Source organism: Desulfosalsimonas propionicica, from assembly GCF_013761005.1.
In the GTDB taxonomy this organism is placed as follows: domain Bacteria; phylum Desulfobacterota; class Desulfobacteria; order Desulfobacterales; family Desulfosalsimonadaceae; genus Desulfosalsimonas; species Desulfosalsimonas propionicica.
The window spans coordinates 57,672-156,933 of sequence record NZ_JACDUS010000007.1 but is presented as its reverse complement, the minus strand read 5'-3'; the positions used below and the strand labels follow the sequence as shown (position 1 = coordinate 156,933).

The 99,262-nt window shown below is 53.9% G+C and carries 89 protein-coding genes, 1 tRNA gene and 1 riboswitch (1 of these 91 running past the window's edge); of the genes, 36 read left to right on the top strand and 54 right to left on the bottom strand.

The features are described from left to right. The 9 genes from HNR65_RS12605 to HNR65_RS12565 all read left to right on the top strand — a co-directional run. A partial coding sequence (locus tag HNR65_RS12605) for an enoyl-CoA hydratase-related protein (RefSeq protein WP_232364763.1) occupies nt 1-396 on the top strand: 396 nt, incomplete at its 5' end. A gap of 358 nt (nt 397-754) precedes the next feature. Then, nucleotides 755-1,999 (top strand): PP2C family protein-serine/threonine phosphatase, encoded by a 1,245-nt coding sequence (locus HNR65_RS12600; protein ID WP_181551868.1) that lies wholly within the window; start codon nt 755-757, stop codon nt 1,997-1,999. 41 nt (nt 2,000-2,040) lie between these two features. Then, on the top strand, nt 2,041-2,388 hold the full coding sequence (locus tag HNR65_RS12595; protein ID WP_181551867.1) for an STAS domain-containing protein: 348 nt from the start codon (nt 2,041-2,043) through the stop codon (nt 2,386-2,388). Nucleotides 2,389-2,391: 3 nt separating this feature from the next. Then, nucleotides 2,392-2,838, top strand: coding sequence for an ATP-binding protein (locus tag HNR65_RS12590; protein ID WP_332309030.1), 447 nt, complete (start codon nt 2,392-2,394; stop codon nt 2,836-2,838). Then, nucleotides 2,835-3,332 (top strand): tetratricopeptide repeat protein, encoded by a 498-nt coding sequence (locus HNR65_RS12585; RefSeq protein WP_181551865.1) that lies wholly within the window; start codon nt 2,835-2,837, stop codon nt 3,330-3,332. Before HNR65_RS12590 ends, HNR65_RS12585 begins: the two co-directional genes overlap by 4 nt. After that, entirely contained in the window at nt 3,329-3,961 is a 633-nt protein-coding gene (locus tag HNR65_RS12580; protein WP_181551864.1) for a tetratricopeptide repeat protein, read from the top strand. The genes HNR65_RS12585 and HNR65_RS12580 overlap by 4 nt, the downstream gene beginning before the upstream one ends. Before the next feature lie 5 nt (nt 3,962-3,966). Continuing rightward, nucleotides 3,967-6,930 carry a tetratricopeptide repeat protein gene (locus HNR65_RS12575; protein ID WP_181551863.1) on the top strand — a complete coding sequence of 988 codons (2,964 nt, stop codon included), beginning with the start codon at nt 3,967-3,969 and terminating at the stop codon, nt 6,928-6,930. A 42-nt stretch (nt 6,931-6,972) separates the two neighbouring features. Then, complete coding sequence (locus tag HNR65_RS12570; protein ID WP_232364762.1) at nt 6,973-8,631, top strand: glycosyltransferase family 2 protein; 1,659 nt, start codon at nt 6,973-6,975, stop codon at nt 8,629-8,631. Between the two features lie 179 nt (nt 8,632-8,810). After that, nucleotides 8,811-9,698, top strand: a complete 888-nt coding sequence (locus HNR65_RS12565; RefSeq protein WP_181551862.1) for a glycoside hydrolase family 26 protein — start codon at nt 8,811-8,813, stop codon at nt 9,696-9,698. Here the strand turns inward: HNR65_RS12565 and HNR65_RS12560 are convergent. The 10 genes from HNR65_RS12560 to HNR65_RS12515 form a co-directional block, all read right to left on the bottom strand. Continuing rightward, the gene (locus HNR65_RS12560; protein ID WP_181551861.1) at nt 9,693-10,496 is read right to left on the bottom strand and encodes a PilZ domain-containing protein; all 804 of its coding nucleotides are present in this window, start codon (nt 10,494-10,496) and stop codon (nt 9,693-9,695) included. The two genes, HNR65_RS12565 and HNR65_RS12560, sit on opposite strands and share 6 nt — an antisense overlap. Before the next feature lie 536 nt (nt 10,497-11,032). After that, nucleotides 11,033-11,374: a nucleotide pyrophosphohydrolase gene (locus tag HNR65_RS12555; protein WP_181551860.1), complete on the bottom strand. Its 342-nt coding sequence runs from the start codon at nt 11,372-11,374 to the stop codon at nt 11,033-11,035. A 348-nt stretch (nt 11,375-11,722) separates the two neighbouring features. Beyond that, a complete protein-coding gene (locus HNR65_RS12550; RefSeq protein WP_181551859.1) occupies nt 11,723-12,670 on the bottom strand; it encodes a hypothetical protein in 948 nt (315 codons plus the stop codon). Nucleotides 12,671-12,915: 245 nt separating this feature from the next. Beyond that, a complete protein-coding gene (locus HNR65_RS12545) occupies nt 12,916-13,125 on the bottom strand; it encodes a hypothetical protein (protein ID WP_181551858.1) in 210 nt (69 codons plus the stop codon). 445 nt (nt 13,126-13,570) lie between these two features. Then, a complete protein-coding gene (locus HNR65_RS12540) occupies nt 13,571-13,897 on the bottom strand; it encodes a hexameric tyrosine-coordinated heme protein (RefSeq protein WP_220128381.1) in 327 nt (108 codons plus the stop codon). A 52-nt stretch (nt 13,898-13,949) separates the two neighbouring features. Beyond that, on the bottom strand, nt 13,950-15,266 hold the full coding sequence (locus HNR65_RS12535; RefSeq protein WP_181551857.1) for an MFS transporter: 1,317 nt from the start codon (nt 15,264-15,266) through the stop codon (nt 13,950-13,952). Between the two features lie 162 nt (nt 15,267-15,428). After that, nucleotides 15,429-16,112, bottom strand: coding sequence for a respiratory nitrate reductase subunit gamma (gene narI / locus HNR65_RS12530; protein WP_232364761.1), 684 nt, complete (start codon nt 16,110-16,112; stop codon nt 15,429-15,431). Continuing rightward, nucleotides 16,112-16,651 (bottom strand): nitrate reductase molybdenum cofactor assembly chaperone, encoded by a 540-nt coding sequence (gene narJ, locus HNR65_RS12525; RefSeq protein WP_181551856.1) that lies wholly within the window; start codon nt 16,649-16,651, stop codon nt 16,112-16,114. The genes narI and narJ overlap by 1 nt, the downstream gene beginning before the upstream one ends. Nucleotides 16,652-16,655: 4 nt before the next feature. After that, the gene (gene narH, locus HNR65_RS12520; protein ID WP_181551855.1) at nt 16,656-18,083 is read right to left on the bottom strand and encodes a nitrate reductase subunit beta; all 1,428 of its coding nucleotides are present in this window, start codon (nt 18,081-18,083) and stop codon (nt 16,656-16,658) included. Beyond that, the gene (locus HNR65_RS12515) at nt 18,073-21,807 is read right to left on the bottom strand and encodes a nitrate reductase subunit alpha (protein ID WP_181551854.1); all 3,735 of its coding nucleotides are present in this window, start codon (nt 21,805-21,807) and stop codon (nt 18,073-18,075) included. The genes narH and HNR65_RS12515 overlap by 11 nt, the downstream gene beginning before the upstream one ends. Before the next feature lie 274 nt (nt 21,808-22,081). On the opposite strand from HNR65_RS12515, the gene HNR65_RS12510 reads away from it, so the two are divergent. Then, nucleotides 22,082-22,540 (top strand): universal stress protein, encoded by a 459-nt coding sequence (locus HNR65_RS12510; RefSeq protein ID WP_181551853.1) that lies wholly within the window; start codon nt 22,082-22,084, stop codon nt 22,538-22,540. A 44-nt stretch (nt 22,541-22,584) separates the two neighbouring features. On the opposite strand, the gene HNR65_RS12505 is transcribed toward HNR65_RS12510, so the two are convergent. The 10 genes from HNR65_RS12505 to HNR65_RS12460 form a co-directional block, all read right to left on the bottom strand. Continuing rightward, on the bottom strand, nt 22,585-23,994 hold the full coding sequence (locus HNR65_RS12505; RefSeq protein ID WP_181551852.1) for an APC family permease: 1,410 nt from the start codon (nt 23,992-23,994) through the stop codon (nt 22,585-22,587). A gap of 100 nt (nt 23,995-24,094) precedes the next feature. Next, the gene (locus tag HNR65_RS12500; protein WP_181551851.1) at nt 24,095-24,949 is read right to left on the bottom strand and encodes an SAM-dependent methyltransferase; all 855 of its coding nucleotides are present in this window, start codon (nt 24,947-24,949) and stop codon (nt 24,095-24,097) included. Between the two features lie 217 nt (nt 24,950-25,166). Next, nucleotides 25,167-27,284, bottom strand: coding sequence for a TonB-dependent receptor (locus HNR65_RS12495; protein WP_181551850.1), 2,118 nt, complete (start codon nt 27,282-27,284; stop codon nt 25,167-25,169). A 211-nt stretch (nt 27,285-27,495) separates the two neighbouring features. Further along, on the bottom strand, nt 27,496-28,815 hold the full coding sequence (locus HNR65_RS12490) for a tetratricopeptide repeat protein (protein WP_181551849.1): 1,320 nt from the start codon (nt 28,813-28,815) through the stop codon (nt 27,496-27,498). Nucleotides 28,816-28,823: 8 nt separating this feature from the next. Beyond that, nucleotides 28,824-29,531: an energy transducer TonB gene (locus HNR65_RS12485; protein WP_181551848.1), complete on the bottom strand. Its 708-nt coding sequence runs from the start codon at nt 29,529-29,531 to the stop codon at nt 28,824-28,826. Beyond that, a complete protein-coding gene (locus HNR65_RS12480) occupies nt 29,532-29,951 on the bottom strand; it encodes an ExbD/TolR family protein (protein WP_181551847.1) in 420 nt (139 codons plus the stop codon). Between the two features lie 21 nt (nt 29,952-29,972). Next, nucleotides 29,973-30,584 carry a MotA/TolQ/ExbB proton channel family protein gene (locus HNR65_RS12475; RefSeq protein ID WP_232364760.1) on the bottom strand — a complete coding sequence of 204 codons (612 nt, stop codon included), beginning with the start codon at nt 30,582-30,584 and terminating at the stop codon, nt 29,973-29,975. Next, complete coding sequence (locus tag HNR65_RS12470) at nt 30,581-32,047, bottom strand: MotA/TolQ/ExbB proton channel family protein (RefSeq protein WP_181551846.1); 1,467 nt, start codon at nt 32,045-32,047, stop codon at nt 30,581-30,583. Before HNR65_RS12470 ends, HNR65_RS12475 begins: the two co-directional genes overlap by 4 nt. Further along, nucleotides 32,044-32,829, bottom strand: coding sequence for a DUF3450 domain-containing protein (locus HNR65_RS12465; protein WP_181551845.1), 786 nt, complete (start codon nt 32,827-32,829; stop codon nt 32,044-32,046). The genes HNR65_RS12470 and HNR65_RS12465 overlap by 4 nt, the downstream gene beginning before the upstream one ends. A 24-nt stretch (nt 32,830-32,853) precedes the next feature. Continuing rightward, entirely contained in the window at nt 32,854-33,117 is a 264-nt protein-coding gene (locus tag HNR65_RS12460) for a hypothetical protein (RefSeq protein WP_181551844.1), read from the bottom strand. 120 nt (nt 33,118-33,237) lie between these two features. Continuing rightward, nucleotides 33,238-33,422: riboswitch (cobalamin riboswitch) on the bottom strand. Nucleotides 33,423-33,790: 368 nt separating this feature from the next. Here HNR65_RS12460 and mgtE point away from each other — a divergent pair. From mgtE to HNR65_RS12415, 9 genes are all read left to right on the top strand, one after another. Then, nucleotides 33,791-35,101 (top strand): magnesium transporter, encoded by a 1,311-nt coding sequence (gene mgtE, locus HNR65_RS12455; protein ID WP_181551843.1) that lies wholly within the window; start codon nt 33,791-33,793, stop codon nt 35,099-35,101. Nucleotides 35,102-35,235: 134 nt separating this feature from the next. Continuing rightward, entirely contained in the window at nt 35,236-35,580 is a 345-nt protein-coding gene (locus HNR65_RS12450; protein WP_181551842.1) for an ArsR/SmtB family transcription factor, read from the top strand. Continuing rightward, the gene (locus HNR65_RS12445; RefSeq protein WP_181551841.1) at nt 35,577-35,729 is read left to right on the top strand and encodes a hypothetical protein; all 153 of its coding nucleotides are present in this window, start codon (nt 35,577-35,579) and stop codon (nt 35,727-35,729) included. Before HNR65_RS12450 ends, HNR65_RS12445 begins: the two co-directional genes overlap by 4 nt. 18 nt (nt 35,730-35,747) lie before the next feature. Beyond that, the gene (locus HNR65_RS12440) at nt 35,748-36,503 is read left to right on the top strand and encodes a sulfite exporter TauE/SafE family protein (protein ID WP_181551840.1); all 756 of its coding nucleotides are present in this window, start codon (nt 35,748-35,750) and stop codon (nt 36,501-36,503) included. A gap of 12 nt (nt 36,504-36,515) precedes the next feature. After that, nucleotides 36,516-37,718, top strand: a complete 1,203-nt coding sequence (locus tag HNR65_RS12435; protein WP_232364759.1) for a putative sulfate/molybdate transporter — start codon at nt 36,516-36,518, stop codon at nt 37,716-37,718. Nucleotides 37,719-37,969: 251 nt separating this feature from the next. Next, nucleotides 37,970-38,944 carry an ABC transporter ATP-binding protein gene (locus HNR65_RS12430; RefSeq protein ID WP_181551839.1) on the top strand — a complete coding sequence of 325 codons (975 nt, stop codon included), beginning with the start codon at nt 37,970-37,972 and terminating at the stop codon, nt 38,942-38,944. Continuing rightward, complete coding sequence (locus HNR65_RS12425; protein ID WP_181551838.1) at nt 38,941-39,678, top strand: ABC transporter permease; 738 nt, start codon at nt 38,941-38,943, stop codon at nt 39,676-39,678. Before HNR65_RS12430 ends, HNR65_RS12425 begins: the two co-directional genes overlap by 4 nt. Before the next feature lie 48 nt (nt 39,679-39,726). Next, nucleotides 39,727-40,797, top strand: coding sequence for an efflux RND transporter periplasmic adaptor subunit (locus tag HNR65_RS12420; protein WP_181551837.1), 1,071 nt, complete (start codon nt 39,727-39,729; stop codon nt 40,795-40,797). Beyond that, a complete protein-coding gene (locus HNR65_RS12415) occupies nt 40,794-43,847 on the top strand; it encodes an efflux RND transporter permease subunit (RefSeq protein WP_181551836.1) in 3,054 nt (1,017 codons plus the stop codon). Before HNR65_RS12420 ends, HNR65_RS12415 begins: the two co-directional genes overlap by 4 nt. Before the next feature lie 414 nt (nt 43,848-44,261). On the opposite strand, the gene HNR65_RS12410 is transcribed toward HNR65_RS12415, so the two are convergent. Then, nucleotides 44,262-45,050 carry a TSUP family transporter gene (locus HNR65_RS12410; RefSeq protein WP_181551835.1) on the bottom strand — a complete coding sequence of 263 codons (789 nt, stop codon included), beginning with the start codon at nt 45,048-45,050 and terminating at the stop codon, nt 44,262-44,264. Between the two features lie 213 nt (nt 45,051-45,263). Then, a complete protein-coding gene (locus tag HNR65_RS12405) occupies nt 45,264-45,968 on the bottom strand; it encodes a hypothetical protein (protein ID WP_181551834.1) in 705 nt (234 codons plus the stop codon). A 209-nt stretch (nt 45,969-46,177) separates the two neighbouring features. Here HNR65_RS12405 and HNR65_RS12400 point away from each other — a divergent pair, with 209 nt between their 5' ends. Further along, nucleotides 46,178-46,588 (top strand): hypothetical protein, encoded by a 411-nt coding sequence (locus tag HNR65_RS12400; RefSeq protein WP_181551833.1) that lies wholly within the window; start codon nt 46,178-46,180, stop codon nt 46,586-46,588. Nucleotides 46,589-46,593: 5 nt separating this feature from the next. On the opposite strand, the gene HNR65_RS12395 is transcribed toward HNR65_RS12400, so the two are convergent. After that, nucleotides 46,594-47,016, bottom strand: coding sequence for a RidA family protein (locus tag HNR65_RS12395; protein ID WP_181551832.1), 423 nt, complete (start codon nt 47,014-47,016; stop codon nt 46,594-46,596). A 55-nt stretch (nt 47,017-47,071) separates the two neighbouring features. Continuing rightward, a complete protein-coding gene (locus tag HNR65_RS12390) occupies nt 47,072-47,437 on the bottom strand; it encodes a VOC family protein (protein ID WP_181551831.1) in 366 nt (121 codons plus the stop codon). A gap of 270 nt (nt 47,438-47,707) precedes the next feature. On the opposite strand from HNR65_RS12390, the gene HNR65_RS12385 reads away from it, so the two are divergent. Further along, nucleotides 47,708-49,573, top strand: a complete 1,866-nt coding sequence (locus HNR65_RS12385; RefSeq protein WP_181551830.1) for a methyl-accepting chemotaxis protein — start codon at nt 47,708-47,710, stop codon at nt 49,571-49,573. A 24-nt stretch (nt 49,574-49,597) separates the two neighbouring features. Here the strand turns inward: HNR65_RS12385 and HNR65_RS12380 are convergent, their stop codons facing one another. From HNR65_RS12380 to HNR65_RS12360, 5 genes are all read right to left on the bottom strand, one after another. Next, nucleotides 49,598-50,179 carry an EVE domain-containing protein gene (locus tag HNR65_RS12380; protein ID WP_181551829.1) on the bottom strand — a complete coding sequence of 194 codons (582 nt, stop codon included), beginning with the start codon at nt 50,177-50,179 and terminating at the stop codon, nt 49,598-49,600. Between the two features lie 137 nt (nt 50,180-50,316). Next, nucleotides 50,317-51,786 (bottom strand): efflux transporter outer membrane subunit, encoded by a 1,470-nt coding sequence (locus HNR65_RS12375; RefSeq protein WP_181551828.1) that lies wholly within the window; start codon nt 51,784-51,786, stop codon nt 50,317-50,319. Nucleotides 51,787-51,881: 95 nt separating this feature from the next. Further along, nucleotides 51,882-54,995, bottom strand: a complete 3,114-nt coding sequence (locus tag HNR65_RS12370; protein ID WP_181551827.1) for an efflux RND transporter permease subunit — start codon at nt 54,993-54,995, stop codon at nt 51,882-51,884. Between the two features lie 3 nt (nt 54,996-54,998). Beyond that, on the bottom strand, nt 54,999-56,129 hold the full coding sequence (locus tag HNR65_RS12365) for an efflux RND transporter periplasmic adaptor subunit (RefSeq protein ID WP_181551826.1): 1,131 nt from the start codon (nt 56,127-56,129) through the stop codon (nt 54,999-55,001). Between the two features lie 31 nt (nt 56,130-56,160). Then, the gene (locus tag HNR65_RS12360; RefSeq protein ID WP_181551825.1) at nt 56,161-56,451 is read right to left on the bottom strand and encodes a hypothetical protein; all 291 of its coding nucleotides are present in this window, start codon (nt 56,449-56,451) and stop codon (nt 56,161-56,163) included. A gap of 175 nt (nt 56,452-56,626) precedes the next feature. On the opposite strand from HNR65_RS12360, the gene HNR65_RS12355 reads away from it, so the two are divergent. From HNR65_RS12355 to HNR65_RS12335, 5 genes are all read left to right on the top strand, one after another. Beyond that, complete coding sequence (locus HNR65_RS12355; protein WP_181551824.1) at nt 56,627-58,177, top strand: sigma-54 interaction domain-containing protein; 1,551 nt, start codon at nt 56,627-56,629, stop codon at nt 58,175-58,177. 344 nt (nt 58,178-58,521) lie between these two features. Further along, a complete protein-coding gene (locus HNR65_RS12350; protein ID WP_232364758.1) occupies nt 58,522-58,947 on the top strand; it encodes a DUF488 domain-containing protein in 426 nt (141 codons plus the stop codon). 42 nt (nt 58,948-58,989) lie between these two features. Continuing rightward, nucleotides 58,990-59,598 carry a CBS domain-containing protein gene (locus HNR65_RS12345; RefSeq protein ID WP_181551823.1) on the top strand — a complete coding sequence of 203 codons (609 nt, stop codon included), beginning with the start codon at nt 58,990-58,992 and terminating at the stop codon, nt 59,596-59,598. A 10-nt stretch (nt 59,599-59,608) separates the two neighbouring features. After that, a complete protein-coding gene (locus HNR65_RS12340; RefSeq protein WP_181551822.1) occupies nt 59,609-60,145 on the top strand; it encodes an HPP family protein in 537 nt (178 codons plus the stop codon). 282 nt (nt 60,146-60,427) lie between these two features. Next, nucleotides 60,428-61,780 (top strand): alanine/glycine:cation symporter family protein, encoded by a 1,353-nt coding sequence (locus tag HNR65_RS12335; RefSeq protein ID WP_181551821.1) that lies wholly within the window; start codon nt 60,428-60,430, stop codon nt 61,778-61,780. A 179-nt stretch (nt 61,781-61,959) separates the two neighbouring features. On the opposite strand, the gene HNR65_RS18175 is transcribed toward HNR65_RS12335, so the two are convergent. After that, complete coding sequence (locus tag HNR65_RS18175) at nt 61,960-62,088, bottom strand: HepT-like ribonuclease domain-containing protein (RefSeq protein ID WP_269750882.1); 129 nt, start codon at nt 62,086-62,088, stop codon at nt 61,960-61,962. Next, nucleotides 62,085-62,561: a type VII toxin-antitoxin system MntA family adenylyltransferase antitoxin gene (mntA, locus tag HNR65_RS12330; RefSeq protein WP_181551820.1), complete on the bottom strand. Its 477-nt coding sequence runs from the start codon at nt 62,559-62,561 to the stop codon at nt 62,085-62,087. The genes HNR65_RS18175 and mntA overlap by 4 nt, the downstream gene beginning before the upstream one ends. Nucleotides 62,562-62,755: 194 nt before the next feature. On the opposite strand from mntA, the gene HNR65_RS12325 reads away from it, so the two are divergent. Together HNR65_RS12325 and HNR65_RS12320 are read left to right on the top strand one after the other, a co-directional pair. Continuing rightward, entirely contained in the window at nt 62,756-63,934 is a 1,179-nt protein-coding gene (locus HNR65_RS12325; RefSeq protein ID WP_181551819.1) for an FprA family A-type flavoprotein, read from the top strand. 39 nt (nt 63,935-63,973) lie between these two features. Further along, nucleotides 63,974-65,041: an oxidoreductase gene (locus HNR65_RS12320; protein ID WP_181551818.1), complete on the top strand. Its 1,068-nt coding sequence runs from the start codon at nt 63,974-63,976 to the stop codon at nt 65,039-65,041. Between the two features lie 37 nt (nt 65,042-65,078). On the opposite strand, the gene HNR65_RS12315 is transcribed toward HNR65_RS12320, so the two are convergent. Beyond that, nucleotides 65,079-68,051: a transporter substrate-binding domain-containing diguanylate cyclase gene (locus tag HNR65_RS12315; protein ID WP_181551817.1), complete on the bottom strand. Its 2,973-nt coding sequence runs from the start codon at nt 68,049-68,051 to the stop codon at nt 65,079-65,081. Nucleotides 68,052-68,370: 319 nt separating this feature from the next. Beyond that, a complete protein-coding gene (locus HNR65_RS12310; protein WP_181551816.1) occupies nt 68,371-69,291 on the bottom strand; it encodes a DMT family transporter in 921 nt (306 codons plus the stop codon). Nucleotides 69,292-69,514: 223 nt separating this feature from the next. Here HNR65_RS12310 and HNR65_RS12305 point away from each other — a divergent pair, with 223 nt between their 5' ends. Further along, a complete protein-coding gene (locus HNR65_RS12305; protein ID WP_181551815.1) occupies nt 69,515-70,318 on the top strand; it encodes a response regulator in 804 nt (267 codons plus the stop codon). Here HNR65_RS12305 and HNR65_RS12300 read toward each other — a convergent pair. The 3 genes from HNR65_RS12300 to HNR65_RS12290 all read right to left on the bottom strand — a co-directional run bounded on the left by HNR65_RS12300 (nt 70,301) and on the right by HNR65_RS12290 (nt 74,315). Then, nucleotides 70,301-73,378: a PAS domain S-box protein gene (locus HNR65_RS12300; RefSeq protein ID WP_181551814.1), complete on the bottom strand. Its 3,078-nt coding sequence runs from the start codon at nt 73,376-73,378 to the stop codon at nt 70,301-70,303. The genes HNR65_RS12305 and HNR65_RS12300 overlap by 18 nt on opposite strands. A 191-nt stretch (nt 73,379-73,569) precedes the next feature. Continuing rightward, nucleotides 73,570-73,923 (bottom strand): DUF5320 domain-containing protein, encoded by a 354-nt coding sequence (locus tag HNR65_RS12295; RefSeq protein ID WP_181551813.1) that lies wholly within the window; start codon nt 73,921-73,923, stop codon nt 73,570-73,572. 206 nt (nt 73,924-74,129) lie between these two features. Then, nucleotides 74,130-74,315 (bottom strand): hypothetical protein, encoded by a 186-nt coding sequence (locus tag HNR65_RS12290; protein ID WP_181551812.1) that lies wholly within the window; start codon nt 74,313-74,315, stop codon nt 74,130-74,132. 25 nt (nt 74,316-74,340) lie between these two features. Between HNR65_RS12290 and HNR65_RS12285 the strand changes: the two genes are divergently transcribed. Continuing rightward, nucleotides 74,341-74,658, top strand: a complete 318-nt coding sequence (locus HNR65_RS12285) for a J domain-containing protein (RefSeq protein ID WP_181551811.1) — start codon at nt 74,341-74,343, stop codon at nt 74,656-74,658. A gap of 9 nt (nt 74,659-74,667) precedes the next feature. Here HNR65_RS12285 and encB read toward each other — a convergent pair whose 3' ends face one another. From encB to hisS, 11 genes are all read right to left on the bottom strand, one after another. Then, nucleotides 74,668-74,973 (bottom strand): encapsulin nanocompartment ferritin-likeEncB family encapsulin nanocompartment ferritin-like cargo protein cargo protein, encoded by a 306-nt coding sequence (gene encB, locus HNR65_RS12280; RefSeq protein ID WP_181551810.1) that lies wholly within the window; start codon nt 74,971-74,973, stop codon nt 74,668-74,670. A 76-nt stretch (nt 74,974-75,049) separates the two neighbouring features. Continuing rightward, on the bottom strand, nt 75,050-78,769 hold the full coding sequence (locus HNR65_RS12275) for a transporter substrate-binding domain-containing protein (protein WP_181551809.1): 3,720 nt from the start codon (nt 78,767-78,769) through the stop codon (nt 75,050-75,052). Nucleotides 78,770-78,880: 111 nt separating this feature from the next. Further along, complete coding sequence (rbr, locus tag HNR65_RS12270; protein ID WP_181551808.1) at nt 78,881-79,456, bottom strand: rubrerythrin; 576 nt, start codon at nt 79,454-79,456, stop codon at nt 78,881-78,883. Nucleotides 79,457-79,715: 259 nt separating this feature from the next. Then, nucleotides 79,716-80,333 carry a hypothetical protein gene (locus tag HNR65_RS12265; RefSeq protein ID WP_220128380.1) on the bottom strand — a complete coding sequence of 206 codons (618 nt, stop codon included), beginning with the start codon at nt 80,331-80,333 and terminating at the stop codon, nt 79,716-79,718. Between the two features lies 1 nt (nt 80,334). Next, nucleotides 80,335-80,868, bottom strand: coding sequence for a YeeE/YedE thiosulfate transporter family protein (locus HNR65_RS12260; RefSeq protein ID WP_181551807.1), 534 nt, complete (start codon nt 80,866-80,868; stop codon nt 80,335-80,337). Next, a complete protein-coding gene (locus tag HNR65_RS12255; RefSeq protein WP_181551806.1) occupies nt 80,865-81,395 on the bottom strand; it encodes a YeeE/YedE thiosulfate transporter family protein in 531 nt (176 codons plus the stop codon). Before HNR65_RS12255 ends, HNR65_RS12260 begins: the two co-directional genes overlap by 4 nt. A 2-nt stretch (nt 81,396-81,397) precedes the next feature. Next, entirely contained in the window at nt 81,398-82,483 is a 1,086-nt protein-coding gene (locus HNR65_RS12250) for a sulfurtransferase (protein WP_181551805.1), read from the bottom strand. A gap of 98 nt (nt 82,484-82,581) precedes the next feature. After that, nucleotides 82,582-82,956 (bottom strand): desulfoferrodoxin, encoded by a 375-nt coding sequence (locus HNR65_RS12245; protein ID WP_181551804.1) that lies wholly within the window; start codon nt 82,954-82,956, stop codon nt 82,582-82,584. A gap of 283 nt (nt 82,957-83,239) precedes the next feature. Continuing rightward, nucleotides 83,240-83,315: transfer RNA gene (locus HNR65_RS12240), tRNA-Asn, on the bottom strand. 68 nt (nt 83,316-83,383) lie between these two features. Beyond that, nucleotides 83,384-85,174, bottom strand: coding sequence for an aspartate--tRNA ligase (gene aspS / locus HNR65_RS12235; RefSeq protein WP_181551803.1), 1,791 nt, complete (start codon nt 85,172-85,174; stop codon nt 83,384-83,386). A gap of 103 nt (nt 85,175-85,277) precedes the next feature. Further along, nucleotides 85,278-86,534, bottom strand: coding sequence for a histidine--tRNA ligase (hisS, locus tag HNR65_RS12230; protein ID WP_181551802.1), 1,257 nt, complete (start codon nt 86,532-86,534; stop codon nt 85,278-85,280). Between the two features lie 312 nt (nt 86,535-86,846). On the opposite strand from hisS, the gene panB reads away from it, so the two are divergent. The 4 genes from panB to thiD all read left to right on the top strand — a co-directional run bounded on the left by panB (nt 86,847) and on the right by thiD (nt 91,279). Further along, nucleotides 86,847-87,635 carry a 3-methyl-2-oxobutanoate hydroxymethyltransferase gene (gene panB / locus HNR65_RS12225; RefSeq protein ID WP_181551801.1) on the top strand — a complete coding sequence of 263 codons (789 nt, stop codon included), beginning with the start codon at nt 86,847-86,849 and terminating at the stop codon, nt 87,633-87,635. A 24-nt stretch (nt 87,636-87,659) separates the two neighbouring features. After that, the gene (locus tag HNR65_RS12220; RefSeq protein WP_181551800.1) at nt 87,660-88,370 is read left to right on the top strand and encodes a GAF and ANTAR domain-containing protein; all 711 of its coding nucleotides are present in this window, start codon (nt 87,660-87,662) and stop codon (nt 88,368-88,370) included. Nucleotides 88,371-88,604: 234 nt separating this feature from the next. Beyond that, nucleotides 88,605-90,251, top strand: coding sequence for a glutamate synthase-related protein (locus tag HNR65_RS12215; RefSeq protein ID WP_181551799.1), 1,647 nt, complete (start codon nt 88,605-88,607; stop codon nt 90,249-90,251). Nucleotides 90,252-90,427: 176 nt separating this feature from the next. Beyond that, on the top strand, nt 90,428-91,279 hold the full coding sequence (gene thiD, locus HNR65_RS12210) for a bifunctional hydroxymethylpyrimidine kinase/phosphomethylpyrimidine kinase (RefSeq protein WP_181551798.1): 852 nt from the start codon (nt 90,428-90,430) through the stop codon (nt 91,277-91,279). Here thiD and HNR65_RS12205 read toward each other — a convergent pair. Further along, nucleotides 91,267-91,839: a nicotinamidase gene (locus tag HNR65_RS12205; RefSeq protein ID WP_181551797.1), complete on the bottom strand. Its 573-nt coding sequence runs from the start codon at nt 91,837-91,839 to the stop codon at nt 91,267-91,269. The two genes, thiD and HNR65_RS12205, sit on opposite strands and share 13 nt — an antisense overlap. A 488-nt stretch (nt 91,840-92,327) precedes the next feature. On the opposite strand from HNR65_RS12205, the gene HNR65_RS12200 reads away from it, so the two are divergent. Together HNR65_RS12200 and HNR65_RS12195 are read left to right on the top strand one after the other, a co-directional pair. Further along, nucleotides 92,328-93,152: a TatD family hydrolase gene (locus tag HNR65_RS12200; RefSeq protein ID WP_181551796.1), complete on the top strand. Its 825-nt coding sequence runs from the start codon at nt 92,328-92,330 to the stop codon at nt 93,150-93,152. Beyond that, nucleotides 93,149-94,183 carry a DUF933 domain-containing protein gene (locus HNR65_RS12195; protein ID WP_181551795.1) on the top strand — a complete coding sequence of 345 codons (1,035 nt, stop codon included), beginning with the start codon at nt 93,149-93,151 and terminating at the stop codon, nt 94,181-94,183. The genes HNR65_RS12200 and HNR65_RS12195 overlap by 4 nt, the downstream gene beginning before the upstream one ends. Nucleotides 94,184-94,282: 99 nt before the next feature. Here the strand turns inward: HNR65_RS12195 and HNR65_RS12190 are convergent, their stop codons facing one another. The 6 genes in view from HNR65_RS12190 to HNR65_RS12165 are tightly spaced (at most 48 nt apart) and all read right to left on the bottom strand, a layout consistent with a single transcriptional unit that may run on beyond the window. Continuing rightward, the gene (locus HNR65_RS12190) at nt 94,283-95,482 is read right to left on the bottom strand and encodes a tetratricopeptide repeat protein (protein WP_181551794.1); all 1,200 of its coding nucleotides are present in this window, start codon (nt 95,480-95,482) and stop codon (nt 94,283-94,285) included. A gap of 48 nt (nt 95,483-95,530) precedes the next feature. Next, complete coding sequence (locus HNR65_RS12185; RefSeq protein WP_181551793.1) at nt 95,531-96,226, bottom strand: energy transducer TonB; 696 nt, start codon at nt 96,224-96,226, stop codon at nt 95,531-95,533. Between the two features lie 5 nt (nt 96,227-96,231). Then, on the bottom strand, nt 96,232-96,651 hold the full coding sequence (locus HNR65_RS12180; protein ID WP_181551792.1) for an ExbD/TolR family protein: 420 nt from the start codon (nt 96,649-96,651) through the stop codon (nt 96,232-96,234). Next, nucleotides 96,648-97,250 carry a MotA/TolQ/ExbB proton channel family protein gene (locus tag HNR65_RS12175; protein WP_181551791.1) on the bottom strand — a complete coding sequence of 201 codons (603 nt, stop codon included), beginning with the start codon at nt 97,248-97,250 and terminating at the stop codon, nt 96,648-96,650. Before HNR65_RS12175 ends, HNR65_RS12180 begins: the two co-directional genes overlap by 4 nt. A 10-nt stretch (nt 97,251-97,260) precedes the next feature. Next, nucleotides 97,261-98,670, bottom strand: a complete 1,410-nt coding sequence (locus HNR65_RS12170) for a MotA/TolQ/ExbB proton channel family protein (RefSeq protein ID WP_181551790.1) — start codon at nt 98,668-98,670, stop codon at nt 97,261-97,263. 26 nt (nt 98,671-98,696) lie between these two features. Then, on the bottom strand, nt 98,697-99,262 hold the 3' portion of the coding sequence (locus tag HNR65_RS12165; protein WP_181551789.1) for a DUF3450 domain-containing protein. 229 nt of this gene lie beyond the right edge of the window; the window shows 566 of its 795 coding nt (coding positions 230-795); its start codon lies beyond the right edge, outside the window; it ends in the stop codon at nt 98,697-98,699.

The following is a 99,262-nucleotide window of genomic DNA, read 5'->3' as shown; positions in this document are numbered from 1 at the left end:
TTTGCCACGCCCGGCGTGAAAATCGGCCTTTTCTGTACCACACCGGCGGTTGCCGTTTCCCGGGCCATCGGGAGAAAGGCCGCCATGGAGATGCTGTTGACCGGCCGTTCTTTCCCGGCTGAAGAGGCCAAACAGCTCGGGCTGGTCAATCGGGTGGTGCCTTTAAGCCAACTTGCTCAGGAAACGGAAAAGCTGGCGGCCCAAATTGCAGAAGCAAGCCGGTTTACTTTAAGCATCGGCAAACAGGGCTTTTATTCCCAGGTGGATCAGGAAGATGACAAGGCGCTTGATTTTGCCAAGCACACCATTGTCATGAACTGCATGGCCGAGGATGCACAAAACGGCATTCGGGCGTTTGTTGAGAAACAACCCCCGGTGAAATGGAAAAACCGCTGATCTGCCTTGTCCCGGGTCGGTTTTTGCGTGAGTGAATCCGTCTTTTTTTCAAGATCGTTCATGATGGTGATTTTCTGCTGACAGTCCACGGCAATCCGTTCCGGGAAAAAGATTTTTCGACAATTTATGCACGGCATTGCAGACTTGCCGATATTTACCCAATAGTATTGCATCACTTTAGAGGCTTCTTGCAAACACCTCCTGGCCATCCCTGGTAAAAAATAGTGCATTTTGATGTAATCCTGTGTTATTCTGAAAAATTAAGAGCCAGAGTTGTCCCTAAACGGCCCGGGGCAAGGCAAAAAGCCCGGCCATGAACGAGGTTATTTTTTAAAAGTCGATAGTATGCGTTGATTTTATGGTTTTGTCACAAAACAATAGTGTCTACGAGAAAAAAAATCAGGAAGAATCCCTTTTACGCAGGGAAAAAGAAATTCAGAGCATGGCCCGGGCCTCGCTGGATCCCCTGATCATGATAAACGGCCAGGGCGTGATCAATTTCTGGAATCCTGCGGCTAAAAAACTTTTTGGCTATCCGGAAATTGAAGCCCTGGGCGTTTGCATTCACACTTTGCTTGCAGGGCCCGAGGATCGGGAAAAAGCCCTGGAAATGATGCCGGAATTCGCCCGAACAGGAGAAGGTTCGGTTATCAATAACGTCCGGGAAATTCAGGCCCGATGCAAAAACGGGGCTCTTTTGGATGTGGAGCTATCCGTGGCAGCCTTTGAAGTAAACGGCCAGTGGTGCGCCGTCGGAGTCCTGCGCGATGTAACGGAAAGAAAAAAAAACCGGGAAGCCCTGCAAACCGCATGGCGCAAAGCAGAAGAGGCAAACCGGCAGCTGTCAATGGAATTGCTGTCCCTGTCTGAACTACAGCAAAGCCTGCTTCCTGACAAGCCCTACACAACTTCCTGTCTATCCGCACGGGGTTTTTATCAGCCATCCGGTCTGGCAGCAGGAGACTACTTTGATTATCTTGCTTTGCCCGGCGGCGCACTACGATGTGTGATCGCCGATGTATCCGGACATGGTGCCCGGGCGGCATTTATCATGTCCATGGTACGAACTTTTTTTCATTTTGCCGCAAATCAGAAGACCCCGCTGTCAGACATGATTGAAGCACTAAACCGGCAGCTGATCCAAAAGGTCGGCAAACAGGGCGATTTTGTCACATTGCTGGTGACAGATATTTATCCGGAAAACGGTTGCATTGAATATATCAACGCCGGTCATTGCCCGGGTTTCTTCAAAGATGAGGAAAAAATGACAGAAATTGAAGCCACCTCCCCTCTTCTGGGCGTTGTTGATACAGGCTATCCGCATCAACGTCTTGAATGCCGGGGCAAATGGGAGCTTTTGCTGTATACGGACGGTTTTTACGAGTGCCGGATTCAGGGCAGGGGCATATTTGGCTATGATTCCTTCAAAAATCTATGCGTCACACTTTTAAACCGGGAAGTGTTTGATGTTGATCAGCTGCCCGGCGAAGTAGCCAATTGCGCAGAGGCTATTGTCGGATTTGATGACGATCTCACAGCGCTTCACGTATCCGGCACCTCCAGGGGCATCCGCACCAAACATTCCTACACCGGAGATAACTAACAGCACCATCCGGGTAAATACTTTTTACGAGGCAATCCCACATGGACATTGAAACAAAAAAAGAAGGTGCGGTTTTACTGGCAAAACCGCTTTCCGGCCGGCTGGATGCAGGAAATGCCCCGGAGTTTAAAAGCCACATGGTCGATTATATCCTGCAGGACAACATGTATATTGCCATAGACCTGTCAGAAGTCGAATTCATGGACAGTTCAGGCTTATCCGCCCTGCTTTCCACATTGAAAACAATCGGCGACAGGGGACGGCTGGTATTGTTTGGCATCTGCCCCAACGTTGCCAAACTTTTTTCAATCACCCGGCTGGACAGGGGCGTTTTTGAAATCCATGAAGACAGAAAAAGTGCGATTCAATCCATGAACCGGGTTGCATGAGTCGTGGAGTCCTTCAGAAAGATCACTTTAACAATACCCTGCCGCCTGGATTGTGTACAGATGATCGGCCAGGCGATTAAAGGGATTCTTGCCGGGACGACACCGGATAAAGAGCTTGTTTATTTATTTGAACTGGCGGTTTGTGAAGCCGTCGCCAACAGCATAAAACACGCACATGAATGCAGGGCGGATTGCAGCGTCGAGGTAAATCTTTTGCTTTATGCGTCCGATATTGTTGTACAGGTAACGGACACGGGTATTGCTTTAAATACAGAGATGCTGAAACAAAAACAACTTCACGCCCCCCAGAATAACATCTCCGAAACAGAGGGGGGCAGAGGACTTTTTCTGATTCAAAAAACAATGGATGAAGTCAGATACCAATCAATTGCGGGTAAAAACACACTGACCATGAAAAAGAAAATCCCATCAGGCAGGCCGGGGGCATGAGTGCCAAATCCAGACAATACCTTTTATTCGCCGGGATGTTGTGCTTTCTGCTGGCCGCGGTTCCCTGGGCATATACGCGCATCCACCAGGATGAAGTGCTGTCTCACCATGCACGGCAGGCATTTATGGCAAATGATTACCAAAAAGCCGCCAAACTCTATCGCATGGCCCTGGAAAAGGGAATAGATGACCCGGCTGCCTGGCATCGTCTCGGAGATACGTATCTCGCCCTGGAAAAATTTGACAAGGCCCTGGATGCTTTTTTGCAAATAAAACAAAAAAGCCCGGACAATCTGTCCCTTCAGATGAAACTGGCCCAGGTGCATTTACTAAACAACAATCCGGATCATGCCCTTGCAATCATAGAAAGGGTTCTGGACCAAAAACCAGACTGGGATATTGCCCTGGTGTGGCAGGCCAGGATTTTATCCAGGCGCGGGCGTTTTCAGGAGGCCATTGATATTTATTACCGGATTCTTGGAGAAAAATCATGAAAACGATAAAACCAACAATTTTTATTATGATTTCATGCGCTGTGCTCGTGGGGATAATCCCCGGTTCAGCCTTTTGCTCTGAATCCTCGTTTGAAGACAGCCAGAACCTGTTTCTCGAAGATATACCGGACTGGGAGGCGCGCCTTGAACTGGCCCGGCTGCTGAGCTACACAGAGCGCTACGAAGAGTCTGTGCAGCAATACAAAAAACTTCTCAATCAAAAACCTGACCTGGCCGAAGCCCGCCTTGAACTGGCTCGGGTGCTTTACTGGAAAGGGGACCTGGACGAGGCCGAAAAGGTTTTTTCCTCAGTGCCCGAAAAGCAATTGTCGGCTGCGGCAAAACTGGAAATGGCCGATATTTATGTTGCCCGCAAGGAGTATGAACCGGCCATAGAGATTTATACCGACCACCTTTCATCCGAGCCTTCCGACCATGGAGTCCGCCTGAAGCTGGCTCAGGTGCTTAGCTGGACGGGCGATTACGAGGCTTCGGCAAAGGAGTTCAGAACCATCTTAAAAGAAAGGCCCGATGATATCCAGGTAAGAAGAAAGTACGCGCAGGTGCTGATCTGGTCGGAGCAATTTGACCAGGCCATCACAGAACTGGAAAAAACACTTGCGGATTAACTGATATGGGCCCGGGGATACACATAAAAAGGATTCTCAACGTTTTCTTCTGCCTGTTATGGCTAATTTCGCCGGCAATTGCAGCTGCCGGAAAAGACAAGCCGTTTTATCGGCCGTCCCCGGAAAACAGCCGGTCCGCCATCGTGCCGCAAAGCGAAGCAATAAGCGATTTTAAAGCCCGTTTGATGCTCGCCGGGCTGCTTTTGCAAAGCAAAACTCCGGACAACCTGGCCAGGGCGGATGCGGTCATCGACAAGCTGGCCGACAGCCAACCGGATAGCCGCCGGGTAAAGCTTTTGCGCATCAGACTGGCGTTTTTGCAGGGAAACCGAAGCAGGGCGATTGATCTTGCCGACGATTTTCCCGTATCTGCTGATTCTGACCCCAAGGCCTTCCAGGCGCTGGCAAAATTATACGCTTCTTTCGGACAATACAGCAAAAGCCGGGATATCTGCCAAAAAGTCCTTGCCAAACTCGATGGTGATGAAAAAGCACAGACCCTGATGGCATTTGCGGACCTGACCATTTTATGGGGAGATTTTTATACAGCAGAAGAAATTATTCGGCAGCAGCTGGCAAAAGATCCGGCAAGTGAAAGCCTGAACCTGAAGCTGGCAAGAAATTTGAGCACCCAGCAGCGATATGATGAAGCCAGAAAGCATCTGCTGATTATAACCAAAAAGAAAAATAGCCGGCCATCGGTGCATTATTATGAAGCCCATGCTGAAAAGGTAAACATCGCATTGCAGGAAGGCGACTACGCAAAAGCGACATCATCTGCGGATGCCTTTATAGAAAAGCACGGCTTCAAAGATGTCATCCTCATGCCGGGCGCCCGTAGCTATCAACTGGCCAACCGGCCCGAGGATGCAGAAGCGCTGTATACAAAAGCCGCTGCCGTGGGCAGAAAAAAAGCCGAAGCACTCACAGGCCTGGGACAGGTTAAATCAAAACGGGGAAAACCCCGGGAGGCCAGGCAGTGCTGGGAGCAGGCCCTGGCCATCAATCCGCAGGCATCATTGCCAAAGATCCTTCTGCTGCAGGCAGCCGGAGATTCCCTGCCGGATTATATCCAGGGGTTGATTCAGGAAAAACCGGGTCCGGATCGGCTCTGTGATCTGGGCGATGTTCTGGCGAAACTTGGACACCGTGAACTCGCACTATCCTGTTATAAAGCCGCTTTTGCAAGTTACCCGGATCATTTCCCCTGCGCCGTGGGCCTTGCGGAAACAAGTGCAGCCATGGGGCTTTATGATAAAAGCACTTCTGTTTTGGACCGCCTGCGCGCAGACTATCCTGAAAGTTACAAGCTTGCCCTGACCCGGGCCAGGGTTCTTTCCTGGTCTGCCAGATACGGGGATGCTGTTGATGCCTATGAAGCATTGTTTCAAAAGAACCCGGACAACTTCGTTGTCTTAAAAGAAGCTGCCCGCACCGCATACTGGGGGAAAATGGCCGATGCGGGACGCGGTTATTATCAACGCATATACACCCCTCCCGTGGACACAGTTTTACTGAAACGCCTGCGCGGCAAAGCAGAGCCGGCCAATGACGGACTTCTGGAAAGCGCATTGGAAAAGCTGGATCAGAAAGCTGACAGCGGATCTGCCTATAACGGGTATGAAACCTTTTTTCACTGGTATGAAAAGCAGGGCTTCCAGCTACGGCAACGCCATCGGCAAACCATTGAAAATACCCGGGCCGAACTGGATTATCTGTATCAGATACAGAAAAAAGCATCCCTGGAGCACCAGTCCAAACACCTTGTCTACAACAGACGTTTTGCCCCGGCCCAAAGACGGCTGCGGGAGCTGGTGGAGATTGATGCCGGCAACCAGGAAGCGCTGTTTGAACTGGCCCAGGTTCACTGCGCCCTTGGTCTTTGTGACCAGGAAAAGCAGTTTTATGAAGAACTGCTCAAAATTGATCCCCTGCACGGTCAGGCCGCTGTCGCCCTTGAAAGACAAAAAACACGGTCACGCCCGCAGATATTTGGGGCATACAGATTCTGGAGGGAAAAAGGCCGGGGAGATCTTGCTCAGATGGAAAGGCACAGGGCCGATCTCGGAATAAAGCTCCCGGTTAACTGCAGGCACAAACTGCAGGTGGTTGCACACCGGTATATGGAATCTCCACTGAAATACGCTGATACAGTGGAAGCCTCTGGACTTGGCCTCCGGGGTGAGCTGGTCACCGGGCCCTATCTTTCTTTTTACGGCGGAATAACCCGCAAGGCCTACGATGAAAACCTGCAAATGACAAATTTTTCAAAGCTTACCGGCGATAATGCAGCCCGTGAAGCTTTCCGGGTGGATCTTGATGATATAACACTGGGGTATTTGACAGCAGCGATCAACCTGGACAATTATGCCCGTTTTGAAATCGGTTATGAAAAAGCAGAAGAACTTGTCAACCCTGTGGCGCTGGCACAGGGTATTTATTACGAAAGCCTGAAGGCAAGACTTGATGCAAATCTGTCCCGGAGGTTTGAAATAGGGGCAGGAACAGCCTACAAAAGCTACAGTGACGGCAATCACGGATACATATATGATGCTGCCGCAGGCTATTCTTTTACCGATCATCCCCGGGAGGTAAAAGGTATACTCTCCGTTGAATACCGGGATACAGACGATTTGCATCAGGGGTGTACGGCCCCGGGTGGCCGGTGTTTAACACCCGATGATTTCAGGCATCCCTACTGGACCCCGCAGGATTACTGGAAGACCGCCGCAACGCTTGTGTTTCGCCATGACCTGGCAGAGAATTTTTTCTGCGGTGCACGAGAGCATTTTTACGACCTGCGGATTACCATAGGCACGGAAACCGATCAGAATCACTCCTTTGAGATCGAGGCGCTGTGGAAAAAAGAAATAAGCGACCGAGTCGGCGTCAGCGCTTCGGCCATGTGGCACCGTTCAAAACAGTGGGATGCGGCCGCATTGTCGATAGACATGTTTGTAAGGTTTTAGAACAAAAGGCACAACTCTTTGACTGAAAAGTAAATAGGCTTCATGATGAAGATACAAAAAAAAATTATAAACAACCTGATTCTTTCACTTATCTCGTTTACGCTGCTTATCATTGTCCTTTACCTTACGGTCAGGATATTTATTTTTATTGTGGCCGATTATGCCTGGTATGAAAAATTTTTCGGCTTCCTGCTTCTTGCTGCCCAGTTTTTTGTACTCACACACGGGTTCGGCTATTTTCTGAACCTGTTTCGCGTTATCAATTCGGATGAGAAAAATGATGCCCCGCAAGAACTCAAGTCCATGGAACTATACGAATATCCGCCGGTGGCGATTATTGTCTCTTCGTTTCGGGAGCCTATCGAAATCGTGGAGGATACCCTGGTCAGTTTCTATAACCTGACCTATCCCAACAAGAGAATTTATTTTCTGGACGACACCCGATATGACACCGGGGATTGGACGTCAGCAGAAAACGCGGATTTCTACCGGAAACAGGTAGACGACATGTGCCAGCGCATCGGCGTTGATCTGTTCCGGCGCAAATGGCGGGGGGCCAAAGCCGGAATGATCAATGATTTTATGAATTTTCTGGACGGCAGTCCACCGGCAGGTTTTTCGTACCAGGCATGTGCCCACTGGGAAAACACAAAGCCGGGAAGCGAGAAATACATCATCGTGTTTGACGCAGATCAGAACCCTTTTCCGGATTTTGTTGAACCGCTGATTGCCAGGATGGAAGCCAATGCTGACGTGGCGTTTATCCAGACGCCCCAGTATTACACCAATTTCGAAGGCAACCGTGTGGCCAGGGCCTCGGGGCTCCAGCAGGCCGTCTTTTATGAATACATATGCGAAGGCAAGAGCATGCAGGATGCCATGTTCTGCTGCGGAACCAATGTTGTTTTCAGAAGAAAAGCCCTAAAGGACGTGGGCGGTTTTGACGAGGCTTCCGTAACCGAGGATTTTGCCACATCACTGAAGTTTCACCTGAAAGGATGGAGTTCGGCTTATTTGAACAAAGTCAGCGCTTTCGGAGACGGCCCGGAAGACCTTGGGGCGTATTTCAAGCAGCAGTTCCGCTGGTCTCTTGGAACAGTGGGGCTTTTTCGCGAGATCGTAAAGGCCTTTGTAAAAAATCCAGGGCGGCTGAATTTATATAAATGGTGGGAATATATGTTATCCTGTACGCATTATTTTATCGGATGGGTCATGCTGATTCTGGTCATCTCTCCGGTTTTGTTTATTTTATTTAATATTCCAACCTATTTTGCCAAACCAGAGCTGTATTTCATGTTTTATATTCCCTATATTCTCCTTTCGTTCAGCCTGTTTCTCTGGTCTTTGCGCCAGCGGCGCTATAAATTTTTTGAAATTGTAAACGGGGTGCTGCTCCAGGCAATCTGCTTTCCTGTTTATATGAAGGCATCTCTTCTGGCCATTTCAGGCTACAGGGGCAGCTTCAAGACCACGCCCAAAGGCCAGAGCCTGTCATTACCGTTTTATACGCTCTGGCCGCAGGTGGGCCTTGCCTTGTTATGTTTTACAGCAGCGATATGGGCGGGCATGCGCATTTATTTCGAAAGGGAACTGGTGCTGGCGCTGTCGGTGAACTCGTTTTGGTGCCTATACCATTTTTTAATTCTTGTCTTTGTTGTGTATTTCAACCATCCCTTGGAAAAAGAGCCCGAATCGCTGTGAAACCGACATTATCTTTAAAAAAATATTCTTGCATGCTTTTGGCAGGCATTTTATTAACTGTCCCGTTTTCTCCCGGGTGCACGGGAAAAGAAAAGAATCGATTTTCCGGGCAGAACCAGAGCTTGTTTTTCGGACTGGCCGTGCACGGACTGCCGGAATCCGCTGATGAAATCAAAATAATGGAAGCGGAAACAGGCTTGCCGGTCAGCATGATCAACTTGTTTTTGCAGTGGCCCAAAAACCCCCTGCACAACAACTTTCCGGAACAGGCATTTGAGGCCGTACACAAAGCCGGGGCCATGACCTGCCTGACATGGGAACCCCTGCATCATAAAGACGGCAAGCCTCGCATGATCCCGTCTGAAGAAATTGTAAACGGAGAATACGACGGCTATATCGACGGGTTTGCAAAGCAAGTCCGCACCCTGGGATATCCCGTAATGATCCGTTTTGCCCACGAGATGAACATTGATCAATACGCCTGGGGAGCAAAAAGGTCAGAATACGGCCCCAACAGTCCCCGGCGCTACCGGGAAATGTTTCGCTACGTGGTTTTACGATTTAAAAACCTGGGTGTAAAAAACGCTTTTTTTGCATTTTGCCCCAATGCCGAGTCCCTGCCCTGCCCGGAAAAAGATCCGGGAGCAGACTGGAACCAGGCAAAAAATTATTATCCCGGCAGCAGCTACGTAGATGTAATGGGAATGGACGGATATAACTGGGGACAAACCCGGACGGTTGATGAACATGGGTGGCAAAGCAACTGGCGTACGTTTGAAGATATCTTTTCATCCATGTACAGGCAATTAAAACAAATCGATTCCGAAAAACCGGTATTTGTTTTTGAAACCGCTGCGGCCCGACAGGATGGGAGGGACCGGGACCGATGGGTCAGGGACGCCTTTTTTACTGCAGCCCGGTGGGATATCCGGGGTGTGTTCTGGTTCCAGGCGGACAAGGAAACAAACTGGCGCCTGCAAACTGATCCGTCCTGCAGCTACTGCGGGCCGGTGCTGAGGCATTTTTTTTCCCCCATGCCCTTGTTTGAAGGCAAAAACGGTTCATAGGCTGTTTACATAAAGGATTACCAAAGTATTGTAATTGTTAAATCCCTTTTTCTCCAGAACTTTCAAGGCGACCAGGTAGCGCTGGATAATTTCTGAATCCAGTACTGACCGGAAAAGATCGACATAGAGTTCAGGCTCCATTTTCTTCCGGATATCATCAATATCAAGCCGATCAAAAATCTCATGTTCAGATGCAGCGTTCAAGGCGTCTTGATAAAGCGCCTCTAAATACCTGAGATTATCCTTAAGCCCGGACTGAATATCTTCAATGATAAGCCCCCGGAAATCTGCGTACTCCTTTTTGGAAAACCGGCTTACCCGGGTCAGGTAGGCCACCAGGTGCTCCATGTAGATAAGCAGGCCCCTTTTTAGCAAAACAGCATCCTTTAGCACTTTACAAAGGATGTTTGCAACGCTTTGCACAACAGACAGGTTGACGACCGCTTCCCGGGTTTCCAGTGAAATATAGACCGGATAAGTTTCCGGAAAATGTCTGTGCAGGGAAATTCCACAGGACTGAATCTGCATCTGCGGATCCCAGTTTTCCCAGGCAACGATCCCCTGATTTTTGCTCTGCCCGTAAAGCTGGTAGGGCAAATGAAGATTTACTGCATCTCCCCTGTAAAGCTTTTCCCTTCGCTGTGCCCAGGAGGGGATGGCAATGCGCACACCATTTGCGCTCAAATCCTGCACCAGGTATTGAAACGGCTGGAAGTCTTCCTGCCTGGAGCCCAAAAGGGGCAGCGTTGCAGATTCCAGTGGAAGCCTTTCTTCTGAACGTTTTTCAAGGGTTGTCATCTAAAAAAACCTTTTTCTAAACTCTATAAAGGACCTTGCTGAACAAGCCAGTATGGTTAATAAGCCGGTTGATAAACATATAACTCAACTTTCGGGCTTAAAAATAGACGATTGACAAACTCAACATCACAAAAAAACCCCGTCAAAATGAAGCATACACAAATTACACCGCAGAATCAAACAGTAAGCACTGACAGACCAGGAATCCTTGAAAATCCCCTACTGCCCGTTAACCGAGGCCACAATCCGCCGGAAACTCTCCACGCCGGCCGCCGGGTTTTCGAGGATGTCTTCTGCCAGTATTCAATGGAAACACCGGTATCATTCTGAATTTTTGTGAAATCCAGGACGTTGTGCATATACTGCATGGAATTTCTCCATGACAGGATCTCGCTCTGGCTAGTTGTATTGCCCGTTTTTTCCTGGTAGGCGGTTAATATTTTTTCCTCGATTCGATTGGATAGAACATCTTTTCTGAAATCTCTTTTGGTCGCAGAATAAATCAGCATATCCGGTTTTCCGCCTTGTGGCTGCCATCATTCATATTCATTGTACTTTTTCGCGCTGCCCCGCACCTTTTCTGCCGGATACCGGGCTTCATTGACAGAAACTTTTTCCTGTGCAGCCGCTACCGGGTCAATTCCGAGCTGATCGGCCAGCCGGACGAGATAAACCATAACATCCCCGATTTCCTGCCGGACCTTTTCACGGGTTTTTGCATCCAGGTTTCTGCTTTGGTCTTGCGAAATCCACTGGAAATGCTCCATAAGTTCTGCAACTTCCACGCTCAGGGCCATGACAAGATTTTTTGGCGAATGAAACTGTTCCCAGTCCCGCGCCGTTGCAAACTCTCTTAATTTTTGTTTCAAGGATTCCATTGATCATTACCGTTGTTCCGAATTCAGGCTCTTGTTCACAAAATCGCCTTTTTCCGCCTCATGCCTCTTATGAATCCCATTTGATTGAAATCTTTCGCTCGAACTGCACACAATCTCTCAAATACAGATTGATCAGATTCTGGTCCGGAATGCCGGTTTCTTGAAATAACTAATGATATCAACATCCATGCGAATGGTCACTTATTTTTTCAAGTGTTTTGCATGGGGTTTTTTTGTATCAACTGCGCCCATTGCCGCCGCATGGCCGAAGATGTCAGCATCGGCCCGTTTTTGCCGACAAGTTTCTGGGAAAAATTAAACAGCAATACCGGGGTTAAGTGAAGTTGATTATGCACCAGGCGGACAAAGGGCATCTGCAATATCTTTGTATAGCCCTGCAAGCCTTCGCACCACATGGTCTTTATCTTCGCCAAAAACAAGATTAAGGGCAATTGCCAGTTCGCTGTTCTGAAAGGCTACGAATTTGTCCTCCCGGGCGGCCCATGGTTCGAGTAAAGGCTTTGACTGCAATGCCCGTCCCCAATCTGTTTGCGAAAACACCATCCAAAGTAACGTTTCCCCGTACTGCTTCCAAAGGTCGAAATGAAGCCCTACCCACACACCGGGGCCATTTTCAAAGGAAAACTTTATGTAGCGCCCGATCCGGTTCCAGGAAGCCTGCGGTTTTAGGCCGTTTAGGGTCAAAATATTTTCCGAAACGGCCAGTTCCACTGAAGCCTGGACTATGGCGTTTAACTGGAGGACAAATGCGGGCATCCTCTGGTCGGTTACGTGCCGGGGCAATATTGGCACAAATGCATCAATGTCTGCTGCTTCACAAAGAGCCTGCAGCTGGGCCAGATCGTTTCTTGCAAACGGATCATCTGCTACGCTGAGCGCCAGCGCTGAGATCAGCCTGGTCCACGATGCAAGGGCCATTACCGGGCCTGTGGCAGTTGCGGCTGCAAGCGTAATAGGCCCGGATAACGTATTTTTGCCTGTTGCAGCTATACCGGCTTCCTGGAGCCTGCGGCATAATTCCCGCCAGAGGATTTGCTCGCGTGCATCCGGCACAACAAATAAAATAATGGATGGCCGGTTGTATGCTGCCAATTTTTCAAGGTATGACACGGGTTGATGCTCTGTCAATCCTGCCCAGAACTTGTTTTCAATAAAGACCCGGGGGCCATCGTTGTCATAGCCCCACATGTCCGGCCGAATATTTTCTTCCGCTTTCTGGGTTTCAAACCGGAGGACGGGAAGATCAGGGGCTGCTGCATGGAGCACCTTCATCATTGCGCTGTGCGCCTCTTTGCTGGAATTTAGGACGCAAGGGCATCGGTGGCCACGTCTTCATACAAATGTGAAAACCGTTTTTGAATAATATGGCTCAATATCGTCTGCATAAAACCCTTTCCCGGGGTTGGTCTCTGTGGAAGCAGCATAAAATATATCAAATTGCTCTGGAACGACTATTTTTACAGGTCTTTTCGGATGTGCAAGGCTATGTTGGCTTGCTTTTTGTTAAGCAATCGGAGAAGTTAATCCTCTTTTTCGTCTTCAACCAACCGAACCATGGGGGTTTCCCGGAGGAATTTCAACTCTTTTGCGGCCTCCTCATCGCCTGCTTTGGCCCTGCGGGCTAAGCGGGCAGCGCGAAGCCAGTCGTCATCGGCCGCATTCGAAGCCAGGTTGATGACAAGATTGCCATTTTCGTCCTTGTCCACAGCTTTTACCAGTTTAAATTTCATGGGCCAGGGTCTCCTGTAAAATTTTTCGGGTGTAGTCCGGCAGGTATGATAAGAGCAAAAGCACAGAACAGGAAGTCTTTTGTGAAATATCGTCAAAATAGATTGCAAAACCGGCAATAACCGGCATAAGAGGCGTCAAAGCTTTATTCTTGACAAATGATCCACAATCACATCGGCTGATAAATCAAGAATAATGCAGGTGCTCCTGGCAGCTTTGGAGAGCATCGCTGTCAGAAACGGGCTGCGTTGGATGTAATGGATTGGCAGTATCTGTCGAAGCATTATTTTCGGATTTGCAGCTCCTCTTGGCCTGTAAATGTTTGAAGAGGAGCTGCAAAAGGCGGGCGTTTCCAAAATCTAATAATTCCAGCCGAAAACCCCGAACGCGAGGATGTTCATGATCGCCGGCACGGCATAGATAATCGACAGGGTCGATTAAACGGATTTATTCCTCGCTGCGCCAGTAGTTATTGGCGGCGGCGATGGTTTGAAAGTGAATGGCAATTACCTGGGATGCGGCAATTAAGCTGTCCGGATCATGGGCGTATGCCGGCCGCAGCTTCTTTAACACCTCCTTGTCCGGCTGGGTTTCTGTAACTCCCTTGCGGGAAAGCGCAATAGCCAGCTGGAAACCATCTTCAGGGGTCGCAACAATTAGGCTTAAGCTTTCTTCTTTTTTCTGTTTTGTCATGCTCTCTTCTGCTGCGGCAAAAGAAACGAAAATAAAGGAGAAAAACACCATCATAAAAACAATCAGATAAACTTTTTTCATTTTGACCTCCTGTTTTTGATTTCAAGACTTCCTTTAACTAATCTATGGGCTTTTACAGGACATTGCCCTCTGCCGGGGGATAACGGTAGAGCACGTACAAAAGCCCCAGGGCGGCTAGGGTGAGTATGGTAAAAACCACAAAGCCGTTGCTGTAGCCGGATGTGGGGGAGATGGCCACAAACAGGCCCATGGCCGGGGGGATGACAAATCCGCCGAATGCGCCCAGGCCGCCCACGATGCCCGAAGCCCCGCCCACTGCTGCCGGGGTGTAGCGCGGCACCAGCTTAAACACCGCTGCATTGGCAAAGCCCATCCCTAATGCCATGATCATCTGGCCCAAAAGGGCCAGGGCAAAGGATTTTTCCACCAGGACCATGAGGATGGAGCCGGCAATGACGGCTGCAAAGGAAAACAGGGCCACTTTTTCGCCGGTGAAAATGTCTGCGGCCCGGCCGCCGGCCACCCGGAGAAGAGATGAGGAAAGGGAATAGGCGGCGGTGAGAAAACCCGCGTTTATGATGCTCATTTTGAAAAACTCGGACCAGTAGGTGGGAAACCAGACTGTGAGCGCGATAAACCCGCCGAAGTTGATAAAATAAAAATAGGTCAGAATCCAGGTGCGCCAGCTGGCCCCGGCTTTTTTCAACGAGTCTGTTGCAGCGCCCGATGGCAGCAGCTCCTGGCCGCAGGCATGGATCAGGGCGTCTTCATCGATTTCAATGCCCATTTCCCGGTATTGAAAATACGGGGCATCCTTCATAAACAGCATCACCAGTACAAATACCGCCAGCACAAACACCGCCCAGACAATGTAGGAAAACTTCAGCCCCATTGCCGCCACCATGGCGGGCAAAAGCATGGCAAACAGGCCCGGGGCCAGATTGCCCAGCCCGGCATAGGCGGCCAGGGCCGCGCCCTGTTTTTTCTGGGGATACCAGTAGGACACGGTGGGAATGCCCACTGAAAATATGGCGATTCCGCAGCCGCACAAAATGCCGGCCAGTAAAAACAGCGGAAACTGCGCGGCTGTTGGCTCGGGAAACAGGGCATACAACAGGGCCAGGCCGATAATGCCCGCGCCTGCCAGGCCCAGCAGTATCAGGATAGGCTTTTTGCCGCCCATGCGGTCCACGGCCGCGCCAAAGGGGATGCGCAAAAGCGAGCCGGTCAGAGACGGCGAGGCTGACAGCACGCCCATGAGCACCGCGCTGATTTCCATGGATTCCTTTAAGCGCGAGACAATGGGCCCGAAGGCTGAGACCCCGGCAAACCCGGCAAAAAATGCCAGGGTGGTCCAGGTCAGGGCCGCGCTCCGGCTGGACCGGGCATAACAGACGGCTCCGTTTTCATGGTTGTTTTCATCTGCCATGGTTTGATGCCTTCGTAAAAAGTCGATTTTCAGATGGCGCCGTAAAAAGTTCAAGATCAAGGCTTGCGCGATTTCGAAGAATGCAGCGTACTTATTCGTACGTGAAATTCTGAGAAATCGCGCGTAACGCAGATATTGGACTTTCTACGGTGCCATCATGGTTTAGGCTCCTTTTGTGCCGGGTAACTTTCTGAAAATCACGTAGCTTCGGTACAAATAGGTCACGGGCGCGCTCCAGATATGCACCAGCCGGGTAAAGGGCGAATAGGCCAGAAGAACAAAAGCGCTCAGGATATGCAGCTTGTAGGACACCGGCACCGGGGCCATGAGCGCGGGATTGGGGGCCAGCACAACGATGCTGCGGATCCAGGGGGCCACCGAGTAGAGAACGTCATAGTGGGTGAACACCACGTTGTAAAGCCCCAGCCCGGAGACGATCAGGAGCATGACCAGCAGCACCCAGTCATGAATCGTGGTGTTTGCAGAAATCCGGTCCTGGCGGGTGCGGCGCACCAGCAGCCAGATCACCCCGACAATCATGAGCACCCCGGCCACCAGGCCGGCCCAGTGGGCCATGAAATTATGGGCCGCGGCATTGACCCCGAAGACGTCATAAATGCGCTGGGGAATCAGCATGCCGCCGGCATGGCCCAGCAGGGTCAACAGCGCGCCCCAGTGAAATATGGTGATGCCACCCTTGAGGCTGTCTTTGTGGAGAAACTGGGAGGATGCCGCGTTCCAGCGCTTCCAGTCCGTGACATACCGCCAGGCATGGCCGAGGACAAAGATTGTCAGGGCGATATACGGAAACACGATAAAACCCAGAATATGCATAAATCCGCTCATCAGGCCCCCTTTTTGTATTGGTTTGAAACCGCTTCCAACAGTTCAGTTAAAACCTGAAAAATTGCTGCATACGGGCTTTGCATGGACTTGAGCCGTTCTGTGAGCATTTTTACGGTTTGCCGGTGCTCTGCGATCACCCATTGAAAATCGCCGTTTGTTGACTGGGACATGAGTTCAAGCACCATGGGCAGGTAATCGGGCAGATCCGTGCAGACCAGATCAAACCCGGCCTGTTCAAATGCCCGGGCAAACCGGGCCAGGGCCGGGCCCCGTTTTGCACCGTCCTTGTATTGATGATAAGTCAGGTTCATGCAGGTGTCGGGATTTAAGTCAAATGCCGCACAAAAGGCTTCCTGTAAGGCCAGGTGCGGGGTTTCGGTCAGGTATTGCAGAAATTTCCGGATATGGATGCGCCCGGGTTCAGCAAAAACCTGCTCGATCCCGGCGGCGGCCGCACGCAGGGATTCAAGGGTCTTTTCATCCGGAAACTGCAGCAGAAACGACAATGCCTTGATCTGTTTTTGAGCTGTTTCATCCATAATTTTACTCAAATCCTTTTTCACCTTGTGTCATTCGCATGTCCGCCTGGTCCGGGGTCGGGGCGGTTGGTAGCACAAACCGGTCCTTGTGCTTGCCAATGGCCAGCAGGTCATAGATTTCCAAAACCGTTGCCTCATCCAGTTTCCCATCCAGTCCGGCCTGGTCCAGTATACTTTTGTCCGGGGTTTTTTCCAGACGCAAAGAGCGCATGTAGGCCCGCAGGGCCATGAGATATTTCAAAGACCGTCGCACCGGGGCCTCATCACCGGCTGCCAGGAGATTGGCCAGGTATTTGACCGGAATGCGCATGTCTGAAAGCGCTTCATCGGGATTTTTGTTTTCCGTGCCCGTCTGAATGGGGCTTAAGGGCGGAACATACCAGACCATGGGAAGGGTTCTGTATTCCGGGTGAAGCGGCAGGGCCAGGCGCCATTTGCGCATGAGTTTATCTGTGGGCGATTTTTGGGCGGCCTTCAAAAACGCCTCGGAAATGCCCTGTTTTTCAGCTTCATCAAGCACTTTGGGATCATTGGGATCAAGCATCATGTCCACCAGGGCAGGATAGATCTCTTTGGGGTCGGCTGCAGATGCGGCCTGGGATATGCGCTCTGCGTCATAGAGGATCACGCCCACATACCGGATCCGGCCCACACAGGAGGCAGAGCACAGCGTGGTCATACCGCTTTCGGTTCTGGGATAGCAGAAGATGCATTTTTCCGAAGTGCCGGTTTTCCAGTTGAAATACACCTTTTTGTAGGGACATCCGGATACGCAGTAGCGCCAGCCCCGGCACCGGGCCTGATCCACCAGCACAATGCCGTCTTCATCCCTTTTGTAAAGCGCACCTGACGGACAAGAGGCCGCGCACGCCGGGTTTAAGCAGTGCTCGCACAGCCGGGGCAGATACAGCATAAAGGCCTGTTCAAATTCCAGGTATTTCTGCGCATCCAGGCCTGCAAAATTGGTGTCCGCGGCTCCGGTTTCACACACCCCGGCCAGGTCATCCTCCCAGTTGGGTCCCCACTGGATTTCCATGGAGTTGCCCGTGATCTGCGAGCGGGGCCGTATGGCGGGCTGGTGTTTTTTTACCGGGCTTGTGATAAGGCTGCCGTAATCATAATCCCATGGCTCGTAATAGGCGTCAATCTGCGGCAGATGGGGATTGTTGAAAATCCGGGCAAGCTTTGTGACCCGTCCGCCGGCTGCAAGGGCCAAACGGTTGTTTTCGGCCGTCCATCCGCCCTGGTAAATCCCCTGGTCCTCCCAGTTTTTTGGATACCCGATGCCGGGCTTGGTCTCCACGTTGTTAAACCACATGTATTCCGCGCCTGCCCGGCTGGTCCATACGTTTTTGCACGGAATACTGCAGGTGTGGCATCCGATGCATTTGTCCAGGTTCAACACCATGGTCATCTGGGCTTTAATCTTCATACCAGTCGATCTCCCCGGCCTTGCGGACCACGATCACCTCGTCGCGCTGGGCGCCGGTGGGTCCGTAGTAGTTGAAAAAATAGCTGAACTGGGCATACCCGCCAATCATGTGGGTGGGCTTGACCATGATCCGGGTGACACTGTTGTGGGTTCCGCCGCGCTGGCCGGAGCGCTTTGAGCCCGGCGTGTTGATCAGCCGCTCCTGAGCGTGATACATAAATGCCTTGCCCCGGGGAATCCGATGGCTCACAACGGCCCGGGCCATGACCACCCCGTTGATGTTAAAGCACTCCACCCAGTCGTTGTCGCAAACCCCGATGCCGGCGGCATCCTGGTTGTTGATCCAGATGGCCTCACCGCCCCGGAAAAGCGTGAGCATGACCAGGGTGTCCGAATAGGTGCTGTGGATGGACCACTTGGAATGCGGGGTGAGATAATTCAATATGATTTCCTTTCCCGGCTCCCGGGATACCCCAGCCGATCCCATGGCATCCATGTCCAGGGGCGGCCGGTAGACCGGCAGGTGCTCGCCGAATGCCAGCATCCATTCGTGATCCATGTAAAACTGGGCCCGGCCCGTGAGCGTGCGGAACGGCAGTTTTTCCTCGATGTTGATCACAAACGGGGAATAGCGCCGGCCTTCTGTTTCCAGGCCGCTCCAGGTGGGCGAGGTGATGATTTCTTTGGGCTGTGCGGTAATACTGTCAAAGGTGATTTTTTCGCCTTCGCGCTGCCGGCTTAAATGGGAAAGGGAAAGCCCGCTGGTTTTTTCCACGCCCTGCCAGGATTTGACAGCCGTGTGCCCGTTTGTCTCCGGGGCCAGGGCCAGAATGGCGCAGGCCACGTCATGTCCGGTTTCCAGGCGCGGCATGCCCTGGGTTAAGCCGGGTGTTGCAACGGTTCCCAGTTCGGACTTGAGTTCTTCGTATTCCGTGTCCGCCTTCCAGGACACGCCCTTAACCCCCATGCCTTTTTCCGCGGCCAGGGGGCCGAGAGCGGTCATCATGTTGTGGGTTTCGCCAAAATCCCTTGTCACCACCGTGAGATTGGGCAGATTTTTTCCGGCTGCAGGTGCTGTTTTTCCGTCCTTCCAGTCCTGAACATGCGGCTGGGCGATTTCTCCGGGCGAGTCATGGGCCAGGGCCGTGGCCACAAGGTCTTTCTGCCGGCCCAGGTGGGTTTTGGCCAAATCGGAGAATGTTTCCGCGATTGTTTTGAACTGATCCCAGTTGGTGCGGGTCTCCCAAGGCGGATCAATGGCCGGGTTAAACGGATGGATAAACGGGTGCATGTCTGTTGTGCTCAAATCATGCATCTCATACCAGGAAGCCGCCGGAAGGGCCACGTCCGAGTAAAGCGCGGATGTGGACATGCGCATCTCCATTGTCACCATGAGATCGAGCTTGCCTTCGGGCGCGGGGTCATGCCTCTGGATCTGTTCGGGCCGGTGCTGGCTTTCCGGGCCGGATACAGCGCTTTCCACGCCCAGCAGGTGCTTTAAGAAATACTCGTGTCCCTTGCCCGAGGCCCCGAGCAGGTTGGCCCGCCACAAAAACAGCACTCTGGGAAAGTTTTTCGGGTTGTCCGGGTCTTCAACCGCAAAGCAAAGATCACCGGATTTGATCTTTTCCGTGACAAAAGAAATGATCTCGTCATCTGTCTTCGCCCCCTGGTCTTCTGCCTGCCGGCACAAATCCAGGGGATTTTCGTTAAACTGGGGATAAGACGGCAGCCAGCCCAGCCGGGCGGCCATTGCGTTATAGTCTGCCGGGTGTTTTGAGGGCAATTTGTCTGCAAACATCGGTGATGCCAGGGCGCCGGCGTCCATGGCATCATAGCGCCACTGGCAGGTGGCGAAATAAAAAAACGAGGTGCCGTTTTGCTGTCTGGGCGGCCGCTTCCAGTCCAGGGCAAAGGCGAGCTGGGCCCAGGCGGATATGGGCCGGATTTTTTCCTGACCCACGTAATGGGCCCATCCCCCGCCGTTGACCCCCTGGCAGCCGCACAGGGTGGTCAGATTGATAATGGCCCGGTAGGTCATGTCACTGTGAAACCAGTGATTGGTGCCGGCCCCGAGAAAAATCATGGCCTTGCCCCGGGTTTTTTCGGCGGTTTCGGCAAACTCCCGGGCCACGCGGATTGCGTCTTTGGCGGGCACTCCGGTGATGGCCTCCTGCCAGGCCGGGGTGTAAGGTTTGGGGTCCTGGTAATCTGCGGGATAATCGGTTGTGTCTGCATCAGCGGGAAAGTTTGGGGCATTGTCCGGCATCAGGCCCAGGTTTGCGGCCATGAGGTCAAATACCGTGGTTACCCGGATTTCACCCTTATCTGTAGCAATTTTCCTTGCCGGCACATACCCGGTGCGGGAGCCTGCCCCGGTAAAGGCAAATATTGGAAACCGGGTTTTGCACCACTGTTGGCTGGACTGGGCAAAACTTAAGCAGGGATCGATCCGGGCATCTGTTTGGGCATCCACCTGATGCAGGTTCCAGCGGCCTTGCTCACCCCAGCGAAACCCGATGCCGCCGTTTGGTATAACGGGTTTGTCCGTTTGCCCATCCCAGCACATGGGCTTCCATTCGGCATTGTTCATGGAAATGCCCAGATCGGCGGCCCGCAGAAAACGGCCCGGAAGCCAGCCGTCTGCATCGTCTTTATCATCTGCATCCAGGCGCACCAGAAACGGCAGGTCCGTGTAGGACTTGGCGTATTGGGTGAAATACTCAGAAGCCCGGTCCAGGTAAAACTCCTTGAAAATCACGTGGGCCATGGCCATTGCCAGGGCCCCGTCGGTTCCGGCCCGGGCCGGCAGCCAGGAGTCTGCGAACTTGACGTATTCCGCGTAATCCGGGGCCACTGCGGCCACGCACGTGCCGTGGTAGCGGGCTTCGGTGAAAAAATGCGCATCCGGGGTCCGGGTCATGGGCAGGTTGGTGCCCCAGACAATCATGTAGGCGGACTCATACCAGTCCGCGCTTTCAGGCACGTCTGTCTGATCGCCCCAGATCTGCGGCGAGGCCGGGGGAAGGTCCGCATACCAGTCATAAAAGCTGATCATGGACCCGCCGATCAATGACAGAAACCGGGCGCCAGAGGCGTAGCAGACCATGGACATGGCCGGAATGGGGGTAAACCCGAACACCCGGTCCGGGCCGTATTTTTTAATGGTGTGCACCAGGGCCGCGGCCACAAGCGTTGCGGCCTCGTTCCAGGACACCCGGACAAGTCCGCCCTTGCCCCGGACCTTCTGATAGGCTTTGACCTTTTCCGGGTCATCTGCGATTGAGCGCCAGGCATAGACCGGGTCTTTATGTTCTTCTAAGGCTTTTCGCCACATGTCCGCCAGGGCCGAGCGGATATAGGGGTATTTGAGCCGCACCGGGCTGTAGGTATACCAGGAAAAAGTGGCGCCCCTGGGACATCCCCGGGGCTCATGGTCGGGCATGGCCGCACCGCAGCCCGGGTAATCGGTTGCCTGCACCTCCCAGACGATCACGCCGTTTTTCACATGCACGTCCCAGGCGCATGATCCGGTGCAGTTGACCCCGTGGGTGGTGCGCACGGTTTTGTCATGCTGCCAGCGGGAGCGGTAAAAATCCTCCCATTCCCGCTGGCCGCAGCGCACGGCCGCATGGCCGCCGACAAAAGATTCCTCTTTGCATGAACCGTCTTTGGGTTTGGGTCGCAGAAACCGAAGAGAAAGAAAAGGGTTGTCCCGGGACATGAATCCCTCCGTTGGAAAAAAGTGATTTGTGCAAATGACCGCCCGTGAAGGCCGGGGCTTGCAGGGTGTTTTCGTATTCGTTTTTGCAAACCCTTCAAATATGTCTTATCAAGTAAATATATGGGCAGATTTCAATACATCAAACACTTACCCGATCCTGCTTTTTTGTATCCCGGACATTCGGCCATTTCCTTGACTTAAATCAAGGCGGCGGCATTTGTCTGCCTGGTATGGTTTAAAAAACGCCAACCCGCAACCCACAGGAGGAACGATCATGGCTGAAATCAAAAACATTCTCTGGCCCACGGATTTTTCCGAAAACGCTGCCAGCGCCCTGCCCTTTGTGACATCTTTGTCTGAAAAATACGGGGCTGGGGTCCACATCCTCTACGTGTTAAAGGAATACGTGGAGTTCGGTGCGGCATACGGAGATACGGACCCCCAGGCGGACTTCGAGCGCATGCGGCAGTGGGAAAAAAATACCGCGGAAAAACGCCTGGATGAAATCTGCGATAATTTTCTATCCTCCTGCCCGCTGTATTTCCGGCACACCGCGGTGGGTGATCCGGCCAAGAAAATCCTGGAGTTCATGGAAAACCAGGACATTGACGTGGTGGTCATGGCCAGCCAGGGCCGGGAAAGCCACTTTGATTTCGGCTCCGTGGCCGAGCGCGTGCTCAAATGCACCACCGTGCCCGTGTTCATGGTCCCGGCGCACAGGCGAGAAGCCTGAAGCCCCAAGGCTTCAGGCTTGCAGGAAATTTATCTGGCCGGTTATCATCTGAAAAGACGACGATTCGGAAAAAACGCCTTTAGCCGGTCTTTAAAAGCAAAGCCCAGGTAAACGAGGATGCCGGCAAGTATGGTGGCAAAGCCGAAGACCACGCCGATGGGCCGGCTCTGGATCATGTAATAGATGATCCACAGATGGCCGGCGATGAAAAACAGGGGAGTAAACGGATAGCCGATGGTGCGGTAAATCCCGGAAAGATCCGGCCGGATTTTCCGGATGCGGATCATACCGATGACCGTGAACATGGCAAAAAGGGAAAGTGTAAAGCCGATATAGGTCAAAAGCGCGTCAAAGGCCGCAGTGATGACCATGAAACATGCAATTGCCGCCTGCAGAACAATCGAGCAGGCGGGCGTTCTGCGCTCCGGATTGACCCTGGCCAGCCTGGTGAAAAACACCCCGTCCCTGGACATGGCATAATATATTCTGGGCCCGGTCATGATCATGGCGCTTACCGCGGAAAGGATTCCCAGGGCCACGGCAATGCTTAAATACCGACTGACGCCTTTTCCAAAAAGAAATTCTGCCGATTTTGCGCCCACGTCAATGGCGCCCGCCATTTGATCCGCAGGCATGGAGTAGACAAACACCGCGTTTAACAATAGATAAAGTCCTGTCACCGCCAGGGATCCCACCGTCAGGGACAGGGGGATATTTCTTTTGGGTTCCTTGATTTCCCCGCCCAGATAAGCCGAAGCGTTCCAGCCGCTGTAGGCGAAAAATACAAAAATCAGGGAGGCGGCAAAGGGTTCGGCTGAAAAGGCCGACAGCCCGCCCTGCCCCCGGAAATTTTCCACAGAGCCGCTTCCGAAGACAAATCCCGCGATGATAAAAAAAAGCATAAGGCCAAAATTTGCTATGGTCAGCACGTTTTGTATCCGGCCGCCGGTGACAACGCTGTGATAATGAAGCAGGCTAAACAGGATAATTGCTGCCACGGCCGTGATATTCACCACGGAAAGAGTTGCCGCCTGGAAGCCGAAAACCGTTATCGGTATTTTCCAGGCGGCATCAAGTCCCAGAGCGGAATAAAAATAGGTGGAAAAGGCAATAGCCGCCGCGGCAATAGGGGCTGAAAAACCCACGATAAGCGAAATCCAGCCCGAAAGAAACCCCATCATCCGGCCGAAGCTTTCCCGGAGAAACACGTATTCCCCGCCGGCGCGCGGAAATTTCGCCCCGAGCTCGCCGTAGCACAGCGCACCGCACAGGGCAAAAATCCCGCCGCAAATCCAGCATAAAATAAGAATTACCGGATCGCCGAGTTCCTCCATGATAAAGCCCGAGGTGGTGAAAATTCCCGTGCCCACCATGTTGGAAACAACCAGCACAGTGGCGGTAAAAGCGCCCACCTGCCGCAGAAGGTCCCCGTTGCCGTCAATCGCGTTTTTCATGCCTTACCGCCGGTTTTTCTGAAAAAGCAGAATCCTGAAAAACAGATTCTTTTCATTTTGATTCTCCTTGATGCCTTGTTCATTTTCACGAAGGATTTGGTTATTTCATGAAGTCTCCCACGTATACCAAGTGTTCAAAAGGGAATTCTTCGCCTTCTGTCTTTTTTTGGATCGTTGCAAGAGTACCTGAAATTCGGTATTCTTTTTCCTTGTAACCCGCATAAAAGACGATCGAAACAGGCGTATCTTCAGGGTAGTAACGCTTTAATTTTTCCACAATGTCTTCAAACGCGGTATGCATGGTAAATATGACCAGGGTGGGCTGGTGCTCTGCCACCTTGTCAATATCCCTGTAATGGGTCAGCACCGCTGAACTCGTCTTCTCCCCTGACATTATGTCTTTTCCAAAGTTGGCGTTTGCGGCGTTTAAGCAGCTTACCCCCGGCACGATTTCGGGTTTCAGATCTTCGAGAGCTTCCAGATACCACCTGTAGGGACCCCCGTAAATCATCAGGTCTCCGTGGCCCAGTACCGATAAAGTTTTTCCTTCATCTACGGCCTTTCTGATTTTTTTCTCCAGATTTTTCCTGAGCTTTTGATCACTGATACACTTTTCCCGTTTTTCCCTGTCTGCGATTTCACTGCAGTCCTGATCCCAGGTGCGCCATTGGTCAAAAGCGCCCTCCCAGACAATTTTTCCCTCCAGGTATTCTCCAAATTCTTTCTCCACCCTTGGGCGGCATATGATGATATCCGATCCCCTGATCCTTTCAATTGCCCGGACCGTAATCAAATCCGGGTCTCCGACCCCGACGCTGACCAGCCGGAACGGCCGGCCGCGTTTTTTTTCGGCCGCAAAGCCGGATGCCTGGAGAATGCAGAAAACAAGGAATGCAGAAAGACAGAAAATACAGATGGTAAACAGGGATCTCTTTTTTACAAGCGCACCATACATGTTAATTTGCTCCTTTTTTAAGTTGTCCGTAAACAAGGTTGATGGCGCCGTAAAAAGTTCAAGATCAAGGCTTGCGCGATTGCGAGAAATGCAGCGTACTTAGCCGTACGTGAAATTCTGAGGAATCGCGCGTAACGCAGATGTTGGACTGTTACGGTGCCATCAAGGTTGATGCAGAAAATTTTTTGATACCGCTCACTGCAAGTCTTTCTGTGCTTTAATATTTAAAAGAAAATGCAGCCCCCATGGTCCGGTCAACCGCCGGCTCTCCGCTTGAATTGATGTAATCCCTGTCAAACAGGTTTTTCACATAAACCTTAAGCATGCCACTTTTAATGCTACGCCACTGATCAAAGAGGCGTTGTTCAACTCCGAGGTCAAACACGTGAAAGGCGTCAACCTCGGTTTCCCGGAATTCGTATATATCCTCGGCCACTTCGATGGCCTCAACGGCTACCTGGTCATCCTGGCATTCATAGTCAAGGATCAGGCGCGTACCCTGGCGAACATGCCAGATAAGACTGGCGTTTGCCCTGTGTTCGGGCCGGTTGCTCAGTTCCTCCTCTCCTGCGGGCTCATCTCCCTGGTTGTCAAAGTGCTGATAAGCATATCCCAATATGAAATCCAGATCCCGGGAAAGGCTTCCGTTGAGCTGAACCTCTAAACCCTGGCGGATGACTTCTTCCAGGTTGATCTTATAATCCATGAACTCTTTTCCAGGCTCAACCGGGTTACCGCTTGCCGGGGTGTATTGGGCAAAATCCCGGTTATAAGAAATAAAATCCTTTATCCGGTAGTATGAGTAGTTGAGCTGAAGATTGATATCACCGGCAAGTCTTCTGGATAGTATGGCATCGTAGCCGGTGCCGTGCTCAGGCTCCAGCCAGGCGCCTGTGGGCTTTCCCTGGGGATTGTAATCGCCGTGGTAATCCGGGGCCCGCCAGATGCGGCTGATACCTGCTGATACCGAGGTGTCTCTCAGCCAGTCGGCATGATCATCGAGTTCGTAGGTAAGAAAACTTTTGGGCGACCAGTCGGACCAGTTGCGCTCGATCCATTTGTCTTCTCCTGAAATCCATGTGCCGCCGTTGTTGTTTGAGTTGTCCACGTTGATGGTGACATCTTCGTAGCGGGCGCCGGCGGTCATGTTCAGTCGCTGGGTGATCTGCCATTCGTGCCGGGCAAATCCCGAAATGATTTCAATTCGTTTTTTATAGGACTCATCGTCACTGGCATCATAGTTTTGTGCCAGATCTGCTCCAATGGTGGTTACATGGCCTTCGCCCAGGGAGAATTCATTGGCAACCTTTGCTCCCTGCTGTTTCCAGTGCGTTTTCCAGGAGCCGGAGTTCAGATCAGCATGATCCCTGGTTTCCTCGCCGTAATAGGCGCCTGCCGACCAGGTGCCCAGGGGCGTGGGAATTTTGCTGTTTAGCCTGTAATAGGTTGCGGTTTTGTCCCAGGTGGGATTTTGGTCGTAATAAAGGTCACGTCCGCTTTGTTTTTCCCTGACCGGATAGTCCGGGTCATAATCGCTGGCCGGATCATCCGGATCGTTTACCACGGGCCTTTGCCGGTCAGCATCGGTATATGAGGCCTGAAATGTAACATATCCGTTGTTTGGCAGTATGTATCCCAGACGGCCGAAAACCGTGTCAATATCCGCCTCGTGATTTCTCAGATACCCGTCGGTTGCGTATTTCTGATAGCCCAGATCATAAATGGCGCTGCCCGCCCCTCCGCTGGCAGACAGGCTGTGGTTCTGGGTGCCGTAGTCGCCGTAGCTGGCGGAAAAGACAAGATCCGGTTTTGCTTCTTCATAGCGCCTGGGCGTTTTGGAAATAAAATTGACGGCTCCGCCGATGCTTTTGCCAGGGTAAAGGGCGGAATGCGGACCGGGCATAACCTCCACGGATTCTATAAGAAAAGGCGGAAGCAGGGCGTAATCCACGATATTGCTCCCTCTCCGGCCTCCGGTTTTGCGTATTGTAACCCCGTCCATTGCACTGACAAACCGGTTGCCGTCAAAACCCCGCAGGTAAAAGGTGTCGCTGTCGGGCACAAGCTCTGAGCCGCCCCTGTAGTTCATGATGGGCAGGTCTTTGATAAAATCCGAGACATTCTGCGGTATGCCCGCTCCATGGTAATGCTCGGTATTGATTATGGTTTTGCCGGGTTCAGTAACAATCTGCGGCTTTGTCTTCTTTTCCTTGACCACCATGGTATCGAGTTCTTCCACATTCTCTTCGGCATCTGCCCGGCATAAAAAAAATACCGGCGATAAGATTGCAGCGATGATGATGATCCCGGTCCAGCGGGCGATTTTTCTGCGCATCCATTTCTCTCCTTTCCATTTTTCAGTTTCAGGATATGCCCGTGGACGCGGTAAAGCATTGAAGCGGCGGGTATTTGCTGCTATAAAAAAAATGCTTCCCGTTTCACGGGAGGTTTGCCAAAGGGGGCAGCCGCATGGGCCTGGCCGGGCTCGGCTGCCCCCTTATTCAAATACCGGAATTTGATACAAGCCGGAGTTGTTTTGTAAGGGGTTATTGCGCCAGTCTTTGAATGGCGGCTTTTGCATCCTTTTTATGGTTTTCAAATTCAGCCGCCTTTTTAAAATACTGCAAAGCAGCGTCCGTGTCTTGCGCCTCCCAGGCCGCGTATCCGGCCATGAGCCAGGCGCGGCTTTCCTGCCTTCCTTTGTTTCGCGCAGCCGCGCTGTATGCCGCGGCCGCATCCCCGAATCTGTCCAGGCTGTAGAGAAGATCAGCTTTGAGCATCATTAACGCCGGATCATTTTGATGTCCCTGAAACTCCCTGATGGCCTCCAGGGCTTCTTTTGGCTTTCCAAGCTGTCTTAATGCAGCCGTCAGGCTTTTCAGCACGGACTTGTCCTGATCTTTTTTTAAAAACACCCTGTAGTGCGGGACTGCTTTAACCGGTACCCCGGCCTGGAGAGCAAGATCGCCCAGGAGCTTTTTTTCCCGCTTTGAAAGCGGGGTCAGGTAGCTGTAAATTGTCATGGCCGTTAATGCCTGATCGTAGTCGTTTTGAGACAATGCCGTGTGTGCCAGGGCCTTCCACCATTTGGGCAGGGTGGGGGCCTGCATTGTCAGCTCAAGGGCGTATTTTCTGGCTGTATCCTGCATGCCCAGTTCAACATACTGATGCAGCAGTATTTCCTGCCACTGGATCTGCTTGTCTCCAGTGTATTTTTCCGCCAGGCGCTTTACGTGGGGCAAAGCCTGCCTGTTTTGGCCTGCGGAAAGAAAGGCGTGCACCAGATTTTCACGCCACCGGGGTTTGATCTCGTCGGGATGGGCTTGCAAAAGATTTTCAAACAGGTCCAGAGATTGTTTTGCAGCGCCGCCTGCAAGAAGGCTGACCGCCGCGTAATAAAGGTGTGCGGCATTGTTTCTGTCTTCTGATGCATAGGCTCTTTCAAAATTTTCAGCCGCTTTTGTGTAGTTTTCCTGTTCATGGAATATCCGGGCCAGATTGACCAGACAATTGGTGTGCCCGGGGTCGCGTTTTAAGGCCTGCTGGTATGCATGTCTGGCTTTTTCCGGATTTTCCATGGCATAATGGATGTTTCCGAGCATGAAATAGATCTCGGGGTGATGATATCCCCTGGGATCTGCGGCATCCGGATCCGGATCCCTGGTCTCGGAACGGGCCTGAAATTTTTTGATTTTTTCAAGGGCCTTTTCGTGGCTTTCCTTATCCATCAGCCAATAGGCCTCTGAGAGCACCATCTGCGCAGCAGCTGGCGGGCCTTGTGAGCATAATGCCGCCTCCGGCTTCATGCAGGAAAGCACCAGGGCAATAACAAGGATGGTGCAAAATTTTGAAAGAAATCCAGGCATAGGGTCTTTTAATCCAGTTCAAACCTGATGGTGGTTTCCGCCACGGTTTTTACTTTGACGCCCGCCACAGTGCCCGGCTTAAAGCGCCACCTTGAAACGCAGTTGCGCACCGTCTTATCAAAAACCCCATCGGGTTCCTGTTCCAGTATGGTCACCTCCCTGACCCGGCCCTGCTTGTCCACCACAAACCGAACCTTTACCCATCCCTCGATGTCTCTGCGTTTTGCCCGCATCGGGTATGTCGGGGGAATGCGGGAAACCGCAGTCAACGGCCGGTCAAGTTCCCCTGCCGAAAACATGTCTTTGGGGGAATAAGCCTGGGGCGTTGTCATCTCCGGCAGTTCCAGGGAGTCCGGACCCGCGGGCAGCCTGGGATTGATGTCAAAAGGCACGGTCATTTCCGGCCGCGCGATTTTTTTTGCAACAGCCTCTTTTTTCGGATCCGGCTTTTCTTCTTCCTTTTCTTCTTCCTTTTCTTTTTCTTCTTCTTTTGGCTCTGGTTCAGGATCCTCCGGCTCCTGCATGCGGATCACGTTTATCCCCGAGGCGATCTTTTTGTAGGTTTTTATTTCAGGATCGGCTTCAAGCAGGTAGGGCACCAGGGCGAAGATTGCCAGGTTCAGGGCTGCCGCCGCTGCTGCAGCCATTGCCCATGCCCCGCGTCTTCGCCTGAAAAGCACTCTGAAATAGGAATTTTCGGGTTCTTTTCCCCTCATTTACGCCCCGCCCGGAACATCTGCCGCCAAAGAAACATTTTCCGCCCCCGCCCGCCTGCATCCGTCCATTACCTTGATAGCGGTTCCCGTGCTACTTGCCCTGTCGGCCACCACAACCACGGCGCCTTCGGGATTTTCAGCCAGGGCACGCTCTATGTTTGCCCGAACAGCGCGCACGTCTATCTCCTGGTTTTCCATGAAAACCCGGTTGTCCTCGTCGATTGCGATAAGAATGGAGGCGTCTTCTTTGCTGACAGCGGTTGTGGCTGTGGGGCGGCTGACGTCTATTCCTGTCTCTTTTACAAAGCTGGTGGTCACAATGAAAAAAATCAGCAGGATGAAAACCATGTCGATCAGGGGCGCAATATTAAGCTCCCGGGTGGTATTTCTGTTCCGCCTTGCAGATGTAATATTGATCATGAGATTCTCTTTTGGGCCTTTTTATAAATGTCTGCGCAGATAGTAGCCGATGACAGCGGTGCGCTGCTTTAATTTCTGCGCCCTTCGCTCTAAAAAACCCTTCATGTACATTCCGGGGATAGCCACCAGCAGCCCGGTTTGGGTTGTGATCAGGGCCTCTGAAATTCCCCCGGCCATGGCCCTAGCATTTCCGGTGCCAAACACGGCGATTACGTCAAATGTGACGATCATTCCGATAACCGTTCCCAAAAGCCCCATTAAGGGCGCTGATGCAGCCAGGGCGCCGATGGTGGCAAGATGGTCGTCCATGGACCGGTTGATCTTCAATACGGTTTCATCGAGTATGAACCGGTCCAGGACCGGATCGCCGCTTCTGCTGCGTATAAACTCTGCCACGAGCACCGAAATGGCTCCCTGGTAGTGGGCCGGATCCGGCATCCGGTTTTCTGATATATGCGCCCAGGCCGCTTTCGAACTCATGTTTTTGCGATAAAGCCGCCTGAAGTGCAGGACCCGGTCTATTATCAGCAGCCACATAACCAGACTTAAAGCCGCCAGCGGAAACATTACAATTCCGCCGCTTTCAAAATACTGGCTCATCCGGTACAGGGCTGTGAACAGGTCCTGGATCATTTCTGCCGGTTTTCCCCGCTGTTGTGTTCATGCCCCCCGCGGCTCTTGTGGGCCATGTTGACCAGGGCCACCGCGTTTTGCTCCATTTCCCCGATATCTTTTTCCACCGCCCGGTTAAGCCAGGTATGGGCCATGAGCATAGGTATGGCAACGGCCAGTCCCAGCATGGTTGTTACAAGGGCCTCGGAGATTCCGCCGGACATGATGCGCGGATCACCGGTGCCGTGGGTGGTGATCACGTGGAAAGTGTTAATCATGCCGGTAACTGTGCCCAAAAGCCCCAGAAGCGGGGCAATGGCCGCCAGCATGCCCAGGGTGGACAAAAATCTTTCCATGGGCGGGATTTCCCTTAAGATCGCCTCCTGCAGGGCGTTTTCCATTTCTTCCCTGGGCATGTGGCAGCAGTCAAGGCCCGCGCTGATAACACGCGGAAGCGGCTTTGTCCCGTGGCCGTCGCAGGCCTGCCTGCATTTTTCAAACCTGCCCTGTTTTACCAGTTCTTTAATGGAGCGCATGAAACCTTCTGCATCAAACCTTCTGCGCAGCAGAAAAATGGTTCTTTCGGCGATAATAAGAAGTCCCAGGCCCAGCAGAAACAGGATCGGCCATACAATGGGGCCGCCCTCCGAGATCTGCTCTGAAAGGCTTAACTCATGGGTTAGCTGGCGCAAAGCGCCTCCCCGGGTGATATCCATGGGCACGGCCATGGACTTGCCGTCCATGTAGTCGTTGATTTTTCGCTGCATTCCCCCCGGCGGAAGGCTGGACAGGGCAAAGAGCTGCCCGCTGCCGGGAGAATGTTTCAGAAAACCGGTTTCCTGGTCAGTCCTGTATGCTGCTGTAAAATTGCCTATGAGCAGTATCCCGGCCCTGGATTCCTCTCCTGAGCGGTCAATAATGGTGCCGCCTTTAACCCGGACGTTTCCGGACAGCCGGACCTGTTTGTAAAGGACTTCTGCCATCATCCGGATATCTTCCATGCCCGGAAATTTGCGCTTTTCTGCGATGCTTTCAAGAAGTGCCCGCGCCCCGGGCGCCAGGGGGTTTTGGAGGCTGCCTTCTGCAAGACCAGTGATATCGTCTGCATTGGCCTTTATTGTTCCCGCCAGTTCACTTACAATCCTGTCTGTTTCAGCCAGCTCGCTGTCAAGTTCCTTTTCCCTGGCGGAAAATGCTTCCATGTCTTTTTCCAGGGAGGCGATGTTTTCCTCCTGTTGTTGGGTTTCTTTCTCCAAACCGGCAATGGCCTGTTTGAGGCTCTTTCTGTTTTTCGTGATTTCCTGCCGGGTTTGCCCGGCTTCTTGTTCAGCGGCCCTTTTTTCCTGTTTTGCCTGATTTTCAAGCTTCTGTCTCTGCATGCGGGCCTTTATCTGCAGCTCGCGCATGTCCTGCTGGGCAAAAACAGGGGCGCAGGAAAAAAAGACACAGGCGGCAGTAAATACAGTCAGAATCTTTTTTTTCATTTTACCACCATCCTTCCCAGCGGCAGAGTGAGCAGTTCGGCCGGCTGCCGTTGGGCGGCGATGTCAATGGCTGCGGCAATATTGCTGTTGTGTGTCGCAGGCAGCTTTTCCCATCGGTTTTCCGCCGCATTGAACCAGCCGCATTCCTCCTGGTCCATGGTCTGGTAAAACAGGCTGATTCTTCCCAGGCGAAAAATATTTGCCCTGAGGCTGCGGCCGTCCACCTCAATGCTTTTTTGATAGGCCTCAATGGTGTTTCCGTATTCAGCCTCCACCAACAGGGCTTCCATGACCCTGCGGTATTTTTCGCTCACTGATTTGCCGGGATCTGCCATCAATTCCCCGATCCGGTCCAGTCTTTTTTCCCGCTCCGCTGCAAGAAAGGGCAAATCGTTTTCAACCACCTCTTCGAGCCTGTCTGCGGTCTGCAAGATAAAGGGTTCGATGTCTTCGGTGATCTGCTCTATATCTGCGAGCTTTTTTTCCTTACCGGCAATCCGCTTCTCAGCAGCAGCCTTTTTTTTCTCCAAAAGCGCCCGCTCTTTTTCCAGCCGTGTTTTTTTGTCCTGAAGCCGGTCATAAGCAGCGGTCAGTTCCTGTTTTTCTTCCTGCCACTGTTCGCGTTCTTTCTGGGTCTGTTTGCGGGTCTGCACTGACTCGAAGACGTTGCTGCGCACCTTTTCGCCGGTATCGCCGCCTTCCGCGGTTTGCGCGGGGCAGGTGCCGGCAAGAAACAAGGCCAGGAAAACGCCAGCCAGTATCGCCGTAAATTTCAATTTCATGATCAAGCTCCTGATCCCGTCATTTTATATTTTCAAATATGATGGAAAAGTGAAAAGCCCAATATCTGCGATGCGCCGCATTCCTGCGACACAAAAAAAAGCCACGAGGACAGATACAGGTCTTTTCTCCTGTGTCAGCCTTCGTGGCTTTTGTGTACTTTTCTGCATTTGTACACGCCCCGGGCCTGCACAAATGATGCTGTTTTTAAAAAACGCTTTATGGAAATGCTTCTGATTTCCGATTGTTTTAAAGAAATAGGCATAGTCAAAAGTTCCCGTTGCTGTCAAGACAAATCTCTTCAGGGCGCAACAGCCAAATAAAAAATCCCGGATCGCTTAAACGATCCGGGATTTCCCTTTTTTATCCGCAGATTGATTCCGGGGCACAACCTTGCCAGCACAGTCAAACCCCTTGCATCTGTTCAGGCAGGTCTTCTGGCTCACGGATCAATCTACCGGCTGCGCCTTCCCGATCTTATTGACCAGTGGCATTGTGCAGCTTTCGTCCCCGTTTACAGCGGCGGGCCCGTCCCCGATTCACACGGGGTTCCCTGTTCGGCTTTGTTAAAAGCACCCGGACAGATCAAATTTTAAGTATATGTTTATAATAATACAAAAAACGCATTGTCAAGGGGAATCGTTTCCCTTTGCCCTTTCCGGCCCACAAGCGGTCGTTTCCGAACTGCGCGCCCGGCGTCACGAACAGATGCCAACGCGGCTGTGCTTGTGATCACCTTGCATTTTTGTCCTCCTTTGGTTTACAAGGAGAGTAACGATCACACAATTGAAATAAGATGGCGCCATCGAAAAACTTATTCTTTACGAAACTGTCAAATAAAGCCGGGGACTGAAAACAAAGTAAACGGGATCAAATGATTTCCTTTTTGAATGCGGAATATTTACAGGAATTTACAACTACGCAATGCGCGTTACCTGTTAAATGACCAGGTGAGGAGTGCCCATGGAACAGGAATCTTCTTTGCTTCCGCTGGTAGAAAAATTCTTTGAGCACGATACGGCTGCCGCTGCGCGCAGCCTGGCGAGAATGACCGAAGAAGAGGCGGTTGAAGTTCTGGGTGCGCTGCCGGCGCCGCTGGCCGTGCGTGCCGTTCGCCATCTGCAGGTCGGGTACACGGCAGCGCTGCTAAAAGACGCAGAACCGGCTATATTCCGGGAAATTGCATCGTCTCTGGATCCCCAGCTGGCTGCAACCATTTTCATGCATCTACCCAATGAGGCCCGGGAGCGCCTGCTCGAACATATACCCGGAAAGCTCAAAAAACAGATCCAGGAACTTCTCACCTATCCCGAGGACAGCGTCGGACGGCTCATGACCACGGATTTCCTTTCCTTTCACAAGGAGGTTACCGCCCGGGAGGCCGTCGAAAAGATCCGCTCTCTTGCCAGAAAACGGCTGCCCGCTTCTTATGGCTATGTCGTGGATGAAGAAGAACGCCTCGTTGGCGTAATGAACATGCGGGATCTGATGCTGGCTTCTCCCGAACAGCCCCTGGAATCGATGATGCGGACAAACGTATTTTCGATCCATGCCTTTGTTGACAGGGAACAGGCGGGCAACGAGCTGTCCAAAAGAAGATATTTTGCAGCCCCGATTGTTGACAGCGAAAACCATATGCTGGGCATCATCAAGGCCGAACAGCTGATCCATGGCATTCAGGACGAGGCCACAGAGGACTTCCAGCGGATGTTTGGCGCCGGAGCCGATGAACGGCCCTTTTCACCAATTCTTTTTTCTCTGAAAAAACGTCTGCCCTGGCTGCACGTAAACCTGGCCACGGCCTTTCTGGCGGCCGCCGTGGTGGCCATGTTTGAGGGCCTGATCGCCAGGCTCACCATCCTGGCGGTTTTTCTTCCTGTGGTGGCCGGTCAGGGCGGCAACGCCGGCGCCCAGTCCCTGGCTGTGGTGATGCGGGGATTGGTCATGCGCGAGATTCCGGGCAACAAGGTTTCAAAGCTGATCCTGAAGGAAGGGGCACTATGTGCGGCAAGCGGCGTGGTTATCGGCCTGGTCACGGCAATGGTGGCCTGGGTCTGGAACGGCAACCCTTTCCTGGGCCTGGTCATCGGCCTGGGGATGTTTTTCAACCTGGTGCTTGCCGGGCTGTCCGGTGCTGCAATCCCAGTGCTGATGAAAAAGCTGGGACTTGATCCGGCACAGTGCTCCAGCATCATCCTGACTACTGTGACCGACGTGATGGGATTTCTGATTTTCCTGGGCCTGGCCGCCGCATTTCAGGCGCAGCTGATTTAGGCAAACATGGATTCCGCATAGCCGGGATTCACCATATATCAATACCGCCTCAACTATGCATAAAATTTTTCCCATTGACAGGCACGCGCCTGCATAATAGTATCTGCGTAATTGCTTAATCAAATGGAGGATGGATGCCAACTGCGGAAAATGCTGCGCGGATATTCAAGGTTTTGTCTGTGGACACGCGCGTGCGGATGATCGATCTGCTCAAAACCCGCACCCTGTGTGTCAATGCAATGGCCAAATCACTGAACATCTCGCCAGCGGCCGTGTCCCAGCATTTGCGGATACTGCGGGACGCAGACATCGTGATCGGCGAAAAACGCGGTTATTTCGTCCACTACCGGGTCAATGAAGAAACATTGGCCAAATGGCATAAAACCGCAAACCATCTGCTGGACCCAAGCCCGGCCAAACCCTTTATCATCGCCGGGTCATTAAAAAATTCAAATTCAGACAAAGGAGGTCAGTCATGAGTCAAGACAACAATTGCTGCCAAAACCCAGAACTCTTAAAAAACGCACCCGAAAAATGCACGAACGAACAGATTCGCATCTGCCACGGAGACGTTGAGAACCACGCCTGCACGTGCAATTCCCCGAAGCAGGAAAAAAATGAAAAATAAGCTTTAGGCGCTGCTGCCATGAACATCTCTGTTGCCCTGTTTGGGGCCATATTTTTCATCTCGTTTCTGCTCACCATGGTGGGGCTGGGAGGCGGACTGATATTTTCCCCGCTTTTTGTGATTTTGGGATTTACAAAAAGCGCTGCGGCTTCCGCCTCCCTGTTTTTAAACCTGGTGGCGGCCGGATCAGCGGCCTATGCCTACGCACGCAAAAAAATGGTGGATTTTTCCCTGTCCATCCCTTTGATCGTATCCTCGGCCCTGGCCGCACCCGTGGGCTCCTTTTTAAATGTCCGCATCGCCCTTGGCCCGTTTCTTCTGGTCATGGCCGCAGTGCTGGCTGCAGCCGGCCTTCGCATGCTGTTTTCCCCGCAGGGGCAAGACGAAGAAAGCTATTTGGCGCCATGGAAAAAAATGGCCGGCGGTATTGTCATCGGCGCGTGCATCGGCCTTCTGGGCGGACTTCTGGGAATCGGCGGGGGCGTTTTTGTGGTGCCGCTTTTAATTTACGTACTCAAAACCCCCACCAAAATTGCAGCGGCATCATCGACGTTTATCGTGTGCTTTTCTTCGCTCACGGGCTTTTTGGGCTATGTGTCCATGGAAGCCATCAATTGGTGGTTTATCCTGCCTGCGGCAGTTGCCTCTTTTGCCGGGGGCCAGGCCGGAGCCAGGCTGATGAGCACCCGGCTGAAGGGAAAAACCATCCGGGTTTTGTTCAGCCTGGTGCTGTTTGCCCTGTGTGCCAGGCTCTTGCACCAGTACTTTGCATAGCCGAAAGGAAGCATGATGTCCGAGACTTTCAGATTCAACCGCATGGAGCTTGCAGGGTCCCTGGGGGATCTGGGCACACTTCTGCCCATTGCCATTGCCATGGTGCTTGTAAACGGGCTCGACCCCCTGGGCCTGTTTTTGAGCATCGGGATTTTTTTCATCCTCTCAGGGATCTATTTCGGTATCACGGTGCCGGTCCAACCCATGAAGGTCATCGGCGCCTATGCCATTGCCACATCGCTTAGCGCAGACCAGATTCTTGCCTCGTCTCTTCTCATGGGGGTTTTTCTTTTGATCGTCGGGGTGACCGGGGCAATTGATCTGATCCGAAAAGCCACGCCGCAGTCGGTCATCCGGGGGGTTCAGCTTTCCACGGGTGCGCTTCTGATTTCCGGCGGCATCAAGTTCATCATCGGAACATCACGGTTCCAGGAAATCCACGACGCAGTGGAGCCATACCTGGCCTTCCAGACCATTGGTCCGGTTCCGATCAGCTTGATCATCGGCGGTATCGCCGCAGTTATAACCCTTCTTTTGCTGGACAACAAAAAATTCCCAGCAGGCCTGATCGTTGTGGCCGGCGGCCTTGCAGCCGGCCTGGCCCTGGGGGCAAGAGTGGATTTCGGAAATGGCGGAATCGGGTTTCACGTGCCGGAGTTGTTTGCCTTCGGACTGCCGGGAAAGGTTGATTTCACATTTGCCCTATTTGCCCTGGTTCTGCCCCAGCTTCCCATGAGCCTGGGCAATGCGGTGCTTGCATATACGGATCTTTCCAGGGAGTATTTCGGAGAGCGATCCAAAAAGGTAACCAACCGGAGGGCCTGCATCAGTATGGCACTCGCCAATTTCATGAGCTTCTGCCTGGGCGGGATGCCGCTTTGCCACGGTGCTGGCGGACTGGCCGCGCATTACCGGTTCGGGGCGCGGACAGCCGGCTCTAACCTGATGATCGGCCTGATCTTTGCCGTGCTGGCGCTCGTGCTGGGCGAAAACATCATCAGCGTGCTGAACCTGCTGCCCATGGCCATTTTAGGCGTTTTGCTGGTGTTTGCCGGATCTCAGCTCAGCCTGACCATTATGGATCTTACCAGCCGTAAGGATTATTTCGTGGCCACCCTGATTCTGGGTATTACCCTGGCATCTAACCTGGCTGTCGGTTTTATTGCCGGGATGGTCGTGGCTTGGATACTGAAGTGGGACAGACTATCGGTTTAGGTCAAATCATGTGTTGTAAAAAAGATATAGATGACATACTCGGACAGGTGCAATTGTGTAAAAGTACCGGGCATATGCGACGGCTGCTGGATACAGCCATGCAATGCCAAAATTGCCGGGAAACCATACAGACCTACGGAGAAAGCATATACAATTGCAGATGCCGCAATAATTTTCGTATGGAACTTCAAAAAATGCTTTTCTCAATCCAAAGAAACGATTGATTTTTTCAGCCGGCAAAGCAGGAACAAATGCATCCATCCATTCTTGTTGAAAATCTTTCCAAGCGTTTTGAAAATGTGGCGGCGCTCTCAGAGGTTTCTTTTTCCGTGGGCAGGGGCGAACTATTTGGCTTTTTGGGGCCCAATGGCGCGGGCAAGACCACCACGATCAATATGTTAACCGGCCTGGCCCGCCCGGACACGGGCACAATCCGGATTGCGGGAATTGACTGCACACAGAAAAACCGGCAGGCCCAGCATTTGATCGGTGTGGTCCCGGATGAAAGCAATCTGTATCCCGAGCTTTCGGGTTTTGACAATCTTTGCTTCTGTGCCGCACTATACGGAATGGCAAAGCCGGACAGGCAGCGTCGGGCACGTGAGCTGCTGGCCGACTTCGGCCTTAAAGACGCGGCAGACCGTCGGTTTTCCGGATATTCCAAGGGCATGAAGCGCAAGCTCACCATTGCCGCAGGCATTATACACCAGCCGGAAATTCTTTTTTTAGACGAGCCCACCACCGGCATTGATGTTGCCAGCGCCCGGCATCTGCGTCAGTTAATAGACGACCTGCACCAGGGCGGCACCACCATATTTCTGACCACTCATTACATCGAAGAAGCCGAGCGACTTTGCGACCGCATTGCCTTTATCGTCGCAGGCCGCATCGTGGAAATCAGCAGCGTGGCTGACCTGCTCCAGCCCCTGCAGGCAAAACACGTGGTGGAAATTGCCTGCGAAAACCCGAATGACGGCATAACTGACCGGCTTTCCGGAGCCTTTGCCGGATTGGCGTTTTCATCCCCGAAACAGGGCCTCATCCGGGTGGAGGCGGACAAACCGGTCAAGGCCGGCGCAATTGTCCATTTTCTGGAAGAACAGGGATTTGAAGTGTCAGAGGCAAAAAAAATCAAACCGTCTCTGGAGGAGGTTTTTGTCCGGATCACCGGCATTGAGGCCAATGCCCTGGAAAACGGGAATCAAAAGGGAAACCGTATGAAATGAAAGCCTGGACTGCTTTTTTCAATATCGTTTTAAAAGACATGCGGACCTATTACCTAAAACCGCCCAATATCAGCTGGGGACTTATTTTCCCCCTGGCCTGGACAGGCATGTTTTTCATAAAATCAGGAAGCGGTCTTGGCACCATCCCCACGCTGCTGCCGGCAGTGGTGGCCGTATCCATCCTGTTTGGCACCACCTCCATGCTGGCTGTGACCGTAACCTTTGAAAAAAAGCAGCGCTCCTTTGAACGGCTGCTGCTGGCCCCGATTTCCCTGGAACTGCTGATGCTGGCCAAAACCGGCGGAGCCATTTTGTTTGGCACGGCAAACGCTTTTGTGCCGGTGATCATGGCCGCCTTTTTAATGGACATGTCCGAAGTGGTCTGGGCCGCATTTGTGCCGGCTGTGGTCATGATCGCCGTGGCATCCACATTTCTGGGGCTTTTTATTGCCGTGGCCGTCAGCGAGGTATTCGAGGCCCAGACCTTTTCCAACTTTTTCCGGTTTCCCATGATTTTTCTCTGCGGCCTGTTTTTCCCCATCGCGCATCTGCCATTTTTTTTAAAGCCCGTCTCCTACGTCCTGCCCCTGACCTACGGGGCGGACGTGCTCCACGGGGCCGTGCACGGAGCCCACATCATGCCCTATTGGCTGGATCTGTCCATACTGGCGGCCTTCTGCATCGGGCTGTTTATGTTGAGCCTTCGCAATATCAAAAAACACTGGATTGCCTGAACCGGCGGCCACAGCCAGACGCCGGCATAAACCCAAAGCGGATAAACCATGAAAACCAGATCGGTCCTGATTGCGCTTTTGCTCATATTTGCCGCTGCCGCCGGCGCCTATGTTCTCTACTCCATCTTCTCCGGAAGCCCGGACAGCAAAGAATCGGCCAAACCCAAAAAAATCCCGGTAGTGGAAACAGCCGCAGCCGTTGAGACCACAGTCTTTCAAAAACTGGATCTCACCGGCTCCGTAGAGGCCTACCGCGTGGCCCACCTGGCATCGCCTGCCGAAGGACCGGTGGAAAATATTTTCGTGCGCGAAGGCGACCGGGTCCGCGCCGGTGACCAGCTTGCGCTGATCGGCCGGAGGCAGGGCGCTGAGGCCCGGATTGCCTTTCTTCTGGAAGAAGTCAAAAAAGAAGAGGCCAATTTGGGCCGGACGCGCAGGCTGGTGGAAACCAGCGCACTTGCCAAAGAAAGGCTGGATCAGGCCCGGGCTTCTTGTGAAAGTGCCCGGTCACAGCTGGTTCAGGCACAAGAATCAGCAATGGATCACACTGTATCCGCCCCGTGGGATGGTGTGGTCTCGCGCCTGGAGGTCAAAACAGGCGAATTTGTGGCCCCGCGCACCATGCTCATGGAACTCTATGATCCCGATTCCCTGGTGATCCGCGCGGCCGTGCCGGAGCGATACGCCGCACAGATCCATCCGGACATGGACGTGGAGATCCGTCTGGACGCGTTTTCCGGCAAAACCTTTCAGGGGCGCATCCAAAAAGTCTATCCCTACCTGGATGCCCGGCTGCGCACCCGGACCGTGGAAATCGTTCCGGAAAAGGCGATTGATCTGCTTCCCGGCATGTTTGCCCGCCTCCAGATCATCCTCAAAAAGCACGACAATGCCGTGGTGGTGCCAAAAGATGCGGTCTTCTCCGATTCAGAGGGCCCGGCCGTATTTGTGGTCAAAGACCAGAAAGCGGTCAAACGCCGGGTCAAAACCGGAATCACGGAAAAGCAGGGAATTGAAATTACCAAAGGCGTTAATCCAGATGATCAGGTGATTGTGGCAGGCCGTCAAAAGCTGAAAAACGGAGATGCGGTCGCCCTGACAAAAGGCCGGACCCAATGAAAATAACGGCCTATGCGGTTTCCCGAAGACTTGCCGCAGGCGCCATTGCCGCAGCCCTTGTGGTACTGGGCCTCTACGGCCTTTGGCGGCTGCCGGTGGATTATCTGCCGGATATCACCTACCCCCTGGTGAAAATACAGATCCAGTGGCCCGCAGCCATGCCCGGGGAGATCGACACCGAGATCGCCGATCCGGTGGAGCGCCTCATGGCCACGGTGGACCGGCTGGACTATCTGGAATCTTCCTCAATGGAGGGGATTTATTCCCTGGACGTGCATTTTGAGTACGGGGCAGACATTGACGTGGCATTCCAGGACGTGCTGGCTGCCTTAACCCGGGCTGAACAACATCTTCCAGATGACATTGAAGCCCCTTACGTATTTAAGGCAGATCCCTCCCAGCTCCCGGTGATGCAGCTCACCGTAAGCTCGGATCAATGGGACCCGGTCCGGCTTCGGGACTGGGCTGACAACTGGCTCCAGGACCGGATACTGGCGGTGCGGGGCGTGGCCGGCACGGAAATCATCGGCGGGCTTGAGCGCGAAATCCGCATTGAACTCGACCCGGCAGCCATGGAAAAACACCGGCTTTCCTTAAACGACATCATCGATCACGTGGGTGCGGAAAACCTGGAACTCACCGGCGGCCGGATCACCGAAGGCCCCAGGGAAATCATCGCCCGGACAATGGGCGAATATGAAACCCTTGAAGACATCGGCAGTGTGGTGTTGATCCGGGATGAGCACCGGAAAGTCTTTCTCCGAGACATTGCCCGGGTGACAGACAGCCACGAGGACCAACGGGTCATCACCCGGTTTAACGGCGGGCAGTGCGTCAAAATTTCAGTTCTCCAGGAAGCCGAAGCCAACACCGTGCAAACCGCAGACAACGTGGCCCGGCTCCTGGAAGAGCTCAAACCCGAACTGCCCGAAGGCCTCAGGATAGGCTATGTGGAGGACCAGGCGGTTTACGTGCGCCAGGCCCTTACCGGTGTCCGCAACGCCGCCATTGCCGCAGCGGTTTTGCTGATCATCGTGGTCTACCTGTTTCTGGGCAGTGCCAGGCAGGTTTTGATCATGGTCATTGCCCTGCCCCTGACCCTGGTGCTCAATTTCGGGCTCATGAAGCTTGCCGGGTTTTCTCTCAACATGTTCTCCCTGGGCGGACTGATCGTGGCCATCGGCGTGGTACTGGACAATTCCATCGTGGTGGTGGAAAACATCTCCCGGCTCCGGCGTGAATCTTTAGAAAACAGCACCACCGCCACCGCCGTGGCCGCCGTCGATGAAGTGGGCCCGGCCCTGGTGGCGGCCACCCTTTCGTTTCTGGCCCTGTTTGTGCCCTTTCTCATTGTTCCCGGCCTGATCAGCCTGCTTTTCCGGGAACTCATCCTGGTGATTTCCGGCATCGTGGTCATCAGCCTGGCGGTTGCCGTGACACTAACGCCCATGATCACCACCCTTTTGCTTGGCAAAACCCGGCCCGGGGATGAATCCGGGTGGTTTGCAAAAATGTTTTCAGGCTTTACGGAAATCTACGGCCGGGTGCTGACCCGGGCGCTTATGCGCCGGAAAACCGTGATCGGGGTTTTTCTCATAATCCTGGCAGCTGCTTTTTTTCTGACCGGACGGCTGGGCGGGGAATTTCTGCCCCTGATTGATGACGGCCGCATCATGGTCAAGGTAAAAATGCCCACAGGCGCATCCGTACACGAAACCAACCGCGTGCTGGGAAGAATCGAAAAACAGGTGACAGATGATCCGCGGGTTGAAAGCACCTTTGCCCTGGCCGGCGGCCAGGTCAAGGGGTTGACCACCTTTGAGGTGGCCAATGAGGGGCAGGTGGACATCCAGCTCGTGGCCCGGGCCCAAAGGAATATCAGCACCAGGGATTATGTGGCTTTTCTGCGCAAAAGCCTTGCCGGCATCCAGCCGCCCGGGGGACAAATTATGGCCCGTCAGATGCCCATCAAGGGCATCAAGGGCCTGCGGGCCGCAGATGTCATCGTCCAGGTCCGGGGCCGGGATATGGAGATCCTCGAGGATCTGGCCGGCCGCACGGTGGCGGCCGTCCGGGGAACAGATCAGTTTGAAAATGTCTCCATCTCCATGGACCGGACCAAACCCGAGTATCAGGCACGCGTGGACCGGACAAAGGCATCCGAGCTGGGAATTTCTGTTGCAGACGTGGCCCGGTCTCTGCGTTCCCTGATCACCGGGGCCGTGCCGACCCGGTTCCGCGACGGAACAGAATACTACGATATCCGGGTTTTGGTCCCGGAAACAAGCCTGACCAGCCGCCAGAATGTAGAAAACCTGATTGTCCGCGCAAACGAAGACGGCACAATCCGGCTCAGAGACATTGCTGATGTAACCGCCGCCTCCGGCCCGGTGGAAATCATCCGGGAAAACCAGGTCAAACAGATCACCGTGGAGGCGGATATGGCCGGCGGTGATCTGGCCGGCGGGGTCGCCGGGCTGCAAAAAGCCCTTGAACAGATTGCCCGGCCGGCGGGCTATGGCTTTGACTTTGGCGGAAATGCGGAAATGATGGCGGACATGAAAAATACAGTGTTTGCCGTGCTCGGCTTTGCCCTGTTTTTCTCATTTATCGTGCTGACCGTGCAGTTTAACAGCATCCGGCTGCCGGCTTTGATCCTTGCCTGCGTGCCGGTCTGCCTGGCCGGCTCGGTGTTTGCCATGCATGCCGCAGGCCTGCCCCTGGGGGCCACGGTGATCATCGGCGTGCTGGTGGTGGTGGCCGCAACGGTCAACGACGGGGTGCTGCTGTTGACCCATGCCGGCGATCTGCAAGACCGGCAGGGACTGGCCGCCGGGGCCGCGGTAACCGAGGCGGCCAAAATCCGGCTGCGCCCCCGGATCATGACATCTGTCACCACCATGATGGGATTTGTTCCCCTGGCCGCCAACATGGGCGAAGGCGGCGACATGCTCCAGCCCATGGCCGTTGCCGCCATCGGCGGCCTGGGCATGGAAATCATCGTCGCCCTGTTTCTGATGCCCTGTCTCTATACCCTGGCCCACAGATAACAACCATGAGGCTCTCGTAAAAAACCTTTTACCGCGTCCGCTGTTGTTGCAGGAAGGAAGCCCTGCGGCCGGGGTTTCAGTTTTTTCGCTCCTGACCGTTTACGGATTCATCAAATGCCTTCGCTAAAATTTCAAAAACTCGGCCCGCCGGCCTCAAACAGTTTGAAATTTTTACGCTCCGGCATTTGCTGAATTTTTCCGTAAACGCTCAATGTCGCTTCAAAAACTGAAACCCCGGCCTTGGACTTCCTTGGAAGGCTTAATACAGAGATCATAGCGAAACCAGAAAAGAACGAAACCTGTTAGATTTACTTAACACTTAATCACTTAAAACTTAACACTGCCTGTAAAAAATACTTTTTACAGGCTCATCAACCATTTCTGTTTTAAAAATCTGAAACCCTCGGGTGCAAATCAGATAATGCCCGCCATCAGGCAGACGGAAATGCCCAGCAGCAAAACGCCGGCAATGGTTTGAACTGTCGTCATGGTGACCTTGTGCATCCAGCGCTTGCCGATGATCACACCGATAAACGCAGCCCCTGTTCCAGCGCCGATCAGGGGCCATTGTTCTGCACCGATGGGACTGGCGGCACCTGCGGCCAAAAACAAAAACCCATAGGCAACAATCCGTGCCATGTCCACCATAAAACCGATAAAAGCATTGGTGCCCACAAAGGCCTCTGTAGAGACCCCTGTCTTTAGCAAAAAGGCCGATCGCAGTGCCCCCTGGTGGCCGGACAGGCCCCCGAAAAAGCCGGACAGCAGACCGCCCCACAAAAGGTGCCGGCGGTCGATCTTTAACTTCCGAAGCAGGGGAAGCAGCTCAAACATGGCAAAAATGAGCACCAAAATCCCCATCACCAGCTTGACCGGTGTGATCACGGCGGTTTTCGCGCCGATGGAATAGGTGGCCAGGGCGTCAAAGCCCGATACATAGCCAAGTGCGGCGGCTCCGGCAAACGCGGCTATGATGGCCGGCATGCCGAAGCGCAGCACAAGCTCGCGGTCGGCATGCCGGCCCACCATCAGGACCTTAAAAATATTGTTGGCCCCGTGCACCACCGCTGTTGCCGCCACTGCCACATGCACGGGAAAAAAAACGGCAAATACGGGCATCAGCAGGGTGCCGAGGCCGAAGCCGGAATAAAGGGTGAGCCCGGACACAAAAAGGGCCGCCCCGCAAACCACAAGATAAATCATTGCTCCATGACCTCCTGGTAAAGCTCTTTGATTTTTTCCCGCATGCGGTTTAAACGTTCTCTGCCCTCAGATGTGATGCGGCAATATTTCAGCTGTTTGCAAGCCACCGTGCAAATTTCGCAGGTCAAAAATCCGCCGGCCGCCATGGAGGTGGTCGTTCAGATTCGGACAGGTCCCTTAACTCCGTTAATCCATGGTCTGAAAATGCGTTTTTCAACGTTCCCGGAGCTGCCTGATTTCTTCCGGGATGGCCGTATCACTCAAGACCATATCGGGCATGTGATGTTTTTTGAGTTCAGGGATATGCACAAAGTATTCAATGAGCTGGGCTTTTATGAATTCCGGCCTGATGTCCGGATGATAGCTGGCCCGGCTGTGGTATTCCTTTAACAGCGTTGAGCCGCTTTTCACCTGGATAACGGTTTCAAACTCCAGTCCCATGACATCCAGGCCGGGCCTGTTATCGGTTACCCGGGTATACATCTCGACTTTATTTTTTCCGGTGCGAACCTTTTTGACCGCAATGGGCCAGTAAAGTTCCGGGTCCCAGACAAAACCCGGCTTCTTGGTGACTTTGGTTTTTTTCCGGCTGTCCATTTTTTCATAATCCAGATCAATTCCAAGATCCCGCTGAAGCAGCCCGGCGAGATCTTTCATGAATTTGGGTTCCGGCCTGTCGTTATACCGCCGGGTGGGGGCGTCCATGATGACCGGATAAACAAACTGAAAATCCTCTGTATCGCCAACGGCCGGAAAAGGCTGAACGATGAGCTCATTTCTGGCAAACTCGAAAGTTTTTGAATCCAGGCCACTGACAATCTGACCGGCTTCCGGACCTGAAACCGGTTTTTTGACCCCTCCGCATCCCGCCGCCAGGACAGCCAGCGCCAGGATCAAAAACATTGCTCTGATTTTCATGATGTTTCCTTTCTTTTCAAAGAATTTCCGCCAATTGTGAGCGATTTGCCAATTCCGGCTGAAAAAAACATTGCACACCAATATGATAAAATCGTAAAAACCTTTTTACAGAACCATCGGGCAATAAACATCAAAAAACAAAAAAATGCAAACACAATGGGCCGGCAGCGGCCTGGCCGGCTGAACAGACCCGGACAGGAATTGAATTGATGCGAATTTCCCTACACTTTATATGCCTGCTGGTGATTTTGTGCATATCATGTCCGGGATGCCGGTCGACTGCATTTGTTGATGTGCAAAACTATGTCCACGACAACTACGCGCAGTCATCTGATCCCGCATCTTCAGCCAAAGGCATTGATTTTGCTGTGCATTCATCCAATGCGCAATACGCTGTGCTCACAGAGGCACAGACCCCGGGGCACCCCGGGACACTGGCCGATACATGGTACGTGATCTGCGTGCGGAAAACACAAGGCCGCTGGCAGGTAATCTATGATCTGACCCGTTCGGATGTGCCGGCTGAAGCCGAACTCAAACACATCCGGCAAACCTTTCCCAAAGACTTTCCCAAAGCGCTTCTGCCCGCGTACTGGCAAAAACTGCTCAACGGGGCATAAAGCCGTTAGGTCCCCTCCGGCCTGCTGCCGCCGCTTCCGATCACAGCAGTGGCCCGGATTTCGCACAAAAGCTCGGGCATGACCAGTTCGGTGACCCCCACGGCCGTCCAGGCCGGAAAATCAGAAGGGATGAATTCGGCCTTAACCTTTAAAAACCTGCCGATTTCCTTCATGGCGGTGTGGTAGGTCACCAGTTCCACCACGTCTTGCATGCCTGCTCCGGCTTCTGCCAGAACATGCTGCAGATTGACAAAAGCCGCCCGTGCCTGGGCCTCGATGCCTTCGGCGGCCTTTCCGTTTTCGTCAATGCCCACCTGACCCGATACCCAGACCCTGTTTCCGGCGCGCACGGCCTGGGAGAACTGGAAGTGCCTGTAAATCTGCTCGGTTCCCGGGGGATTGATCAGGGTTTTTCCTGAAGATTGCATAAAAAAATACCTCCCTGGTCTAAAAAATGATCCTTGATTTCTTTTGTTTTGATAACTACGGACTTTGCTGCCAGATTTCGATCCGGTGGCCCTCCGGATCGTAAAAGTAAAACACCCGTGCGCCCCAGGGATGATCCCGGATATGGGTGGGCCCAAGACCGGATGCATTTATCTTTGCCCAGACCGGTTCAATGGCTTCGACTTCCAGGGCCAGGGTGATACCGGCGCCGCCGCAGCTTTTAACCGAAGCGCGGTTTTGATCGGCAATGCTCAGCCTGGCTCCGCCCGCCAGACAGAACTCCACAAACCAATCGTTTGCAAAATTGACAACCAGGCCGAGCCGGTCTTTGTAAAACAAAACGGTCTGAGACCAGTTTTTGCAGTAAAGGATTGTGTTTGCCGTTTTCAGAGCCTGGTCCATGACACACCCGCTTTCTGTCTTCTGATCTTCAAACTTGACATTTTATTTTCCAAACCACAAATAATAGCCCAATTTGTCCCAAAATACCAGGTTACATGGCTGTTTTTTCATATGCCGGGCAAACATGAGCAAAACTTTTCAGCAGAAAAATTTCCGGCTAAACCTATCAGCCTTCCCGGCCGATAGGTTTTTTTGCGCCGGCAAACCCTTAAAACCGGGGCCGGAGACTGATTGCCACCTGTTTCTGCCGTAAAGGAGCGAAATTACCCCATGAAGCTGCAAAATTTTTCCATCAAATTCAGAATGATTGTTTCCATCGGCATAGTTACGGCCATTGCATTTGCCGCAGTATCCGTCATAGTGGGACTCAAGTCCCGGAATTTGAGCCGCCGGCAAGCCACAGCCGCCACCCGGTACCAGGTACAAAATGCTGCTGAAAATGTGTCTGCCAACGTCGGCCGCGCTCTTCAAAGCGCCCGGATCATTGCCGCGAGCATGTCAGGGATTCAGGAGCAGGGCCAGATACCCTCCAGGGCGGCTGTTACAGCCATACTTCAACAGATCCTCAAAAAAAATGAGCAACTGCTTGGCGTATGGACCTGCTGGGAGCCGGATGCATATGACAAGGGGGATGCCGGGGTATCCCAGGCCCCATGGAACAGCGAGCAGGGACGGTTTGTCCCTTATGTATACAGGGAAGGCGGCCGGATTCAAACCATGGCATTAAACGACTACCTGGAGGCGGATTACTATCTCAGGGCCAAAAACTCCGGAGAGGAAACGGTTTTGGAACCGTTTTTATATGAAATCGGCGGAAGCGAGGTCCTGATGACCACACTTGCGGTTCCCATCAAGGCAAAGGGAAAAATCCTGGGTGTTACCGGTGTCGATCTTTCTCTGGATTTGTTTAACCAGATGATGGCGGAAACCGAACTGACCGGCAACGGGTATATGACACTTGTCTCACAGGGCCAACGGTTTATCGGCCATCCGCAGGCCTCCCTTGCCGGCAGGAAAGTCTCGGGCGTATATGACTGGTTTGATCAGCACTCCGAAAAAATTTCCTCCGGCCAGGGTTTTGTCACCACCAATGCGTCCGAAAAACTGGCAGGCGACGCCCTTCGGGTAGCAATTCCCTTCGAAATCGGCGATACCGGTGCCCGGTGGACAGCCATGGCCGCCATTCCCGTCAACTCCATTCTCGCAGAGGCCAATCAAATGGTGCGCCTGACGGTAATCATTGGCGGCATCGCTTTTATGTGCGTTCTGAGCCTGGTCTACCTGCTGTCAGCATCCATTGCCAATCCGATTCAAAAAATCGTGGAAGGGCTGCACAAAGGCTCCGAACAGGTGGCCTCGGCTTCCAATCAGGTGGCGGCATCCAGCCAGTCCCAGGCGGAAGGCTCCAGCCAGCAGGCCTCCAGCCTGGAAGAGACATCTTCTTCACTGGAAGAAATTGCGGCCCAGACCCGACAAAATGCGGAAAACAGCCGGCAGGCCGATTCAGCCATCAAGGAAACCGCTGCAGTTGTGGACTCCGGAGTGGCGTCCATGGAAGAAATGAATTCAGCCATTGGCGGAATACAGCAATCAGCTCAGGAAACTTCCAAAATCATTCAAACCATAGATGATATCGCTTTTCAGACCAATCTGCTGGCCTTAAACGCGGCTGTTGAGGCTGCCCGCGCCGGGGAATCGGGCAAAGGCTTTGCCGTGGTGGCCGAAGAAGTGCGCAATCTGGCGCAGCGCAGCGCCGAGGCGGCCCAGAACACTTCCCAGCTAATTGAAAAATCCCGGGACAATGCGGAAAACGGCGTAAAAGCGGCAGAAGAAACCGCCGGCCAACTGCGCTCCATCAAGGAGAGCACCGGGCAGATCATCTCCCTGATTTCCGAGATTGCCGCAGCCTCCAGGGAGCAGTCCGAGGGTGTTGAACAGGTCAACACCGCGGTTTCGGAAATGGACAAGGTCGTCCAGCAGAATGCCGCCGACTCCGAGGAGTCGGCCAGTGCCGCCCAGCAGCTGTCCTCCCAGGCCACTGAAATGGACCGGCTGGTGATCCGGCTCAGACAAATTGTCCACGGCAAAAGAAAATCAGATGCGCAATACCAGGCGGCCGGCACACCGGATTCATGAACCCAACACTGTCGGCGGAAACCATCATTTCAACGGATCAGGCAAGCCCGAGACATCCAAAACAGCCTGCCACTGCTCCGGGGTGACCGGCTGGACCGACAGCCGGTTGCCCTTTTTCAGCACCGCCATTTTCGAAAGCACGGGGTGGCTGCGAAGAAAATTTCGGTCAAAGGGCTCGGGCAAACAAGCCAGGTATTGGATATCGACCATGAACCATCTGGGATTGTCTGCAGTTGCTTTGGGATCATAGTGGTCTGATGCGGGGTCCTGGGCCGTGTGGTCCGGATAGCCTTCCCGGACCACCTTTGCCAGGCCCGCGATGGCGGGTTTGGCAATGTTGCTGTGATAAAACAGCACCCCGTCTCCGGCCTTCAGTTCATCGCGCAAAAGGTTTCTGGCCTGGTAATTGCGCACCCCGTCCCAGGCGGCAGTCTGGTTTTCGGAATTTTTCAGGTCTTCGATGGAAAAGGCACCGGGCTCGGACTTCATGAGCCAGTAGCCCGGCCGGCGTTTCTGTATCACGGATTTTCTCCTTCTGGCCTGGAACCGGTTTTTCAAATCTTCTGTGACCACAGCCGTGCGGGCCGCAACAACGGCCGTACGCATCAAATGCGGTCCAATAAAGTTTTAGCATATCACAGCTCAGCCCGCCCGCACAACGAAACCGCGACTTCCCGCCAATTTTTAAAATCGTTATGACCGGGCAAACACCGGGCGGTTTTCCCGCTGAAAACAGTCCGTTTTCACTCGGATTTTTCAGCATCCGGAACCGATTGCGCCTGTTCCAGGAAACTGTTGTAATATTGCCACCCCCCGCCCAGTGCCTTGTAGAGACGGGCCAGTTCAGAGGCCACCTGTCCTTTGGACCGGATGCGCTCGTCTTCGAGTTCCAGCAGGGAACGCTGGGCGTCGAGCACGTTATAAAAATCCGCAAGCCCGGCTTTATACCGGTCCCGTGCCAGAAACTCGGTGCGCCGGGCCGCGTCAACAGCCTTTTCCAGTGATGCCTGCCGCATCTGCTCCCTGGCATAGGCGGTCAGGGCGTCCTCTATTTCCTGTCGGGCGTTTAGCACCGCGGACTTATAGGCAATCAGGGCCTGCTTCTGCTTTTCTGTCTGCAAATCAATGTTTAGCCGAAGGGCCCGGCCATGGAAAATGTTCCATGACACCCCGGGCCCCACATTCCAGAACCGGCTTCCGGCATCCAAAAAATCGCTGCCCGAGTCCAGGGCCTCCAGCCCGATGGTTCCCAACAGGCGAAACTTTGGATACAATTCCGCAGTGGCCGCACCGATCCGGGCGGTCTGGGCCGCCACCTGCCGTTCGGCCTGCCGGATATCGGGCCGGCGGCGCATGGCATCGGCCGGAATCCCCACCGCCACATATTTCGGGACTGCGGGAACCGAACGCTTTGGCGCAAGCTTTTCATCCAGGGCGCCCGGCGACTGACCCAGCAGCACGGCCAACCGGTTTTTGGCGGTGGTCAGCCCGGTTTCCAGCCTTGATATCACAGCACGGCTGCTTTCCAGATTCCTGAGCGCCTGCTGCACGGCCAGTTCATCCACCAGCCCGGACTGATACCGGGAATTGTTTAATGCATAGGTTTTTTTCTGGATTTCAATGTTGGCCCGGGTGACATCAAGCCGCTGCTGATAGGTCCGGACCTCGATATAAGTTACGGCCACTTCAGCCATCAGGCTTGTGAGCACATCCTGCAGATCCGCCCGGCTGGCCTCGACTTCGGCCTGGGCGGCCTGAACCGAACGCCGGATTCCGCCGAAAAGATCCAGTTCCCAGGAAACGTCAAAACCGGCCATGTAATAATCTGTTTCCTCTCCGGCATAACTCGCGGGCATGGCCTCGCTGCCGCGCTGCCGCTGCACCTGCCCGCTGCCGTCCATGCCCGGATACAGGTCAGATCGGCTGATGCCCCTTCTGATCCGGGCCTGACGAAGCCGGGAAAGGGCGGTCCGGATTTCCAGATTGCCCTCCACTGCCTTTTGTTCCAGCTCACTTAACACCGGATCACCAAATACGTCCCACCATTGAGACAGGGTGTCGGATTCTGGCCGGGTGGCCGCCAGGCCCTTTTCCATGCGGGCCTCCCAATTTTCCGGGGATTCGGGCGTCACCTTTTTGTAATCCGGTCCCACCATGGCGCAGCCTGCGGCAATCAATGGAATCAATACCATCAGGCAAAACAGCCGCCGCATATTTTGCAGCCTCCCGGGGCCATCGTCATTTTTGATACGTGAATTCATACAAAAACCTCTTATCCGTTCAATCGCGTTGATCCGCATGATTTATCTCAATTGTCTTTCCAGTTCTGCCATTTTTCCCCAAGCCGCTGAAACAGGTAGTAGAGCGTGGGAATAATGAGAATGCCCAGGGTGGTGGCCGCGATCATTCCGGAAAACACAACAGTGCCGATATGCCGGCGGCTGGCCGCCCCGGCCCCCGTGGCAACCACCAGCGGGGCCACGCCCAAGATAAATGTCAGGGCGGTCATGAGCACCGGCCGGAAACGAATGGCCGCGCCGTCAATGGCCGCCTGGTAGGTTGAAGCCCCCTGGTTCTTTCGGTCCCTGGCAAACTCCACGATTAAAATGGCATTTTTGGCGGCCAGGCCCACAAGCAGCACCATGCCGATCTGGGCGTAGATGGACATCGGATATGATGCGACCCACAGGCCCACAAAGGCGCCGAGCGCGGCCACAATCACCGAAAGAACAATGGAAACCGGCAGATTCCAGGACTCATACAAGGCCGCCAGAAACAGGTAGGCAAAAACCAGGGCCAGGGCAAACAAAAAACCCACGGTGCCGCTGGCCTTTTGCTCCTGGTAAGACATGGTGGACCATTGAAATGAATAGCCTTCGGGCAGGTTGTCCCGGGCCAGCCGCTCCATTGCCGCCATGGCCTGGCCGGATGAATAGCCGGCTGCGGGCTCGCCTTTTATGGCGGCACTGGAAAACTGGTTATAGCGGTTGATCACCCTGGCCCCGAGCACGGTGGACATGTCGATCAGATTTTCCACCGGCACTTCTCTGCCCTTGCTGCTGGTCACATACAGGTCCTGTATATCTTCCATGCCGGCCCTGTAGGCGGCCTGGGACCGGGCCTTTACCTGATAGGTCCGTCCGTACAAGTTAAAGTCATTGACATAGCTGGAGCCCAGCTGCTGGCTGAGGGTGGAAAACAGCCGGCTTACCGGTACGCCCAGTTCCTCCATCCGGGTCCGGTCCAGATCGAGATGGATCTGGGGCGTATCTGCAGAAAAGGTGGTATACACCCGGGAAAGGGAAGGCTCCTGGTTGGCTGCTGCTGCCAGGCCCATGGCCACCGAGGCCAGTTCCCGGGGGGATTGGTCCCGGGTGGCCTGAAGCCGGAAGTCAAACCCGCCCGTGGTGCCCAGGCCCTGAATGGGCGGGGGCACAAACGGGCGAATGTTGGCGGTGGTAACCGAGTTGAGTTCCATGGCCGCCTTGCGCACCAATTCGTTAATATGCAGTTCCGGCGTTCTTCGCTCTTCCCAGGGATCGAGATCGGCAACCACAAAGGCCACATTTTCCGCCTTGCCGCTGAGCATGCTGAATCCGTTGACAGCAATGGCATACTCGATTCCCTCCATGTCCAGAAGCTTGTCTGTAATCTTTTCAGTAACCTTGCCTGTTCGCTGAATAGTTGCGCCTTCGGGCAGTTCTACATCAATGAGAAATCCGCCCTTGTCCTCCTGGGGCAGAAACGCGCCCGGAATATGCCCGGAAAACAGCCAGGCCCCCGCACATACCATCAAAAACAACACAATGCCAACTGCCAGGTGCCGGACAAGCCAGCCCACAACCCAGGTATAGGCAAACCGGCCCCGGGCCAGAGATGCATTAAACCAGCCGAATGGTCCGCGCGTATGCGGCTTTGGGGGCTTTAGCAATACGCTGCAAAGCGCGGGGCTCAAGGTCAGCGCACAAATTGCCGAAATCACTACTGAAACACATAAAGTAATGCCGAACTGCTTGTAAAGAAGTCCGGTAATGCCCGGCATAAAAGCCACGGGCACGAATATGGCCAGAAGAACCAAAGTAATGGCAATAATCGGGGCCGTGACCTGGGACATGGCTTTGAAGGTCGCCTCATTGGCCCCGAGGTTTTCTTCTTCCATGATGCGATGGACATTTTCCACCACCACGATGGCATCGTCGACCACCAGGCCGATGGCCAGTATCAGGGCAAACAGGGAAATGGTATTGAGGTTAAAGCCCATGGCCAGGAGCACTGCAAATGTGCCGATAATGGAAACCGGCACGGCTGCAGCGGGTATGAGCGTAGCCCGGACATTTTGCAGAAAAACAAAAATCACCAGCACCACCAGCAGGAAGGTCAGCCCCAGGGTAAAAACGATCTCTTTGATGGTTTCAGACACATATTGGGTTGTGTCATAGGGAATGACATAGTCCAGGTCCCCGGGCATGCTCTGTGCCCGGCGTTTGAGCTCGGCTCTGACCGCGTCCATGGTTTCAAGGGCATTGGCATCCGAAGACCTGTAGAGTGCCACGTTGATGGCCGCCTTGTTGTTAAAGTTGCCGGCTGCACTGTAATCCTTGCTGCCCAGCTCTACTTCGGCAACATCTTTGACCTGGACCAGCCCGCCTTTTTCATTGCTCCGGACAACGATGTTTTCAAATTCCGCAACATCCTGAAGCCGTCCCCGGGCATTGAGGGTATACTGCATGTCCTGGCCGGAAACAGCAGGGGCCGTGCCCACAGAGCCCAGGGTGGCCTGAATATTCTGCTGCCGGATGGCGGCAATCAATTCATCCGGACTCATCCCAAGGGAAGAGAGCTTGTCCGGATCCATCCAGATGCGCATGCTGTATTCAGACTCGCCGAAAATAAATACGTCACTGACCCCGTCGACCCGCTGCAGGGCATCCTTGATGGTCCGGCTCACGTAATTGCTGATAAAAAGACGATCCCGGGTACCATCAGGAGAAATAAAAGCAATCATGCCCAGCATGTCCGAGGACCGGCGCCGCACATCAATGCCCTGATCCACAACTCCCTGGGGAAGCCGGGATTCGGCAAGCTGGAGGCGGTTTTGCACATTGACCTGGTCGATATCCGGATCTGAGTCCACGTCAAAGGTGATCTCCAGGGAATACTGCCCGTCATTGCTGCAGTCCGATTCCATGTAGAGCATGTCTTCAACCCCGTTCATCTCCTGCTCAATCGGGGCGGCCACCGTGTCCTTGACCACCTGGGCGCTGGCGCCGGGATACACGGCGCTTACCCGGATGACCGGAGGCGTGATCGAGGGATATTCAGCCACGGGCAGGGCAAATACCGCGATAAGTCCGGCCAGGGTGATCACAATGGAAATAACCATGGCCAGCCTGGGCCGCTGGATAAATATATTGGAAAACATATCCTAAAAGTCCTCTTTTTCATCAGTCCGGGTCTTGACGCGGATTCCGGGCGACACCTTCTGGATCCCCTCAACAATCACGGTTTCCCCCTGGCTGAGTCCGGATTGGACAATCACCTTATCGCCAATGACCGGACCGGTTCCAATACGGCGTTTTTCAACCCCGGCGTTTTGATTCACCACAAAAACAAAGCGGCCGTCCCGGTCCTGCTGCACTGCCCGCTGCAAAACCGCAGGCTGCATATCCGGCTGATCCGGCTGCACAAAAACATTGACATACCGGCCCGGCACCAATTGTCCTTCCGGATTGTCAAACCGGGCCCGAACCGCAATGGTGCCGGTTTCGGGATCCATCCGGTTGTCAATAAATTCAATTTTTCCTTCATGGGCATAATCGACTTTTTTGCCCGGAAACCGGACCCGAACGGTCAGTTCTTTTCCGTCCGGCGCTGCGGGTGTATCCGTATCCACATGATGGAGCATGTCCATGTTTGATTCATTCATGGAAAACACCACCCGGATTGGATCCATTCGGACAATTTCCGCCAGCGGCCCTGAAGAAGGGCCCACCAGGTCGCCCTGTTTGTAAAAACTCTGGCCGACCCGCCCCTTTATGGGCGCTTCAATGGTGGTATAATCCAGGTTTATTTCTGCCAACTCCAGGCCGGCCTCAGCCTCCTGCAGCCGGCCCCGGGCCAGATCCCTGGCTGCCCGGGCATCGTCTAAATCGGTTTTGGACACGCTTTCAGGCCGGGCCGACTGCAGACGGCCAAGCCGGGTCCGGGCCTTAAACAAATCCGCCTCGGCCTGGATTACCCCGGCTTTGGCTGAATCAACCCGGGTCTGATACGGCCCCTGTTCGATCACATACAAAAGCTGCCCTTTGTCGACAGCGGCGCCTTCACAAAAATTGACCTTTTCCAGGTAGCCCTCCACCCGGGCACGAAGATCAATGGATACAATGGCCTCCACATGGCCCACAAATTTTTCCGGCTTGCGGGCGTTTTCCAGGTCCACAGCCGCCACCTGCACCAGGGGCGGCGGGCCCTTGGGCCCCTGGTCTTCCGGGGCCGCCGAGCCGGAGACCGGAACCATGATCAAAGAAAAAATCAGAATCCACAAATCCGCTTTCATGTGCTGTATCCTTTCTGGTACGGGTATAGAATCATTTAAAACAAGTGTATGCCGTTTGCTTCCACAGGGTGTGGTGAACCAGTCCGTGCCGGGCAAAGCGCCTGGCGATGAGCAGACCGCAGTCGGTGCGGGCCATTACCTGAAATTCTGCTTTCCAGGCCAGGTGGACACAGATTTCGTTTTCCACCTCCAGGTTCCGGTAGCAGGCAAACCAAAGCGGTCCGGCAATTGCCCCCTGCTCCCGGAATGCGGCCATATCTTCCAGCAATTGCACACATTGGCCAAGCCTGGCAGTGCGCACGGTAATGGCTTCTATCCACATGGTTTTCCCCCTTTAAGGACATCTGTATAAGCACAGCCTGTGCCAAAACCAAAATAGTCTGCAGTATCAAGTGGTTATCAAAATATTTCATTAGAAGATTGACATTATAATGTGAAAAAAATACACTATGATGTAACTATTCTTTAATTTCACCAAATAATGTAAAAGAAATCCCATGAAACAATCCACTGAATCCTTTTTCCAGGAAGCGGTGCTGCGCATTTGCAGCAGCTTAGACATTGACAAGGCCCTGGACTCCTGCCTGAATTATTTGCAAAACTTCATTCCGGCCGACTCCATGCATCTTTCGGTGTATATACCGGATGTCCGGATGCTGCGATTTGTGGCTGTGGCCGGCGAAGCTCGGAGCAGACCCGCCGCAGACACCGTTCAGGCCCCGGCCATTGACTGGCAGGCACCTGAAAACCAGCGCCCGGGACTGCCGGATCTGCATGTGGTCAACAACCCGGGAAAAGACCCGAAAGTGGCATCCACACTGCAGCAGCTGCACCTGGATAGCAATTTTTCAGTCATGATCATGCGCCTGTCTCTGGATGATCGCTATATTGGCGACGTGGCGGTCCAGAGCCGGGGCACGAACCGCTATTCCGACGCCCATGGCCGGCTTTTTGTCCAGCTCCGGGACCCCATTGCCATTGCCCTGGCCAATGCACTCAAGCACCTGGAGGTTGTCCGCCTCAATGAAGTGCTGGCCGATGACAGCCGCTATTTCCAGGAAGAGCTCAGGGCCAAAAAAGGCGGCGAGATTGTGGGGGCGGATTTCGGGTTAAGCGATGTCATGCGTCAGGTCCAGCAGGTGGCCCGGCTCGACAACCCGGTCTTGCTCCTGGGCGAAACCGGCAGCGGCAAGGGAATGATCGCCGATACCATCCACAAGCTTTCCCACAGGTCCGCCGGACCCATGATCACCGTCAACTGCGGCGCCATACCCGGCTCTCTGCTGGAAAGCGAGCTTTTCGGCCATGAAAAGGGCGCGTTTACGGGGGCGGACCGGCAGCAGCGGGGGCGATTTGAACGCGCCCAGGGCGGAACCATTTTTCTGGATGAAATCGGGGAACTGCCCCTGCAGTTTCAGGCCAAACTGCTGCATGTGCTGCAGCACAGGGAAATTGAGCGCGTGGGCGGAAGCCGGACCCTTGCCCTGGACATCCGGATCATCGCTGCCACCAACCGGGATCTTGCCGGCATGGTCCGCACCGGGAAATTCCGGGAAGACCTGTGGTACCGGATCAATGTTTTTCCCGTCATGGTGCCGCCGCTTCGCCAGCGAAAAGAGGATCTTCCCGCCCTGGTGCATCATTTTTTGCAGCGCAAGTCCGCGGATTTAAAACTCCCGTTTCGCCCCCGGCTGCCCGCCGGCGCCCTGGACCGGCTCATGGCCCATGACTGGCCGGGAAACGTCCGCGAACTGGAAAACCTTGTGGAAAGAGCCCTGATCCAATCCACCGGAAGCCAGCTGGATATGGATTTGCTCACCGGCAATACCGGAGGCGCCCGCACTGCGGCGGCGGCCGGCGCCATAGATTCAAGCAAAGATTATCCCTCCCTGGATTCGGTATGCGCACACCACATTCGCCAGGCCCTTGACCGGAGCCGGGGAAAAATCAGCGGTCCGGGCGGAGCCGCCGAACTGCTCAAACTGCATCCCAACACCCTGCGCCAGCGCATGGACAAGCTAAACATCGCCTACAGGCGAAGGCGCTGATATTATGAAAACAGAAACATTCCACATCCCTGTTTTCCCTTTTTGAACTGCAGCGCATGTTCCGGAGTTGATTCGAACTTATGTTTGGAACATTTGTCCGAATTTTTTAAGCGAATTTTCCACCTCTCCAACTTATTTTTGACCCAAGTCAATGCGGACAGTATTTTTTGATGCGACAGAGCAAATACACTCTGTTTTTTGTGCACCCTGTGATTTTCCTTTTTTGAAAATCCACGCAAGACGGGAAAAAAGCTGGATGCGGTGAGAAAACAGGCGGCTGCATAGGTAAATGATCTACGTGCACGAAACTGCACAAGACGATTCAGACAGGACCGGCTCACGGGATGGGAGAACAGCTGCATCAGGAGATGAAAATCAAACCGGACATAGAGATCAAAAGGGTCTACAGCGAGGCTCAAACAGAAGACGGCTTCCGCGTCCTTGTAGACCGGGTATGGCCGAGAGGGATATCCAAAAAACAACTCGGGGCGGATCTGTGGTTAAAGGATGCAGCCCCGAGCACCGGACTTCGGAAATGGTTCGGACACGACCGGGACAGGTGGGAAGAATTCCAGAGGCGCTATTTTGCCGAGCTTGATGAAAAACCCGGGGTGATTGGGCAGCTTCTGGATCTAGCTGAAAAACAGCGGCTCACACTGCTGTTTGCAGCCCGGGACACAAAATACAACCACGCGGCTGCACTCACAACGTATCTGATTTCGGCAGCCGCAACAAAGCAATCGTCCGGGCAAAAAGAAAAAATCTCATGAACTTTTTCATCGATTGGAACAGATTTACACTGGAGGCATGTGATGCAGTTCAATAAAGATACGGGCACCTCGCCCGTGGATCTTGAAAACGAGGACATTATCGCTGCCATGAAGGAAATGCAGGGATATATCGATATCACGCCCGCGGACTTCATGGAGATTTACCGTGTCGCGTACAATCATGCAGTGGACCGGATCGCCCGGTCCATGCGCGCCAAAGACGTCATGACCCGGCAGGTGATCTGCGTCCATCCGGAGACCTCCCTGCTGGAAACCGCAGAGCGCATGGCTGCGGGCAACATTTCGGGCATTCCGGTTGTAAATGAAAAAAATGAAGTCCTGGGCGTGATTTCGGAAAAGGATTTTCTCGAAAAAATGGGAGCTGAGCCCTCGGGCTCATTTATGGGTGTTATCAGCCAGTGCCTGAAAAACAAGGGATGCGTGGCGCTTCCCATCCGGGGCAAAACCGCGGCCGACATCATGTCCGTCCCGGCGGTGACCGTGGAACCGGAACGGCCCCTGTCGGAGATTTCTCAATTGTTTGTCGAAAAACAAATCAACCGGGTGCCGGTGGCAGGCCCGGACGGAAAAATTGCAGGCATTGTCAGCCGTGCCGATATGGTGAAATCATTTTTTGCAAAGGTTTGTTAAAGGAAAAATCATGCAGTATTTCAAAAAAATGAAAGGTGTTACCACAAGTCCCCCCAGAGTCAGCTTTTCGGAAATGCTCTGGTCATGGGCGGGATCATTTCTGGGCATTGCGGCAGTCGCCCTGGTTCACCACAAAATACTGGCAGAATCGGATCTGGTGATGATCATCGGCTCCTTTGGCGCGTCTGCGGTGCTGATCTACGGCGCCATCCGAAGCCCCCTGGCCCAGCCCAGAAACCTCATGGGCGGGCACATGATTTCCGCTGTGATCGGGGTGGCGGCATTCAAACTGCTTGGGGCCAGCATGCCCCTGGCTGCAGCTGTTGCGGTTGCCACGGCCATACTTGCCATGCATGCCACCAAAACCCTGCATCCCCCCGGCGGGGCCACTGCCCTGATCGCGGTGATCGGGAGCAGCAAAATCCATGCCCTGGGCTTCTGGTACGTGCTGCTTCCCGCCGGCCTCGGAGCTGTTGTGATGCTGGCAGTCGCCCTCCTGGTCAACAATCTCGCCCCCCGCCGCCGTTACCCGGAGTTCTGGTTGTAAAAACAAAAAAATCAAATATCTTTACATCCGGGTGATTTGAGGCTATAGTTTTTTGAAGTAGCAAAATATTTCTATCCTTTTGAAAACAACTGGTCCCAGCTGTTAGCATTCTGTTTTTTTTATAAATTATCTTCAATTTTTTACCGGAACGACAACCGGCAGCAGCAGAATCCCGGCCAGCCGTTTTTCCCGTCCAAAATCTGCAGCGCCGCAAGAAACAACCCTTTGTGAGCCGTAACGCACGCCAACATGAACCCGACTCAAAATGAAAAGGGGGTATGAATGGAAGAAATTCTTGGGATGATCAGCAGTTTTGTCTGGGGACCTGTAACAATCGTTCTTCTGGTCGGCACAGGAATTTTGCTGACAATCGTTGTTCCGCTGATTCAGCTGCGCAAGTTCGGCTATGCCTGGAAACTGATCTCCGGCAAATATGACGATCCAAAGGACAAGGGAGAAATCAGTCATTTCCAGGCCCTGACAGCAGCGCTTTCAGCCACCATCGGCACGGGCAATATCGCCGGCGTGGGAACGGCCGTGGCAATCGGCGGGCCCGGCGCCATGTTCTGGATGTGGGTCACCGCGGTTTTCGGCATGGCTCTGAAATACGGGGAATGCCTTCTTTCCCTGCATTACCGGACCATTCACCCCGACGGCGTGGTGGGTGCCGGGCCCATGTACTACATTGAAAAGGGCCTGGGGCAGAAATGGCTGGGGGTCTTATTTGCCGTGTTTGCAGCCGTGGCCTCATTTGGCATCGGCAACATGGTCCAGGCCAATTCCGTGGCTGAACCCGTTCAGACCTATTTCGGGATTCCCAAGCTGGTGACAGGCCTGCTCATCGGCGCCCTTGTTTTTCTTGTGATTGTCGGCGGCATCAAGCGCATCGGCCAGGTGGCCAGCCGGCTGGTTCCCATCATGGCAACGTTTTACGTGATCGGCTCCCTGGTGGTGATCTTTGCCAATATCAGCGAGGTTCCGGCCGCCTTTGGCATGATCTTTACAGATGCTTTTACCGGAACGGCGGCCACCGGCGGCTTTGCCGGCGCGGCTGTGGCGCAGGTCATCCGCTTTGGCGTGGCCCGGGGCGTATTTTCAAACGAGGCCGGCCTGGGAAGCGCTCCCATTGCCTGGGGGGCGGCCAAAACCAGCGAACCGGTGCGCGCCGGGCTGATTTCCATGCTCGGTCCCTTTATTGACACCATTGTGGTCTGCACCATGACCGGCCTGGTCATCATTATCACAGGGGCTTTTACCTCCGGGGAAACCGGTGCCGACCTGACGGCCAAAGCCTTTAACATGGGGCTTCCCGGCCCGGGCGGATACATTGTGGCCATCGGCATCATCTTTTTCGCCTTTTCCACGGCCATTACCTGGTCTTATTACGGGGACCGGTGCATTGACTATCTTTTCGGCCAAAAACTGGTCATGCCCTACCGGGTGCTTTACTGCCTGCTTTTGCCGGTTGGCGCCTATGTGGAACTATCCACGGTCTGGACCATCTCGGATATATTCAACGCCCTGATGGCCTGGCCCAACCTCATCGCCCTGATCCTTTTAAGCCCGGTCATCATCCGGTTGACCAAAGAATACTTCAGCGATCCCAAGCGGGTCTATCCGGCAGACGTGGGATAAAGACTCCCGGAAAGCAGCTAAAATTCTGCATTGGCAAGGGGTCGGCCACCTTTCGCCCCCGGGGCGCAGGTGGCCGGCTATCTCATTTCTGCGGTTTCCGGGTGCATTAATGGAATTGCCGCAACCCCTGGGCGCAAACTCAAGACCCTGATTTGTTATGCATAGGAATCCTTAGAAACTTACAAATTAAATTTCTGAATCACGGCTTTTAAAAACACATCAAGATCCCTGATGTCATCCTGGAGTTTTCCGTAAATCCTTTCAAAATCCAGCTTGCCGTATTCATGTACGATCAACCATTTTTTCACGACTCCAGAATCTTTTGTTTCATGCCGTCCTGCATCTGTTTCAGGTAATAATTGAAATCCGCAATCCTGGAGACGGCAATCATTGTAAAATAAGAGTCGAAATATGAATCCCGCACCAGGAGACGCCTTCCTTTGGACAGAATCTGCTTTAGCAGAATTTCTCCTGCATGGTTCATCATTACCGGGTGAATATCTTTTTTCAGGATTCTGCCGAGTTCAACCAGGTATTTTTCCTGAAGGGCGTTTGCGGATGCAAGATATTTATAGTGCAGAAGAACGGCTATATCCACGTCGCTTGCGGCCATCTGTCTTCCTGCGGCACGGGAGCCGAACAGGTAAACCGAAGCCACCTCTTCTCTATGCTGAAAATAATTTTTGATTTTCTCATCCATGTTGCCCATGTTGCTGCCCGGCTTTCGCTTTTCCTGTTCCTGTCCGTGTTTTTGACCGTTTTTTCGAAATATGTCCAGCATTTCAAATACGTATCAAGTTGCAATGAACCGAAAAGACAAAAGACAGGAATTCCTGAGCCGGGGTGATAAGGGTGGATTTGACCTTTGCCGTGGGCAAAGCTATATTATGGGCTTAAAACTCATTTCATGTTTTTATTTCAATTGCTATCCGGCCACATGCAGAGAAGACCGGGACAAAAAACAGGAGCATTATAATGGAAAAAAGAAAAATCAAGGACAACATCTACTGGCTGGGCGCCATTGACTGGGACCGGCGGCTGTTTGACTCCCTGATCCCCCTGCCCGACGGCACGAGCTACAATGCCTATCTCATCAAGGGAAGCGAAAAAACCGCGCTTTTGGACACCGTGGATCCGCCCATGGAAGACACGCTCATGGAGCAACTCCGGGGGGTAGAAAAAATCGACTACATCATCTCCCATCATGCCGAGCAGGATCATTCCGGCACCATCGGCCGGGTGCTGGAGAAATTTCCCGGAGCAAAGGTGGTGGTCACCCCCAAAGCCAAAAACATGCTTATGGACCTTCTCCGACTCGACGAAAGCGTGTTTTCCCCTGTTGAAGACGGCGATGTATTGTCTCTGGGGGATAAAACCTTAACATTCATCCACACCCCCTGGGTGCACTGGCCCGAGACCATGGTCACCTACCTGGAGCAAGACCGCATATTGTTCAGCTGTGATTTTTTCGGCTCCCACATTGCCACATCCGACCTTTTTGTCACCGACCCGGGACGGGTATATGAGGCGGCCAAGCGCTATTTTGCCGAAATCATGATGCCGTTTGGCAAAGTCATCGCCAAAAATCTGGAAAAGCTCAAACCCTATGACATTGACATGATCGCCCCGAGCCACGGCCAGATCTACGACCAGCCCGGCTGGATCATGGATGCCTATGACCAGTGGGTCAACGGTGCGCCCAAAAACCTGGTGGTGCTGCCCTTTGTCTCCATGCACGGCAGCACCCGGCAAATGGTGGATCACCTGGCCTCGGCCCTCACAGATCAGGGTGTGCGCGTGGAACTGTTTAACCTGCCTGTGACCGATATCGGCAAACTGGCCATGTCCCTGGTGGATGCGGCCACCATTGTGGTGGGCACGCCCACGGTGCTGGCCGGCCCCCATCCCATGGCCGCATACGCCGCATTTCTGGCCAATGCCCTGCGGCCAAAAACCAAATTTCTTTCCATTCTCGGCTCCTACGGCTGGGGCGGCAAAACCGTGGAAACCCTTGCCTCCATGACCGGCAACCTCAAAGTGGAGGTCCTTGATCCGGTTTTGTGCAAGGGCCTTGCCTCGCAATCCGATTTCAAAGCACTCGATGACATGGCCGCAGCCATTGCCAAAAAGCACAAAGACCTGGATCTCGTCTGAATCCGCCCCGGCGGGCGAAAAAAGACAAAGGAGCCCATCATGGCAGAAAAAGATTTGTTTTCCGGATTTTGGATCAAAAACGTGCATTTGAAAAACCACATCGGTGTGGCGCCCATGACGCGCACGTCTGCTGTCAAAGACAGTGTGCCGCGCCAGGATGTGCTCGACTTTCTGGTGCACCGGGCCCAAAACGGCGTGGGCCTTGTTTTCACCGAAGCCGTGCTCACAGACTATGAAAGCGCCCAGGGCTATCCCCGGCAGTCCCGGATGGTCACCCAGCGACAGATCGAGGCCTGGAAGCCGGTGGTACGGGCCATCAAAGACGCCGGCAGCACGGCAATCATGCAGATGTTTCACTGCGGCCGGGTGGCCTGGCCGGAAATCAATCCCGCCGGCCGGATCATCGCCCCGAGTCCGGTGGCACCCAAACAGGAAAACCCCCTCACCGGACAGCCTTTTCCGGTGCCCGATGAAATGAACCGATTTGACATTGATCATGTGATCCGCGGATTTGCCGAAACCGCCAAAGGCGCTGTTCAAGCCGGTTTTGACGGTGTTGAGGTCCACGGGGCCCACGGTTATCTGATCAATTCGTTTTTATCCCCATATTCCAACAAGCGCACAGACCACTACGGCGGCTCCACCGAAAACCGATTCCGGCTGGCCAGACAGATTATCCGTGCGGTGCACGAGGTCATGCCCGAAGATCGGCTGTTGACCTTCCGGATATCAAACTGGGGCGTTGTGGACATGAAGGTGTCATTGTTTGAAAAGGACCAATGGCTGGAAACCATCGGCTTGCTGGACAAAGAGCCGGTGGATGCCGTTTCGGTCTCCACACTGAATTTCAGCTACCCGGCATTTGAAACGGATCAAAACATGGCACAGCTCACAAGGCAGAAAACCGGCAAGCCGCTGATGATCTGCGGCGGGATCTATGACCGCAAAACAGCCGACCAGGCCCTGCAGGACGCAGACATTGTTTTATCCGGCAAATCCCTGCTGCTCAATGCCAACTGGGTCGATGACATTGCCAACAACAGGCCCCTTGAGCCCCGCACCCCGCAGGAAGCCAATGTGGCCTACACCGACGAGCCACTGCCGTAAACAAGGCCATAAAAAGGCTTGTCTGAAGTGAACCGGCTTATTCCAAAACTTCCACCCGGTTTCGGCCGCGCTGCTTGGCCCGGTACATGGCCCGGTCCACCCTCCGCAAAAGCTGGGTGATGCCTTCTCCCGGATGATATTCGGCCACGCCGAAACTGCAGGTCACCCGGCCGGCCGCGGAAAACTGCAGCCCTGCAACCGAATTGCGAAGATGCTGGGCCAAAATCACTGCCCCTTTCATTGATGTGTCCGGGCAAAGGATCAAAAACTCCTCCCCGCCCCACCGGCCGATGCTGTCGGCCTGACGGATATTGGCATGCAACAGATCAGTGATCTGCTTTAAGACATGGTCTCCGGTCTGATGTCCGTACGAATCATTGATTTGCTTGAAGTGATCCACGTCCAGCATGATAATGGAAAACGGCTGTCGGGTTCTCCGGATACGCCGGATTTCATCCAGCAGGAGATCTTCGGTTTTGAGCCTGTTGAAAATGCCGGTCAGGGCATCTGTGATTGAAAGCCTTTCCAGTTCCAGGCTTTTAACAGCCAGCGCCTGATGGGCAATGCCCAGATCCCGGTTTAAGCGGGCCAGTTTTCTGTTCCAGAAAACAAACAGACTCATGAGCACAGCCACAACCCCCAGAATCTGAAACAGCAGCAGCGTATCAAATCCCTTGTCATACCGGATCGAAAGCCATTTGCGGGTGATCCGGCTCACCTCCCGGCCGGAAACCGATTCCAGGGCCTTGTCCATGATGGCGGCAAGGACGGGGTTGTCTCCGGCAATGCCCAGGCCCAGTTGTTCCTTGTACGGGGTCTGCCCCGCGATTTTTAAATCATAAAGCCCGAGTTCGTGCAGGATATAGCTGACCCGGTGCAGGCTGCCCAGCGCAATTTCAGCCTCATCTTTGGCCACTGCCCGCAAAACCCCCTTTAGGTCCGGATAAAAACGAAGCCGGATGCCGGGATACTGATCCTGCAAATAATCCGCCACCGGGTTGTCCTGCACAATACCGACTTTTCGGCCTTCCAGGGCGTGAAGATCCGGAATATAAGGCTGTCCGTCTCTTGCCACCATCACGTTGACAGATTCGATATACGGCTTGGACACAACAAAGGGGCCTTTTTCCCGGCGGCTTTTCGACACTGCGGAAAGCAGGTCGCAGCGGCCGCTTTCCAGGGCCTCAAGGCTCTGCTTCCAGCTTTTTGTGGGCACAAAGCGGATGGGCACGCCGATTCTTTCCTCCAGCAGGCCCATGATATCAGCTGAAATCCCCCTGTGCCCTCCATTTTTATCAATTTCTTCAAAGGGCAGCCAGGAAGGCCGCCCGCAGATGCGGATTTCTCCCTTTTCTTCCAGCCACTGGCGCTCCTGCCGGGAAAGCATCACCCTGGGCCCGCCCAACTCGTCCTGCTCCCGGTCCAGCCAGCGGCGGTAGAGCCGGGCCATCTCATCCTGGGTTACCCTGTCCATGGCCTTTTGCAGTATAGCGCCAAGTATGGCCCGATCCTTGCTGAGACCTATGGATAAAGGCGTGTTTTCAAACCAGGGGCTGTCCATGACCGGCACGCTTTTGAGATCCGTGAGAAAATGCTGCCGGATCAGGTGATCAAAAACCGGCTTCTCTGCCAGGGCCGCATCCGCCTCTCCGGAGGAAACCGCCTTGAGGCAGGCCAGGGTATCTTTTTGGGCAACAATGTCTATTTCAGGATAATGCTTGTTGAGCAGTTCCTGGTAATAAAACCCTTCCGGGACAGCGACTTTGCGCCCGGCCAGATCCCGGAGCCGGGTAAATTTCGCGTTTCCTCTGCGCACAACAATGCCGGAAAAAATGTTCAGGTAAGAATCGGTGAACTCCATGTATGCTTTTCGGTCCGGCGTAGGCACCACATCGCAGAGAAAATCAAGCTCGCCGCTTTGCAGCATATCCATGATATCCTGCCACCCCTGACGGGTAACATATTCAAATTCCACGCCGAGCTTGTCTGCAAGAAGCTCCGTATAATCAATACAAAAACCTTTTGGCCGGCCCCTGTCATTGAAATTAAACGGCGGCCAGTTATCCATGTTGTCCACCCGGAGCACGGGATTTTTGCGCAAAAAAACCTTTTCCCCAACAGACAGGTCCGGAACCCGGGTCTGCTCCACGGAAATCCATTTTTCCGCAAGTTCCACCTTTTCTCTGTCTGTGACCGTGTCCATGGCTTTTTCGAGAACTCCGGCAAGCAGCGCCATTTCCGGGCGCACGGCCATGTGAAGCCCCTGGGGACCCAGCTCAGGGCTTCTGGTCTCTCCGCATATCTGGAGGCTTCCCAGAAAGCGCGTGGCCATGAGATAGGCCACGGTCCCAAGGTAGCCGATGTAGGCGTCCGCCTCGCCGTATACAACCGCCTCAAGGCCCTCCTGCGTATTTTGAACCTGAAATACGTTAATTTCCGGATATGCGGAGCGCAGCACCTCTTCCTGCTTGTAACCCCGGGCGGCTGCAACGGTTTTGCCGCTGAGATTCTCTACTGTCTGAAATTTCCCTGCGTTTTCCTTTGCCGCAACAATGACATAGGGCAGTTCCAGGTAGGATCCGGTAAAACGCATAAACCGCTGCCGGCTCCCGGATATCCACAGGCACGGCAGAAGATCGATTTTGCCCTGCTTCAACAGGCCCAGCAGCTCAAACCAGCTATAGCCGTTGACATACTCAAAGGAAATCCCCAGGCGCCGGCCCAGAAGCTCCAGATGATCAATGGCATAACCCTTGGGGCGGCCGTGCTCGCTGAAATCAAAAGGCGGCCAGTCATCCTCGTTTCCCACCCGGATCACCGGATGACTTTCAAGAAAACCCCTTTCTTCAGCGCTGAGTTCAATTTTCGGGGGAACAGAAACAGCCGAAGGCAGGGACCCCGGCCCTTCGGCCGGGCTTTTTTCGGCAAAAGATTCCGTTGCCGTGAGAAATAGAGCCGGAAGGCAAAGAAGCAGAAAGATAAAAACAGGCGATGTACAAAAACGATTCATCTTGTTTCCAGTCAGGGACAGGGCACACCTGCTTCCGGTGATCCGTAAACGTCCCGGCTTTATCAATAAAACCAATGCCCGGTGACATTCTGAAATTTGATGCTCTCGTAAAAATCTGATTTTAGATAGCGCCGTAAAAAGTTTAAGATCAAGACTTTCGCAATTTCGAAAAATGCAGCGCACGTTAGCCACACGTGAAATTCTGAGAAATTGCGCGTAACGCAGATATTGGACTTTTTGCGGTGCCGTCAAATTTATAACAAAATTAAAGCGATATGTAAAGCTGTGGATCATCGGAGCAGGCCTTCAGCACCCCGCCCTATCGCCGGCCCGCAATAGAGATACTCAGCAGCACGATACCCGCACCAATAAATCCCGTAAGTGTGAGCTTTTCCGCAAAGAACAAAAAACCGATGCCAATGCCGCATACCGGTTCAAACAAGGCGGTCACCGAGGCTACCTGGGCGGAAATGTAATTCTGGCCCTTAAAAAAAAGCGTATACGGAAGGGCCAGGGAAACGGTTCCCAGCATGATCAGAAACGGCAGGTTGTGCCAGAAGTGCCCCCCCGGGACCTGAACACCAAAAGGAAGAAGTATCAGCGCCACGATCACGCTGCCCCACAGGGTGCGTACCCGGGAGGGCAAACGGCCGGCCAGAAAGCGGCCGAACAAAAACACCCCGGACAGAAACAACCCGGAAAAAAGCCCGCTAACAATGCCCAGCAGTTCACCTGAATCGCTGTGAAACAGCGCTGCGGGCTCTACAATCAAGGCTGTTCCCAAAAATCCCGCGGCCACGGCAACCCAGGTCAGGGGTGTGTTTTTTTCCTTTAAGATAAGGGGGCTGAAAATGGCCACATAGATGGGTGCCGTGTAATGAAGCAAAACCGCCTTGGCCACGGATGTGTTTAAGATGGCCAGGTAATAAGTGATGGCTGTGCCGCACATGGAAAGGCCCGCTGCCAGCAGAACCCAGCGGTGTTTGGCATCAAGCTGCAGCAAAGACACATCCCGCCGGCCCTCCGGGGTGCGGGCAATCCATAAAAAAAGCGGAACAACACCGATAACCGCCCTGTAAAACACGATACTCAGGGGCGAATAGGCATCTATGGCGCGCACCCAGATGGGCACCAGGGAAAAACAAAACGCCCCTGCCAGGGTCATTAAAAGACCCTGGAGACGGGGCGGGATTCTGCCGGGCCGGTCATTCTCATATTTCGTGGTGGTTTTGATGGGCATACACAAAAGACCTATAACATATCCCGTAAATTTATGCCATTTCCCTGTCCGGGAGCAAGATAAAAAAATGGATTTACATGGAACAGAAAATTTGCTATTATTCGTTGAATAAGATATATAATATTTTGATTTGACTTTTAAAAAGTCATTTCCAGCAGCAAAAAAGCGTCCGGCATTTGCCGTAAACCGTGCCTCTCCATCCAATTCAACAGACAAGCCGATAATGACTGAAACCAATATGGACAGCGGAGCAGAAATTTTCCAGCAGGGCACAGAATCCACGGAAGGACTGGCTGTAGTCTCAAAAGACCACAAAATCCTTTATTGCAACAGCAGGTTTGCCGCCCTGGCCGACAGCGCATCCAAACCAACAATTGGCACGCCAATAACCGATGTTGTTGCAGAAAATGAACAGAAACGCCTGATGGCCCTGCTTGGTCAGGCCCATCAACATGAGCAGGTTTCAGGCGAGTTTTACTTTAAGCCGGGAAACGGTGATAAAATTTTGTGCCGTGCGTCTATGCACAGTCTCAACGTCAATGATCTGAAAGCCGTTTGCATGGTGGTCAAACACCACGCTGCACCCGGAAATGGGGATCGGCAGAAACCGCTCGATACCGCAGCAGAAAAAACAATTAAAGGGTCGGCCGATTCGCGAACAGAAGTCATGCTTGTCGATGACCATGAAGTAATGCGTCAGGGGCTTTCAATGCTTTTGTCCAACTACGATGACATCAGCGTCACGGGCGAGGCTGCGGATGGGAAAGAAGCGGTGGAACTGGCCCGGGAGCTCAACCCGGATGTGATCCTCATGGATATCAGCATGCCGGAGATGAGCGGAATCGAGGCCACACGCATCATCAAAGCCGAAATGCCGCATATCCGGATCATCGGGCTGTCCATGTTTGACGCCTCGGATCAGGCTGAAGAAATCAAGCGGGCCGGGGCCGGCCAGTATCTGAAAAAAAACGGTGATAAACAAGAGCTGCTGAGCACCATCCGAAACAATTCAGTGAACGCTTGCTGACACAAACTCGACAAAGGCTTCGGTAAGCGCGGGATCAAACTGTTTTCCCGCATGCCGCTGCAGCTCTTCCATTGCTTCCTGCCGGGTAAAAACCCGATCATAAGGCCGGTGGTGGGTGATGGTGTCAAATGTGTCAACAATTGAAAACATCCTTGAAAGAAAAGGAATTTCCTTTCCTTTCAGCCCCCTGGGGTAGCCGCTGCCGTCCCACCATTCCCGCTGGCTCAAAATGGCTTCAGCGATCCTGGCTGTATCCCCAAAGGTGTTTGTAATCCGATAGCCGGCTTCGGCATGGCGTTTGACCTGCTCCCATTCGCTACTGGAAAGGTCCCCGCATTTGCTCAAAAGATCGTCTGGCACCACAGCTTTGCCAATGTCATGAAGCCGGATAAACAAAGCCAGATCCTCCATCTGACTGTCTGAAAAGCCCAGTTTTTCTGCAAACCTTTGGGCCAGCTCAGAGGTTCGCTCCACATGACGGTCCAGACCCGGCCATTTTACCCGCAGCCGGCGCAACAGGGAGGAGAGGACAAGCTCCTGATTTTTTCGGCTTTCGGCCAGCTTGTTTTCATACATCTGCTCTTCGGCCTGCCGGAGAACCATGTAGATATTATCGGCTGTCCGGCTTTTTTCTGCAAAACCCAGGGCGATGCTCGGCGCAACCGCTGTTCCGTTGCTTAGCTCGGCCTGCCTTTTGATCCGGGAACAAATACTGCCGGCAATGGCCGCACCGGTGTCCGGCAGGATGACGGCAAATTCATCACCCCCCCACCGGGCCATCACGTCCTCGTTTCTGCAGGTTTTTCTCAATATTTCCGCAATTTTCTGCAAAAGCCGGTCGCCTTCCTCGTGGCCGAATGTGTCATTGACCAGCTTGAGATTGTTTAAATCCCCGATGATCAAACTCACCGGAAGGCTCCGGCCGGTATCGAGCCGCTTGATTTCCTCTTCAAAATAGGCGCGGTTATAAAGGCCGGTGACGCTGTCGTGAAAACTCACATACCGGACATGTTCCTCGGCTTTTTTTCGCTCGGTAATGTCTCTGGCAACCATCATCACGCTGCGCACCCGCCCGTCAGGTTCAAACTCGGGAATCAGCCGCCCCCAGAAATAACGCTGCTCAAACAATCCCCGGAAACCAAACTCCGTATTGATTTCCCTTCCGGTGCTCATGGCTTTGCCTGCTTCTTTTTCCAAAATGGCACAATAGGCCTCGGGCATTTCCAGTTCCCTGCACGTCCGGCCGGCGCATCGTTCCCTGGGGATGCCTGTCATACGCTCATAAGCGGCATTAACAAATTGACACCGCAACTGCGGGTCCAACCGCACGATGACATCCGGGGAATTTTCCACCAGGGTGCGAAACTCAAACTCCCTGCGCCGCAGGGTAGCCTCCATTTCCTTGCTTTTTGTAATATCCCGGAAACTGGTCACCGCATGGGTGATTTCCCCCCTGTCATCCAAAACAGGAGCTGCGATCATTGAAACCACGGACTGCGAACCATCGGGCCGGGCCATCCTCCATTCCTCGTTCATGACCACCTCCCCGTTTTTCAGCGCCCGCCAGGAAGGGGTTTGCTCAAGGGCAACAGGCATATTGCTGCCGTTTTCCATTGCCGCATAATGCTGCATGCGTTTTTCAAGGCTGGTGGCGTGGAGTTCTTTTCTGGATATTCCGATAAAATTTTCATAATAATGGCTCACAAGCCGCAACTGGCCGTCCGGTGCTTCAATCACGGCAATGCCTTCGGGTATGCTCATGAGTATGGCCTCAAGAATCCGGCGCCGCTCCTCGGCCTTTCCCCGGGCCGCCCTTGCCGCATCCCGGGATTTGCGCAGCTTGTCTTCGGCCTGCTGTAAAGGCTCGATGTTGCGCCATGCGGCAACGCCCCGGATAATCTCTCCATTTGCATCCCGCACCGGCGCGGCATTGACCAAAACCGTGATGGTCTGCCCCTTGTTGTTGGTCAGCCGGTAATATTCACTGACAACCACCTCGCCTTTTTGGATACAGCGCCAGATGGGCATCTGTTCAAAAGCCAGGGGTTCTCCGTTCATACCGGCAACATTGAGAAACCGGCAATATTGCTGAAGCGAGATATTTTTAAACGCCTCCTGGTCCTTTCCCGCAAATTCGGCCAGATGCCGGCTGACCATCAAAACGCTCAGGCTTCGGGCATCCACCAGCAAAAAACCCTCGGGCACGTTATTGATGACCGTCTCAATGATCCGGCGCTCGAATTCAGCCTCCCGGGCACGCTGCTGAGCGGTATTAAGAGAGGCGATCATCATCTCCTCGGTCTCTTTCCGCCCGGTGATATCGCGCATCACACCGATACGGTATAGTGGGCGGCCCTGCTGATCCCGGATGATCCGGAAATAATCGGCCAGCCATCTGTAATCGCCGTCTTTGGCCTTAAACGCGTATTCCAGAACCCCGGAGGAACCGTCAGAATTCTGAATCAATTCAAGCTTGCGCTCCACCTCCCGGATATGGTCCGGATGAATCCGGGCCAGAATCTCATCGGTGCCCATGGCCCTGAACTCTTCGGGCAAAAACCCGGTGATCTGCTCAATAACAGGGCTTACGTAATCATAGGCGTCGGTTTGAATGTCACGGCGATAGGCGGCATCCAGGGAATTTTCAAGAACTGTGCGGAATCGGCCTTCGCTTTCGGCAAGCTGTTTTTGCTTTTGTTTGAGGGCGTTCTGGGTTTGCTTGATTTCGGTAATGTCGTGGGCAAATATCATATAGGAAATCAGATTTCCGGACCCATCGCATTCCGGAACAATACTGGTGTCATACCATTGCTTTGCAAATTTCACTTCCAGCTTCTGCGTCTGGCCCTTTTGCGCGGCAGCATCCATGGCGGCCTGAACGGATCGAAGCCATTTTTTCGAAAACTTTACCTGCCCGGCCATTCGGCCCAGAAGTTGATTCTTTGGAATCCCGGCCACCTGCGCATATTTTTCATTCACAAACGTATACCGCCGCTGCGCGTCCAGACGCGCCATCAGATCCGGATACCCTGCCACAAGTGCGCAAGCTTGATGACTCACTATTGTTTTCCCCGTTTTTGCCGGCAATATATTTCCACCTGATCACTTAATATATTGCGTAAATGCAAGATTCGCAAATCGAAAACCCACCTGCCGGCAAGGACAAAGGATAAATTGAAGGCAAACAAAACAGGGGCATCCGGATGCTTCCGGGTGCCCCTGCACGGTTTAAACCTTCTCTGTTACCTATTTTACGACGAAGTATCGGTGAGTTCATCCAAACGCTTGCGGATCATCTCCAGTTCGGATTGCAAAGCATCCGCTTGCTGCTTCAGACCCTGTTTTTCGACTTCCGGATCGCCTGCGGCATAGGGCGCACCCTGCGTGCGGGCCGGTACACCCGTAGCGAAAAACCGGTTGCGCCATCCAAAACCGCCGCCGGAAAAACGCCGGCCAAAGCCGCGTCCCCGGCCGAAACCAAAACCCGGACCCCGGCCGGGCCCGGCATTGGCAAATCCAGGGGCAGCAAAACCTCCGCAATATCCGGCGCCGCGTCCGGTCATGGAGCCCATTCCCATGGGACCTGTTCGATCTCCTGCTGGCATAATCAAACACCTCCTTTCATTTTTTCAGATTCCGGCCATCCCGCTTGAGACTGACCGGATTGTGTATTTATCAATCTTATTTGCATTGGCCGTGCCAAACTTTTCTCCTGATTTTATAAAAATGTAACATATTGTTTTTTAATCATTTTATTTCAAATGAAGAAAAAAAGGATCTTCTATGCATTGCGTATCTGCAATGCATTTTTTCACGGCAATTGCAGAATTGATACCATAAACCAATCCAACAGATGGGTTGACAGGACGCAGACCAGGGGGCAAAATAAAAAATCAGTCTGAAACAAAAAGCGTTTGAATGGAGCCGGAAAAAAACCAAAAAAACCGGGAAAAACATAAAGGGCATGAAAACCGGCAGCATGTGCCGCTAAATCCATGCCCTTATCATGGCAATGCACTCATATGAGCAAATTTGATACAATCAACCGGGCCAGAAAGACCCTCGGGCTTCCGGAATGTGCCTCCATGGGGCACATCAAGGCCAATTACAGGGAACTGCTCTACCGCTGGCACCCGGACCGCTGCCCGCAGGACCCGCAAAAGGCCGCTGAAATGACCCGACAGATCACGGAAGCCTACAAAACCCTCATGGATTACTGCAACAATTACAAATACTGTTTTTCCGAGCAAACCGTAAAAAGGCACCGCTCCCCCGGAGAACTCTGGATGGAACGGTTTGGCGATGATCCGGTTTGGGGGAAAAAGGACAAAAACAGCTGAAACAGGCCTCTACTTCTTCAACTCTGCAATCATCTCCTCAACCTCGCCGTAACCTTCCTTATAGAATTTTTCCTCCTCCGGGTCCAGCTCCCGCAAAAGCCTCAGAAATTCACCGGCATGCTCTTTTTCCTCATCAGCGATGTCAAGCAGCACTTTTTTGGCCAGTTCATTGTCCGTGCTTTCTGCTGTCTGCTGGTAGAGCTGAATGGCTTCATACTCGGCCGCGATCATAAAGCGGATGGAGCGGATCAATTCCTGGGGGGTAAGTTTTCGATCATTTTTCAACAGCGTGAAGGGATTGCTGAATTCCGGCATTTCGTGCCTCCTTTTTGACTGCAGGTTAAAATGGCATTTCACTTTTCCGCTAAAAAAGAAAATCCGTTTTGCCTTTTTACAAGACGTGCCGTATTTTTGCGGCAAGCTCCCGGATGGAAAAAGGCTTTTCAATAAAATGCAGGCCCTTGTCCAGGACCCCGTGATGAGCGATCACATCGGCTGTGTATCCCGACATGTAAAGCACCTTTATTCCCGGACATATGGACTCAACAGCTTCTGCCAGACGGCGTCCGTTCATTTCCGGCATAACCACATCGGTAATCAGCAGATGGACCGGAGCGCCGTGGTCCCGTGCCTGCGTCAATGCGCCGGCAGGGGAGTCTGCCACCAACACTTCATAACCCAGTCGCTGCAGCATAATTTGACCCATTTTCATGATCCCGGGCTCGTCTTCAACCAGCAGAACGGTTTCGCCGCTGCCCAGGGGGATTTCTTCAGGTTTGTCCGTCACAAGGCTTTGATCCGCAGCGGTATGGCCGGGCAGATAGATCTTGAAAGTGGTGCCCTTGCCGGGCTCGCTGTAGACGTTTATAAATCCCTTGTTTTGCTTTACAATGCCGTACACTGTGGCCAACCCCAGGCCGGTGCCCTTACTGACTTCCTTGGTGGTGAAAAAAGGCTCAAAAATATTTTCCAGCATCTGCCTGTTCATGCCGGCACCGTCGTCGCTTACGGCCAGCAACACGTATTCGCCCGGGAAAAAATCGGCGTGATCCCGGCAATACTGATCATCAATGCTGATATTATGGGTCTCAATTGTGATATGGCCCACCCCGTCAATGGCATCCCTGGCATTGACACACAGGTTGGCCAGGATCTGATCGATCTGGGTGGGATCCATTTTCACCGGCCACAGCTCCGGGCCGGGCCGCCATGAAAGATCAATGTCTTCACCAATGAGCCGGCGCAGCATCTTTAACATGCCTTCCACGGTTTGATTTAAATCCAGCACAGCCGGGTTGATGGTCTGCTTTCTGGCAAAGGCAAGCAGCTGACGGGTGATATCATTGGAGCGTTTTGCCGCATTTAAGATCTCGGCGAGATCCCCATGCAGGGGATCTGCCGGATCAACCTTGTCTAAGGCAAGTTCAGCGTATCCGATGATAACGCTTAACATATTGTTGTAATCATGGGCCACGCCGCCGGCCAGGCGGCCCACGGACTCCATTTTCTGGGCCTGCTGGAGCTGTTGTTCAAGGGATTGCCGCTGCTGCTCGGATACCGCCTGCTGTTTTTCCATCTCGAGTACGGCCAGGGCATAGGCCAGATCATCGGCCATTTCCGTAAAAAGCGCCTGCTCCTCGGTGTCCTGGCCGAGCCCGTGGGACAGGGCCACGGCAAGATAGCCAAACACCTTTTCCGCGTGGATGAGCTGCACACACATGACGTCTCTTTCAGCGCATTGATCGGCAATGGGACAATCGCCGCAGGTCTTGTCCTGGTCCTGGATCATCACGATCCGGCCGGCTTCCGCGGCTTGGCGGCAGCAATGCGGAAGCTCTCCGCTGGAAAGGGCTTCCTGGAGGGGCAGAAAAACCTCTCCCATTCCCGCTTCGCCCCAGGATGCGGGATATCCCGTGTCATCTGCCAGCACGATCAGCACGCTGGCATACCCGCGGTTGTCCACCAGAAGCCGGCACGCCTCCCGGATCAGTGCTTCGGGGTCGCGTTCGCGGACAATGAGCTGATTGACATCCCGAATCGCACGCAAGACATTGTTTAAATGCTCGATGCGCTCCTGGGCCCGCTTGAAATCGGTGATATCCAGACAATGGCCGATATAGCCGATAAACTCCCCGTTGAAATCATATCTGGGACTGCCGTCATCCTGAATCCACCGGTATTGTCCGTCATGTCGGCGGAGACGATAAATTATGGAAAACCGTTCATGCCGGTCAAAGGCCCTTTGAAATATCTCAAGGCACCGGTCCCGGTCCTCCGGATGCACGCCCCGGACCCAACCCTCGCCCTTTTCCTGGGACAGGCTCCGGCCGGTAAATTCCAGCCAGGCCCGATTGAAGTAATCGCACTTTTTTTCCACATCCGCGGTCCAGATCAGGGCGGATCCGGAATCCGCAAGGTTGCGGAAATGCTGCTCGCTTTCCTGAATTTCTGCGGTCCGCCGCGCCACCTGCCGGCGAAGCGACCAACTCCAGGCCACCGAGGCCAGCAGCACAAACAGAAGCGGGCCCAGCACCATTGCCGAGTATTTAAGAATCTGAACAAGGCCCGGATCTTCACCCGGATAAACCCCCATCCATTTTTGATAAATGCGCCGGTATTCCCCGCTTTCCTCAACCGCCTCAAGGCCCTCGCCCAGCTGGGCCAAAAGGGCTTGATGGCCATTTTTCACCGCCATGCAGTAATCGGGGGACAAAAACGCATGCCGGCCCACCTCCAGGTTATCCCAGCCGTATCTCTCCATCCAGTAAAAGGCGCTTCTTCTGGCCACCAGAGCGCAGTCATGCCGGCCCTGAGCCAGTTGGCGAAGGGCGTCTTCCTGGGCGTCCACTACGGATATCCGGTCCTCCAGGCCGTTTTCCAGGGCAAAATCGTGCATGATATCCCCGCCCTGGACAACAATGCGCATGTCTTCCAGTTCGTCGACCGAATCCGGAGCAGGTCCGTGGTTTTTGCGCACCACGGCCACATAATGATTCACCTTATGGGGAGGCGTGAAATCAAAAATCCGGTCTCTTTCCGGGGAATAAAACATCCCCTGGATCACATCGATTTCACCGTTTTCCAGGGCGTTGCGGATCTGTTCCCAGGGGCCCAGCCGGATATGGATATCCAGACCCACCTCCCGGGCCACGGCCCGGATCAGATCCACGTTAAAACCCGCTGGCCGGCCGTTTTCATCGAGAAACGCGTACGGGGGATAATTGTGATCCCCGCCCACCAAAATCTGGCGGCCGGGTAGCTGCATGGCTGCGAACCACTTTGCGTGAAGGCGCCGGAAGGTGCCGTCTGCCATGACAAGGGCCAGCCCTTCGTTTAACAGGGCCAGGGTATCGCTGTCACCTTCTTTGACGGCAAAACAGAAATCCTGGCGAAACTCCTCAACGGGTTTATTGACGATTTCCAGATTGGTGAGTCCGGTTTCCTGCAAAAGCCGCAGGGCCACCAGGCGCTGGATGAAAACAGCATCATACTGGCCCTCGGACAGGCCGTAAAGGGCATTCTCAAAGGTGGTCGTGGTGCGGATGTCAATGCCGCGATCTTTGCGCCGCAGAAATTCTTCGGTATTATCGCCCTTCATCACCGCCACCTGCCGGCCCTCCAGATCAGAAAGCTTCCAGATGCCGGTGGTGCCGCTGCGCACGACTATGGCGCCGTGCAGGGACATGTAGGGGAAGGTGAAATCAAAGATTTCTTCGCGCTCCGGAGTGCGGCCCACAAGGGGAAGGGCCTGGATTTCTCCGTCTTCCAGCCAGCCCCGGACCTGATGCCAGGGCCCGGTGCGGAAAACCACATCCCGGTCCATTGCCGACAGGGCCGCGCGCATGAGCTCAACGGAAAACCCGTCTGCCCGGCCCTGGTCATCCATAAAGCAAAACGGCGGGTAATCAATCTCTGATGCGGAAAGAACAGGGGTTTGGGCCCGGCCGACAACCGGTAGAACAAACAGGAAAACCGCCGGCAGAATCATGGTCCATAACAGGGCCTTGCGGCAAAACCCCATTACAGCCTTTATTGAAAAACCCACAGCAGTCGGTACCTTTTTGATTATGCCCACAGCAAACAGCCTCTGTTGAAAGGTAAACCGGATCATTGGCTGTCTCTTACACCATAACCCGGGCGCATCCCGGCTTCAACCCCAAAAAAAGGCGGATTTGTTCCAAAGAAACAAATCCGCCGGCAGGTTTTCACTTATAATGATGCGTTACCAGTTTTCGCCCAGAAGTTCGAAATGGGCCTGGGGGTGGGCGCAGGCCGGGCACTCCGCCACGGCCTCGGTGCCTTCGTGGAGGTATCCGCAATTGCGGCAGCGCCAGGTGGTGGCGGAATCGCGCTTGAACACGCGGCCGGCTTCGATATTGGCCGCCAGATCCAGGTAGCGCTTTTCATGCTGTTTTTCAGCAACAGCAATGGATTCGAGAATATCTGCGATATCATCGAATCCTTCCTCCCGGGCGGTTTTGGCAAAGCCGGGATACATGTCGGTCCATTCATAATTCTCACCGCCGGCAGCTTCCTTCAGGTTCTCCAGGGTGGTGCCGATGACCCCTGCGGGAAAGGCTGCTGCAATTTCCACCTCACCGCCCTCCAGAAGCTTGAAAAGCCGCTTAGCATGCTCTTTTTCCTGGTTGGCGGTTTCCTCGAAAATATCTGAAATCTGAACGTATCCGTCCTTTTTGGCCTGCTTGGCAAAATAGGTGTAGCGGTTGCGGGCCTGGGACTCGCCGGCAAATGCGGTCAGCAGATTCTTTTCCGTCCGGGTTCCTTTCAAACGTGCCATATGTATCCTTCTCCTTTTTTGCTGATAACATGGTTGATAAGCCTGTAAAAAGTCTTTTTTACAGGCAGTGTTAAGTTTTAAGTGATTAAGTGTTAAGTAAAATCAAAAAGTTGTCTCTTTAGTGGTTGATGGCACCGTAAAAAGTCTGATTTCAGATGGTGCCGGTGCGTTGGGCCGGTACTTTTGATCATAAGCACATAATATAACAATTCCGCTCTGCAGATGCAAAAATTTTCACCCCAAAATCCTTGTCCGGTTTTTACTCCGGGCCGTGGTCAAACTCAATGATTCTGGCAAAGCCGCGGTCAATTCCCGGAAAAACCTCGTGGTAAAGGGGACTGTCCGCTCCCACCCGGCCGCCCATGTCATAGGTGAATCCGGCAACGGCTGCATGCCGGAACCAATACCCGGTCAACACCGCGCCCCGGGCGTCATAGCAGGAATGGAAATGAAGGAATTCATCTTTTGGCGCCGGCCGGGTCACCACCCATTGTGCCGGGGCCTCTGAAAAATATACCGGGTTGATCCGTCCGGAAGCGGGTATCTCAAAATCGGATTCCGGCAGGCGGGTCAATACGGCCGTGCCCTCAAAAAGCCTGGTGTTTTCCGGAAGGTCTTTGGTATAAAAGCTGCGTTCATTAAAGCAGACAAACTTCAGCCGGGTGAAATCCCCCGGTGTCTCCGGCCGGAAATAATAGCCCACAAAGGGTCCGAAACCAAAAACCCGGTCCCCCTGCTCCACCCGGATCTGTGCCATATACCCCCGGGGGATCTCCAGGTCCGCTGCCTTGTCCCCTGCCTGCCCGCAGCCGATTGTCTGCAGGCCGGCCCAAACAACGACTGCCGCAAAAATCAGACCTTTAACGGACCATGTCATTTCAATCCCTTTCCCAGAGCATGCCAATTCCCAAAATGCTGGCGGCAAAAACCGCCACAAGAACAACCGTGGCCGCCAGATCACTGCCAAACCAGTCTGCCAGGGTAATCTGGCCCAGGTTGGTGGGCGCATGCAGAAGCGGGATTAAAATTTCATGCACCTGGGCAAACAGGGCGGTGCCGGCAAAACCGCCAAGCAGGGCAAAGACCGCGTCCATCCGGCCCTCTCCGGCCGCAGCCCAGGTGGTGCCCGGACAATAGCCGCAAAGCCCCCAGCCGATACCAAACAGCACGCCTGCAACCCCTGTTGCAACCAGGCTCGTGGGGATGATCAGGGTCCGGCCCGTGCCCGAGGCCAAAAGCCCCAGCAGGCCGATGGCGGACAACAACACGGCCAGTAGCATGAAGCGCGGAATCGCCCCTTCGATCATCAAATGCGCCCGGGCCATCTTGTCCGGGTTGGTAGCCCCGACCCGCTGGATCACAAATCCAAAAGCAATGCCGGAAACCAGTCCAAGCCATATCGGGGAACTCATTGGCCCTCCTTTCCCGCCCTGCCGTAAACAAAGCGGGCGGTGAGCATGGCAAAGACAAAAATCAGCACACCAAAATACAGGCCGCTGACAGCCAGCTGGGTGGAGCCGGAAATAAACAGCCCCAGGGTGCAGCCCCCGGCCAGCCGGGACGCGAACAGGATTACAAACCCGCCTGCAAAAGCGGCTGCATATCGCTTGACCCGGCTGCTGCCAAAACGGTTCTCCCAGATTTCAGGGATATCGCGCACGGGTGCGGGAAAGGTGCGGGCCGCGATAAACCCGCCAATGGCCATGCCCAGCACAAAGGCAAAAACCCATCCCCCCGGGCCTGCTGACATGCGGTAATGCGCCTTTGCCTCCACATAATCCGGAGCAACAGTCGCAATGGCGCCTTTTAATACGGCCACAAAACCGGAGGACGAGGCCGGCGGGCCGAATGTGGCAAAAACAAACACAATAATCCCGGCCAGCGCAAAGGCGGCCGGAACCCATTTCCAGTACGGCGGTGACAATTGATTATTATCCATGATCAACCCCCGCAGGACACGTATCCGCCGGCAGGCTCACCGTCTTTGGGCCGGGACGCATCCGGGCCGCCGGTGCTTTGAACCGAATCGGTCATTTTTGCCGGCTGGGGCAGAAAATCCCCGGTCAGTTCATTCTCCGCGGTCTCCACCGGAAGAAACCGGTCCGGCCGGCCCCACTCCTCCCAGGATGCCTCATAGGTGTAAACATTTTCAAACCCCATGAGCCGGAGCACAAAATAGGAAAAAGAACTCCGTCTTCCTGAAGCGCAGTAAACAATGACCCCCTTGGCCGGGTCCAGTCCCTTATACAGCGCCTGCAGCTCTGTATAGGATTTAATGTCCTTGGTTTCCGGATCCGTCCATGCATTCTGATAATTGACATTAACCGCAGTCGGTATATGGCCGAGTTTCAGGGGAGTGCCATCTAAGCCTTTGGAGCCCTTTTCTCCAAGGTATTCCTCCCTGGAGCGCACATCCACGATCTGATAGTAAAAATCTCCCAGGCGGCGGTAAATGAAATCCGCGTCAATCAAAAGGTGCTTGCGCATCTGCTCAGATGCGGCCTGATAAGTGACAGGCTCGGGCTGCCGGGGCTGGTCTGCTGTCTCATAGCCGGCATCCGCCCATGCGTCAATGCCCCGTTTAAGAATTTTCTTGTTTTCATGGCCCATTACATCCAGTATCCAGAACACGTACGAGGCTGTTGCCCCGCCGTCGCGCTCCACCGAATCATAAAGCACCACCGTATCCGTGGGGGCAATACCATGGCGGCCCAGAATCTGCTGGGCCTGCTCCACCCCCCTGAACAAGGAACCCAGGTTGTTGCCAATGTCATTAAAACGAAATTCCGACCAGGGCATCCGGATCGCTCCGGGGATCACGCGGTCGTCAAAGTACTTGTCCCTGCGGACATCAACGACAACCACATCCTTGTCTTCCATATGGTCTTTGACCCAGCGGGCATCGGCAACAAACTGTTTGTTGGGATAGTCAGCCCTGTCCTGGGCTGCGGAGCCAAAAGACCACAGCACGCCCAAAAACAGGATCACGGCAATAATGACATGCCTGAATGCAAAACGTTCTTTCATTTTGGGGTCTCTCCTGTTGCTGCGCTATGCGGAATACAGATCAGGCAACGGAAAAAAGCCGGGCGGATCCGGCTCTTTTCCGTTTGACGAAAGAGGTTTTAGGATTTCCACAATCCATGCACGTTGCAGTATTCACGGGCGGATACATTGGGACTGGCCCCCTTGAAAACCGCCTCGGGTGCCTGGCCCGGCTTGAGATAATGGCGGCAGGACTGGTCACCGTCAATGATTTCCACCCATTCAATGTAATGCTTTTCCTCCATGGGATGGGGATTGCTGCCGACCTTGACCTTGACCCCGCCGTCAGCCGCCTCGACCACGGGCACGTGTTTTTCCTTGCCCTCGTCTGCGGTCTTTTCTTCAAACAGCTTCATGTTCTCCCCGCAACACACCAGATCGCCGGCGCCGCCATGGAGCACCTCAACAACGTTGCCGCACGCTTCACACTTGTAAATCTGTTTTTGTTCTGCCATGGATAAAATCTCCTTTCTTTGTTTTTTTTGGATGTTACAGGGCAGACCCGGCAAACACGGGATCTGCACCAACCCCACTGGATTGAATGCGGCTTTAAAAAAATCCTGCCGCATATCCATTACCAATATATGCATTGACCCTGAAAAACGCCAACAAAGAAAATGATCCGACCGGTCGGACCGGTTCTCCCGGCCGGACCGGCTGGAAAGACCGGACAACAGAAAGCCGGATGAAAATAAAAAACCCGCCTCCGAAGCGAATCGGAAACGGGCTTATTGAAATTGGCTCCCCAGCGCGGACTCGAACCACGGACGCGGTGGTTAACAGCCACCTGCTCTGCCAACTGAGCTACTGGGGAACAAAGTGTGAATCAAAAGTGTCTATTTACGGTCTGATAATAAAAATGTCAAGCAAAAATGTCAAGGATCAGGACTGCTCCACCCGCCGGACTTTTAACCCCAGTTCCCCGAGCTGGGCCGCAGTGGCCGAAGCCGGGGCCGCGGTCATCAGACAGGCGCCTTTCTGGGTCTTGGGAAAGGCGATCACCTCCCGGATGGAAGACGTGTTGCAAAGTATGGTCATCAGCCGATCAAAGCCAAAGGCAATGCCCCCGTGGGGCGGCGCCCCGGAGTCCAGGGCCGAGAGCAGAAACCCGAATTTTTCCTCGTATTCAGCCCGGTCCATGCCCAGGGCCTCCAGGACCCGGACCTGCACGTCCTTTTGATGGATGCGGATACTTCCCCCGCCGATTTCCGAGCCATTTAACACCAGGTCATAGGCCCTTGAGCGCATGCCCACAGGATCAGACGCCAGCTTTTCCAGATCTTTTTCCGCCGGGGCGGTAAAGGGGTGATGCAGGGCCTGGTACCGTTTTTCGGTTTCATCGTATTCAAACATGGGAAAATCGGTGATCCACACGAATTCGTATGCATTTTCATCAATCAGGCCCAGTTTTTTGCCCAGGTGATTGCGCAGCTGCCCCAGGGACTCATTGACGATGCCGGGCTGGTCCGCGCCGAAAAACACCAGGTCCCCGGGCTGCATGTCCAGACGCGCGGCCATGGCCTGTTTTTCCTCTTCTGAGAAAAACTTGGTAATGGGCGACTGCCACTCATCTTCCTTCACCCGGATCCAGGCCAGTCCCCTGGCCCGGTATACGGCCACAAAATCGGTGAAATCATCGATTTGCTTGCGCGTGAAACCGGCACATCCTTTGGCGTTTAGCGCCTTGACAATGCCGCCTTTTTTCACTGTATTGGAAAACAAATGAAACCCGGATGCAGCCACGATATCGGAAATATCGCAAAGCTCCAGGCCAAACCGGGTATCGGGCCGGTCCAGTCCATAGCGCTCCATTGCCTCCTGGTAGGTCATCCGGGCAAACGGCGGGCTGACTGCAGCCCGGCCCACCTCCTGAAAAACTGAGGAAATCAGGCCTTCAGACACGGCCATGATGTCTTCTTCACCCACAAAGGACATCTCCATGTCGATCTGGGTGAATTCCGGCTGGCGGTCGGCGCGCAGATCCTCGTCTCTGAAGCAGTGCACAATCTGGTAATACCGGTCAAAGCCCGAAATCATCAAAAGCTGCTTGAAAAGCTGTGGCGACTGGGGAAGCGCGTAAAATGAACCCGGATTCAGCCGGGAGGGCACCAGATAATCCCGGGCGCCTTCCGGGGTGCTGCGGGTTAAAAACGGGGTTTCAATATCAAGAAAGCCCTGGTCGTTTAAATACCGACGCGCAGCAGCCGCAGCCCTGTGGCGCATCATGATGTTGCTCTGCAAAGACGGCCGGCGCAGATCAATGTGGCGACTGGCCAGCCGGGTGTTTTCATTGACATCCACCTGGTCTTCAATCATAAACGGCGGGGTCTGGGCCCGGTTTAAAATCTTTAATTCCGAGACCATGACCTCGATTTCACCGGTTGCCAGGGCCGGGTTGGTCATCCCCTCGGGACGTTTTTCCACCACCCCCCGGACGGCCAGCACATATTCACTGCGGATGGCATGGGCCTTTTCATGCACTGCCGCATTCCGGTCGGGATTGAACACCACCTGGGTAATGCCTTCCCGGTCCCGCAAATCAATAAATATTACGCCGCCGTGATCCCGGCGCCGCTGCACCCAGCCCATCAGCACCACCTGCGCGCCGGTATCCGCGGCGCCCAGAGCGTTGCAGTGATGGCTCCGCCGCATATCTCCCAATGTATCGTTCAATCCCTTGACTCCTTATGGATGCTTTTTTACAAATAAATGCAGATTTACACCAAAACCCTCAGTTTCGGTTACAAACAAAACCGGCCGGAAAATCATTTTTCCCCTACCTGCCCACATGCTCGGATATGAATGCTACCAGCCGGTCCATGGGCACCGCCACCTGGTCCCGGGTTTTCATGTCCCGTAAAACCGCCTTGTTTTCAGCCAACTCCTGATCGCCCACAATCAGCACCCGGGCCGCGCCCATGCGGTCGGCCCGGCGCATAAGCGCCTTTAGGCTCCGGCCCGAAAAATCCGCCTCCACGCGCACGCCCGCATCCGCCAGCTGGCTTGACCATTTGGCGGCCCGCTCCCGGGCGGCCTCTCCCATGGGCAGAAAAAAGACATCCGGCCCTGTTTCCGGGGCCGGAAACTTGGCGGCAAACAGCTCCACCAGGCGGTCCAGGCCGATGGCAAACCCGATGGCCGGCTGGGCCGGGCCGCCAAGCATTTCCACGAGCTGGTCATAGCGCCCGCCGCCGGCAACCGCGTTCTGGGCGCCGAGTTCCGAGGTCTGGATCTCAAAGGCCGTTCGCGTGTAATAATCAAGCCCCCGCACCAGGCGGGGATCGATCTGAAAATCAATATCCATATCCGCCAGGGCGGCCTGCACGGTCCGGAAATGCTGCCCGCAGTCATCGCAGAGAAAATCAAGCATGGACGGGGCATCGGCCACCGCCTCCCGGCAGGCCGGAACCTTGCAGTCCAGCACGCGCAAAGGGTTTTTCTCCAGACGGCGCAGGCAGTCCGGGCACAAATTCTCCGCCCTGCCGGCCAGCATTTCAGAAAGCTTCTGCCGAAACGCCGGCCGGCATTCGGGACAACCCAGGGAATTTAAATGCACCTGCAGGCCGGAAACCGAAAGCCGCCGGAAAAAAGTCATGCACATGTAAATGAGCTGGGCGTCCATGTACGGGGAATCCACCCCGAAGACCTCGGCATTGATCTGGTAAAACTGCCGGTAACGGCCCTTCTGTGGCCGCTCTTTTCTGAACATGGGGCCGATGGTATAAAACCGGGCTGCCGGGTCGGCGGCATAAATCTTATGCTGGATATAGGCCCGCACCACTGATGCAGTAGCCTCGGGCCGCAGGGTCAGCAGGGTGTCCCGGCTTCCGGCAAAGGTATACATCTCCTTTTCCACGATATCGGTATGCTCGCCGATGCTTCGCTGAAAAAGCGCGGCCTGTTCGAGTACGGGCGGCCGGATTTCCCGGAAACCGAAATTTTCGAAATGCCGCCTGGCCGTATCTTCAATGGACTGCCACACCGTGGTTTCCGGCGGCAGAATGTCTTTAAAACCCCTGACAAGCTGTATCATTAGCGTCCGCAAATCAACTGGACCGGCCAGGCCCGCTATAAAAATGACCTGCCGTCCCGAATGGAAATAATTGTGACCCTGCCGGTGATGATTATAATGATTGCAGGATAGCATGACATGGCCCGCAGGCCGCAAATTGTATAATCTTATATAGATACGAAAAATAACAAAATCTTGTCAACCCATATGTTGAACTTGACATCCCGGGCACGGACTATATACAAGAAAATCTATATATCCGGCAATATCCGGAAATTTCCGGCGCCCGGCCCAAACCGGCAAGTCCTTGCAAAAGCCGAAAGGAGACCCATCATGGCAAGCGCAGTAACCACGAAAAAACTTATGGACATGAAAAAAAAGGGCGAAAAAATAACTGTTCTGACCGCCTATGATCATCCGTTTGCGCAGATGGCCGATGAGGCGGGCGTAAACGTGTTGCTGGTTGGCGATTCGCTGGGCATGGCGGTCCAGGGCGAGGCCACCACTCTCGGGGTGACCATGGATGAAATGATTTATCACACCCGCATTGTGGCCAAAAGCGCGCGCACGTCCATGGTGGTGGGCGATATGCCGTTTATGTCCTACCAGAGTTCCAGATCCGGGGCCCTGGCCAACGCCGGCCGGTTTTTAAAAGAAGCCGGGGCATCGGCGGTCAAACTTGAAGGCGGGGCATCGGTGGCCGATACCATTGCCGCCATGACCCAGGCCGGGATTCCGGTCATGGCCCATATCGGTTTGACCCCCCAGTCGGTGCACCAGATGGGCGGCTTTCGGGTCCAGCGCGATCGCGACCGGCTCATGGAAGATGCCCGGCGGGTTGAGGCGGCCGGGGCCTTTTCCGTGGTCCTTGAAGGCATTCCGGCAGACATCTCAGCGGCCATCACCAAAAGTATCAGCATTCCGACCATCGGCATCGGCGCCGGGCCGGACTGCGACGGCCAGGTCCTGGTGATCCACGATATGCTGGGCTTAAACGGAGGCCATGTGCCCAAGTTTGTCAAGCAATATGCGCAGCTCCGGCAAAACGCCATGGACGGCCTGCGCGCCTATGTTGAAGAAGTTGCATCAGGCGATTTTCCGTCTGAAGAGCATTGTTATTAACCCTTTTGTTTTGCGTCAGATATCATGGATTCCAAGGGTGCTGTCAGCACGGACAAGTATATCAAGGCATTGATGGATATCAGCCATGCCATCAACTCGGATCTCTATCTCGAGGAGATCTTAAAGCTCATTGTCATGGTCACGGCCCAGGTTACCGGGGTGCAGATCTGTTCCTTGTGGCTGATCGAAGAAAACGACGGCCGGCCCCGCCTGCGCCTGAAAGCCACCCAAACCATTGAGCCCGCCTATGTCAAAGACCGGGTCTTAAACATCAGCGAAGGCGTAGTGGGCTATGTGGCCGCGGAAAAACTCCCGTTGATCATCAAAGATGTGTTGTCCGAGCCCAGATTCAAGGAAAAGGACATGGCCCGGAGTCTGGGGCTCAAATCCCTGGCCAGCGTTCCTTTGCTCCATGATGAACGGGTCATCGGCGTGCTCAACTGCTTTACCTCAGAGCCTCACGACTTTACAGATGTGGAGGTCAACCTGATCACCACCGTGGCCAACCAGGCCGCGGTGGCCATTTACAACTCAGAACTGGTGATCAAGACCAAGGTGATCCAGGAGGAGCTGGAAACCCGCAAGCTCGTGGAACGGGCCAAGGAGGCCATGATGCAGCGAAGCCGCATTGATGCAGACGAAGCCTATCGCCGCTTGCAGAAAAAAAGCATGGATTCGCGCAAATCCATGCGCAGCATTGCAGAGGCCATCCTGCTTTCAGAAGAACTTTACTGACATGCATGCAACGCATTTCATAAAAACCTTGACAAAAACATCTCCTTGAACTAATAAGTATTTGTTAACTTGCACAATGGCGTGCAGGTTTTACTGAATATTTTACAGACAAAGGCGTCTCTATTGCACAACGGCGTAGAGGCGCTTTTTTTTGCTCAAATTCAAATATATATAACATATTGAAATAATAAATAATAATTTAATGTCAAAAAAGTTGCACCAAGGAGGAAAATCATGTCTGAACTGCGTTTTTCCAAAACCAATGATGTACTGGGGACCGCCAACCGGGGCAATCCTGCGGAATCCGGTTTGTGTACCCTGTGCCGGGCTGACTGCCAGGGCAAATGCGAAACCTTTATGTCCAGCCTGGTGGGCCGCAAACTGCTCTATCCCCGAAGTTTCGGCATAGTCACCGCCGGGGCCAACAACACCACCCACGTGGGCGTATCCTACAATTCCCTGCGGATTCAGGGCTATGCCTACGGCTCCCACGGCCTGTCCCAGGGCCTGTCCACGGACCCGGATGACTGCATTTTCCCCAATGTGAGCCTGGAAACCGAATTCGGCAAGGAAATCAAGACCAAGGCCCGCGTTCCCCTGATGACCGGCGCGTTGGGCTCGACCTTTGTGGCGGCCAAATACTGGGATTCTTTTGCCATCGGCGCATCCCTGGTGGGCATTCCCGTGGTCATCGGCGAAAACGTGGTGGGCGTGGACCGGGAATCGGAAATGGCCACCGGCCGGATCACCAAGGCCCCGGAACTGGACCGGCGCATTGATTCCTACCTGCGCTACAATGACGGTTACGGCGCCATCATCGTTCAGATGAACGTGGAAGACACCCGAAACGGCGTTGCCGAATACATTGCCGAAAAATACGGCAACAAGTGCATCCTGGAACTCAAATGGGGCCAGGGCGCAAAGGACATTGGCGGTGAAATCCAGGTCACAAGCCTGGATTATGCCATCTTTTTGAAAAAACGCGGCTACGTGGTGGACCCGGATCCGGAAAAACCCTCAGTGCAGGAAGCCTTCAACCACGGCTCCATTACCTCGTTTGCCCGCCACAGCCGGCTGGGCGCAACCAACCTGGGCCGGGCGGATCTGGTGCGCGAGGAGTTCATGAAAAGCGTGGAATATCTGAGAAGCCTCGGATTCAAGCGCATTTCCCTCAAGACCGGCTCCTACGGCATGGAGGAACTGGCCATGGCCATCAAGTTTGCCACAGATGCAAAGCTTGATCTGCTCACCATTGACGGCTCGGGCGGCGGCACGGGAATGAGTCCCTGGAACATGATGCAGAGCTGGGGGGTCCCCTCCCTGCATCTGCATGCCAAGGCGCATGAATACAACAGCATCCTGGCCGCAAAGGGCGAGGATGTGGTGGATCTTTCCTTTGCCGGCGGCTTTGCCTTAGAAGACCACATCTTTAAGGCCATGGCCCTGGGCGCCCCGTACACCAAGCTGGTGTGCATGGGCCGGGCCATCATGATCCCGGGATTTCTGGGGGCCAACATCGAAGGGGCCATCAATCCGGACCGCCGGGAAAAGATCAGCGGCAACTGGGACAAACTGCCCAAGACGGTCAGCCAGCTCGGCACCACCCCGGAAGAAATTTTTGCCAGCTATTATGACGTGGAAGCCCGGGTGGGCAAAGACGAGATGAAAAACATCCCCTACGGGGCCATCGGTTTCTGGACCCTGGCCGACAAGCTGACCTGCGGCCTGCAGCAGTTCATGGCCGGCGCGCGAAAATTTTCCATGCCCGAGGTGGCCCGGGAAGATCTTTTTTCCGGCAACCGGGAGACCGCGGAGATCACCGGCATCCCGTTTGTCTGCGACGCCAATGACGAAACCGCCAAAAAGATCCTCAACAGTTAAATCCGCCAGCGCCTGTTTATAAGGCACGGCTTCAAAAAAACCCGCAGCACGGCGTTAGCGAGCCGCTGCTGCGGGTTTTTGTTTTTTTTGCCAGCCCGAAAAAATGGACAACCCGAACAATCTGCGCTATATATCACAGACAATTTTTTTGATCAAAGGCCAACAGGCAGGCAGCCATGTCCGAAAATGCAGCAAAAATTCCCACAGTGCTTTCCATTGCCGGTTCCGATCCCTCGGGCGGGGCCGGAATACAGGCTGATTTGAAAACCTTTATGGCCGTCGGGGTTTACGGGGCGGCTGTGATCACGGCCCTGACCGCCCAGAACACCCGGGGCGTGGACGGGGCCATGGCCGTACCAGCACAATTTGTTGACCGGCAGATGGCAAGCGTTCTGGCCGATATCCGGATCCATGCAGTCAAGCTGGGCATGCTGCCCAACCGGGAAATATGCGAAATTATTGCCGGCCGGGTAAAGGATCTCACCGTTGTCTGCGATCCGGTGATGGTCTCCACCAGCGGCCACCAACTCATTGACGATGCAGCCGTCAAATCCCTGATGACAGAGATGATTCCGGCTTCAGATTTTATCACCCCCAACCTTGCAGAGCTCGAAATCCTTTGCCGTGGCCCTGTCACGGACATGGAGGCCGCAGGCCGGGAACTTTTAAACCAGTACCCCGATCTTTGCGGTGCGGTTTTAAAAGGCGGGCATTCACGGCAGGCAAAGGAGGGGGAAGGCACGGTCACAGACTGGTTCATCTTCCGGGAAAACAATGCCGTCCGGGCCATCACCGCAGCCCATCCCCATATCCACACCCGCAACACCCATGGCACGGGGTGCACCTTTTCCTCGGCTTTTGCAGCATTTCTGGCCAGGGGCAAGGGGCCCGAAGAGGCGTTTTTCTCTGCCGTGGACCTGACGGCCAATCTCATTTCCATCTCGGCTGACCACGCCATCGGCGGCGGCCACGGCCCCCTGCTGCACCACAAAATGGCATCCACGGGGCGGAACAATCACTGGTCGTAAATCACGGCCCCGGCCTTTTTCATGTTTTCCACGGCAATCCGGCCGCCTTCTTCTGTCACCGGCCGGGTGGCGGAAAGCAGCACCAGGGTTTCAAAGCCTTGGGCCAGCGCATCGATTACCGTTGCCTGCACGCAGACATCCAAGGCAAGGCCGGCCACAAAAACCCGGTGAATGCGGGAGCGACGGAATTCCTCTGCAAGGCCGGTCTGGTCAAAGGCTGAATTCTGATCCTGGTCAAACCGCACGCCCTTGGTGATCACCATGGTGTTGCCCGGAAGATTCAGATCTTTGTGAAATGCGGCCCCCGGGGTGTCCTGCACGCAATGGGGCGGCCAGTCACCGCCCTGCTCCGAAAAGCTCACATGGCCCACCGGGTGCCAGTCCCGGGAGGCATACACCGGCACGCCCTTTTCCAGGGCCGCTTCAATCCAGGGATTGATCACGGCAACCACCCTGTCTCCCTCTTCAATGGGCAGGGCCCCTCCGGGGCAGAAATCGTTCTGCACGTCCACAATCAGCAGGGCATCGCCGGGCTTGAACACTTCATGGGGCTGGGTCATGAGTTTCCTCCTTTGCTTCATGCATTCTTATCAAGCCTTATAATAATCACGCGCCGGGCCGGTTCAACAGGGGCCGGACCCGAAGAACAACCGGTTGTGCCCACGATTTCCTTAATGCGCTCGTAAAAAGCTTTTTACCGCGCCCGCTGTTTGTCAGGAAGGAAGCCCTGTGGCCAGGGTCAGTTTTTTCGCTCCTGACCGTTTACGGAGGTTCCCGTAAACGCTCAATGTCGCTTACAAACCGACCCCGCCCTTGGACTTCCTTGGAAGTCTGATTTCAGATGGCGCCGTAAAAGTTCAAGATCAAGGCTTGTGCGATTTCGAAGAATGCAGCGTACTTATTCGTACGTGAAATTCTGAGAAATCGCGCGTAACGCAGATATTGGACTTTTCCGGTGCCATCATTTCCTTGATTGACCCGGCTTCAGGTGATACATACGTTTTTTTATCATTTCACGCAAACCAGCGATGATTTCAAGGAAAAACCATTGAATATTTTTGACAGCCACTGTCATTTAAACGACAGGGCCTATGATAAAGACCGCGGCGCAGTCATTGAAAACGCCCGGGAAGCCGGGGTCCGGAAAATGATGATCGTCGGCATCACCCAAAAAACCTGCAAACAGGCCATAGAGATCGCAGAAGCCCATGAAGGCTGCTACGCCTCGGTGGGCATCCATCCCCATGACGCGGCCGCATGCAGCGAAAAGACCCTGGCTGCCTTAAAAGAAATGGCCCGGAACCCGAAAGTCAAGGCCTGGGGCGAGACCGGCCTGGATTTCAACCGGATGTATGCGCCCGCAGACATTCAGGAAAAATGGTTTGTGCACCAGATGGAAACTGCTGCTGAATTGGGCCTGCCCCTGATCTTTCATGAGCGCGACAGCCAGGGCCGGTTTGCCGAACTCATCCGTACCCGGGCGCCCAAAGGCATCCAGGGGGTGGTGCACTGCTTTTCCGGCACTTCAGACGAACTTCACCAGTACCTGAACATGGGCTTTTACATCGGCATTACCGGCATTCTCACCATTTCCAAAAGGGGTGCGGCCCTGCGGCAAATGGCGGCGGCCATCCCGGAAGACCGCCTGCTGATTGAAACCGACGCCCCTTACCTGACCCCGGCACCGGAAAAAAACCACACCCGGCGCAATGAACCGGCATTTGTCAAGCGGGTGCTGACAAAACTGGCAGAGGTGAGAAACACCGATGCCCGGGATCTGGCCCGGGTTTTGTGGGACAACACCAGCCGGTTGTTTGACATCAATGATGCAGGCCCGGCAATTCAATCCGTCAAAAAGGAAAACCTCCAATGAAAATAGGAATCATCGGCCTGGCCGGCTCCGGCAAAACCACGGTTTTTGAAGCCCTGGCCCGGGATTTTGCCGCCACCGGCGGCCGCACCGAAACCCGCATCGGAACCATCCACGTGCCTGACCAGCGCATTGACATCTTAAGTGAGATGTACCGGCCCCAAAAAACCATCTACGCCCAGGTGGAATATCTGCTGCCCGGAAAAGGCGAGCAGAAAAAAGCCGGCAGCGAAGACAGCGCCCTGATGCGCGCGGTGCGCGACACTGATGCACTGATCCACGTTGTGCGAAACTTTGCCGCATACGGCATGGAAGCCCCGGACCTGGAAAATGACTTTTTGCTTCTGGACCAGGAACTCATGCAGACCGATCTCAGCGTGGTGGAAAAACGCCTGGAACGCATGGCCCTGGATGCCAAAAAGGGCCGGCCCGTGGACAAGAAGGAACAGGCCCTGCTGGAGCAGTGCAAAAACGCCCTGGAGCAGGAAACGCCCCTGCGGCACATGCCGGAAATCGGCCAATCCAGGCTTTTGCGCGGCTACGGGCTCATGTCGGCCAAACCCGCTTTGGTACTTTTCAACAACGCGGACGAAGACGAGGCCCTTCCGGCTGCGGGCCAAATCCCGCAGACAGAGACCTGCCGGGTCATCCGGGGCAAGCTCGAACATGAACTGGCCCAGATGTCAAAGCAGGAGGCCGCGGAACTGCTCGAAGAGTTCAACATCGCGGCCCCGGCAACAGACCGGGTAATCCGGGCATCATACAAAATCCTGGGCCTGATCTCCTTTTTTACCGTGGGCGAAGACGAGGTGCGCGCCTGGACCATCGGCCGGGGAACTCCGGCACTGGAAGCCGCCGGGGCCATCCACTCAGATATCCAGAAAGGCTTTATCCGCGCGGAAGTGGTCTCCTACGAGGACCTGATGGCCGCCGGCTCCATGGCAGCAGCCAAAAAAAACGCCACCCTGCGCCTTGAAGGCAAAACCTATGAAGTGGCGGACGGGGATATCATCAATTTCCGGTTCAATGTGTAAAAGGCATTAAAGCATCATTGAAGAAGCAGCAATGCTGCAATAAAAATTCAGCCATGGCAGCAGCGGATTTGCGCCAAATCAATCCTACAGCACACCTGATCACGGGGCATCAGCAAGACTTCGGGCTGCATTGAGACCCGCTGTGGCCGCTTGCTGCTGATTTTTGAATTTTGCCGCTTTTTCAAAAGCATCAACAGCTTCATGAACCAAACCGGCTTTTAACGCGCTGTAGCCCATCATAAGGGCGGAATCGCCCTTGTCTGAATTCAGGCCGTAGCTTTTTTGAAAGGCGCCATAGGCTTGTTCCGGTTTGTCCTGATTATAAAGGATACTGCCTAGCATATGCCAAAGACGGGGCTCAGGCGTTCGTTCAACGGCCTGTTTTAATATGGCGGCTGCTTTTTCCGGACGGCAGGCAGCCAGATAGGCCGAAGCCGCTTTTTCATACTGCCGGGCGGCCGGGTCCTGTTGAAGCAAAATTTCATACTGGTCTGCCGCCTTTGCCGGCACGCCTGCAGCCATATAAAGATCCCCCAGCCGGAGCACGTCTTCTTTGCGGGGGGCAACCAGCTGATTGTGAACCTTAAAGGCAGCAGCGGCCTTATCGTAATTGTCCGCTCTTATATCGACATTGGCAAGCATCTTCCACCATTGCGGTTTTTCCGGCTGACGCGCCAAAAGGCGATAAACCGCCTGTCTGGCCTCCTGCCCCTTATCAAGCGCCATGCAGACTTGCGCAAATGACTGCAGCCATTCTAAACGAACATTTTCCGGATCACCTGTACACAATCTTTCAAGCAGATCATAGGCTTTTCCTGCCTGCCCTGCCATCATACGGCAGCCGGCCGCCTGGAACAAAACATCCGGCGATTTTTCCGCCTGCAGCTGCCAGGCGCGTTCCAAATAATCGCCGGCCGCGGAAAATCGTTCCAGGTCAAAACATGCCTTGCCCATATTCTGCCATACAGCCGGATCCTGATCATTACAGGAAACCGCTTTCTTATAGCTGGCAAGCGCTTTTCGCGGCTTTTGCGCAACAGCGTATACATTGCCCAGCTGCAAAAAAACACGGTAACCGGTTTTTGCCTGCCGCCGGCTTATACAGTTTGTCAATATCTGTTCGGCTTCTGCGTATTGTTTGTTTTCAACCGCCTGAGCCGCCTCGTAAAGCGCCTGCTGTTCAACCCGGGACTGCGGAGTCTCCCGGGCTTGCGCAGCCACGGGTAAATTGGCGGCAAACAACCCCAAAATCTGCACCAGAAACAAACCCATTAAAAACTTTCCCGCTGCCCTGCTCATCACCAAATACTTCCCTTGATGCCCTGGCATGAACTTTTTGCCGCACCATCACATCTCGTTGATATTAAAAATAATACTCGTCTCCATCCAGGTATCCACAGCTTTTCCGTCAATCTTTCCGGGCCTGAAACGCCATGAGGAAACGGCTCTGATCACGCTTTTGTTGAAAATCTCTTTTGGCTCTGCAGAAATGATCTCCACTTGAGATACGGTTCCATCCCTGGTTACCAGAAACTTTACCCTGACTTCACCACTGAGGTTCAACCGTTTGGCCTGATAAGGATAAGCCGGATGCATTTTGGCAGTTGCCATGGGCACTGTATCCACTTCAGTCTGGTCAAACTTTCCTTCAAATGACGGAGCCCTGATTCCGGACAATGTCAAAGGCTCAGAGATCTTCGGCCCGGCAGCGGCCCGGGCCGCCGAGTCCAATTCCATGGCCTCGATTTCAGGGATCCGCGCGCGATGGTGGACAACCTGATCCGGAATGTCGATCGGGTCGGCCTTGTCATCACTGACAGGGGCGTTTGGCTCCGGCTGATTTTCGGATTCAGACGGTTTGGCTTCCTGATCCGGAGCATCGGTGTTGAGCACCTGCAAAGCGCCAAAATCCGCCATCAATTCCGGATTTTTTTCAGCCGATTGCTGCTGGATGATATAATGGGGAAACACCACGAATAAAAACAGGTTTACGCCCAGCAGCACCAGGACCACAAAAGCATATTGCCTTGTTTTCTCTGCCATAGAATCTAGGATCCTTTTTGTCGCCTGGCAGCGATACTGACATTATTGGCCCCGGCCAGGCGGCACTGATCCAGAACCTCAATGACAAGGCCTGTGTCACTTTTTCTGTCCGCAACAATCACTGCTGCAGCCCTGGGGTGCTCGGCCATGGCGTTTTCCACATGCGGCCGGACCATCCGGATGTCTATCGGCTCATGATCCATAAAGATTCGGCCGTCTTCGCCAACGCCGATCATGATGTTTGCCTCTTTTTTGTCCCGGGCGGTGGCAGCAGTGGGCCGGTCCACATCCAGCCCGGTTTCTTTGACAAAACTGGTCGTGACCATAAAAAAAATCAGTAAAAGAAAAATTAAATCTATCAGCGGGGTGATATTAATCCCTTCACCGGATTCACTGTAACGCAGCGACTGTCGCGCATTGATCATGCCGTAAAATTCCTTTTCAAAACAATACGGGTTTCTTTGAGCCGAGCTTCCAGCAGCCGCGCCTGCTGTTGAAGCAGCACATACATCAACAGCGCCGGAATACCGACCAGCAAGCCGCAATGAGTGGAAACCAGGGCTTTGGATATGCCCCCGGCAAGGGCTTTTGCATTGCCGGTCCCAAATACGGAAATAACGCCAAAAGTGTCGATTATCCCCAAAACGGTTCCAAAAAGTCCAAGCAGCGGGGCGGCAGCAGCCAGGGCCGCCACCAGGGAAAGTCCCTGGTGAATCCGTTTTTTCTGACGCAGCCAGTGCTCCTCAAGAATTTTGGAATCCAGGTCCGGATTGCCGCAGCAATACCTGCGGAAGTGAACCGCCAGTTCTGCACAGACATCCATGGCGGTGCCGGATGGGGCCGGCATGGAACCGGAAACCATGCTCACAGCCAATTCGGGCCGCATGGCGCGGCCGCTGTTTTTCAAAAAAAAATAAATGCGCTCGGCAATCAATCCCCATACCCACAGGGATATTGCCAGCAGAAAAAACATAACCAGCCCGCCCTGGCGGAAATAATGCATGGCATCAATAAAGCAGTTCATGCATGCCACCTTATTCCCGGCTGACGGACATACCGGATTCAACGCAGCCCACCCGGCCGTTTCTGCAGATAATATTGCTTAAGGTCACGGACTTTTCTTCCATATCACCGACAATGTGCTCGATCCGCCGCCGGAGAAAGGCGTGGAAAAGCATCACGGGAATGGCCACGGCAAGGCCCAGCATCGTCGTCACCAGGGCCTCTGATATCCCCCCGGACATCAGGCGCGGATCCCCTGTTCCATAAAGTGTGATCACGTGAAATGTGCCGATCATGCCTGTTACCGTACCCAGCAATCCAATAAGGGGCGATACAGCAGCCATTACATTAAGCGCCGGCAGGAAACGCTCCAGCCTGGGAAGTTCTTTTAAAATGGCCCCCTGAAGAATATTTTCCAGATTCTCCCGGTTCTGGTCCACGGCTTCAAATCCGGCCATCAAGACATTGTATACCGGCCGCCCTTTTTTGGACTCAAGCAGCTTCTGACACCCCATCCAATCGGCATTTGCAGCGAGTTTGTTGAAGTCTCCCATCATCCGGTCTGCATTGGCATGCACACGATGCAGAAAAACCAGCCGTTCAATGACAATAAACACGGCCAGCACCCCGATGCCCAAAATCGGCCACACCAAAAATCCGCCTTTTTTTATTTTTTCCATAAAAGTGGAACGATGGGAAATCCGTTTTAATGCCGAACCCCCGGAGGGGTCCAGATAAACCGACTCGGCCTTGCCGTGCATATATTTTTCCAGATTCCGCCGCATACCCCGCCCCGGCAGAGCGGAAATGGCCTTAAACGTTTGGTGCGCCTCTGAATAACGCAGCAACCCGGTTTCATCCGGTGTTGTATAAGCCGCCGAAAACGGACCAACAGTTAACAGGGTGGCTTTTTGAATCCGTCCATCGCGGCCGAGGAAACTCCCCTGAAAGGTTTCCACCTGCCCGGTTTTTTCCATTTCCTCAAATATCAGGCCGGCCAGGGCCTTGACAGATGCAATGCCCGGAAACTGATCCGTATCCAGGATGCCGGTCAGCACCTGATCCCTGTCAGGCTTGCGGGCGCTGAAATGCGACCCGGATATCACCGGAAACAAATCACCCGCAGTCTCCCGCAAAACCCCGGCATACGCATTCATGCCGGTTTCCAGCCGGTTCACCTTCCCGGCCAGCTCCTTTTTTTTTATACCTAACCGGTCATATTCCGCGTCCATCGCGCTGATATCGGACTCAAGGGTTTCGACTTGCTTTTCAGCCCTGGCAACTGCATTTTCCAGGCGCTTGCGGTTTTGAAAAATTGCCTGTTTTCGCTTTTTGAATTCCGACTGCGCCGCCTTATAATCGAAATCCACCTTCCGGGAAACAGCCCGCATGTCTGCGGCACCGGAAAATCCCACCAACCCGCACCAAAAAACGGCAGCCATCGCTGCCACCCACGGCCAACAGCGTTTCATTCTACCTCCAGTCTGCCCAGAGGCAAATTGATCATTTTCACCGGGGACCGCTGAGCGGCCACTTCCATGGCCGCTGATATGGCTGAATCGTATTTTTCCCCCAGCAGCTGCCAGCTCTGCTGAGCCGGCACATACCGGCCTGTTGTGCTTCCGTCAGCGGTCCGGCAAAAAAGGGAAAGCCTGCCGACCCGCAACACATCCACGGCCATCTCCCGGTTGTCTATATCCACGGTTTGCCCGCTTGTTTCCAGGCGGCGCCCGTAATCCAGTTCCACCTGCAGGGCCTCAAACGTTCGCCGGGTTTTTTCGGCAAGCGGCACATCCGGATCAATCAAACAGGTTTTCAATGCCTTGATCCGTTGGGAGCGCTCGTCTATCAGAAAAGGCAGGTCGTTTTCCACAAATCGATCCAGTCGGGCGGCGATACCTTCCAGGGTGGACTGAAGCTCTTTTTTGACCCGGTCTGATTCCACAATGGTCTGCTCCATGCCGTTCACCTTCTGTCTTCGCAGATCAAGTTTATCGGACAAACGATCTTTCCGTGTCTCCATGGTTTGTATTT

What these genes read in the sequence shown, in the direction of transcription:
- HNR65_RS12195 (WP_181551795.1), top strand. Translation starts at nt 93,149, where the DNA reads ATGAAAATAGGAATCATCGGCCTGGCCGGCTCCGGCAAAACCACGGTT.
- HNR65_RS12395 (WP_181551832.1), bottom strand. Translation starts at nt 47,016, where the DNA reads ATGCAATCTTCAGGAAAAACCCTGATCAATCCCCCGGGAACCGAGCAG.
- panB (WP_181551801.1), top strand. Translation starts at nt 86,847, where the DNA reads ATGGCAAGCGCAGTAACCACGAAAAAACTTATGGACATGAAAAAAAAG.
- HNR65_RS12490 (WP_181551849.1), bottom strand. Translation starts at nt 28,815, where the DNA reads ATGCCTGGATTTCTTTCAAAATTTTGCACCATCCTTGTTATTGCCCTG.
- HNR65_RS12425 (WP_181551838.1), top strand. Translation starts at nt 38,941, where the DNA reads ATGAAAGCCTGGACTGCTTTTTTCAATATCGTTTTAAAAGACATGCGG.
- HNR65_RS12170 (WP_181551790.1), bottom strand. Translation starts at nt 98,670, where the DNA reads ATGGCTGCCGTTTTTTGGTGCGGGTTGGTGGGATTTTCCGGTGCCGCA.
- mgtE (WP_181551843.1), top strand. Translation starts at nt 33,791, where the DNA reads ATGGAACAGGAATCTTCTTTGCTTCCGCTGGTAGAAAAATTCTTTGAG.
- HNR65_RS12465 (WP_181551845.1), bottom strand. Translation starts at nt 32,829, where the DNA reads ATGAAATTGAAATTTACGGCGATACTGGCTGGCGTTTTCCTGGCCTTG.
- HNR65_RS12345 (WP_181551823.1), top strand. Translation starts at nt 58,990, where the DNA reads ATGCAGTTCAATAAAGATACGGGCACCTCGCCCGTGGATCTTGAAAAC.
- HNR65_RS12370 (WP_181551827.1), bottom strand. Translation starts at nt 54,995, where the DNA reads ATGTTTTCCAATATATTTATCCAGCGGCCCAGGCTGGCCATGGTTATT.
- encB (WP_181551810.1), bottom strand. Translation starts at nt 74,973, where the DNA reads ATGCCGGAATTCAGCAATCCCTTCACGCTGTTGAAAAATGATCGAAAA.
- HNR65_RS12515 (WP_181551854.1), bottom strand. Translation starts at nt 21,807, where the DNA reads ATGTCCCGGGACAACCCTTTTCTTTCTCTTCGGTTTCTGCGACCCAAA.
- HNR65_RS12540 (WP_220128381.1), bottom strand. Translation starts at nt 13,897, where the DNA reads ATGAAAAAAGTTTATCTGATTGTTTTTATGATGGTGTTTTTCTCCTTT.
- HNR65_RS12245 (WP_181551804.1), bottom strand. Translation starts at nt 82,956, where the DNA reads ATGGCAGAACAAAAACAGATTTACAAGTGTGAAGCGTGCGGCAACGTT.
- HNR65_RS12315 (WP_181551817.1), bottom strand. Translation starts at nt 68,051, where the DNA reads ATGAATCGTTTTTGTACATCGCCTGTTTTTATCTTTCTGCTTCTTTGC.
- HNR65_RS12375 (WP_181551828.1), bottom strand. Translation starts at nt 51,786, where the DNA reads ATGCGGCGGCTGTTTTGCCTGATGGTATTGATTCCATTGATTGCCGCA.
- narH (WP_181551855.1), bottom strand. Translation starts at nt 18,083, where the DNA reads ATGAAGATTAAAGCCCAGATGACCATGGTGTTGAACCTGGACAAATGC.
- HNR65_RS12265 (WP_220128380.1), bottom strand. Translation starts at nt 80,333, where the DNA reads ATGACATGGTCCGTTAAAGGTCTGATTTTTGCGGCAGTCGTTGTTTGG.
- HNR65_RS12290 (WP_181551812.1), bottom strand. Translation starts at nt 74,315, where the DNA reads ATGGATTTAGCGGCACATGCTGCCGGTTTTCATGCCCTTTATGTTTTT.
- mntA (WP_181551820.1), bottom strand. Translation starts at nt 62,561, where the DNA reads ATGCTGGACATATTTCGAAAAAACGGTCAAAAACACGGACAGGAACAG.
- HNR65_RS12185 (WP_181551793.1), bottom strand. Translation starts at nt 96,226, where the DNA reads ATGGCAGAGAAAACAAGGCAATATGCTTTTGTGGTCCTGGTGCTGCTG.
- HNR65_RS12415 (WP_181551836.1), top strand. Translation starts at nt 40,794, where the DNA reads ATGAAAATAACGGCCTATGCGGTTTCCCGAAGACTTGCCGCAGGCGCC.
- HNR65_RS12400 (WP_181551833.1), top strand. Translation starts at nt 46,178, where the DNA reads ATGCGAATTTCCCTACACTTTATATGCCTGCTGGTGATTTTGTGCATA.
- HNR65_RS12205 (WP_181551797.1), bottom strand. Translation starts at nt 91,839, where the DNA reads ATGACCCAGCCCCATGAAGTGTTCAAGCCCGGCGATGCCCTGCTGATT.
- HNR65_RS12285 (WP_181551811.1), top strand. Translation starts at nt 74,341, where the DNA reads ATGAGCAAATTTGATACAATCAACCGGGCCAGAAAGACCCTCGGGCTT.
- narI (WP_232364761.1), bottom strand. Translation starts at nt 16,112, where the DNA reads ATGAGCGGATTTATGCATATTCTGGGTTTTATCGTGTTTCCGTATATC.
- HNR65_RS12390 (WP_181551831.1), bottom strand. Translation starts at nt 47,437, where the DNA reads ATGGACCAGGCTCTGAAAACGGCAAACACAATCCTTTACTGCAAAAAC.
- HNR65_RS12305 (WP_181551815.1), top strand. Translation starts at nt 69,515, where the DNA reads ATGACTGAAACCAATATGGACAGCGGAGCAGAAATTTTCCAGCAGGGC.
- HNR65_RS12435 (WP_232364759.1), top strand. Translation starts at nt 36,516, where the DNA reads ATGATGTCCGAGACTTTCAGATTCAACCGCATGGAGCTTGCAGGGTCC.
- HNR65_RS12505 (WP_181551852.1), bottom strand. Translation starts at nt 23,994, where the DNA reads ATGAAAAACGCGATTGACGGCAACGGGGACCTTCTGCGGCAGGTGGGC.
- HNR65_RS12475 (WP_232364760.1), bottom strand. Translation starts at nt 30,584, where the DNA reads ATGATCCAGGACCTGTTCACAGCCCTGTACCGGATGAGCCAGTATTTT.
- HNR65_RS12420 (WP_181551837.1), top strand. Translation starts at nt 39,727, where the DNA reads ATGAAAACCAGATCGGTCCTGATTGCGCTTTTGCTCATATTTGCCGCT.
- HNR65_RS12255 (WP_181551806.1), bottom strand. Translation starts at nt 81,395, where the DNA reads ATGGATAATAATCAATTGTCACCGCCGTACTGGAAATGGGTTCCGGCC.
- HNR65_RS12295 (WP_181551813.1), bottom strand. Translation starts at nt 73,923, where the DNA reads ATGCCAGCAGGAGATCGAACAGGTCCCATGGGAATGGGCTCCATGACC.
- HNR65_RS12220 (WP_181551800.1), top strand. Translation starts at nt 87,660, where the DNA reads ATGGATTCCAAGGGTGCTGTCAGCACGGACAAGTATATCAAGGCATTG.
- HNR65_RS12250 (WP_181551805.1), bottom strand. Translation starts at nt 82,483, where the DNA reads ATGAAAGAACGTTTTGCATTCAGGCATGTCATTATTGCCGTGATCCTG.
- HNR65_RS12600 (WP_181551868.1), top strand. Translation starts at nt 755, where the DNA reads ATGGTTTTGTCACAAAACAATAGTGTCTACGAGAAAAAAAATCAGGAA.
- HNR65_RS12565 (WP_181551862.1), top strand. Translation starts at nt 8,811, where the DNA reads ATGGAAGCGGAAACAGGCTTGCCGGTCAGCATGATCAACTTGTTTTTG.
- HNR65_RS12180 (WP_181551792.1), bottom strand. Translation starts at nt 96,651, where the DNA reads ATGATCAATGCGCGACAGTCGCTGCGTTACAGTGAATCCGGTGAAGGG.
- HNR65_RS12260 (WP_181551807.1), bottom strand. Translation starts at nt 80,868, where the DNA reads ATGAGTTCCCCGATATGGCTTGGACTGGTTTCCGGCATTGCTTTTGGA.
- HNR65_RS12385 (WP_181551830.1), top strand. Translation starts at nt 47,708, where the DNA reads ATGAAGCTGCAAAATTTTTCCATCAAATTCAGAATGATTGTTTCCATC.
- HNR65_RS12310 (WP_181551816.1), bottom strand. Translation starts at nt 69,291, where the DNA reads ATGCCCATCAAAACCACCACGAAATATGAGAATGACCGGCCCGGCAGA.
- HNR65_RS12215 (WP_181551799.1), top strand. Translation starts at nt 88,605, where the DNA reads ATGTCTGAACTGCGTTTTTCCAAAACCAATGATGTACTGGGGACCGCC.
- hisS (WP_181551802.1), bottom strand. Translation starts at nt 86,534, where the DNA reads ATGATACAGCTTGTCAGGGGTTTTAAAGACATTCTGCCGCCGGAAACC.
- HNR65_RS12485 (WP_181551848.1), bottom strand. Translation starts at nt 29,531, where the DNA reads ATGAGGGGAAAAGAACCCGAAAATTCCTATTTCAGAGTGCTTTTCAGG.
- HNR65_RS12450 (WP_181551842.1), top strand. Translation starts at nt 35,236, where the DNA reads ATGCCAACTGCGGAAAATGCTGCGCGGATATTCAAGGTTTTGTCTGTG.
- HNR65_RS12355 (WP_181551824.1), top strand. Translation starts at nt 56,627, where the DNA reads ATGAAACAATCCACTGAATCCTTTTTCCAGGAAGCGGTGCTGCGCATT.
- HNR65_RS12510 (WP_181551853.1), top strand. Translation starts at nt 22,082, where the DNA reads ATGGCTGAAATCAAAAACATTCTCTGGCCCACGGATTTTTCCGAAAAC.
- HNR65_RS12325 (WP_181551819.1), top strand. Translation starts at nt 62,756, where the DNA reads ATGGAAAAAAGAAAAATCAAGGACAACATCTACTGGCTGGGCGCCATT.
- HNR65_RS12335 (WP_181551821.1), top strand. Translation starts at nt 60,428, where the DNA reads ATGGAAGAAATTCTTGGGATGATCAGCAGTTTTGTCTGGGGACCTGTA.
- HNR65_RS12585 (WP_181551865.1), top strand. Translation starts at nt 2,835, where the DNA reads ATGAGTGCCAAATCCAGACAATACCTTTTATTCGCCGGGATGTTGTGC.
- HNR65_RS12320 (WP_181551818.1), top strand. Translation starts at nt 63,974, where the DNA reads ATGGCAGAAAAAGATTTGTTTTCCGGATTTTGGATCAAAAACGTGCAT.
- HNR65_RS12555 (WP_181551860.1), bottom strand. Translation starts at nt 11,374, where the DNA reads ATGGAATCCTTGAAACAAAAATTAAGAGAGTTTGCAACGGCGCGGGAC.
- HNR65_RS12440 (WP_181551840.1), top strand. Translation starts at nt 35,748, where the DNA reads ATGAACATCTCTGTTGCCCTGTTTGGGGCCATATTTTTCATCTCGTTT.
- HNR65_RS12545 (WP_181551858.1), bottom strand. Translation starts at nt 13,125, where the DNA reads ATGAAATTTAAACTGGTAAAAGCTGTGGACAAGGACGAAAATGGCAAT.
- HNR65_RS12500 (WP_181551851.1), bottom strand. Translation starts at nt 24,949, where the DNA reads ATGTATGGTGCGCTTGTAAAAAAGAGATCCCTGTTTACCATCTGTATT.
- HNR65_RS12480 (WP_181551847.1), bottom strand. Translation starts at nt 29,951, where the DNA reads ATGATCAATATTACATCTGCAAGGCGGAACAGAAATACCACCCGGGAG.
- HNR65_RS12575 (WP_181551863.1), top strand. Translation starts at nt 3,967, where the DNA reads ATGGGCCCGGGGATACACATAAAAAGGATTCTCAACGTTTTCTTCTGC.
- HNR65_RS12560 (WP_181551861.1), bottom strand. Translation starts at nt 10,496, where the DNA reads ATGACAACCCTTGAAAAACGTTCAGAAGAAAGGCTTCCACTGGAATCT.
- HNR65_RS12550 (WP_181551859.1), bottom strand. Translation starts at nt 12,670, where the DNA reads ATGATGAAGGTGCTCCATGCAGCAGCCCCTGATCTTCCCGTCCTCCGG.
- HNR65_RS12380 (WP_181551829.1), bottom strand. Translation starts at nt 50,179, where the DNA reads ATGCGTACGGCCGTTGTTGCGGCCCGCACGGCTGTGGTCACAGAAGAT.
- HNR65_RS12350 (WP_232364758.1), top strand. Translation starts at nt 58,522, where the DNA reads ATGGGAGAACAGCTGCATCAGGAGATGAAAATCAAACCGGACATAGAG.
- HNR65_RS12445 (WP_181551841.1), top strand. Translation starts at nt 35,577, where the DNA reads ATGAGTCAAGACAACAATTGCTGCCAAAACCCAGAACTCTTAAAAAAC.
- thiD (WP_181551798.1), top strand. Translation starts at nt 90,428, where the DNA reads ATGTCCGAAAATGCAGCAAAAATTCCCACAGTGCTTTCCATTGCCGGT.
- HNR65_RS12495 (WP_181551850.1), bottom strand. Translation starts at nt 27,284, where the DNA reads ATGCGCAGAAAAATCGCCCGCTGGACCGGGATCATCATCATCGCTGCA.
- HNR65_RS12365 (WP_181551826.1), bottom strand. Translation starts at nt 56,129, where the DNA reads ATGAAAGCGGATTTGTGGATTCTGATTTTTTCTTTGATCATGGTTCCG.
- HNR65_RS12360 (WP_181551825.1), bottom strand. Translation starts at nt 56,451, where the DNA reads ATGTGGATAGAAGCCATTACCGTGCGCACTGCCAGGCTTGGCCAATGT.
- HNR65_RS12175 (WP_181551791.1), bottom strand. Translation starts at nt 97,250, where the DNA reads ATGAACTGCTTTATTGATGCCATGCATTATTTCCGCCAGGGCGGGCTG.
- HNR65_RS12275 (WP_181551809.1), bottom strand. Translation starts at nt 78,769, where the DNA reads ATGATCCGGTTTACCTTTCAACAGAGGCTGTTTGCTGTGGGCATAATC.
- HNR65_RS12570 (WP_232364762.1), top strand. Translation starts at nt 6,973, where the DNA reads ATGATGAAGATACAAAAAAAAATTATAAACAACCTGATTCTTTCACTT.
- HNR65_RS12430 (WP_181551839.1), top strand. Translation starts at nt 37,970, where the DNA reads ATGCATCCATCCATTCTTGTTGAAAATCTTTCCAAGCGTTTTGAAAAT.
- HNR65_RS12595 (WP_181551867.1), top strand. Translation starts at nt 2,041, where the DNA reads ATGGACATTGAAACAAAAAAAGAAGGTGCGGTTTTACTGGCAAAACCG.
- HNR65_RS12470 (WP_181551846.1), bottom strand. Translation starts at nt 32,047, where the DNA reads ATGAAAAAAAAGATTCTGACTGTATTTACTGCCGCCTGTGTCTTTTTT.
- HNR65_RS12410 (WP_181551835.1), bottom strand. Translation starts at nt 45,050, where the DNA reads ATGATTTATCTTGTGGTTTGCGGGGCGGCCCTTTTTGTGTCCGGGCTC.
- rbr (WP_181551808.1), bottom strand. Translation starts at nt 79,456, where the DNA reads ATGGCACGTTTGAAAGGAACCCGGACGGAAAAGAATCTGCTGACCGCA.
- HNR65_RS12535 (WP_181551857.1), bottom strand. Translation starts at nt 15,266, where the DNA reads ATGGCAGATGAAAACAACCATGAAAACGGAGCCGTCTGTTATGCCCGG.
- HNR65_RS12405 (WP_181551834.1), bottom strand. Translation starts at nt 45,968, where the DNA reads ATGAAAATCAGAGCAATGTTTTTGATCCTGGCGCTGGCTGTCCTGGCG.
- HNR65_RS12340 (WP_181551822.1), top strand. Translation starts at nt 59,609, where the DNA reads ATGCAGTATTTCAAAAAAATGAAAGGTGTTACCACAAGTCCCCCCAGA.
- HNR65_RS12190 (WP_181551794.1), bottom strand. Translation starts at nt 95,482, where the DNA reads ATGAGCAGGGCAGCGGGAAAGTTTTTAATGGGTTTGTTTCTGGTGCAG.
- HNR65_RS12580 (WP_181551864.1), top strand. Translation starts at nt 3,329, where the DNA reads ATGAAAACGATAAAACCAACAATTTTTATTATGATTTCATGCGCTGTG.
- narJ (WP_181551856.1), bottom strand. Translation starts at nt 16,651, where the DNA reads ATGGATGAAACAGCTCAAAAACAGATCAAGGCATTGTCGTTTCTGCTG.